At 68.1% G+C, this 115,343-nt stretch carries 96 protein-coding genes, 2 tRNA genes and 1 pseudogene (1 of these 99 running past the window's edge); 33 read left to right on the forward strand and 66 right to left on the reverse strand.

Features of this window, described 5'->3' with window-relative positions; all coding sequences use genetic code 11:
* From AB0I43_RS04210 to AB0I43_RS04265, 12 genes and pseudogenes are all read right to left on the reverse strand, one after another.
* A pseudogene (locus AB0I43_RS04210) lies at positions 1-1,037 on the reverse strand (hypothetical protein); the annotation flags it as partial.
* Between the two features lie 170 nt (positions 1,038-1,207).
* Positions 1,208-2,014, reverse strand: coding sequence for a hypothetical protein (locus AB0I43_RS04215; RefSeq protein ID WP_357431177.1), 807 nt, complete (start codon positions 2,012-2,014; stop codon positions 1,208-1,210).
* Positions 2,015-2,029: 15 nt separating this feature from the next.
* Entirely contained in the window at positions 2,030-2,665 is a 636-nt protein-coding gene (locus AB0I43_RS04220) for a hypothetical protein (RefSeq protein WP_357431180.1), read from the reverse strand.
* Positions 2,666-2,683: 18 nt separating this feature from the next.
* Positions 2,684-2,917, reverse strand: a complete 234-nt coding sequence (locus AB0I43_RS04225; RefSeq protein ID WP_357431182.1) for a hypothetical protein — start codon at positions 2,915-2,917, stop codon at positions 2,684-2,686.
* On the reverse strand, positions 2,914-3,819 hold the full coding sequence (locus AB0I43_RS04230) for an alpha/beta hydrolase (protein WP_357431184.1): 906 nt from the start codon (positions 3,817-3,819) through the stop codon (positions 2,914-2,916). Before AB0I43_RS04230 ends, AB0I43_RS04225 begins: the two co-directional genes overlap by 4 nt.
* A gap of 69 nt (positions 3,820-3,888) precedes the next feature.
* The gene (locus tag AB0I43_RS04235) at positions 3,889-4,188 is read right to left on the reverse strand and encodes a hypothetical protein (protein WP_357431186.1); all 300 of its coding nucleotides are present in this window, start codon (positions 4,186-4,188) and stop codon (positions 3,889-3,891) included.
* Complete coding sequence (locus tag AB0I43_RS04240) at positions 4,188-4,847, reverse strand: hypothetical protein (protein WP_357431188.1); 660 nt, start codon at positions 4,845-4,847, stop codon at positions 4,188-4,190. Before AB0I43_RS04240 ends, AB0I43_RS04235 begins: the two co-directional genes overlap by 1 nt.
* The gene (locus AB0I43_RS04245; protein ID WP_357431190.1) at positions 4,844-5,395 is read right to left on the reverse strand and encodes a hypothetical protein; all 552 of its coding nucleotides are present in this window, start codon (positions 5,393-5,395) and stop codon (positions 4,844-4,846) included. Before AB0I43_RS04245 ends, AB0I43_RS04240 begins: the two co-directional genes overlap by 4 nt.
* 318 nt (positions 5,396-5,713) lie before the next feature.
* Positions 5,714-7,192, reverse strand: coding sequence for a cutinase family protein (locus tag AB0I43_RS04250; protein ID WP_357431192.1), 1,479 nt, complete (start codon positions 7,190-7,192; stop codon positions 5,714-5,716).
* 173 nt (positions 7,193-7,365) lie between these two features.
* Positions 7,366-8,499 carry a lipase family protein gene (locus tag AB0I43_RS04255; protein WP_357431194.1) on the reverse strand — a complete coding sequence of 378 codons (1,134 nt, stop codon included), beginning with the start codon at positions 8,497-8,499 and terminating at the stop codon, positions 7,366-7,368.
* The gene (locus AB0I43_RS04260; protein WP_357431196.1) at positions 8,496-9,740 is read right to left on the reverse strand and encodes a cutinase family protein; all 1,245 of its coding nucleotides are present in this window, start codon (positions 9,738-9,740) and stop codon (positions 8,496-8,498) included. Before AB0I43_RS04260 ends, AB0I43_RS04255 begins: the two co-directional genes overlap by 4 nt.
* Positions 9,737-10,501 carry a hypothetical protein gene (locus AB0I43_RS04265; protein ID WP_357431198.1) on the reverse strand — a complete coding sequence of 255 codons (765 nt, stop codon included), beginning with the start codon at positions 10,499-10,501 and terminating at the stop codon, positions 9,737-9,739. Before AB0I43_RS04265 ends, AB0I43_RS04260 begins: the two co-directional genes overlap by 4 nt.
* A gap of 1,132 nt (positions 10,502-11,633) precedes the next feature.
* Between AB0I43_RS04265 and AB0I43_RS04270 the strand changes: the two genes are divergently transcribed.
* The 5 genes from AB0I43_RS04270 to AB0I43_RS04290 all read left to right on the forward strand — a co-directional run bounded on the left by AB0I43_RS04270 (position 11,634) and on the right by AB0I43_RS04290 (position 16,153).
* A complete protein-coding gene (locus AB0I43_RS04270; RefSeq protein ID WP_357431200.1) occupies positions 11,634-12,065 on the forward strand; it encodes an XRE family transcriptional regulator in 432 nt (143 codons plus the stop codon).
* Positions 12,062-12,625: a hypothetical protein gene (locus AB0I43_RS04275; RefSeq protein ID WP_357431202.1), complete on the forward strand. Its 564-nt coding sequence runs from the start codon at positions 12,062-12,064 to the stop codon at positions 12,623-12,625. Before AB0I43_RS04270 ends, AB0I43_RS04275 begins: the two co-directional genes overlap by 4 nt.
* A 34-nt stretch (positions 12,626-12,659) precedes the next feature.
* Positions 12,660-13,865, forward strand: coding sequence for an MAB_1171c family putative transporter (locus AB0I43_RS04280; RefSeq protein ID WP_357431204.1), 1,206 nt, complete (start codon positions 12,660-12,662; stop codon positions 13,863-13,865).
* A 110-nt stretch (positions 13,866-13,975) separates the two neighbouring features.
* Positions 13,976-15,142: a cytochrome P450 gene (locus tag AB0I43_RS04285; RefSeq protein ID WP_357431206.1), complete on the forward strand. Its 1,167-nt coding sequence runs from the start codon at positions 13,976-13,978 to the stop codon at positions 15,140-15,142.
* Positions 15,143-15,316: 174 nt separating this feature from the next.
* Positions 15,317-16,153, forward strand: a complete 837-nt coding sequence (locus AB0I43_RS04290) for a helix-turn-helix domain-containing protein (RefSeq protein WP_357431208.1) — start codon at positions 15,317-15,319, stop codon at positions 16,151-16,153.
* A 231-nt stretch (positions 16,154-16,384) separates the two neighbouring features.
* Here AB0I43_RS04290 and AB0I43_RS04295 read toward each other — a convergent pair whose 3' ends face one another.
* Together AB0I43_RS04295 and AB0I43_RS04300 are read right to left on the reverse strand one after the other, a co-directional pair.
* Entirely contained in the window at positions 16,385-17,317 is a 933-nt protein-coding gene (locus AB0I43_RS04295; protein ID WP_357431210.1) for a hypothetical protein, read from the reverse strand.
* Positions 17,318-17,547: 230 nt separating this feature from the next.
* Complete coding sequence (locus AB0I43_RS04300; RefSeq protein ID WP_357431212.1) at positions 17,548-18,036, reverse strand: hypothetical protein; 489 nt, start codon at positions 18,034-18,036, stop codon at positions 17,548-17,550.
* Between the two features lie 112 nt (positions 18,037-18,148).
* Between AB0I43_RS04300 and AB0I43_RS04305 the strand changes: the two genes are divergently transcribed.
* From AB0I43_RS04305 to AB0I43_RS04320, 4 genes are all read left to right on the forward strand, one after another.
* On the forward strand, positions 18,149-18,844 hold the full coding sequence (locus AB0I43_RS04305; protein WP_357431214.1) for a hypothetical protein: 696 nt from the start codon (positions 18,149-18,151) through the stop codon (positions 18,842-18,844).
* 64 nt (positions 18,845-18,908) lie between these two features.
* Entirely contained in the window at positions 18,909-20,129 is a 1,221-nt protein-coding gene (locus AB0I43_RS04310) for an ImmA/IrrE family metallo-endopeptidase (protein ID WP_357431216.1), read from the forward strand.
* A 307-nt stretch (positions 20,130-20,436) separates the two neighbouring features.
* Complete coding sequence (locus AB0I43_RS04315) at positions 20,437-20,754, forward strand: excisionase family DNA-binding protein (protein WP_357431218.1); 318 nt, start codon at positions 20,437-20,439, stop codon at positions 20,752-20,754.
* 271 nt (positions 20,755-21,025) lie between these two features.
* Positions 21,026-22,420 (forward strand): site-specific integrase, encoded by a 1,395-nt coding sequence (locus tag AB0I43_RS04320; protein ID WP_357431220.1) that lies wholly within the window; start codon positions 21,026-21,028, stop codon positions 22,418-22,420.
* An 82-nt stretch (positions 22,421-22,502) separates the two neighbouring features.
* On the opposite strand, the gene AB0I43_RS04325 is transcribed toward AB0I43_RS04320, so the two are convergent.
* The 5 genes from AB0I43_RS04325 to AB0I43_RS04345 form a co-directional block, all read right to left on the reverse strand.
* A tRNA-Thr gene (locus tag AB0I43_RS04325) sits at positions 22,503-22,578 on the reverse strand.
* A gap of 197 nt (positions 22,579-22,775) precedes the next feature.
* The gene (locus AB0I43_RS04330; RefSeq protein WP_356975246.1) at positions 22,776-24,017 is read right to left on the reverse strand and encodes a DNA polymerase III subunit delta'; all 1,242 of its coding nucleotides are present in this window, start codon (positions 24,015-24,017) and stop codon (positions 22,776-22,778) included.
* A 37-nt stretch (positions 24,018-24,054) separates the two neighbouring features.
* A complete protein-coding gene (locus tag AB0I43_RS04335; RefSeq protein WP_356974621.1) occupies positions 24,055-24,561 on the reverse strand; it encodes a DUF664 domain-containing protein in 507 nt (168 codons plus the stop codon).
* Positions 24,562-24,629: 68 nt separating this feature from the next.
* On the reverse strand, positions 24,630-27,455 hold the full coding sequence (gene topA, locus AB0I43_RS04340; protein WP_356975244.1) for a type I DNA topoisomerase: 2,826 nt from the start codon (positions 27,453-27,455) through the stop codon (positions 24,630-24,632).
* A gap of 366 nt (positions 27,456-27,821) precedes the next feature.
* A complete protein-coding gene (locus AB0I43_RS04345) occupies positions 27,822-28,028 on the reverse strand; it encodes a cold-shock protein (protein ID WP_011206895.1) in 207 nt (68 codons plus the stop codon).
* A 499-nt stretch (positions 28,029-28,527) separates the two neighbouring features.
* On the opposite strand from AB0I43_RS04345, the gene AB0I43_RS04350 reads away from it, so the two are divergent.
* Positions 28,528-30,846 (forward strand): DEAD/DEAH box helicase, encoded by a 2,319-nt coding sequence (locus tag AB0I43_RS04350; protein WP_356974619.1) that lies wholly within the window; start codon positions 28,528-28,530, stop codon positions 30,844-30,846.
* Positions 30,847-31,142: 296 nt separating this feature from the next.
* Here AB0I43_RS04350 and AB0I43_RS04355 read toward each other — a convergent pair whose 3' ends face one another.
* The 7 genes from AB0I43_RS04355 to ssd all read right to left on the reverse strand — a co-directional run bounded on the left by AB0I43_RS04355 (position 31,143) and on the right by ssd (position 37,291).
* Complete coding sequence (locus AB0I43_RS04355) at positions 31,143-31,631, reverse strand: Rv3654c family TadE-like protein (protein WP_356974617.1); 489 nt, start codon at positions 31,629-31,631, stop codon at positions 31,143-31,145.
* The gene (locus AB0I43_RS04360; RefSeq protein WP_356974615.1) at positions 31,621-31,938 is read right to left on the reverse strand and encodes a TadE family type IV pilus minor pilin; all 318 of its coding nucleotides are present in this window, start codon (positions 31,936-31,938) and stop codon (positions 31,621-31,623) included. Before AB0I43_RS04360 ends, AB0I43_RS04355 begins: the two co-directional genes overlap by 11 nt.
* 41 nt (positions 31,939-31,979) lie before the next feature.
* Entirely contained in the window at positions 31,980-32,207 is a 228-nt protein-coding gene (locus tag AB0I43_RS04365) for a DUF4244 domain-containing protein (RefSeq protein ID WP_356975243.1), read from the reverse strand.
* 342 nt (positions 32,208-32,549) lie between these two features.
* A complete protein-coding gene (locus AB0I43_RS04370) occupies positions 32,550-33,182 on the reverse strand; it encodes a type II secretion system F family protein (RefSeq protein WP_356975241.1) in 633 nt (210 codons plus the stop codon).
* A gap of 579 nt (positions 33,183-33,761) precedes the next feature.
* Positions 33,762-34,385: a type II secretion system F family protein gene (locus tag AB0I43_RS04375; protein WP_357431222.1), complete on the reverse strand. Its 624-nt coding sequence runs from the start codon at positions 34,383-34,385 to the stop codon at positions 33,762-33,764.
* A 568-nt stretch (positions 34,386-34,953) separates the two neighbouring features.
* Positions 34,954-36,141: a TadA family conjugal transfer-associated ATPase gene (locus AB0I43_RS04380; protein ID WP_356974611.1), complete on the reverse strand. Its 1,188-nt coding sequence runs from the start codon at positions 36,139-36,141 to the stop codon at positions 34,954-34,956.
* Between the two features lie 37 nt (positions 36,142-36,178).
* A complete protein-coding gene (gene ssd / locus AB0I43_RS04385) occupies positions 36,179-37,291 on the reverse strand; it encodes a septum site-determining protein Ssd (RefSeq protein ID WP_356974609.1) in 1,113 nt (370 codons plus the stop codon).
* 408 nt (positions 37,292-37,699) lie between these two features.
* Here ssd and AB0I43_RS04390 point away from each other — a divergent pair, with 408 nt between their 5' ends.
* Positions 37,700-38,533 carry an HAD-IB family hydrolase gene (locus AB0I43_RS04390; RefSeq protein WP_356974607.1) on the forward strand — a complete coding sequence of 278 codons (834 nt, stop codon included), beginning with the start codon at positions 37,700-37,702 and terminating at the stop codon, positions 38,531-38,533.
* Positions 38,534-39,039: 506 nt separating this feature from the next.
* Here AB0I43_RS04390 and AB0I43_RS04395 read toward each other — a convergent pair.
* Both AB0I43_RS04395 and AB0I43_RS04400 read right to left on the reverse strand, forming a co-directional pair.
* Positions 39,040-39,789 (reverse strand): oxidoreductase, encoded by a 750-nt coding sequence (locus tag AB0I43_RS04395; RefSeq protein ID WP_356974606.1) that lies wholly within the window; start codon positions 39,787-39,789, stop codon positions 39,040-39,042.
* 11 nt (positions 39,790-39,800) lie between these two features.
* Positions 39,801-40,250, reverse strand: coding sequence for a MarR family transcriptional regulator (locus tag AB0I43_RS04400; RefSeq protein WP_356974605.1), 450 nt, complete (start codon positions 40,248-40,250; stop codon positions 39,801-39,803).
* 85 nt (positions 40,251-40,335) lie between these two features.
* On the opposite strand from AB0I43_RS04400, the gene AB0I43_RS04405 reads away from it, so the two are divergent.
* Entirely contained in the window at positions 40,336-41,199 is an 864-nt protein-coding gene (locus tag AB0I43_RS04405; RefSeq protein WP_356974604.1) for an alpha/beta hydrolase, read from the forward strand.
* A gap of 30 nt (positions 41,200-41,229) precedes the next feature.
* Here the strand turns inward: AB0I43_RS04405 and AB0I43_RS04410 are convergent, their stop codons facing one another.
* The 4 genes from AB0I43_RS04410 to AB0I43_RS04425 form a co-directional block, all read right to left on the reverse strand.
* A complete protein-coding gene (locus tag AB0I43_RS04410) occupies positions 41,230-42,927 on the reverse strand; it encodes an ABC transporter ATP-binding protein (RefSeq protein WP_356974603.1) in 1,698 nt (565 codons plus the stop codon).
* Positions 42,928-42,935: 8 nt separating this feature from the next.
* Positions 42,936-43,898, reverse strand: coding sequence for an ABC transporter permease (locus AB0I43_RS04415; protein ID WP_356974602.1), 963 nt, complete (start codon positions 43,896-43,898; stop codon positions 42,936-42,938).
* Entirely contained in the window at positions 43,891-44,817 is a 927-nt protein-coding gene (locus AB0I43_RS04420; RefSeq protein ID WP_356974601.1) for an ABC transporter permease, read from the reverse strand. The genes AB0I43_RS04415 and AB0I43_RS04420 overlap by 8 nt, the downstream gene beginning before the upstream one ends.
* A 69-nt stretch (positions 44,818-44,886) precedes the next feature.
* The gene (locus tag AB0I43_RS04425) at positions 44,887-46,347 is read right to left on the reverse strand and encodes an ABC transporter substrate-binding protein (protein WP_356974600.1); all 1,461 of its coding nucleotides are present in this window, start codon (positions 46,345-46,347) and stop codon (positions 44,887-44,889) included.
* Positions 46,348-46,881: 534 nt separating this feature from the next.
* Here AB0I43_RS04425 and acs point away from each other — a divergent pair.
* The 4 genes from acs to AB0I43_RS04445 all read left to right on the forward strand — a co-directional run bounded on the left by acs (position 46,882) and on the right by AB0I43_RS04445 (position 51,822).
* Positions 46,882-48,837 (forward strand): acetate--CoA ligase, encoded by a 1,956-nt coding sequence (gene acs / locus AB0I43_RS04430; protein ID WP_356974599.1) that lies wholly within the window; start codon positions 46,882-46,884, stop codon positions 48,835-48,837.
* A 264-nt stretch (positions 48,838-49,101) separates the two neighbouring features.
* Positions 49,102-50,340 (forward strand): Na+/H+ antiporter NhaA, encoded by a 1,239-nt coding sequence (nhaA, locus tag AB0I43_RS04435; RefSeq protein ID WP_356974598.1) that lies wholly within the window; start codon positions 49,102-49,104, stop codon positions 50,338-50,340.
* Positions 50,337-50,831, forward strand: a complete 495-nt coding sequence (locus tag AB0I43_RS04440; protein WP_356974597.1) for a phage holin family protein — start codon at positions 50,337-50,339, stop codon at positions 50,829-50,831. The genes nhaA and AB0I43_RS04440 overlap by 4 nt, the downstream gene beginning before the upstream one ends.
* Positions 50,832-50,880: 49 nt before the next feature.
* The gene (locus tag AB0I43_RS04445) at positions 50,881-51,822 is read left to right on the forward strand and encodes an alpha/beta hydrolase (RefSeq protein ID WP_356974596.1); all 942 of its coding nucleotides are present in this window, start codon (positions 50,881-50,883) and stop codon (positions 51,820-51,822) included.
* On the opposite strand, the gene AB0I43_RS04450 is transcribed toward AB0I43_RS04445, so the two are convergent.
* The 4 genes from AB0I43_RS04450 to nth all read right to left on the reverse strand — a co-directional run bounded on the left by AB0I43_RS04450 (position 51,823) and on the right by nth (position 55,256).
* The gene (locus AB0I43_RS04450) at positions 51,823-53,016 is read right to left on the reverse strand and encodes a MarP family serine protease (protein ID WP_356974595.1); all 1,194 of its coding nucleotides are present in this window, start codon (positions 53,014-53,016) and stop codon (positions 51,823-51,825) included. It abuts the gene before it with no gap.
* A complete protein-coding gene (locus tag AB0I43_RS04455; RefSeq protein WP_356974594.1) occupies positions 53,013-53,717 on the reverse strand; it encodes a CoA pyrophosphatase in 705 nt (234 codons plus the stop codon). The genes AB0I43_RS04450 and AB0I43_RS04455 overlap by 4 nt, the downstream gene beginning before the upstream one ends.
* A 130-nt stretch (positions 53,718-53,847) precedes the next feature.
* On the reverse strand, positions 53,848-54,477 hold the full coding sequence (locus AB0I43_RS04460) for a TlpA disulfide reductase family protein (protein ID WP_356974593.1): 630 nt from the start codon (positions 54,475-54,477) through the stop codon (positions 53,848-53,850).
* On the reverse strand, positions 54,474-55,256 hold the full coding sequence (nth, locus tag AB0I43_RS04465; RefSeq protein WP_356975240.1) for an endonuclease III: 783 nt from the start codon (positions 55,254-55,256) through the stop codon (positions 54,474-54,476). The genes AB0I43_RS04460 and nth overlap by 4 nt, the downstream gene beginning before the upstream one ends.
* Before the next feature lie 157 nt (positions 55,257-55,413).
* Between nth and AB0I43_RS04470 the strand changes: the two genes are divergently transcribed.
* Both AB0I43_RS04470 and AB0I43_RS04475 read left to right on the forward strand, forming a co-directional pair.
* Complete coding sequence (locus tag AB0I43_RS04470; RefSeq protein ID WP_356974592.1) at positions 55,414-55,641, forward strand: hypothetical protein; 228 nt, start codon at positions 55,414-55,416, stop codon at positions 55,639-55,641.
* 212 nt (positions 55,642-55,853) lie between these two features.
* A complete protein-coding gene (locus AB0I43_RS04475) occupies positions 55,854-56,528 on the forward strand; it encodes a Crp/Fnr family transcriptional regulator (protein ID WP_019044571.1) in 675 nt (224 codons plus the stop codon).
* A gap of 70 nt (positions 56,529-56,598) precedes the next feature.
* Here AB0I43_RS04475 and AB0I43_RS04480 read toward each other — a convergent pair whose 3' ends face one another.
* Together AB0I43_RS04480 and AB0I43_RS04485 are read right to left on the reverse strand one after the other, a co-directional pair.
* Complete coding sequence (locus AB0I43_RS04480; protein WP_356974591.1) at positions 56,599-57,387, reverse strand: MBL fold metallo-hydrolase; 789 nt, start codon at positions 57,385-57,387, stop codon at positions 56,599-56,601.
* 132 nt (positions 57,388-57,519) lie between these two features.
* The gene (locus AB0I43_RS04485; RefSeq protein ID WP_356974590.1) at positions 57,520-58,461 is read right to left on the reverse strand and encodes an alpha/beta hydrolase; all 942 of its coding nucleotides are present in this window, start codon (positions 58,459-58,461) and stop codon (positions 57,520-57,522) included.
* Between the two features lie 667 nt (positions 58,462-59,128).
* Here AB0I43_RS04485 and AB0I43_RS04490 point away from each other — a divergent pair.
* Positions 59,129-59,857: an AfsR/SARP family transcriptional regulator gene (locus tag AB0I43_RS04490; RefSeq protein WP_356974589.1), complete on the forward strand. Its 729-nt coding sequence runs from the start codon at positions 59,129-59,131 to the stop codon at positions 59,855-59,857.
* Here the strand turns inward: AB0I43_RS04490 and AB0I43_RS04495 are convergent.
* From AB0I43_RS04495 to AB0I43_RS04515, 5 genes are read right to left on the reverse strand one after another with little or no spacing between them, the layout of a single operon-like run.
* The gene (locus tag AB0I43_RS04495) at positions 59,805-61,847 is read right to left on the reverse strand and encodes a helix-turn-helix transcriptional regulator (RefSeq protein ID WP_356974588.1); all 2,043 of its coding nucleotides are present in this window, start codon (positions 61,845-61,847) and stop codon (positions 59,805-59,807) included. The genes AB0I43_RS04490 and AB0I43_RS04495 overlap by 53 nt on opposite strands.
* Before the next feature lie 31 nt (positions 61,848-61,878).
* A complete protein-coding gene (locus AB0I43_RS04500; RefSeq protein ID WP_356974587.1) occupies positions 61,879-63,216 on the reverse strand; it encodes an FAD-dependent oxidoreductase in 1,338 nt (445 codons plus the stop codon).
* A gap of 11 nt (positions 63,217-63,227) precedes the next feature.
* Positions 63,228-64,241 (reverse strand): AfsA-related hotdog domain-containing protein, encoded by a 1,014-nt coding sequence (locus AB0I43_RS04505; RefSeq protein WP_356974586.1) that lies wholly within the window; start codon positions 64,239-64,241, stop codon positions 63,228-63,230.
* A gap of 7 nt (positions 64,242-64,248) precedes the next feature.
* On the reverse strand, positions 64,249-67,371 hold the full coding sequence (locus AB0I43_RS04510; protein WP_356974585.1) for a type I polyketide synthase: 3,123 nt from the start codon (positions 67,369-67,371) through the stop codon (positions 64,249-64,251).
* Positions 67,371-73,916, reverse strand: a complete 6,546-nt coding sequence (locus AB0I43_RS04515; RefSeq protein ID WP_357431225.1) for a type I polyketide synthase — start codon at positions 73,914-73,916, stop codon at positions 67,371-67,373. Before AB0I43_RS04515 ends, AB0I43_RS04510 begins: the two co-directional genes overlap by 1 nt.
* A gap of 173 nt (positions 73,917-74,089) precedes the next feature.
* Here AB0I43_RS04515 and AB0I43_RS04520 point away from each other — a divergent pair, with 173 nt between their 5' ends.
* Together AB0I43_RS04520 and AB0I43_RS04525 are read left to right on the forward strand one after the other, a co-directional pair.
* Positions 74,090-75,595, forward strand: a complete 1,506-nt coding sequence (locus tag AB0I43_RS04520) for an NAD(P)/FAD-dependent oxidoreductase (RefSeq protein ID WP_356974583.1) — start codon at positions 74,090-74,092, stop codon at positions 75,593-75,595.
* A gap of 164 nt (positions 75,596-75,759) precedes the next feature.
* Positions 75,760-77,844 (forward strand): MMPL family transporter, encoded by a 2,085-nt coding sequence (locus AB0I43_RS04525; protein ID WP_356974582.1) that lies wholly within the window; start codon positions 75,760-75,762, stop codon positions 77,842-77,844.
* 61 nt (positions 77,845-77,905) lie between these two features.
* On the opposite strand, the gene pabB is transcribed toward AB0I43_RS04525, so the two are convergent.
* The 4 genes from pabB to AB0I43_RS04545 form a co-directional block, all read right to left on the reverse strand.
* On the reverse strand, positions 77,906-80,020 hold the full coding sequence (gene pabB / locus AB0I43_RS04530; RefSeq protein WP_356974581.1) for an aminodeoxychorismate synthase component I: 2,115 nt from the start codon (positions 80,018-80,020) through the stop codon (positions 77,906-77,908).
* 44 nt (positions 80,021-80,064) lie between these two features.
* Positions 80,065-88,254, reverse strand: a complete 8,190-nt coding sequence (locus tag AB0I43_RS04535) for an SDR family NAD(P)-dependent oxidoreductase (RefSeq protein ID WP_356974580.1) — start codon at positions 88,252-88,254, stop codon at positions 80,065-80,067.
* Between the two features lie 159 nt (positions 88,255-88,413).
* Positions 88,414-89,013, reverse strand: a complete 600-nt coding sequence (locus AB0I43_RS04540; RefSeq protein ID WP_356971454.1) for an isoprenylcysteine carboxylmethyltransferase family protein — start codon at positions 89,011-89,013, stop codon at positions 88,414-88,416.
* A 3-nt stretch (positions 89,014-89,016) separates the two neighbouring features.
* On the reverse strand, positions 89,017-89,346 hold the full coding sequence (locus tag AB0I43_RS04545) for a hypothetical protein (RefSeq protein ID WP_356971455.1): 330 nt from the start codon (positions 89,344-89,346) through the stop codon (positions 89,017-89,019).
* Between the two features lie 161 nt (positions 89,347-89,507).
* Here AB0I43_RS04545 and AB0I43_RS04550 point away from each other — a divergent pair, with 161 nt between their 5' ends.
* Complete coding sequence (locus AB0I43_RS04550; RefSeq protein ID WP_356971457.1) at positions 89,508-90,818, forward strand: histidine kinase; 1,311 nt, start codon at positions 89,508-89,510, stop codon at positions 90,816-90,818.
* A gap of 3 nt (positions 90,819-90,821) precedes the next feature.
* On the opposite strand, the gene AB0I43_RS04555 is transcribed toward AB0I43_RS04550, so the two are convergent.
* A complete protein-coding gene (locus tag AB0I43_RS04555; RefSeq protein ID WP_356971459.1) occupies positions 90,822-91,295 on the reverse strand; it encodes a RidA family protein in 474 nt (157 codons plus the stop codon).
* 4 nt (positions 91,296-91,299) lie between these two features.
* Entirely contained in the window at positions 91,300-91,464 is a 165-nt protein-coding gene (locus AB0I43_RS04560) for a DUF4177 domain-containing protein (protein WP_194816913.1), read from the reverse strand.
* 169 nt (positions 91,465-91,633) lie between these two features.
* On the opposite strand from AB0I43_RS04560, the gene AB0I43_RS04565 reads away from it, so the two are divergent.
* Positions 91,634-92,671, forward strand: a complete 1,038-nt coding sequence (locus tag AB0I43_RS04565; protein WP_356971460.1) for an ArsA-related P-loop ATPase — start codon at positions 91,634-91,636, stop codon at positions 92,669-92,671.
* Positions 92,668-93,792, forward strand: a complete 1,125-nt coding sequence (locus tag AB0I43_RS04570) for an ArsA family ATPase (protein ID WP_356971462.1) — start codon at positions 92,668-92,670, stop codon at positions 93,790-93,792. The genes AB0I43_RS04565 and AB0I43_RS04570 overlap by 4 nt, the downstream gene beginning before the upstream one ends.
* A 90-nt stretch (positions 93,793-93,882) precedes the next feature.
* On the opposite strand, the gene AB0I43_RS04575 is transcribed toward AB0I43_RS04570, so the two are convergent.
* On the reverse strand, positions 93,883-94,206 hold the full coding sequence (locus AB0I43_RS04575; protein WP_356971463.1) for a WhiB family transcriptional regulator: 324 nt from the start codon (positions 94,204-94,206) through the stop codon (positions 93,883-93,885).
* Positions 94,207-94,573: 367 nt separating this feature from the next.
* On the opposite strand from AB0I43_RS04575, the gene AB0I43_RS04580 reads away from it, so the two are divergent.
* The gene (locus AB0I43_RS04580; RefSeq protein WP_356971465.1) at positions 94,574-96,967 is read left to right on the forward strand and encodes a penicillin-binding protein; all 2,394 of its coding nucleotides are present in this window, start codon (positions 94,574-94,576) and stop codon (positions 96,965-96,967) included.
* A 57-nt stretch (positions 96,968-97,024) separates the two neighbouring features.
* On the opposite strand, the gene AB0I43_RS04585 is transcribed toward AB0I43_RS04580, so the two are convergent.
* Entirely contained in the window at positions 97,025-97,489 is a 465-nt protein-coding gene (locus tag AB0I43_RS04585; RefSeq protein ID WP_356971467.1) for a GatB/YqeY domain-containing protein, read from the reverse strand.
* A 110-nt stretch (positions 97,490-97,599) separates the two neighbouring features.
* On the opposite strand from AB0I43_RS04585, the gene AB0I43_RS04590 reads away from it, so the two are divergent.
* The 8 genes from AB0I43_RS04590 to AB0I43_RS04625 all read left to right on the forward strand — a co-directional run bounded on the left by AB0I43_RS04590 (position 97,600) and on the right by AB0I43_RS04625 (position 104,864).
* On the forward strand, positions 97,600-98,562 hold the full coding sequence (locus AB0I43_RS04590; RefSeq protein ID WP_356971469.1) for a metallophosphoesterase: 963 nt from the start codon (positions 97,600-97,602) through the stop codon (positions 98,560-98,562).
* A 1,220-nt stretch (positions 98,563-99,782) separates the two neighbouring features.
* Positions 99,783-100,379 (forward strand): hypothetical protein, encoded by a 597-nt coding sequence (locus AB0I43_RS04595; RefSeq protein WP_356971470.1) that lies wholly within the window; start codon positions 99,783-99,785, stop codon positions 100,377-100,379.
* A gap of 81 nt (positions 100,380-100,460) precedes the next feature.
* Positions 100,461-100,534 (forward strand) — tRNA-Pro (locus AB0I43_RS04600).
* A 408-nt stretch (positions 100,535-100,942) separates the two neighbouring features.
* The gene (locus tag AB0I43_RS04605; RefSeq protein ID WP_357431227.1) at positions 100,943-101,767 is read left to right on the forward strand and encodes a hypothetical protein; all 825 of its coding nucleotides are present in this window, start codon (positions 100,943-100,945) and stop codon (positions 101,765-101,767) included.
* A 460-nt stretch (positions 101,768-102,227) separates the two neighbouring features.
* Positions 102,228-102,938 (forward strand): hypothetical protein, encoded by a 711-nt coding sequence (locus AB0I43_RS04610; RefSeq protein WP_357431229.1) that lies wholly within the window; start codon positions 102,228-102,230, stop codon positions 102,936-102,938.
* Positions 102,935-103,282 (forward strand): hypothetical protein, encoded by a 348-nt coding sequence (locus AB0I43_RS04615; protein ID WP_357431231.1) that lies wholly within the window; start codon positions 102,935-102,937, stop codon positions 103,280-103,282. The genes AB0I43_RS04610 and AB0I43_RS04615 overlap by 4 nt, the downstream gene beginning before the upstream one ends.
* Positions 103,283-103,469: 187 nt before the next feature.
* Positions 103,470-104,276 carry a hypothetical protein gene (locus tag AB0I43_RS04620; RefSeq protein WP_357431233.1) on the forward strand — a complete coding sequence of 269 codons (807 nt, stop codon included), beginning with the start codon at positions 103,470-103,472 and terminating at the stop codon, positions 104,274-104,276.
* A gap of 147 nt (positions 104,277-104,423) precedes the next feature.
* Entirely contained in the window at positions 104,424-104,864 is a 441-nt protein-coding gene (locus tag AB0I43_RS04625) for a hypothetical protein (RefSeq protein ID WP_357431235.1), read from the forward strand.
* A 9-nt stretch (positions 104,865-104,873) separates the two neighbouring features.
* Here AB0I43_RS04625 and AB0I43_RS04630 read toward each other — a convergent pair whose 3' ends face one another.
* The 15 genes from AB0I43_RS04630 to AB0I43_RS04700 all read right to left on the reverse strand — a co-directional run.
* Positions 104,874-105,974 (reverse strand): hypothetical protein, encoded by a 1,101-nt coding sequence (locus AB0I43_RS04630; RefSeq protein ID WP_357431237.1) that lies wholly within the window; start codon positions 105,972-105,974, stop codon positions 104,874-104,876.
* Positions 105,975-106,011: 37 nt separating this feature from the next.
* Complete coding sequence (locus AB0I43_RS04635) at positions 106,012-106,374, reverse strand: hypothetical protein (protein ID WP_357431239.1); 363 nt, start codon at positions 106,372-106,374, stop codon at positions 106,012-106,014.
* 31 nt (positions 106,375-106,405) lie between these two features.
* The gene (locus tag AB0I43_RS04640) at positions 106,406-106,735 is read right to left on the reverse strand and encodes a hypothetical protein (protein ID WP_357431241.1); all 330 of its coding nucleotides are present in this window, start codon (positions 106,733-106,735) and stop codon (positions 106,406-106,408) included.
* 34 nt (positions 106,736-106,769) lie between these two features.
* Positions 106,770-107,636, reverse strand: coding sequence for a hypothetical protein (locus AB0I43_RS04645; RefSeq protein ID WP_357431243.1), 867 nt, complete (start codon positions 107,634-107,636; stop codon positions 106,770-106,772).
* Complete coding sequence (locus AB0I43_RS04650) at positions 107,633-108,370, reverse strand: hypothetical protein (protein ID WP_357431245.1); 738 nt, start codon at positions 108,368-108,370, stop codon at positions 107,633-107,635. The genes AB0I43_RS04645 and AB0I43_RS04650 overlap by 4 nt, the downstream gene beginning before the upstream one ends.
* A 66-nt stretch (positions 108,371-108,436) precedes the next feature.
* Entirely contained in the window at positions 108,437-109,015 is a 579-nt protein-coding gene (locus AB0I43_RS04655; protein ID WP_357431247.1) for a hypothetical protein, read from the reverse strand.
* 15 nt (positions 109,016-109,030) lie between these two features.
* Positions 109,031-109,330: a hypothetical protein gene (locus tag AB0I43_RS04660; RefSeq protein ID WP_357431249.1), complete on the reverse strand. Its 300-nt coding sequence runs from the start codon at positions 109,328-109,330 to the stop codon at positions 109,031-109,033.
* A gap of 4 nt (positions 109,331-109,334) precedes the next feature.
* Positions 109,335-109,526, reverse strand: coding sequence for a hypothetical protein (locus tag AB0I43_RS04665; protein ID WP_357431251.1), 192 nt, complete (start codon positions 109,524-109,526; stop codon positions 109,335-109,337).
* 48 nt (positions 109,527-109,574) lie between these two features.
* Positions 109,575-110,351, reverse strand: coding sequence for an N-acetylmuramoyl-L-alanine amidase (locus tag AB0I43_RS04670; protein ID WP_357431253.1), 777 nt, complete (start codon positions 110,349-110,351; stop codon positions 109,575-109,577).
* Positions 110,352-110,455: 104 nt separating this feature from the next.
* The gene (locus tag AB0I43_RS04675; RefSeq protein WP_357431255.1) at positions 110,456-110,848 is read right to left on the reverse strand and encodes a DUF2744 domain-containing protein; all 393 of its coding nucleotides are present in this window, start codon (positions 110,846-110,848) and stop codon (positions 110,456-110,458) included.
* The gene (locus tag AB0I43_RS04680) at positions 110,845-111,339 is read right to left on the reverse strand and encodes a hypothetical protein (RefSeq protein ID WP_357431257.1); all 495 of its coding nucleotides are present in this window, start codon (positions 111,337-111,339) and stop codon (positions 110,845-110,847) included. Before AB0I43_RS04680 ends, AB0I43_RS04675 begins: the two co-directional genes overlap by 4 nt.
* Positions 111,340-111,429: 90 nt before the next feature.
* The gene (locus tag AB0I43_RS04685) at positions 111,430-112,011 is read right to left on the reverse strand and encodes a hypothetical protein (RefSeq protein WP_357431259.1); all 582 of its coding nucleotides are present in this window, start codon (positions 112,009-112,011) and stop codon (positions 111,430-111,432) included.
* A 58-nt stretch (positions 112,012-112,069) separates the two neighbouring features.
* Positions 112,070-112,597 (reverse strand): hypothetical protein, encoded by a 528-nt coding sequence (locus AB0I43_RS04690; protein ID WP_357431261.1) that lies wholly within the window; start codon positions 112,595-112,597, stop codon positions 112,070-112,072.
* Positions 112,594-113,469: a phage tail protein gene (locus AB0I43_RS04695; RefSeq protein ID WP_357431263.1), complete on the reverse strand. Its 876-nt coding sequence runs from the start codon at positions 113,467-113,469 to the stop codon at positions 112,594-112,596. The genes AB0I43_RS04690 and AB0I43_RS04695 overlap by 4 nt, the downstream gene beginning before the upstream one ends.
* A 46-nt stretch (positions 113,470-113,515) precedes the next feature.
* Positions 113,516-115,343, reverse strand: partial view of a transglycosylase SLT domain-containing protein gene (locus AB0I43_RS04700; RefSeq protein ID WP_357431265.1) — the end only. Its footprint extends 5,582 nt past the window's final position; 1,828 of the gene's 7,410 nt are visible here — the last part of the coding sequence; its start codon lies off the right edge, out of view; the stop codon is at positions 113,516-113,518.

Below are 115,343 nucleotides of genomic sequence, written 5' to 3' on the forward strand. Positions count from 1 at the left end.
CCGGTCGCGGGTCCGACCGAGGAGCTCGCGCTCCCGCCCGCGCGCCCGGTCGTTCCGCCGTTTCCGGAGGGCATCGGACGACCCCCGCCGCCTGATCCGCTACCGGTGGGACGCGCGGGCGGGGGCCCGCCGCCGGGCGAGGATTCGCCCTCGCCCATCTTGCGGGCTTGGCCACCGGTGCGGCCTGCGCCCGATCCCATCGCCATCCCCAGCCCGCCACCGGCCAGCGCCGCCGCGGCACCACCACCGCCGCCCAAGGCTGCGACAGCGGGCGCGATCAACCGCATCAACGCCGGCAGCGTGATCGGCACCATCACCAGCAGCAGAAGACCGAGCAAGACCAGTTGCGGGTCCTGGGGCTCCTGGGTGGGCGCACCGGCGGCGGTGAACGCGATCGCATAGACCAGCGCGCCGACCGGTTTCCACAGCACGAAGGCCAGAGCCCACGCCAGCATTTTCTTGTAGCCCTGCGAACCTGGGCCCATCCCGGACGCTGCGGCGGCGATCGGGATGGCCGCCACGACCAGAATCAGGAGCGCTTGTCGAACAACCAGCATCACCAATTGCACGAGTGCACTGAGGATCCCCAGCACAGCGAGGATCAGCAGCAGTCCCGTGCCGAGGCTGGTGCCGTGGCGCAGATCGAAGCCTTCGAGCCGAGTGATCACGCCGGGCGCATCAGCTTCGGTCACGTCGTAGAGCACCCAGTTCGAGAACTCATCTCCAGCACGGGTGCCAGCGGCCACCACACCGGCGAACATCGCTGAGGCGAAGACCGCTTTGGCGAAAGTCATGAACGACTCCTGTGCTTCGCCGGCCAATCCTCCGCGCTTGGCCAACGCCAGCCGTGCGGCAGCGAACATGATTCCCGCGGTCAGCAGCAGAACCTGCAGCCCACTGGTGTAGTCCCGGATCGAGGCCATCAACGTCCCCGGTTCACCAGACGGGGTCGCCAGCGTCGGTGACGGAATGTCGAGCCACCAGGTCAACGTCCATTGCAGAGCGTCTGCCAGCCCGGCAACAAGCCTGTCGACCATGCCGTCGAAGCTCGAGTTCACAGCATCGCTGGCGACTCGTCTGCCAAGCCGTCCGAGTTGGCAGACTGCCCCCGGCCCGCCGGGGACGTCGCACACGTCGGGCACGGGGACCTGCTGATGGAGTGGGCCAGCGAGAACCGCGTGTTGGCCGGAGGCGCTGAGTTGAGTCGTCATGGCGTCGACTTCCAGCTGCCGAATTCAGCGAGCGAGGTAATCGGGGTCGCTGGGGCCCAGAGGGTTTCGATGTCGTCGGGGACGCGCACTCGCCAGTCACCGTCGTTCCAGGTCATCGGCCAGGTCGAGTAGGCGCTTCCGCCGGGCGCTTTGGTCGCGATCTGGACGACCGCGAAGTCGGATCGATAGTCCGCCAGTACGCGGAAGCCTTCGGGGACCACAACGAATTGCGCGGCGTCGGGTGTGGAACTGCGGGCTCGCGCGAAGCGCGCTTCCAGCGCTTTTCCACCGCCGTGGTAGCGCTGGGCGAGGACTTGTTGCCACACCCCCTCCGGTGCGGCCAGCACGCGGGCGAGCGCGTCGGCGGCGGCCAGCGCCGCGCCCTGCGGGGTCGGGGCGAAACCGGAGGCGACACCGGAACGGATCTGGGCCGGGCCGTCGCTGCCCGAGAACGGTAGCGCCGCACCGCCCCATCCACGCTGCCATTGCATTCGTGCGGGTGCGGCGCTGAGGTAGTCCGGTCGGTTCGACGGGATCCGGGCCGCGGGATCCTGCGGGAGAACGCTGCCTTCCTCTATTCCTTTGTCCTCGAGCCGGTTTCCGAAGCGGTCGATCGTCGGCGGCTTGACGGTGTGCGGCGTGACGGGCGTGAGCCACGGCGAAGGTGTGGCGCCCGGTGGTGTGCTGCTCGGGGTCGAGGGGGTGCTGGGGCCTTGGTTACCGGTCATCGCCAGGGCGAACGCTGCCGCGACGGCGAGGGTGATGCCGAGGAGGAGGGTGATCAACAGATTGCGAAAGCTCATGGGGTGGGTCCGTTCTCACGCCGGAGTCAGTGCGACGGCCTCGGCGGGCATGGTCTCGATCGCGGTCACCGCCGAGATGGCGGGCTGGTAAGGAATCCGCAGCTTCCAGTCCCCGGACTGCCACGCCACGGTGGTGGCGTTGCGGGTCAGCGAGGAGTCGGTTTGGCGGGTGTAGATCGAGACCTCAGTGGTCTCGGGGGTGTAGCGCTCGACCCGATAACCCGCGATGCGGGGCCTCTCGCCGGAAGCGGTTTCGGTGATGGAGATCTGGGTGCGCAGCACGGCCCATTCGTCCCGTCCGGGCCCCGGCGCCAGCATCGCCGCGGTCACCGCCGGCCACTGACTGTCCAGAGCGACCGACATGCGCACCGTGGCGTGAATCGCGGCCAGCGCGGCCCCGACCGGCGACTGCTCGAACCCCGACACCACCGCACCCTTGTCGGCGGCGGGACCTTGACGGGCGACCGGCAATTGCATGTTGTTGAACGCAATCCACCGCAACCCACTCGGCAACGTGCGCAGATCGAGGCTCGGCTGCCCGGCGGGTAGACCGTCGTCGTCGCGCGAGCAGCCCAAGACGGTGACCGTGATCGCCAGGGCGGCGCAGACGGCGAGGCAGGCTGTGGTTCTGGGGCGGGCGGGGTGGGTCATGGCTGGTTCCCTTCGTGGTCAGCGGGTGCCGATGATGGCGGCGGCGAGTGCGCCAGCGGAGCTGAGAAGTGCTGCGGCGGCGATGGTTCCGGCGAGTCCTTCGATGCTTTCCTCGCGGTAGATCCGGACCGCGAGCAGCCCGCCGACCCACACCGCGCGGGCGATACACAGGACCAGCACCAGCCAGGCCAGCCATCCCAGAAGCTGGTAGATCGGTTCGGTCACCCCTGCCGGGAGCTGTTTGGCGCTCACCAGTCGGCCCCGTCGACGGCGGGCACGGATTCGTGGTCGCGGTAGGCGACTTCCAGCGCACGCAGGACCGCGTCCTCGGCGAGTTCGGGTTGGGTGTGTGGCAGAGAATGGGTTGCGCCGGGGATCATTTCGTAGTCGGCCCAGATCGCATCCGCTAGGCGCACGGAGTCGTGGGCGGCCACGATGCGGTCGAGTTCGCCGCCGAGCACGAACGAGGGGGTCGAGCGCATCGCGACCGCCACCTGCGCCGACAATCGGGTTTCGTTGCATTGCTGTAGTAGGTCGGCCAGCACCCGGGGGTCGCCGGGCCGGGCGCCGGTGATGAAGGACTGTGCCAGCTTTCCCTGCTGGGCCAAGGCGCGCAGGCGGCGCTCGAGCATGGCGTGCCCTGCGGCGGCGACAGGGTCGAGGCGGCGACGGCGCTGGTGGCGCAGCCGGGCCAGTGTCGGTTGACATTGTGAGGGGACCATCGCCATGTCGTGGAACCGGAAATGGCAGGCGGCGTTGAAGAACACGAGTCCCGCCACCTGACGGGCGCGGTAGTGCTCGATGTAGGTGTGCACGACCAGGCTTGCCGCGGAGTGCGCGACCAGCACCACCGCTCCGTGGGCGTGAGCCAGCACCGCCTCGAGGTCCTCGGCGAGGCCGCGCATGGTGGTGTGCTGGTGTTTCGCAGGCCACCCCGAGGACCCGTGTCCGCGCTGGTCGTAGACGAGCTGGGCGATGTCCTCGCCCAGATGCCGGCTCAGTCGCCGGGTCAACGGTGTCCAGAACGTCGCGTCCGCCAGCAGGCCGTGCAGGTAGACGATGGTGGCGGGGGTGTCGGGGCGGCCGAGCCGGGTGCCCGATAGGCGCAGGCCGTCGGCCGCGGTGAAGGCGATCGGGTGAGTTTCAAGTGACATGAGGGTTCTTTCGACGAATCCGCAAGGGAGATATGGGGTGTGCCGCGCAATGTGCGGCTCTGGAGGCGGTCATCCGCCGCCGGTGACGATCGCGTTCATGACTCCCCCGGCCGAGGTCGACAGGATTCCGCCGATCAGCGCGCCGAGCACGATCTTGGGCGACTCCAACGCCCCGCCGTGAAATCGTTCCCAGCCGAATTTGCCGCCGGCGTAGATCAAGCTGGCGATCCCGGCCAGCATCGCCAGCCACGAGATGTAGCGGACGATGTTGAGCAGCCGCTCCGACTCCGGGGGCGCTTTCGGAGTGATCTTGATTTCTCCCTGCGCGAGCAGGGGGTAGGCGTCCAGCAATAGCGCGGTCGCACTCATCACGGTTCCTCCGAATCATGCTGTGCCTCAATGGCTTTTCTGACCATCGCGAGGTCAGAGATGATCGCCGCGCCCGCGGAATGGACATCGCGCGGCACGGCGGCGGTTATCGGCGCGCGACGTTTCGGTGGCGGGTCGAACGGCAGGTACTCGGCCAGATCGGCGAGTTCGCAGCTGGTGAGTTCGTCGTGCCAGCCGATCGTGTGGACCGCGTCGGCCAGTTCGGTGACGACCTCGCGGTAGCGTCGCACCGGCGCGGGCACCCGGCCGGGGCGCACCGCGGAGAGCACGAGCCCCACGACCACCACGCCCTCGGGTGCGAGTCCGGCGTGCCATTCGCGCAGTCGTTCTGCTGCGGCGATCAATCCGGGCATGCAGAGCCGGGCTGCGATGACGACGTTTTGGGTGGTTGTCGGCGCGGCGGGCCAGGCGAGTCCGGAGTCGGCGGCCGGGCCCCACCAGCGCGCCAGTGTCGAGGTCGCTGCTCCGCCGTGGGCGCCCAGCACCGCGAACAACGGCGGGTGCGGGCCGGTGATCGGCAAAGCGGTGTGCCGGATCGGGGCTCGCCGTTCGGCCGGGGGTGCGGCGATGGTGGCCGGTTCCATGCGGCCGGTGATGTCGAGGCCCTCGACCTCGCGGCGGACCAGGGCGGCGCTCATGGGTTGCCCTGGCGTTGGATGTTGGTGATCACCGCGTGGCCGGCCTCGGCAACCCGGATGTTGATCACCTGGAGGTAGTCGATGCGCTGCCCGTCGGGGCGTCGTTCGGCCAGGTGCACGGTCGCGGTGGTCTCTGCGATGGGTGTGATGGCCACGCAATGTTGGGTGCCGGCCGGGATGGAGGTGATGCCCGCTGCCAGTGGCTCGGCGGCGATTCCGGCCTCGGGTGCCAGCCACCGCAGGGCGGCTTCGGGGTCGCGTGCGACGTAGTAGGCGTGTTCGAATCCGGCGATCGCCGCCATCAGAGGTCCCGCCGAGGGTGCGACGGTGGCGGTGACCAGGGCGCCGGACAATCCCGTGCAGGCCGGGCTGCTCGGAACCGCGGCTGGTGTCGAGCCCAGGGGCACCGCACTGCTCGGCGCTGCCGACTCGGGTTCGGCGGTCGGCTCGTTATCGCGCCGCTGTGCTGTTGGGGCGAGCAACGTGATGATCGCGATCGTGGCGGCGATGCCGAACGCGATGCTCAGCCACACTGCCAGCGGCGGCATCGGCATGCTATGGCCCCGGTGTGTGGGGTTCGCGGCGCGTGGGCCGGGTTCGGGGGGCGGCGGATCGGCGATCCATTCCCACTCATCGGAGGGCTGGTCTGTTCGGTGGTCTGGAAGGTGCAGGGGCAGCGGTGCTGTGGTGGTGTTGAGCCATCCCCAGCCGTGTGCGTCGCTGGTTCGGGGATCGGGGGCCATGTCGTTCACCTCCTTGGTGGGTGGTGGGGTGGGCCCTTCGGGGGGAGCGCCTCGGGATCGACTTACGGATCAGCTCGTGTAGGTGATTAGGTGCCGAGCTGAGCCGCCTCCCGCCCGAAGGGGTCAGGGAGCGGGCACGAGCCCGCGCGAGGATGTCAAAGCTGGGGTCGTCGTCGGCGCCGGCGGTGGCGACGAGCTGGGACGTGGCGATGTCGCCGGGTTCGTAGGCGCCGGGGCAGACCGCAGTGATGCGGGAGTGGTGGCAGAGGCAGCGATGTCGCGGGCGCTGGCGGCGAACCAATCAGCGGTGGCGGCGAGGGCGGATTCGCCACTGGATGTCACGGGTGCGCTGGTGTAGGAGCCGTGGCGGCCGGAGGTGTTGCTGTATTGCGTTGCGCTCGAGAGCAGGTAGAGCTCGCTGTTGTCGCGGATGTTGGTGGTGATCGTGTCGTAGGCTTGCTCGACCCACCTGTTCGCGGTGCGCGGCGGGATCAACTCCACGACAGCGCCGGCGACCTTGGCACCCAGGGAAGCCAGCGCCGCCATCGGATTGGCCAACCCGACGGCGGCCAGCTCGGCGATCGTGGCCGGGGTGAAGACCTTCTTGGCCACGGTGACGACCGCGTTGAAAGCGATCGTGCCGACCCGCAGCACCGCCGCGATCGCCTCGTCGAGACCGGGCATCGGCGTCGAGGGATCGGAGGCTTCGGCCAGGCGCTGACTCAGTGACTTGGCCGGATCGTAGGACAGCTCGTCGACCCGTCGACCGTGCAGGTCTTCGTTGACCACGCCGACAGCGGTCTTGTAGACGGTGGCCGCGAGCGAGTCCGCGATCGTGGTGATCGCTGCGACCGGATCGCGCAGGTCGGATTGGGCAGCGATGTTGCTGATCGCGGTAGCGATCGGTCCTTGGATCGGGGTCGCGCAGGTCAGGTCGCCCGCGACACAGAGCTCGGCCACGCGTCCGGTCAGTGCCCTGTATTCGGTGGCTGTCATCGTGGTGGCGTCGACGCCCCTGCCGCTCTCGGCGGTGGTGTCGAAGGTGATCTCGGCGACTTCGGTGCCGGGGGTGCCGGGCACGGCCTCGGGAGTGCGCTGACCCGCGCGTCCGGGGATCGCCGGGGTATTCGCGGCCCGAGTCGGGTTGGCCAGCAGCGCGATCGCGGCGATGTGGTCGGCACCGATCGCGGCCTGGCCGGAACCGACGCGTTGTGCGAAGGAGGAGGCGGCGGGGGCGCCTTGGGTGTAGCCGGCGACCGCGATCTTGGTGTCCGGGCAGCGTCGCAGGAGTTCGACTGCGGTGGTTTCCAGCCGGGCCGACGCGTCGGCGACGGCTTGGTCGTAGGGTTGCTCGCTGCCGTCCTCGCGCAGCCCGTAGGGGATGTATGCCCGTTGCACCAGCCCGTGCGCGGAGGCGAGCATCGGTCCGAAGACTTGACCCAGGGCACCGGTGTCGGTGGTGTCGTCGGTGCCGGGCGAGGTTTCGTCGGGTCCCTGCACCCCGAGGGCGTAGAGGGTGGGACAGGAGCCGTCGATCGGCGCAGCCCCGACGCCCGGCGAACCTGCGGCGATCAACCCACCGGTCAGCACAACCACAGCCACACCCGCCAGCGCGCGAGCCGACCGTGAGACACCACACATGGCGTGACGCTGGCTGGGCTGAAAGTGGTTGTGGTTCATGGCGTTCTATCCTCAGTTCGAAAAGTTCGGTTCTTCGGGCCTGCCCGCGCCCGGGCGAGGGGCGGCGGCCGCGGGCAGGGTTTCCCGGAGAAGGGTCATGGGGTCGTCTCGCTCGGAGCCGGCTGGGAATCGGCGGCGCGTTCGGGCCGGTGCTGGAGGTAGGCGGCCAGCCGGGTGACGGCCTCGTTCGCGCCTTGTTCGGCGGTTTCGTAGTGGCCGTGCGGGTAGTCGCGCCAGCTCACCTCGACACCGGCTTCGCGGTAGGTGTCACGCAGTTGCTCGGCGGCATCGATCGGGACGAAGACGTCGTCGGCGCCGTGGTAGAGGTGTATCGGGCAGCGTGGGATCTGTTGCCCGGACCGCTCGCACGCCAGCACGTGCCGCCACAGCGGGTTGTTCCAGGGGTCGGGCTGATCGCAGTACTGTCCGACCGGTCGCCGGAACCGCGCCAGAACCTGTGCGGCCGTGGCAGTTTGGATAAAGCTCATCACGGTGTGGCCGACCGAGTTGAGCATGTGCAGCATCGGCATGTGCGGGTTGGCGCGCGCCAACCCGAGCATGGCCGCCCACCCGAGACCGGGATACGGGCCCAGCTCGTAGCGTTCGGCCAGCGCACCAGGATCGGCGATCACAGCGCCCGCGGCGACACCGCGCAGATCGAGCTCCGAGGCGTAGAGCGGTGCCATCTCCGCCGCCCATACCGCGTACCGGCCGCCGTCGGCGTACCCCCATACCCCCACCGCAGGATTCGAGCAGTCCAAATCGGGAATCCGCTGCGCGGCCCGCAGGATGTCGAGCACCGCGGCCCCGCCGGACGGGCCAGCCAGGAAGGTGTGCGGCCCGCGACCGGTCACGCCCAGACCGCGCCCGTCGGGGATCGCGACCGTCCAGCCACGATCCAAAGCCATGGCGATGTAGTCGATTTCGCGTTCGGTGCCGTCTTGGAGCAGCTGCGACGGGGCGCACCTGCCGCCGAGGCCGTGGAAGCTGGGCACGTAGGCCACCAGCGGCCCGGATCCGGCGACCGCGTTGGAGTCCGGGACGATGACCGTGCCCGACGCCGGGAGCTTTTCGCCGAAGTTGTCGCTGGCGACGTAGAGGATCTGCCACGCCTGCGCCGAGTCCAATTGGGGCAGCGGCATTTTCCGCGTCTTGAGCAACGCGCCCTTGCGGTGCCCGGTGATCGCGGGTGCGGTGTAGAAGCTGTCCTCGGTTTGGGGTTCGGTCATGATCGGGGTCCGATGTCGTGGGCGAGTGCGGTGAGCCAGGCGATGCCGGAGCCGAGCTGGCCGGTCAGGGCGTAGCCGTTGTGGGCGGCGACCGTGTCGGCGAAGTGCAGCCACACGTTCGGGTCGGCCAGGGCGGCGTTGTCGGCGACCAACTGCCCCCACGCCACACTGAGCTGCCCGGCCACCTTCGGCACCAGCGCGAGCGGATTGCCAGCGACAGTGGCAGTGATCTCGCCCCAGCGGGCCCGCGCGAGGTCGGCGTCCTGCGGGGTCGGGGCGGGGATGCGGGGGTCGGCGGCCTCGATCATCCGCGTCGACAGGCTCTGACTGGGCGTGTAGTCGACGGTGCCGCCGCCAAGGGTGAAGTCGTTGAGGATCGTCGTCGACCACGCCTCCCCCAGAGCGGCGTGGAACAAGCCGTTGATCGACCCCAGGGCGGCGAAGGGGTCGTTGAGGTTGGCCTGCCCCAGCAGCTGGGCACCGATGCGCAGCACGCTGGCCTGGCTCGGTGCCGAGCAGGCGAGATCGGCGTCGGCGCAGATGTCGGCGACCCGCCCCTCCAGGGCTCCGTAACCGGCTGTGCTGCTGTCGATTCCGCTGCCTGCGGTGGGTGTGTTGATGATCTGGACGCCCGAGACCGCTCCCCCGGCCGTGCCGGGTGCGGGGTCGGGGACGGTTTGACCGGGCCGGCCGGGGAAGATCGGGCTGTCCGGGGAGCGACTGGGGTTGGAGTAGAGCGCGATCGCGGCGATCTTCTCCGGGCCGACAGGCCCGCGGCCCGCGCCCACATCGCGTGCGAACGCCGCCATCGCGTGCGCCCCTTGGGAGTAGGCGACACCAGCGAGCAGCGTGTTGGGGCATTGCTCGGTGATCTGGCGGGCGGCGGCGTCGAGCTGGGTGCGCGCGTCACCGACCGAGGAGACATACGGGTCGGGGCCGCCGCCGGGCACGATGCCGCCGAACCCGGCGGGGTAGCCGAGGTAGCTGCGCTGCACCAGCCCCGGCACGGCGGCCACGACCGGGCCGAGCAGGGCACCGACCACGCCGGTGTCGGCGAGCGGATCCGCGGTCGGTGAGGACTGGCCGGTGCCCTGGATTCCGAGGACATACAGTCCCGGGCAGCCCGGCCCGATCGGCACTGCCTGCGCACTACCGGCAGTGATTGTGGTGAGAGTTGTTGCCGCGCCGAGCATCAGCGCCGCGACGGCCGGACGAAGACGCCGGTTCAGGGCACTGGTCATTGCTGTCCCACCCCGACTCCGGCGCCGAATCCGGCGCCGACCGTGCCGCCGACGACCGCGCCGACGACGGCGATCGGGGCTCCGGCGATGAGCGCGCCCGCGGCGGCTCCGGCGGCGGCGCCGATCGCGGTGCCGGCGACACCGGAGGTGACGGTGCCGATGACCGGGACCGGGATCACGGTTCCTACTGCGGCACCGGCGATTCCGCCGATGGTTCCCCCAACAGCACCGCCGACGAGCGCCGCCGCGGCGGCGACCGGCGCACCGGCCACGGTCGCACCGACCGCGCCGCCTACCAGCATTCCTGCGGTTGTGGCACCGCTGACGCGGTCCGAGCGCCCGGGCGGGATACCCACCGAGTCCAGCGCGGTCGCGACCTGGGCTTCCGCGCCCGCGGCGACATCGTTGATGGTGTCGCGGACTTCCGGCGGCAGCCAGGGCGGGGTGTCGGTTTCGAATTGACCGATGCGGATCTTGTTGGGCGGCGGCTCGATCGGCGCGACCGGCGGCACGGGTTCGGGCCAGTGCAGGTCTGTGAGTTCGACCGGCGGCGCAGGCGCCGCTGGAGACGGCGCGGGACGGCTGGGTGCGGCGTTGCGGACTTCCGGGGGCTGCTCGTAGGCGGGCTCGGGCTGCGGTGCGGGCTCCGCCGGCGGCGGTGGCGGGGCGGGTGTGGTGCCGGGCTGGGTGGGGCTGGTGACGCCGGGCTGGTCGGCGACTTCGCCGAGCGGCGTTGCCGCGGACGCGATTCCGCTACACACCAGCACTACCGCGACGGGTACCGCGCCCAGGACCGCGAGGCGGCGGCGGGTGTCGTTTGCGATACGGGAAGCGACCGGGCTTTGAACCCGCCGAGGGGGCTGTTTACCCCATTCGCGTCGTGTTTCGAGCATGCCAAATAGCCCTTCTCCAGGGTGAAAGATTTGGGAATTGAAAGAATTCGTTTCAGCGCGGTCCGGCGGTCTCCCGGTGGCGGCGTTGCGGCCGGGAGACCACCTCGTCGGCGCTGGTTAGAAGATCAGCCCGATGACCTGTTGGGCCAGGAAGACGCCGTGGGAAGCGATCGACAGGAGGCCGTTCACCCACTGTAGGACGACAAAGGGATCCACAATTGTTTCCTTTCAGAATGTTTGCGATTGCCTCACTATCCAAACTCCGAAAACACTTCTTTAGCAAGGCTTTCGAGTGACACGATGTGTAGCGCTACCGATGTTGTCGATCATGAAATGCCGCGCCATCTGTGGTTTCCCTACAAAGCGACACGATCGTTGTCGCTGCAAATTTCCCACCGCGGCGACACAAAATCTCATCCCGAAGAGTCCGACGGGCAAAGATGAGGCGAACCGGAGACAAGCCGAAGCGTGCGTGCCACCAACATCCAGCACCCGACATCACACCAGACGACCCCGGGATCCATCCCGGACTCAGAACCCGCCGAATACCTGCGTCCTCCGACTCGTGAGCCTGCAGACTGAACGCTAAGCCCGCCTCGACCGAGGTCGCATCACGAACAACGCTGCTCGACAGCAACATTCGACATCAATCGGCGCCGGAACCTCGCCCCCCAAGCACGGACTCTTGATCTTTCACTGCAGCATGCTCTATTCTGCCCGGTTGCCCAAACGAAGGAGTAGAGCTTCACCTGCCCGACTTGAGCGCAGACCCGGAGCCCGAGAGCGGACAGCACCTCCATGACCGGCGGCGGCGCTGCATGATCTATCGCCACAGCGATAGATCATGCAGATTGGCCTCTTTTGGAACTATCGATTTCCGCGAGATCCATTGAGCGCCAGCACCTAACGGTTGAGTTTTCAGTCCACGGGCCCTATCATCGTGACGATAGGCGGGGGGTTACCGGCAGGGAGGGTCGGGTTGAAACCAAAGGAGCACGCGATGGCAGCAGACGATGTCGCGGAGACAGGCCGGTTTCTGGCCGAGCGGGTGGACTACCTGTTCCGCACTATTCACCCGCGTGGCCGCGGGCCGTACTCGCACCCGGAGGTCCATCGCGCGACCGGGATCTCCATTGGTGCACTTTCGGAACTACGCACCGGGAAGAAGTCCAATCCCACTCGCGACACGCTGCAGAAGCTCGCCGGCTTCTTCGGCGTCAACCCGGAGATCTTCTTCGACACCCCCCGCAGCGGAGAGATCCATCAACAGCTCGAGCAACTTCGAGCACTGCAAAAGCTGGCCGACACCATGGACGCCAGCGGGGCCGAGAACGTTTTGACCCGCATATCCGAGCTCTCCCCATCAAGCATTCAGGTCCTTACCGACATGATTGCCCGACTTCACGGACTGGAACGAGGTGACCAGACTTGAACGACTTCGGATTTCGACAAGTCTTCACCAGACGTCACACAGACGATGCTCTGGCCGCCATGCATCGCCGCTGCGGCGAGATCGTCGAAAAGTTCGACATGCCTACTGATCTCGACGAGTTCCTTGAGCGGATCAGCCTGCAACAGCGGCGTCCGGTCATTCCGATCGCGATGGCGTTGCCGCCAGAGGGCCCGACCGGAGCAATCGTGTACTCCTCCGAGGGCATCTTCGTCCCGTTCTCCAAACACACATCCCAGGTGCACCGCCACAACATCGTCCTGCACGAGCTCGGCCATCTGCTCTTCGGTCATAACGGGATCACCGATGTGGATCGCGAACGCTCCCAGGCCATGTTCCCCGACCTCGATCCGGACCTGGTGATCAGCATGCTCCAGCGCACGAACTACTCCGATGATCAAGAGAAGGAAGCCGAGCTGTTCGCTTCGGTGATGGGCATGAAGCTGGCCACCTGGTCGCCGAAGACCGACCAAGCCGCGATACCACCTGAGATCGCGGCGGCCATCGCACGAATAGAGAAGGTTCTGGGCTCCGCCCACTGAAGGGGGAAAATTGAATTCCGTACTTTATCCGGCGATGGCGGTGTTCGCGTTGCTGGCTCTCCTGCTGCGTCTACCAGCGCTCATCCGCAAACCCGAGCCCGGAATGCTCGCACTGTGCGCCTATTTCGGGGTCCTTGCCTTCACGTTCGCAATGTCGACACCTCCGATCTTCGTCGCCTTCAGCAAGTGGATCGGCGTTCCGAACCTCGCGGGCATGTTGGGTCAGTGTGGAGCGCTTGCCGGCGGAGTCCTGCAACAGTTGGTGGTCCTGGCCTGGTCGGAATCCAAAGAGGAGGCACGGCGTCGAGTACGCCGACGACTCCTGCTCATGGGTGCCGTCATGGTCTGCATGGCGATCCTGTTCACGATCTCGGTGCCACAAATGGTGACCAAGCCGCACACCTACGCTGTCGACTCGGCCGCAATTCCCTCCTATCAGGTGTACCTGGTCGTGTATCTGACCGCCTATGGCATCGCCAAGATCGAAACTGGGCGACTGTGCTGGCGCTACTCGCGCGAAATCGGGCCGGGGATCCTGCGAATAGGGTTACGTCTCGCTGCGGCCGGTTCGATCGCCGGTCTCGTCTATGTCGCTGCCCGATTCGCCGATGTCGCGGCGCCACACCTGGGAATCAACGGCCACCAGTGGGAGCCGGCCGCGCAGCTCGGTGCAGCGATAGGTGCAGCACTCATGGTGACCGGTTGGAGTGTGGCGAGCTGGGCTGTTCCGCTGTCGAGCGCCTGGGGCCGAGTCCGACGCTACCGCACCTACACGCGTCTGGGGCCCCTCTGGAACGCCCTTCACGAGGTGGTCCCCGATGTCGCGCTGGCGGAAGCAGACCGTGGTGTCCCCGCCCGCTGGTCACCGCGGCACTCGGACTTTCTGCTCTATCGCCGACTGGTCGAAATTCGCGACGCCAGAATCAAATTGCTTCCCTACTATGACCCCGACTACGCGGCCGCGGCCCGTCGGCGCGCCGAGTCCGAAGGACTTCCCGAGCACGCAGTCGAAGCAGTCGTCGAGGCAACGAACCTGGCGGTGGCTATCGCGAGGAAACGGTCCTCACCCGCGCCGCCGCCGAACCAACCCTTCACCGCAGACGAAGAAACCGGCAAGGATCTGCACGAGGAGCAGCAATGGCTGGGCACGGTGGCTCGTGCCTTCGCACGCTCACCAATCGTCGCCGAACTCGTCTCCAAACTCCACGACACCCACTTGCGCCCGGAGGCAGCACTGTGACAGCCCTATGCCCTTTTGACGACGACACCTACCCCTCCAACCCACACGCGACCCACCAGGCACTGCGGGAAGCCGGCCCGGTGCACCGCATCGCCCTGCCCGGGGGCTCGATGGCCTGGCTGATCACCCGAGAGGCTGATGTCCGGCTGGCCTTGGACGACCCTCGCCTGTCCATCGACCGACAATCCTCCACCACCGGATACACCGGATTCGCCCTGCCACCGGCATTGGATGCGAACATGCTCAACAAGGACGCACCCGACCACACCCGCCTACGCCGCCTTGCCTCCGGCGCATTCACTCGACGACGCGTCGACCACCTTCGTCCTCGCATCCACGACGAGGCCGATCGCCTCCTGGACAAGCTCGCTGGACACACTCCAGTCGACCTCATCGAGAGTTTCGCCGCCCCACTTCCACTGGCCGTAATCGGAGACCTGCTCGGCATCCCCGTTTCCGAAAGACCTCACTTCCGAACATGGACCAACACACTGCTCGACCCGGACCCCAGTCAACCTCAGCAAGCCAAAGACGCCGTTGAGAACATGGAGAGCTTTCTTCAAGAACTGGTGCGGCACAAGCGATCACATCCAACCGATGATCTGCTATCGGATCTCATAAGGTTCCACGAGGCAGGAGACGCGCTGGACTCGGATGAGCTGGTGTCGCTCGCCTTTCTGATCCTGTGGGCCGGCTATCAGAACACAACCAATCTCATCGGCAATGCGACGGTCGCATTGTTCGAACACCCCGGCCAGCTCGATTCTGTCCGCAAGAACCCCCAACTCAGCGACGGCGCAGTCGAAGAACTCCTGCGTTACGCACACTCGAACCAATTCGCGATCCGCCGCTTCGCCACCGAACCGCTCGTCGTGGACGGCATCGAGATTCCCCGCGGAGACACTGTGCTGCTCGGTCTCGCTTCGAGCAACCGCGACCCTCGCTGGGCGACCGATCCCGAGGTAATGGACCTGACCAACAAGCAGGGCCAGGCCCACTTGGCTTTCGGCCACGGCCCCCACTACTGCCTCGGCGCTCCCCTGGCACGGGTGGAGATCCGCATTGCCATGACCAGCCTGTTCGACCACTTCCCCGATCTGCAACTGGCGACATCTGTGCCCGAACTCCGGTGGCGTCGATCGTTCCGCGAGCACGGCTTACAAGCCCTACCGGTGATCCCGGGTCTGCAGCGGCCACTCGCCGGGGGAATCGAGCAGCATTCGGAGTCGGCAGGCATACGCGCCAGCACCGTCGTTCGGCCTGGCAGTCCGCGATGACCTGCGGCCGCCGTGATTACCTCCTCGATGTCCGCGCCCGAGGGCCGCCCGCTGGCCGGATCAGGACAGTTCTTCGGAATGTCGCTGGGGCAGGTTGTTCGCTCGGGGTCAGCTCTCTCAGCCCATCCGTCTGATGGAAGGCAGCGGAATCACTCATGAGTAAGGAATTCATCGATGAGCAACAACTCAGGTAGCGCTACTGCGATCGGCAGAAGCCGACTACCGCCTCGGCCGAAGGAATGGCCGCCAAAGCACATCCCAGACTTCGGCCTGTGGCTCTGGCGCTTCCGGGAGCACCGGAACTACACCCAAAGCGAGCTCGCCCGCCGCGCAAACTGCAGCTCCTCATTGGTGCGACAGATCGAAACGACCAACCACCCGCCTTTACGCAAGACTGTAAATCATCTCGCCCGCGCACTCGATCTGGACGCGTCACAAACCAGGCACTTAATCGAGTTGTGGTACCCCGCCACAGACCTCACACCGGTCGCCCATCTCCGCCGTCGATTTATCGCCGCAGGCGGGCTCAATACCCTGGAATACTACGAGCGACAGGGCATCAGAGCCATGGCGCACACGTATCACTGGGACGTGCTGGCCGCCAACAACTCCGCCCGCCGACTCATGCCTGGCCTAGACGAAGCCGACGGCAACTACCTCCTGTGGACATTCAGCGACCATGGCCGCGAGACGATAGTCGGCTGGGAACACGAGGCGCCGCAGCTTACTGCCGCAGCGCTGGCGATGTTCGCCCGTCACCGCGACTCTCCCGAGACGCAACGGCTCTACACGAAAATGCGACGCATCCCGTATTTCTCAGGGCAGATGACAGAGTCCATATCGCTCGCCTACGGCTGCCAGCCCGACGAGCTCATTCATCGCCTCGACAAAGGAGTCGATCACCCGATTTCGATGAGCACCCTGACGGCCGACCATCTCGGTACTGGCGACGTGTTCCTCACCTGCGCCTTCGAACACGCTTACAGCGGGCCTGCAACGCGTTCACTCTAACCGCCCCTCCTGACGCTGTGGCGCGCAATAGGACGCGTCACGCACCGCTGGGCGCAATGAGCGCCTCTCCGAACGCAGCCCCGCGTGGCCGGCGCTCCACTGCCGCGGAGCGCCGGCCACGTCAGGACCGCCTGCCCTGGGTTCGCCTCTCGAATAGCGCAGCCCCGCCGTACTTTCGAGACTCGTTCGAGTCCTGCGCGGCCCGGCTAGCCGGTGTTGGCGCTTGCTATCTCAGTCCTGGCGCTGCATCCACGGAGGGGAGGGCAACGAATAGGACCCAGTACGGTTCTTTTCCCGCTCCCGCTCCAGCTCTTGGCGTTCCCGCCGAACCACATCGGCCAGGGCGTAGATCCCATCCCAGTCGGCATCGGTGCCGCCCAGGATCGCGACGCGCACGTCACCCATCTCGACGTCACGATCGTGGAAGACGATCTCCTCGGCCGCGTGCCGAGCACAGCCGGCCGCACTCACCACGACATCCCAGTCGTAGATACGCAGCTTCACCCGCAGCGCTCCACCCTCGCATGCTGAGTAGCCCCACGAGCGGGCATCGCCGGTGGCACCGAGCAGGCAGCCGCGACTGTGGACCGCCTCGGCGGTCCTGCCCAGCACTCGGGCCCCCGCCACCGCCGTCTCGATCCGCTCATGCAGCCGTTCCGCGGTGATCCGCAGCAGTCCGCCCAGTGCGCAGCGAAGGTGGTAGTCCGCCTTCGCGACCGTATACCAATCGACCCCACCGATATCGGCGTCCGCGCGCACCTCCTCGACCAACCCGTGCGCCTCATCAACAGTCGCACGGAATTTTTCATAGAGACCGTCCTGGCTGACCGAGTTTCGCTGCCAGTCGGGCACGACCACATTCGTCGGTTTCAGCTTGGCCGACCGCAACAACCGCACCTGCGGCAACAGCACATCCGCTGCCCTCACCACATCCCGACGAGTCGGGTCGCCCCAGTTGGTCCAGTCGAGCATCTCGTCGTCCTCGTCCCGCCAGTAGCGGCTGATGCCGTCGATCTCGATCTTCAATGGCCGCAGATGCCGCTCGACCTGATCCTGGATCGCGAGTTCGTCTGCGCGTCGAACTGCCGCGGTGTACTTCAGGTTCTGTTCCTCCGCGATCCGCCGGTTCCGGCGGCGCCGGCGCGCGCTGCTGTTCTTGGGCATGTCTTCGTCCGATTCCGGCAGGAGACCCCACGCCACCCCTGCCTGCGACGAAAGATGGCATGCCAAGGAAGGTGTGAAGACTACGCGGGCCCCTGGAAGGACCTTGGCCGTCGACGTCTGCCTCCGGCGTGGGCGGGGCGACTCAGGCGGGAAGATGGAGCGCGTGCGCGTCCTGACACTCCGTCGCTAACGATAGCCTCAAAAACTCCCCGGAACGGCCGACTCGCCGATTAGCCGCTGATGGACACCTGATCGCTAGAGCATGCCATGCAACGATCGAGTCGATCTTGCGGAATCGGCCGCGCGAAGTGCAGTGCGCTGCCACCAACCGACGAAAATTCGTTGACCTCGAAGAACCTCCGACGCTCCCAACGGCCCTCACGACCACTGTCGAGGACCACGGTCAGCTCCGCTGCTCCTGCCATGGCAGCGTGCCGGGCGAAGCTGTCGATGAGCGCCGAGCCCACGCCGGAACGTGGCTCTGAACTACCGACGAGAGCGATATGTCCCTGTCGCGGACGACCGGCGAGAAACCCCACCAGACGGCTATCTCGAGCGGCAACCAGACACAGCACGCCGCGGTCGCTCGTTCGCACACACAGCCAACGATCAAATCGGCTGTCCTGCAGCGGGTGAAGTTGCTGTAGCCGTTCGATCAGCGCGCGGTAACCCGGCGAGGCCAGAAGCGCACTATCGACCACACCGACCCACACACCCATCTCCTGAGCCTCGCACACGCATCGGCGAGGCGGTCCCCATGGCAAGCGCCGCAGGACTGCGGATTCTCCAGAAGATCTTGCCGTGTAGGAGAACATATGAAATATTTCATGCATGGACCTACAGCCGCAGATGTTGGTGGACTCGCTGGTCGGCGAGCACGCCATTGCGTTGGCGCACCTGCACCGCGATCTGCATGAGGCAATCCTGGAATCCGCGACCCGATGGGCGGATCGTTTCGGCGACCCAGCCAAGCTCGGCGGGCTCACCCGCGCCGCCACTGTGCGCCAAACCTTGCTGCACATGGACGCCGACCGTGCCCCGATACCGGGCTCGACGCTGTCCATGCACGAAGGCAACGGCCAATCGGTGATGCTGCTGGACAAGGCCGGAAATATCATTCGGGTGCGCAAGTATCCGAGCAATCTGCTCAACCAACGGCACCGTGAAGTAGCGACTCCGCCGCCCGGGCAGCGGGAGGCAGCGGCCGAACTTCTGGCGGAGCTGACGTTGGACGACGGTTGCGATGAGCCGGTGTTCAATCTCGCGCCGGTATTGCTCAGGCTCAAGTTGTATGTGTTCTGGTGGCTCGACGCCGAGCAACTCGGGCTCGCGGGCGCCGAGTTGGCCGCCGTCGCTGTCGACACGATCGATGACTCGAAGCTGGTGCGAATCCTCGCAACCGCGCCGCTGCCCGCCCCTGCCCCCATCTTGGCCAGCACATCGACCGACACCGGCCAGTCCCCGCTGTTCGACGACTTCGGCGAATTCGGCGACGATGCCGCCCAAACCGGCGACGATCCGGCCTGATCGGCGATGTGCGGGCGGGTCGCTGCACGCGTCGACCCGTGGATCTTGTTGAATCGAAGCTGCGATGACAACTGTTGATGTGTACGGGAGCCGGGTGAGGCAGGCGCGGGTGTTGCGCCGAAAGACCAGCAAGGCCGTGATGGCCGAGCTGGGATGGAAAGGTGCGCGCCAGACGCGACTGGAACAGGCGCAGACCACCGCTCTCGACGTCGCCGAACTCGAGCGGCTCGCGCAGGCGCTGCGGTTCCCGACCGAATTCTTCACCACCGCACCGGTTTCCCGCGTCGATGCCGGTGACCTGTTGTTCCGGGCCCCGCGGGCGACAACCGCAGGCGAGAAGGAATACCTGGCGCAGTTCGCGGCCGCGGTCGGCGACTTTCTGGTCGCGATGGACTCCCGTGCCGCGCTGCCGCCGGTGAAACTGCCGGTCCTCGACGCCGGCACTTCGATCGCCATCGCTGCCGAACTCGTGCGGGAACGGATGGGCATCGAACTCGAGGCTCCCATCTCGTACCTGACCTACGAAGCCGAGCGATGCGGAGTGCCGGTCGTGACCCGTCTGCGCCGCAGCAAATCCACCGGCGCCTTGAGTTGGGATCCCGTCGACGACGACACCACCCTGTCGGAGAAGCACCTCGGCTACGCGACGCGGGTCGGAGAGTACGGCGACAGGCCGCTGATGGTGATCCGCGCCAGTGGATCCTGGGAACGCACTCGTTGGACCGTCGCCCACGAACTCGGGCACCTTGTCCTCCATGCCGGGCGTAGCGAAGTTACCGAAGACCAGGAGCTGCAGGCATCACAGTTCGCCTCTGAACTCCTCGCTCCTGCCAAGGTGATCGCCGCCGAGGTGCCGAAGGTGCCGTCTCTACTGAATCTCGTTCCACTGAAACTGAAGTGGGGCATCTCCATCGGCGCGCTGATCCGGCACCTCGCGGCTTCGGGCCTGATCGACGAGCAACGCTTCGAGATGCTGCGCCGCCAGCTCTATACCCGCGTCAACCCCGACACCGGTCATACCTGGGGCAAGACCGAACCCGGCTGGGACGCACGCGAACCCGAACGCCCGCGCCTCATCTCCCGTTGGGTCGAACGCTGCTACGGTGCCAACTCTGCAGCCATGCTTACTTCCCACCAGCTGATGTGGCCCCAAGATGTGCTCGAAGACTTCCTGGCCGGACAGCGCCCGGCACCCTCACGATCGACCGCTCCCGACCCAGCGCCTGCGTACGAGGGCGCCACGGTCATCGCTTTCGACCAGTTTCGCCAACGGCGCCGTGCCTAGGACAGACAACACTCGGGGATTGCCAGCTAGCCGAACATTCGCTTAGCGCGACGCCCCCTCAACACATGGCGCTCTTAAGTGAAGCCGATGGCCGTCGGAGCGCTGGCAACCACGTGCCAGGCAAAGCAATCGCGCCGCTGGAACCGCACCGGGCGCGCTGAAGCCGGGCTTCCCCTGCCCTGTGAGCGTCTGCCCCACATCCAACTGCATACTGCACCAGGCAGGTTACCTGGCACATTTGCTTCGGATCCGGTTCTATGGATGGCAGGGATGACTTACGGATCGGCCTAGGAATAGAGGCCGGACAATGAATCCTGACGAAATCCCCGACTATGCGCGCTTATTGCAGCGCCTGCACAGCAATCCGACCATCTCGGTGGTCGACGCTGCTCAGCTCCTCGGCATCGGCAAGTCGACCATCTACGCCGCCGCGAAAGCTGGCGAAGTACCAGCAGTGAGGGTCGGCCATCGCGTGCGCATCCCATCGCGATGGGTCCTAGGCGTCCTCCAGTTGCGAACCCACGCCGAAGACGCGCCGCCCCAGGGCGGTTCGCCGAAGGACGAACAGCGTCTCGATCAGGCCCAAGCGACCGATGCAGATCCGGGTGGTCAGGCACCTCCTTAGCCAACAGGTTCATGCACTTTGCTGGATCGGCTTCGCAAGGGGGCAGGCTACGGCCATCCGCCGCATCGCGGCTCCGCCCAGGTAGCGATGGCGGCGCAGTTTGGCGCCATCCGCCTGCCACACCAGATCACTCGATCAAACCCGCCGCAGCCCGGACAGCCCTTCTGTCTGATCGACGACCGCCGGTCTGAATTGCGGAGTCGATGGTTAGCGACCGGTACCCGACGCCCACCTGAACGTCAATTCAACACTGAGAGAGCAGGGTTCAACGTTGAGCACCCCCGAGAAACCCCGCGACAAGGCTCGTCGTCCACGCCGAGCAGAGCCGATCAATAGACATGAGGCCAGGAACGGCAAGATAACCTACAACTTCCAAGTGGACGTGGGTACGAAGCCGGATGGCTCCCGCGACCGTCAGCAGTTCACCTGCCGCACGATGGCCGAGGCCCGGCGCGAGTATCGGCGGATCACCTCCGCGGTCGCCGATGGAACCTATGTCCGTCTGACGACCCTGACTGTGGACGAGGCGAGCGAGGAATGGCTGGCCGGTCGGCGTTTCAGGCGTGGGGTGACAGCAGTCAACACGCGTAACCATCTGAAGCCGGCGCGGCGGTACTTCGGTGGCCGCAAGCTCGCACAACTCACCAAGGCCGACGTGGACCGGCTGGTGGACTGGATGCTGACCGCCGGGCGGGTCGATCAGCGTGCCGCGGTGGATCCGGAGTCGCTGTCGTCGCGAGTGTGCGCGTTCGTGGCGCTGCACGCTGACGGCGTGACCGCACGAGCGGTGCAGGCCCAATTTCCCGGCCAAGATGTCCACACTCGGCTGTCGGCACTGATGAAGGCCGGCCGTGTCCATCGGGTGAGTCGTGGCGTTTACGCGGCCGTCCAAACGGCAGAAGGCGCGCAACCACGCGGCGTCCTGCCCGTGACCGTCCGGTCCACGCTGACGGCGCTGTCGATGATGGTTCAGTCCTACGTCGACCAGGGAAGCCTGCCACGCAACGTTGTGGCCCTGGTGGAGCGACCGGCCGACGAGATCGACGATCGCGACGACGACGAGGACAGCGACGACCCGAAGTCCTGGACCGTCGAAGAGATCCAACAATTTCGGGTCGCCGCGCAGTCCCACCGGCTGTACGCCTGCTGGCTCATGTCGACCTATGGGATGCGACGAAGCGAGGTATTGGGCATGCGGTGGACCCGGTTCTCGGAGCGCAAGCTCCGGGTCCGCCGGGGGCGCGTCGCAGTCGGCACACAGACCGAGGAGAACATGCCGAAGTCACGCCGGAGTCGCCGCGACCTCCCGCCGCCGGCCGAACTGTCCCGGGCGCTGCGGGCGCTCAAGAAGGTGCAGCGGGCGGAATCCCTCGCTTTGGGCGTCCCCTGGTCCGAGGATCGGCTGATTGCAGTCGACGAGTCGGGTACGCCTCTGCGACCAGAGTGGTACTCCGATGAGTTCCAGAGGATCGCGAAGGCGGCCGGGCTCCGCCGCATCCAGCTCAAGGGTCTGCGGAACACTTCCGTGTCGCTCATGCTCGCGCTCGGCATCCCGGTGCATATCGTGGCTGCCTGGCACGGTCACGACCCGTCCATGTCGCTGTCGGTCTATTCCGACGCCCATGTCGAGGATTTGAAGGCGGCAGGTGCTGCTCTCTTCAGCTGAGGGCCTTCCGGTGCCTTGGCAAGTTCTTGGCAAGATGGAACAAAAGAGGCCCTTCCCGGTGAACCGGAAAGGGCCTCTGACCTGGAGCCGCCTGGGGGAATCGAACCCCCGACCTTTTCATTACGAGTGAAGCGCTCTACCGACTGAGCTAAGGCGGCGTGCCTTTTCAGGCGTGGCGAGTCTATCGTCTCAGTGTCCAGATCACGAAAACCGCAGGTCAGATGCCTGGGGTGTAGGCAGCGGACGGCTTTCACCAGAGGTTCCGTCGCCGTGCGGCCGGAATCGCCGAGGACGCGACGGGTGACCGCCGTTCGAGGACCGCGTCAACGGGCACGCCGGCGAATTCAGTTGTCTATCAAGGTGTTTGAGCGGCGATCATCGCGGCGACCATGGCCGCCAGCGCGAACCGCGGCTTCACGTTCGTGTCGAGCGCCTCACGGCAGGCCAGCACCGCCTCGATGCTGAGCAGCAGACCTTCGGGGCGGGTGCGGTCGGCCAGGTCATAGATCTGGTCGGACATGTCGGGGTGGGTCAGGGCGACACCGGAGCCGTTGCGGGCCGCGCCGAATTTGACGGCGAGCGCGTCGCGGTAGACGCCTGCGACATCGATGAGGGCGGTGTCGAGCGCGTCGCGCCCGGTTCGGGTGGCGCGGGATTTCTGGCGGCGTTCCAGGTCCTTGAGCACGCCGGCCGAGCCGCGGGTGGCGCTCGCCGCGCCCTTGCCGGTGCCGCCCGCGCCCAGTGCCGTGGCGAGCTCTTCGCGTTCGCGTTCGTCGCGGGCCGCGCTCATCTGCTTGGCCTCGTCGTCGGCGGATTTCACCAGTTCGTCGGCGGCGGCGTAGGCCGCCCCGGGGCGTGAGACCGCGCCGACCAGCGCCAGCGCCCGCTGCCGGCGGGCGCGCGCCTCCTCGTCGGTGGCCAGGCGGCGGGCGCGGCCGACATGGCCGCCGCTGATCGAGGCCGCCCAGGCGGCGGTTTTCTCGTCGAGCTGGTCGCGGTCGCGCAGCACCTGCGCGATGGCCGGGACAGACGGCGTCACCAGGTGCACGTGCCGGCAGCGCGAACGCAGGGTGATCGAGATGTCCTCCGGGTCCACCGAGGGGGCGCACAGCAGGAAGACGGTGCGGTCCGGCGGCTCCTCGACCACCTTCAGCAGGACATTGCCCGCGGCTTCGGTGAGGCGATCGGCGTCTTCGACGACGACCACCTGCCAGCGCCCGGTGCTCGGCCGGCGCGCGGCGACCTGCACGATCTCGCGCATCTCCTTGGTGCTGATGCTCAGCCCCTCGGGAATCACCCGGCGTACGTCCCCGTGGGTGCCTGCCATCGTCGTGGTGCAGGCGTGGCAGCGGCCGCAGCCGGGTACGCCCGGATCGGTGCATTGCAGGGCGGCGGCGAAACACAGGGCGGCTACGGATCTCCCGGACCCGGGCGGGCCGGTGAACAGCCAGGAGTGCGTCATCGCGCCCTCGGTGACGCCGTTGCGGGCCGCGATCGCGGCAGCCGTCAGCTCGGACTCGACCGCATCCTGGCCGACCAACCGATCGAAGACATTAGGGGGACGGCGGGAGGCGGAGCCGACGGGGTGGGTAAGCACTGCCACGGGCTACACCCTAGCGGTCGGCTCCGACAGGTCAGGAAACGCGGCTGTAAGTGCTGTTCTGGCCGTCCAACTCCTCGCGAATGATGTCCGCGTGCCCGGCGTGCTGGGACACTTCACGCAGGATGTGCAGGAGGGTGTAGCGCACGGACTGCCAGATCCGGCCCTCCACCCAGGGATTGGTCGGGGTGGGGATCGAGGTGTCGAGGCTGTCCACGGTGCGGATCAGCTCCGCGGTCGCCGCGGCCACCTCGTCGTAGGTGGCCAGCAGCCCCGCGACCGTCTCCTCCGGAGCCATCACGTATTCGCCGTCGAACCGGGAGACATCGAGTTCGGCGTTCTCGTCGCGCTCGGCGATCACCGTGGTCCAGTGCCGCTCGTTGCTGATCAAATGGTGCAGCAGGCCGCCCAGGGTCAGCTCGCTGACGGTGGTGCGCTTGCGGGCCTGGGTGTCGTCGATGCCGCGCAGCGTGATCTTGAACAGTTCACGCTCCTCGGCGAGCATCGCGATGAGATCCTCGCGCTCCTGATCGATGGCCATGACAACGGATCCTTTCGCCTGCCGAAGCGGTACCGACCGAGGGTACGACGCTTCGGCGTGCGCGGGAATCAGGCCTTTTTCGCGGTGGTCTTCTTCGCCGCGGTCTTCTTGGTGGTGGTCGCCTTCTTGGTCGCGGTCTTCTTCGCTGCCGTCGCGGTCGTCTTCTTCGCGGCCTTCTTCGCCGGCGCCTTCTTGGCGGCCTTCTTCACCGGCCCGCGCGCCCGGCGGTCCGCGAGCAGCTCCGAAGCCCGCTCGTCGGTGATGGATTCGACCTCGTCGCCCTTGCGCAGGCTGGCGTTGGTCTCCCCGTCGGTGACGTACGGGCCGAAGCGGCCGTCCTTGATCACCATCGGCTTGTTCGTGGCGGAATCGTTGCCGAGCTCACGCAGCGGCGCGGCGCTGGCCGCCTGCCGCCCACGGCGCTTGGGTTCGGCGTAGATCTTCAACGCCTCCTCCAGCGTGACCGTGAAGATCTGGTCCTCGGTCGCGAGCGAGCGCGAATCCGTGCCCTTCTTCAGATACGGGCCGTAGCGGCCGTTCTGCGCGGTGATCTCCTCGTTCGAGGCCGGATCGGTGCCGACCACGCGCGGTAGGGACAGCAGCTTCAGGGCGTCGTCGAGGGTGATCGTGGCCAGATCCATCGACTTGAGCAGCGATCCGGTGCGCGGCTTGGGCGCGGCGGCCTTCTTCGCCGTCTTCTTGGCCGGCGCCTCAGCGGACTCCTCGGCCTTCGGCTCGGGCAGGATCTCGGTCACGTACGGACCGAAACGTCCTTCCTTGGCCACGATCTCGTTCCCTGTCACCGGGTCGGCGCCGAGCTTGCGGCCCTCCTGCGGGGTCGAGAAGAGCTTCTCGGCGACCTCGGCGGTCAGCTCGTCCGGCGGCAGATCGTCGGGCAGGTTCGCCCGCTGCGAGATCGAATCACCTTCCGGGTCATCGGGATTGGTGACCATTCGCTCCAGGTACGGCCCGAACCGGCCGACCCGGACCACCACGTCGCGGCCCTCGTCATCAGTGAAGAGCTTGATCGAGTTGACCTCGCGGGCATCGATGTCGTCGAGCTGCTCGCCGACCATCTTCTTCAGCCCGCCCGAGCGCGCGACCGAACCCTCGACACCGTTGTCGCCACCGAAGTAGAAGGAGGACAACCAGTTTCCGCGCTGCTGCCGCCCACCGGCGATGGCGTCCAGATCGTCTTCCATGGCGGCGGTGAAGTCGAAATCGACCAGTCGGCCGAAATAGGCCTCCAGCAGACCGACCACCGCGAACGCCACCCAGGACGGCACGAGCGCACTGCCGCGCTTGTAGACGTAGCCACGGTCGAGAATGGTCTTGATGATCGACGCGTAGGTGGACGGGCGCCCGATTCCGAGCTCTTCCAGCGTCTTGATCAGCGAGGCTTCGGTGAAACGGGCCGGCGGATTGGTGCTGTGCCCATCGGGGTTCAGCTCCACCGCGGTGACGCCCTGCCCCTCCTCCAGGGCGGGCAGGCGGGATTCGGCGTCGTCGGACTGCCCGCCGGCCTCCTCGTCCACGCTCTCCACGTACGCCTTGAGGAAGCCCGCGAAGGTGATGGTGCGACCGGAGGCGGAGAACACGCACTCCTCGCCGGTGCCCGCGACGCCGGTGATGCGCAGCGTCAGCGTGGTACCCCGGGCATCGGCCATCTGCGAGGCGACGGTGCGCTGCCAGATCAGCTCGTAGAGCCGGAATTCGTCGTTGTCCAGGCGCGAGTGCAACTGACCCGGCGTCTGGAAGGTGTCGCCGGAGGGGCGGATCGCCTCGTGCGCCTCCTGCGCGTTCTTCACCTTGCGGGTGTACTGGCGCGGCGACGGCGAGACGTACTCCGCGCCGTAGAGCTGCGTGGCCTGGGTGCGCGCCGCGTCGATCGCCGACTGCGACAGCGTGGTCGAGTCGGTACGCATATAGGTGATGTAGCCGTTTTCGTAGAGCCGCTGCGCGACCCGCATCGTGCGCTCGGAGCTGAACCGCAGCTTGCGGCCCGCCTCCTGCTGCAACGTCGAGGTCATGAACGGCGGATACGGCTTGCGCGAGTACGGCTTCGACTCGGCGGAGGAGACCACCAGGTCGGCGCCGTCCAGCGCCTCGGCGAGGCGGCGGGCGTAGGTCTCGTCCAGGACGACGACACCGGTGCCCTTGAGCTGGCCGTCAGGACCGAAATCCCGGCCGCTGGCGACGCGCGAACCGTCCACCTGGACCAGCCGCGCCCCGAAGGTGCGCGGGTTGGACGCGTCGCTCCCGGCGCCCGCGCCGGCATCGAGTTTGGCTGCGATATCCCAGTATTCGGCCGAGCGGAACGCCATCCGCTCGCGCTCGCGCTGCACGATCACCCGGGTCGCGACGGACTGCACGCGGCCCGCCGACAGCTTCGGCATGACCTTCTTCCACAGCACCGGACTGACCTCGTAGCCGTAGAGGCGGTCCAGGATGCGGCGGGTCTCCTGCGCGTCGACCAGGTCGTTGTCGAGTTCGCGGGTGTCGGCGGCGGCGGCCTGGATGGCCGGCTCGGTGATCTCGTGGAACACCATGCGGCGCACCGGCACCTTGGGCTTCAGCGTTTCCAGCAGGTGCCAGGCGATGGCCTCGCCCTCGCGGTCGGGGTCGGTGGCGAGGTAGAGCTCGTCGGCGTCTTTGAGCAACTGCTTCAGCTCGGAGACCTTGGCCTTCTTCTCCGGGCTCACCACGTAGATGGGCTCGAAATCGTGATCGACGTCGACGCCCAGGCGGGCCCAGGACTCGCCCTTGTATTTGGCGGGCACGTCCGCCGCACCGCGCGGCAGGTCCCGAATATGACCGACAGAGGCTTCGACCGTGTAGTTACGACCCAGATACGGCGCGATCTTGCGGGCCTTGGTCGGGGACTCGACGATCACGAGACGACGCAGGGGACGGCCCTGGTCGGCTGTACCGAGGTCTCGTGCTGCCACCGGCGAATACACCTTTCCTTCTCGACCCGCGCGACGCTGGTGCGTCGGTGTTGCTACGCGGTTGGGGCAAGCGATGGCACCCTCTGCCGCCGCTACCAGACACGTTTATACCTTGATGTTGGCTGCGGGTGATTGCTCGCGACCCCGAACCACCGAGCGTACGTGGTAATCGGAACCCAGTATGCAGTGTGTGGACCGCAGGGTGCCGCATGCCACTCGGTGTGACCCGGCTGTGTGCCTTACCCCAGATATAGCTCGTCCCTCACCTCCGGTTACCGGTGGTGAGGGACGAGCTGTGGATTCGTGCGTCACTCAGGAGAGTGCGCGAACTCCGGTGGCCTGCGGGCCCTTGGTGCCCTGACCGACCTCGAACTCGACCTTCTGGTTCTCCTCGAGGGTGCGGAAGCCCGAACCCTGGATCTCGGAGTAGTGGACGAAGACGTCAGCGGAGCCGTCCTCGGGCGCGATGAAGCCGAACCCCTTCTCCGCGTTGAACCACTTCACAGTTCCCTGTGCCATTCTGTTCCTTCTCTTTTCTTACCGGAACGGCGGACAACTGGGTTCGTCCACCGGGCCCGTTGAGAGCGTTGTACTGTTGGTTCCCCCTGCAGGAAAGCACCAAGCACACCGTTCGCAACATCGATCCTGCTGACGGTTTGGACTTTGGATCCGTCCCTCGAACACAGAAGCTTGCGACCAGGAACCAGTGAACCATGTCTCCGAGCAATTCAACAGTCGAGTTACCGACAATTTGCAAAAAAGTTGATCTTGCGAATGCGCAGGTGAGGGACACAATGGGTGAATCCAGACTCAAGGTTCGTTTGCCCCTGGATAACCTAGTGAGCATCTGGCTAACCACGTGTGACCCGGGTCGCTATTTGGTATCGAAATGGCAGGTAGGGGTTGCCAACCGCACACGTTTCACACTTTCTCGGCGTGTCGGACGTCCCGCGTCGTGAATCTGTCCGAGCCCGCACCCCTGGCGCCCAGCCCCGAAGAGCTCAGCTACGGTCGATCGTTGCTGAATCGTGTCCTCCCCCGTGACCCCCGACTCACCCATGCCGTGGAGCTCCCCGCCCGGCCCGCGCTGACCACCGAATGGCCCGCCTGGGCCGCTCCCGACGTGCTCGAGGCCCTGCGCGTCGCCGGGATCGAAGCGCCGTGGACGCATCAGACCCGGACCGCCGATCTCGCCGCCGCCGGAACGCACGTCGTCGTCAGCACCGGCACCGCGTCCGGGAAATCGCTGGGATATCAGCTGCCCGTGCTCACCGCGCTGCACGAAGACCCCCGGGCCACCGCCCTCTATCTGGCGCCGACCAAGGCGCTGGGCGCCGATCAATTGCGCGCCATCGGGGAATTGACACACGAGGGACCGCTGCGCGACATCCACCCGGCCACCTTCGACGGCGACACCCCCGCCGAGGTCCGGCAGTGGGTGCGGGCCAACGCACGCTGGGTCTTCACCAACCCCGACATGCTGCACCTGGGCATTCTCCGATCGCACCAGCGCTGGGCGCGGGTGCTGCGCCGGCTGCGGTACGTCGTGGTCGACGAATGCCACGCCTACCGCGGGGTTTTCGGGTCACATGTGGCGCTGGTGCTGCGCCGGCTGCGGCGCATCGCCCGGTATTACGGTGCGGACCCGGTGTTCGTGCTGTGCTCGGCGACCACCGCCGAACCCGCGGCCGCCGCGTCCCGGCTGATCGGGGCGCCGTGCGTCGCCGTGACCGAGGACGGATCACCGCGCGGCGCGCGCACCGTCGCCCTGGTCGAACCGCCACTGACCGCGCTGACCGGCGAAAACGGTGCGCCGATCCGGCGTTCGGCGACCTCGGAGGCGGCCGGGATCATGGCCGATCTGGTGACCGAGGGCGCACGCACGCTGACGTTCGTGCGTTCCCGGCGGGCCGCCGAACTGATCGCCATGGACACCAGGCAGCGGCTGCACGAGGTGGATCCCGAGCTCGCGCCCCGAGTGGCGGCCTACCGGGCGGGCTATCTCGGTGAGGATCGGCGGGCGCTGGAAGCGGCGCTGTCCGACGGCACGCTGCTCGGGGCCGCCACCACGAACGCGCTCGAGCTGGGCGTGGACATCGCGGGACTGGACGCGGTGGTCATGGCCGGTTTCCCGGGCACCGTCGCCTCGTTCTGGCAGCAGGCCGGCCGGGCCGGGCGGCGCACCCAGGGCTCGCTGGTCCTGCTCGTGGCCAGGGACGATCCGCTCGACACCTACCTGGTCCGGCACCCGGAAGCGTTGCTGGACAAGCCGGTCGAGGCCACCATCACCGACCCGCACAATCCCTATGTCCTGGGCCCGCAACTGCTCTGCGCCGCCTTGGAACTGCCGCTCACCGACGCCGAGGTGGACGCGCTCGACGCCGCCACGCTGATGGCGGATCTCGCGGCGCAGGGCCTGGTGCGACGGCGCGGCACCGACGGCGGGCGCTGGTATGTGACCGACGTGCAGGCCGGACAGCACGACGCCGTCGACGTGCGCGGCGGAATCGGGACACCGATCGCGATCGTGGACGGCGAGACCGGGCGGCTGCTCGGCACCGCCGACGCCGGGCGGGCGGCGGCGACCCTGCACGAAGGCGCGGTGCATCTGCACCAGGGCGAGACCTATCTGGTCGAGGACCTGGACCTCGAGGGCGGCGTCGCCTTCGTGAGCGCGGTCGATCCCGGGTTCACCACCAGCGCCCGCCAGCGCACCTCGATCGCGATCGACACGATCACCGAGCAACACCGGCACGGCGCGGTGACCAGCGCGCTGGCGCAGGTCAGCGTGACCAGCCAGGTGATCGGCTACCTGCGCACGCTGCGCACCGGCGAGGTGCTCGACCTCGTCGAACTGGACCTGCCCGCACAGACGCTGCCCACCCGCGCGGTGTTCTATACCGTCACCACCGAGCTGCTGGATCGCGCGGGCATCGAACCGCCGGATGTGCCCGGAGCCCTGCACGCGGCCGAGCACGCCGCCATCGGGCTGCTGCCCCTGGTCGCGACCTGCGACCGCTGGGACATCGGCGGCGTCTCCATCGCCGAGCATCCCGACACCGGGCTGCCGACGATCTTCGTCTACGACGGTCAGCCCGGGGGCGCCGGCTTCGCCGAGCGCGGGTTCGCGCGCCTGCGGGAGTGGCTGGGCGCGACGCTGGCCGCCATCGAGTCCTGCGGGTGCGCGGCCGGGTGCCCGTCCTGCGTGCAATCGCCCAAGTGCGGGAACGGGAATCACCCGCTGGACAAGCTGGCGGCAGGGCGGCTGCTGACGGCGGTTCTGGGCGAACTCGGGCGGGGAACATCGCCCGGTCAAGGGCCGGATTTCGATTCGTGACAGCGGCGCGGCCCGAGCGTGATCGGGCCGCCACCTGGCTGGACGATCACCAGGGTGGTGCGGCTCGGCCCAGGTAGACCGCAGTCCGGGCCGCTCCCCGACTCCCTCGCCGATTAAAAAGGATCGGTTTCATGTTAACTGCGCTATTGCCACATCCTTTCCCGTGCGACGTGCGGTTTTATTCGAATGGCTCCGATCGATAGCGCATAAATAGAACGGCAGTCGCATTTGTTGGTCACCGGAATTACCGGAATTATGCGCACGCGGGCCGGATCTGGTAAGTCCGCGCGACGCACTCAGAGTTCCTCCCCAACCGGTCCCGCTCGCGCCACCGCGCTAACTACACGCACACCAAACAGACCCATTGGTACATTTTGTTCGGCTGTCACAGTTACATCCCATTGCGATACCGCGCACGCCCGAACCCGCGCCTGCATATCCCTCGCTATCTCCCGTGCCACAGCACAACCGGCGTCGGTGCCCGACCCCAATGCCCCGGCTCCCGCCAAGGCCGCCAAGTCGGCCGCCGCCTGCACCCGATGCCGGGCCACCACGCCGGTTCCGAGATGACCGAGCATCAGGGTCGCCGCGATCAGGCCCGCCAAGGCGAAGCAGGCGAGCACGGACGCTCCCCCGGCCTCGTCGCGCCACCGTTTCCCGCGTCCGCCGCTGTGCGACAGACTTTTTCGCCGCGCATGCCACAGCACATGCGGCCGTGCGGGGGCCGTCGAGCGGGGTGACCGAGCCACCGATCGCCCGTCGCCGCTTCCGGTTTCACCGCTCATCAGCTTCTCCAGGTTCCATGGCGGCTACGGCCCGCGCCCGTAGGACAACCGGCAACAGTGGCGTTCGAGCGGAGACGATCGCCACTACACGATTACCTTCCGTCCGCAGTGTGATCTCGGCCGCCGGCGGACCCACACGCCGCGCGGCGCTCAGCGCGTTCTCCCGATCGCCACGCGCGGCCAATCGGGCCGCCTCGCGCGCGGCGTCGACGCAGCGCACCTGCGTCGACGCCGCGAACAGAGCACCGAGGCAGAGCACCACCGTGACCACGACCGCGCTCAACGCGATCGCCGCCTCCACCGTCACCGCACCCCGGTCCCCACCGAGACCCGCGGCTCCCCAGCCCTTTACACCGCGGTGTTCAACGCCTTGTCGATGATCTTCGTCAACGCGTTCACGATCGAGTCGCCCGTCACCACGGTATAGAGCACCGCCCCGAACGCCGCCGCCGCGACGGTCCCGATCGCATACTCGACAGTGCTCATCCCGTCGTCCGCCGCCATCACCCGCAACAGCCGCGCCCGCAACACCAGCGACGACCGCCGCGCCACCGCCAGAGCAGACCGCTGCACCATCACCAAAACTTCCGGCCCGCTGAGCGAACCGACGCGAGACACCCCCATCCATTCCGGCAGGCGAAGCGTTCCGCGCGAGACGGTCTCTGCCCAGTCCGACGGACGGAACGGAACGCGCGAGACGGCACCCGCCAGGCGAAACGGGCCATGGATGGCCCGATTCGACGCAGTCGGGGCCGGCGATTGTTGCACGGTGATGCTCGGGGTGGGCGCTGGGTGGGTGGGGCTGGGTTCGGTCTGCGTTTGGTGGGTGCTCGCTCTGGCCTCGTTCTCGATTCGCATCGGGTTCCCCTCTCTGTTCCGCCCGCGCGGCCGATCCGCGCGGGTACGTTTCGGGCGCGTTCACAGCAGGCCATCGCCGAGCACGTGATCGGCTAGGCCGATCACGACCGGCACGATGCCCAGGCAGAGGAAGGCGGGTAGGAAGCACAGGCCGAGTGGGCCGCTCACCAGGACTCCGGCTCGCTCGGCGCGGGCGAGCGCTACGTCTTCGACCGCGCCGCGGTGTTGTTCGGCGAGTTCGCTGACCGCGAGTGCCAGCGAGGCGCCCGACCGTGCCGAGCGCCGGGCCATCCGGGCCAGTGCCTCCACTTCCTCCGCGCCGGGGCGTCCCGCCGCCTCCTGCGCGACCCGCTCCCACGCCACGCCGGCATCGGCTCCCAGCGCCAGTAGATCCGCCGCGCGGCGCAGCGCCTCCCCGAGCACCTCGGGTGCACTGGGCGCTACTGCCCGTGCGGCTCCCGCCATCGGCAGCCCGGCGCGCAGGCACGCGGCCAGCAGATCGAATATCGATGCCACAGCCAGCGGATCGACCGGTTGCCCACGATTTCGCTTGCTTCCCAACGGCTCAACCGGGCCAGCCCACATCGCCCGAAGCCGTCGCCCGACATCCACCCGCCCCGGCAACATCACCAGGGCACAAGCAGCCAAGAGCACCTGCACAACTCCAACCCCGCCCATCCCGACCGCACCCATCCCGACACCGCCCATCTCGAACCCCTTTCGTCAGCCATTCCGTCTGCGACCGCTTCCGCCCTGGATGCTTGAACAGCACGAACTCTCCGAAGGCACCCCACTCGCCCAGCGGCCGATCACCGTGCCGCACAATCTCTTAGCCAAAGTCATTGCCTCGGTTCACCAGCTCGACCGCCCCACCTCGCCGCAGTCGACCAGCCCGGCAAATGCCACCCCTCGCCGAGATCGCTACATCAGCTGGCCGGCGATCCCCACCGAACTCGGCACTCCGAACCGAGCGCCGCTCCTGGAGAACTCGCGACATCAGCCGAGCCGCGAATCTCCTGGCCACCCGCGCGACGATGTTGTGCTCGCCTCGCCCGAATCCTCGACAGGCGAAGTTGTGCACAGTTGTCCCCAGTTCGCGGGTGTAGTGGGGAGCGCTGGGGACGGAATCGCGGGCTGCCCCAAGCAGTGCGGCGTCGCTTCGGAGTGGCCTGTGGATCGATGGGGACAACCGCGGACCACCGGTCGCGGTCGGGCTCGGTATCTGAGAATCGGCGGTGCGGGGTGAGCTGTGCACAGGTATCCCCAGGGTGGTCATGTGAGGGCCTTTCGGGTGATGGCGTCGGCCCAGAGGAGGCCGGCGCAGGCGAAGGCGGTACCGAGTGGGAGCAGGAAGGTGCCGGTGGGGCTGCGGAAGAGGGTTTGGAGTGGGGCCGCGCCCATCAGTTGGCCCAGGGTGATACCGAGGAGCGGGAGGGCGGACAGGACGGTGGCTGTTGCGCGGGCACCGGCGAGGGCTGCGGTGGTGCGGGCCCGGAAACGGTTGCGGCACAGGAGGTCTGTGCGGGCGGCGGCGAGTAGTTCGGCCAAGGCCAAGCCGTGGTGTTCGGCGACCTGCCAGGCCGTGGCGACGTGGTCCAGTTCGGCGGCTATCGCGCAGTCGGAGCGGCGGAGCCCTGCGGCCCCGGAGCCGCCGAGACGACTCCGGGCCGCGCTGACCGTGAAGGCTTCGGCCGCGAGGCCGCGCGATTCGGCGGCTGCCGCCTCGGCGGCCGCGCTGGGGTGCGCGCCGACGCGGAGCTCTCCGATTACCGCTTCGAGAGCGTCGAGCAGGTGACCATTTTCCGCCTCACGCGACCGGGCCCACCTGTTGCGGCGGACCCGAATACCGACCGTGATCGCCAACAGCACCGCCGCCGTGAGCGGACCGACCCCCACAACCATCACCGTTGCGAGCGGGGCCAGCACCAGCATCGGAAACAAGCACCGCGACCGCCACTTTCGTGCTGGTACCGCGCTGCCGGACAACGCCTCCGCGCGGCTGCGAGCGCCCGACGACGGCGCCACTATCAGCGCCGCACCAAGGCAGAGACAGGCGGTGATCATCGCCCCACCTCCCCCGCCGCTCCGGAGAAGGCCTCGCGAGTCCGTTGCACACCCTCCGGCGTACGACCCGACTCCCCGGACTTGCTCCAACCCGGCAGCGCACGGCGCAGTGCGCCGAGGTCGCTCCGACCTGGCAGCACACGGCGCAGCCCGCCGAACCCGCTCCCACCCGGCAGCACACGGCGCAGCACACTGAACCCGCATCCAGCCCGCAGCGCACAGCAAAGCCCACCGAACCCGCTCCCACCTGGCAACGCACAGCGCAGCCCACTGAACCCACACCCACCCTCCAGTGCACAGCGCAGCACGCCGAACCCGCACCCAGCCCGCAGCACACCGAACCCGTTCACACCCTCCAGCGCGCGACTCGCCCCACCGTGGGGACGGTTTCCGGTGCGGATCATCGGCCGAGGCGTTCGGTGAGGAGTTGGGTGAGGGCGGGGGCGGCTGGGGTTGGGGTGGGGAGGGCGTGCCAGGCGGGGGTGATGTCGACGCGGCCGGTGGGGGTGCGTTGGACGAGGCCGATCTCGTGGAGGGCTCGGGTGCCGTCGGGGCGGCGGTGGACATGCAGGACGGTGTGGATGGCGGCGGCGAGTTGGCTGTGCAGGGCGGCCGGGGGCATGCCGCCGAGGGCGGCGAGGGCTTCGAGGCGGGCGGGGACTTCTCGGGGTGAGTTGGCGTGGACGGTGCCGGCGCCGCCGTCGTGGCCGGTGTTGAGGGCGGTGAGCAAGTCGACGACTTCGGCGCCGCGGACCTCGCCGACGACGATGCGGTCGGGGCGCATGCGCAGGGCCTGGCGGACCAGGTCGCGGACGGTGACCGCGCCGATGCCCTCGACGTTGGCCGTGCGGGCCACCAGACGAACGACGTGCGGGTGCGGTGGGGCGAGTTCGGCGGCGTCTTCGACGCAGATGATGCGTTCGGCCGCGTCGACCTTGGCGAGCATTCCGGACAGCAGGGTGGTTTTGCCCGCGCCGGTGCCACCGACGACGAGGAAGGCCAGGCGGGCGCGAATGATGCGCTCCAACAGCAGTTTCGCGTCGGCGGGGATGGCGCCGGAGGCGGCGAGGGCGTCCAGGCCCTGGGTGGCGGGGCGCAGGACGCGCAGGGACAGGCAGGTGCCGCCGTGGGCGATCGGGGCGAGCACGGCGTGCAGGCGGACGCCGAAGGAATCACCCAGTGCCGCTTCGGTTCCCGCGAGGCGGCCGTCCACCCAGGGCTGTGCGTCGTCGAGCCGACGGCCCGCTGACAGGGCCAGCCGCTGCGCGAGGCGGCGTACCGCGGCTTCGTCGGGAAAGGTGATCGAAGTCTTCTCCAGCCCGCGCCCGCGATCGACCCACACCGCATCCGGCGCGGTGACCAGCACATCCGCCACCCGGGGGTCGTGCAGCAGCGGTTCGAGCACGCCCGCCCCGGTCAGCTCCGTCTGCAACAGCCGCAGGGCGCGCAGTAGATCGGTATCGCCGAGTACCGCGCCCGCCTCTGCGCGAATGGCGGCCGCGACCTGCGCCGGATCCGGCGTACCGGTGTGCCCGGCCAGCCGCTCCCGCACCCGATCCAGCAGCTCCGCCGTCACGAGTGTCGTCATCGCGCGCCTCGATCGGCCGCGAAATCCCCAGTGCGCATCATCGAACTCCCTGCCCCACAGGCGAACTCAGCAACGACAGCACCGCGTCGGCCGCGTCTCGAAGGGGCCCGCGGCGTGGGAGGGACAACCCGCCGCGTTCCAGGCGGGCCGCGAGACCGGGCTGGGGGCGCAGCGCGGCCAGGAGCGGGAGCTCTAAGATCTCGGCGACCTCGGCGCCGCGCAGGCCGCCGGGGGCCGGGCCTCGAACTATCAAGCCCTGGTTGGGGTTTCGGGTGGCGATGTAGGCGGCTACGGACTGGGCGGCCGCGAGGGCGCGCAGGCGGGCGGCGACCACGAGGACGACGAGATCGGCCGAGCCGAGGATGGCCTCGGCGTGCGGGCCGCGTTCGGCGGAGAGATCGCAGATGACGAGATCCCCTGCGGCCCTTCCGGCTTCGATGACGGCGTGGATCGCGGCCGGGGTTATCTCGGTGGGCAATCGACCGGCACCACCGCGCCCGCAGGACAGGACGGCCAGGCCGGGCGCGGCGGTGGGGAGGGCGGCGTGCAGGGCGGCGGCGGAGATCCGGCCGGCCTCGACGACCAGCTCCGGCCAGCGCAGGCCGGTGCTGTTCTCGAGGCCGAGCAGCAGGTCGAGACCACCGCCGAGGGGCGCGGCATCGACCAGGACCGTCTCGGAGCGGAACCGGCCGGCGGCCGAGCGCAGCGCGGTGGCGGCCGCCACGGTGGAGGCGCCCGCGCCGCCGCCGGCACTCACGACAGCGATAACCACACCATCGCCAGGGCGGCTTTCGGCATGCTCAGCAAACTTCTCGACAAGGCGCTCGGCGGCACCCGGGAGGGCGAGCACGAGCTCGGCCCCGAGCGCCGCCGCGGCCTGCCAATCGGCGAGTTCCGGATCGCCGTCGGCGACCAGGACTACGCCCGCGCGCCGGAGATATCCGGCTTCGGCGCCGGCGCGGGCGGCCGCCGTGTCCAGGATGATCAGGGGTGCGGCGGCCCAGCTGTGCCGCCCGACGGGGAGTTCCCGTTCGTCCAGCCCGCGCTCGGCCGCGGCGGCGATGCGCCGGACTTCGTCGCGGAGCCTGTCGTCGCCGATCAGCACCAGGGCCGGTGCGGCCACGATCACCTGCGCTGCTTCGAGTTCCATGAGGCGAGCGTGCTGCACGCGGACGGCACTCGGAAGACCCGTTATGCCGAATGTGGATAACTCGCGACTTGTGGATAACTCGGTCGCGGGCAGCCGGACCGTCCCCGGAATAGAGGACGGCCCCAGCCGGGGGGGGAGGAGGCTGGGGCCGTCGGGTTCAGCCCCGGGGGGTCGGGCTGAACGCGCCTGGACTATGTCCAGGTGCCAGCAATACTACACCCAATCCCTGGCAAGAACGCAAGTCCGTTGTCCGAGAAATTTGACCCTGCCAGGGGTCCGGCGTCTTCCGGGCAAACCCTGCGCCACCGGCTGCGCGGAGGCGATCGATCGCCTCCGGTCCCGCGCTCGTTCGCGCACCCGCGGACGGTCGCGCGCCGGTTCGAGCGGCCGCGGCCCTATTCTGGACGGGTGACGGCCGACGGCGATGCGACATCGGACAATCCCGGCATCCGCGGAGAGCGGATAGCCGCCTTCTTCGACCTGGACAAGACGGTGATCGCCAAATCGAGCACCTTCGTGTTCAGCAAGCCGTTCTTCGCCCAGGGCCTGCTCAACCGCCGCACCGTCCTGGAGAGCAGCTACGCCCACTTCATGTTCCTGCTCTCCGGCGCCGACCACGATCAGATGGAGCGCATGCGCGAGCATCTGACCAAGATGTGCGCGGGCTGGGATGTCGAGCAGGTGAAATCCATTGTGGCGGAAACACTTCACGAGCTCGTCGATCCGCTGATCTACGCCGAGGCGGCGGATCTGATCGCCGACCACAAGATCCGGGGCCACGATGTGGTGATCGTGTCGGCCTCGGGCGAGGAGATCGTCGGCCCGATCGCGGAGGTGCTCGGCGCCTCGCACACCGAGGCCACCCGCATGGTGGTCGAGGACGGCAAGTACACCGGCGCCGTCGATTTCTACTGCTACGGCGAGGGCAAGGTGCAGGCCATCGAAAAGCTGGCCGCCAGTGAGGGTTACGACCTCTCGCGCTGCTACGCCTACTCCGATTCGGTGACCGATCTGCCGATGCTCGAGGCGGTGGGTCATCCGACGGCGGTCAATCCCGATCGCGCGCTGCGCCGCGAGGCACTGGCACGGGAGTGGCCGGTGCTCACCTTCTCCAATCCGGTCTCGCTGTGGGCCCGATTCCAGGCCCCCTCGTCGACCACCCTTGCCGCGACGGCGGCGGTCGGGGTGAGCGCGGTGCTGGCCGGAGCGATCTCCTACCGGCTGCTGCGCAAGCGCCGCTGAGGCTTAGCTGAGCCGGCGCGCCCGGGGCCGCGGTGCTGCTGGACGGTGCAGCCGAGTGCTAGCGGGCCCGTTTGCCGGCGAACTGCCGCCCCTCGCGCGACCAGGCATTGAATCACGAAACGCCGAACAACACGCCGGTAATCTTATGTTTCTCCAGCCCTTGAGTGGCGCCGGTCACAGTGGTAAAAAGGTAGCTACGGAAGGACGGAAGGCCTGGGCGGAGTCGGAAGAGAAGATTCAGTCCCCCATCCCACCTTCCCAGCACGGACACCAGGCACCCACGCGGAGCGCGCCGCTACAAGGGCAGAAGCGTTGTGGGCCTGCGAGATTCGGTTTGTCACGGCGAGAGCCTCGCACGGGTTGCGGGGATGAACCGTGGGAGTCCGATTACTCGCCGAGGCCGCCGACACAACCCACACAGCACGCCTGGTAACCGGGTAGTCCGTGCTTCGCGGGCGGTGAAGTCGCAGAAGCGGCTACGCCGCCCGCTTTGATGCGTGGGGCGTCTAGCCCACTGCCGAATCGGCGATCGAAGTCGCTTCGCGCGCTCCGTCTTCCAGCGCTCCGCTACAGAAGATCACCCAGCCACCCACGGCGTCCGGCGCACCGGTGCCGAAGCCTGCGGCCGCGTCCTCATACGCCTGCCGCCGGCGCAGCCAGAACACCTCCGGGACACCCAGGCTGTGCGGGTCCAGCCCACTCGACACCGTGACCAGTCGCGACGCCGCCCGCGCGACGATGCCGTCGGCGGTGCCGAAGGGCCGCAGCGCCAGCAGTTCCCCGTGCACCACGGCCGCGATCACCGGCGCGGGCGCGCGGGTGGCGAGCACCGTCTGCGCGAGCAGATCGAGGCGTTCGGCGATACCGGGCGCGCTGCGCGGCCGTCCGAGCAGCGTCTCGTCCGAGACCAGGTCGGCGGCGGCCAGCAGGTGCAGCCGGGCCAGCGCCTGCAGCGGCGCGCGCTGCCACACACCGACCAGATTGCGCAGCGCGTCACCGTCGAGCGCCTGGCCCACGCGCAGCGAACCGGCCAGCAGCGGATCCTCGACCACGCCTTCGACGGAGGGCAGGTCGGTGCTACCGCCGTCGATCCCCGCCGACGAGCGCGCGGCGCGCACCGCGGCCTCGGCCGCCGTGGTGGGCCAGCCGCGCCGGTTCGCCTTGTGCCGGTGCACGGCCGCGAGCGCGTCCCGGGCGCGGTCGGCGGCGTCGCGGACGCCCGGCAGGTCGACGAGGGGCTGGAGCGGGTCGGTCACGAGATACGAGGCTAGCGGGGCGCCGCGGCGCCGCGATCGGCGATCTGCCGTTCGATGGCGACCAGGGTCTGCAGCTGCCGGTCGGAGAGCAGATCGGTGAAGCACGCGCGGATGGCCGCGTGGTGACCGGGCGTGGCGTCGGTGTAGGCCCGGCGGCCCGCGTCGGTGAGCACCACGTCGTCGCCGCGGCCGTCGCGTTCGCACGCCTCGCGCGCGATCAGGCCGCGCTGTTCCATCCGCCCGAGCTGGCGCGAGAGCCGGCTGTGCGGCCAGAGCATGCGTTCGGCCAGGCCGCGCACCCGGATGCAATCGTCCGGCGAGGTCAGCTCCACCAGCGTGGCCAGGATCTCGTAGTCGGGCATCGACAGGCCCGCGGCCCGCTCCAGTTCGCGGGCCACCTCCGTATCGACCTGTTCGCGCAGCCTGCGGTAGGCGGACCATGCCTGCATTGCCTCGACCATGTCGCCAGCCTAGCGGAATCTATTTACATGTAACGAACCTTGGGATAGATTCTTCGTTACATGTAACGCAAAAGGGAGGCAGGCGATGGGCGCCACCGAACGAACGATCAGCGTCAACGGAATCGACCTGTGCGTCGAGACTTTCGGCGATCCGGCGGATGCCGCGATCCTGCTGCTGCACGGCGCGGGTGAATCGATGCTGGCCTGGGACAGCGCGTTCGCCGAGCGCCTGGCCGCGGGCGGCCGGTACGTGGTGCGCTTCGACAGCCGCGACGCCGGGCGGTCCACCACTTTCCCGGTGGGCGCTCCCCCCTACGGCCTGCGCGATCTGGTCGCCGACGCCGCCGCGCTGGTGCCAGCGCTCGGCCTGGACCGGGCGCACCTGGTGGGCATGTCCCAGGGCTCCGCGGTGGCGCAGCTCGTGGCGCTGGACCATCCGGCCCTGGTCGCCTCGCTCACCATCGCTTCCGGAACACCCGGCGGACCCGGTCACGACTACCCCGAACTGCCGCCGATGACGGACGACTTGGCGGCGTTCTTCGAGGGCGCTGCGGCGAGCCCGGACTGGGCCGATCGCGCCGCGGTCATCGATTACCTGGCCGAATCGCTGCGGCCGTTCGCCGCCGCCTCCGTCCCCTTCGACCTTGCGGCGCACCGTGAATCGGCCGCGCGGGTGGTGGATCGAGCCTCGGATATCGCCGCCCAGCTCACCAATCCGTACCTGCTGGACGCGGGCGCACCGTGGCGCGAGCGCCTGCGCGAGATCGCCGTTCCGGCGCTGGTGTTCCACGGTGCGGAGGATCCGCTGTTCCCGCCGGAGCACGGCCGCATCCTGGCGCGGGAGATTCCCGGCGCCGAGTTCCGCGCGCTGCCCGGCACCGGGCACGAGGTGTTCCCGCGGCACACCTGGGACGCCGTGGTCCCGGAGATTCTGGCCCACACGAGGTAGGGACGGGCGCTGAGCGCCCGTCCCCAGCGCTCAGGTGCTGAGCAGCTCCCGGCCCGGAATCGCGTCCAGGAGCTTGCGGGTGTACTCGGTCTGCGGATTGTCGAATACCTCGGTGGTGGAGGCGGATTCGACCACCGCCCCCTTCTGCATGACCAGCACGTCGTCGGCGATCTGGCGGACCACCGCCAGATCGTGGGTAACGAACAGATAGGACAGACCGAGTTCGGCTTGCAGATCGTTGAGCAGGTTCAGGATCTGCGCCTGCACCAGCACGTCCAGCGCCGACACCGCCTCGTCACAGACCACCACCTCCGGACTGAGCGCCAGCGCCCGCGCGATGGCGACGCGCTGCCGCTGGCCGCCGGACAGCTCGTTCGGATAGCGCCGCATCACCGAGGACGGCAGCGACACCTTGTCCAGCAGATCCCGCACGGTGGCCTCGCGCTGTTTCGCGTCGCCGATCTTGTGCGTGCGCAGCGGCTCCTCGATCGTCCGGTAGATCGAGTACATCGGATCCAGGGAGCCGTAGGGGTCCTGGAAGATCGGCTGCACCCGGCGCCGGAAAGCGAACGCCTCCTTGGCATTCAGCTTGCCGACCTCGCGGCCGTCGAAGGTCACCGTGCCCGAGGTGGGCTCCAGCAGGCCCAGCACCATCTGCGTGACGGTGGACTTGCCGGACCCGGATTCGCCCACGATCGCGGTGGTGGTGCCGCGCTTGAGGCGGAACGACACGTTGTCGACGGCGATGAAATCCGTCGACTTCCACGGCGTGCTGCCCCGGATCTTGAACGCCTTGGTGAGATTCTCCGCGATCACCACGTCGTCGGGGACGGTGCTGACCGCCGCGTCCTCGGCGAGCACCTGCTCGGCGACCTGTTCGGCGACCTCCACGGCTTGCTCGCGGATCTCGGCGCGCTTGCGCACCGCCGAGAGCCGCTGCGAGGCCAGCGAGGGCGCCGAGTTCACCAGCTTCTTGGTGTACAGATGCTGCGGATTGCGCAGGATCTGCAGTGCCGGACCGGATTCCACCACCCGGCCGCGGTACATCACCACCAGGTGCTCGGCGCGTTCGGCGGCAAGCCCGAGGTCGTGCGTGATCAGCAGCACCGCGGTGCCGAGTTCGCTGGTCAGCCCGTCGAGGTGGTCCAGGATCTGGCGCTGGACGGTGACGTCCAGCGCCGAGGTGGGCTCGTCGGCGATCAGCAGTTTCGGGCGGCAGGACAGGCCGATGGCGATCAGCGCGCGCTGGCGCATGCCGCCGGAGAACTCGTGCGGGTACTGGTTCATCCGCCGGGCGGCGTCCGACATTCCCGCTTCCTCGAGCAGTTCGGCCGCCCGCTCGGTGGCCTCCTTGCCCTTGGCGATCCCGTTGGCCTCCAACGTCTCCTTGATCTGGAAGCCGATCTTCCAGACCGGGTTCAGATTGGACATGGGATCCTGCGGCACCAGGCCGATGCCCTTACCGCGCACGGCCACGATGTCCTTCGACGACGCGGCGGTCAGATCCTTGCCGTCGAACATGATCGACCCGGAGGTGACCTCGCCGCTGCCGGGCAGCAGATCGATGATCGCGTGCGCGGTCGTCGACTTGCCGGACCCGGATTCGCCGACGATCGCCACCGTCTGGCCCGGATACACCGCCAGGCTCACCCCGCGCACGGCCGGGATCTTCTTGCCCTCGGAGGTGAAGCAGACGTTGAGGTCCTTGATGTCGAGCAGTGGCTGCATCGCCGCGGTCACCTCTTCCTGGCTTTCGGATCGAGCGCGTCGCGCACCGCGTCACCGAGCATGATGAAACTCAGCACGGTCAGCGCGAGCGCGGTCGCGGGATAGAACAGGATCGGCGAGGTGCGGATCTCGATCCGGGCCTGCGCGATATCCGAACCCCAGGACACCACGGTGCGCGGCAGGCCGACGCCGAGGAACGACAGCGTCGCCTCGGTGACGATGAAGACGCCGAGCCAGATCGTGGTCACCACGATCACCGGGCCGGCCGCGTTGGGGATCACGTGCCGCAGCAGGGTCCGGAACCTGGAGACGCCCAGCGCTTTCGCCGCCGTGACGTATTCGCTGTTGCGGGCCTCGATCACCGCGCTGCGGGCGATGCGCGCCGCCTGCGGCCAGGTGAACAGGGCCAGGATGAAGATCACCGTCCAGATGGTGCGCTGTTCCAGCAGCTGCATGACCACGATCGCGGCCAGCATCAGCGGGATGGCGTAGAAGATCTCGGCCACCCGGGACACGATCGAATCCAGCAGGCCGCCGTAGAACCCGGCCAGCGCGCCGAGCGTTCCGCCGACCATCAGGAACAGGAACGCCGAACCGACGCCCGCTTCCACGGACGCGCGGGCGCCGTAGATGGTCCGGGCGTAGATGTCGCAGCCCTGCTTGTCGAAGCCGAACGGATGCCCGGAACTGCGCGGGGCCATGGAGTTGGCGCCGTCGCAGTACTGCGGGTCCTGATCGGTGAACAGCGACGGAAAGAACACCAGCACCAGCACGAACAGGATCATCAGCGTGGCGATCACGAAGATCGGGTTGCGCCGCAACTGGCGCCACGCGTCGGTCCAGATGCTGGTCGGAGCGCCGCCCTCGACGACCTTGTCGGTGGCGAGCACCTCCACCTCGTCCGGCGGTGCGACGTAGTACTCCTGCCCGGGCCGGGCGTCGGCCGGGGGCTTCTTCTCGAGGTCAGGCATAGCGGATCCTCGGGTCGAGTGCGGCATAGAGCAGGTCGATCAGCAGATTCGACAGCAGGAAGATCACGATGAGCACCGTGACGAACGAGACCACCGTGGGCGGTTCACCACGCACCACCGCCTGGTAGAGCGTGCCGCCGACGCCGGGGATGTTGAAGATGCCCTCGGTGACGATCGCGCCGCCCATCAGCGCGCCGAGGTCGGCGCCCAGGAAGGTGACCACCGGGATCATCGAATTGCGCAGGATGTGCACGGTGATCACGCGGGGTCGGCTCAGGCCCTTGGCGGTCGCGGTGCGCACGTAGTCGGCGGTCATGTTCTCCGCCACCGAGTTCCGGGTCAGGCGCAGCACGTAGGCGAACGACAGCGACCCGAGCACGAACGCCGGGACGAGCAGTTCGCCGTAACTGGCCTTGCCGGTCACGGTCACCGGGGCGATGCCCCATTTCACGCCCAGGAAGAACTGGGCGAGGAAGCCGACCACGAACACCGGCACCGCGATGATCACCAGGCTGACGACGAGCATGGTCGAGTCGAACAGTTTGCCTTTGCGCAGGCCCGAGACCAGGCCGAAGATGACGCCGAAGATGCCCTCGATAGCCACGGCCATCAGCGCCAGTTTGATGGTGATCGGGAATGCCCGGGCGAGTTCGGCTTTCACCGGGCGGCCCGAGAACGCCGTCCCGAAATCGAAGGTCAGGATGCCCTTGAGGTAGTACAGGTACTGCATCAGGAAGGGCTTGTCGAGGTTGTAGCGGGCTCGAAGCGTGGCTTCGACCGCGGGTGTCAGTGGTTTCTCACCGGCCAGTGCCTTGATCGGGTCGCCCGGGATCAAGAACACCATCGCGTAGACAAGCAACGTCGCCCCGAGGAACACGGGGATCATCTGGAGCAGACGCCGCAGGATATACCAAGCCATAGCTGTATTTCCTCCGGAAAGGCTGAGAGCCGCACCCCCGGGATCGGCGGTGCGGCTCCAGCGCGACGGTTACTTCAGTTCGATGTTCTCGAAGTCGAACAGACCCGACCAGGCCAGGTTGCCGGTCTTCACCTTGTCCGAGATGCCCGCGGCGGCAATGTAATCCCACAGCGGAATGTCGGCCATGTCCTTGATCAGCAGGGCCTGCGCCTGGCCGACCAGCTTGTAGGACTCCTCTTCGCTGGAGGCGGCGAGGGCGGCGTTGAGCAGCTTGTCGAACTCCGGGTTGTTGTAGTCGACGTTGTTGGTGTCGGAGAAGCTGAAGTACTGCGAAGTGAGGAACTGCAGCATGGTCGGGTAGTCGCCCTGCCAGCCGTAGCGGAACGCCTTGTTGATGGTCTTGGCGTTCACCAGGTCACGGATCTGCTTGAAGGTCGGGAACGGGGTCGCGACCGCATCGATGCCGAGGGTGTTCTTGATGCTGTTGGTGACGGCCTCGGCCCATTCCTGGTGGCCGCCGTCGGAGTTGTAGGAGAACTCGTACTTGCCCGACCACGGGGCGATGGCGTCGGCCTGGGCCCACACCTTCTTGGCCTCGTCCGGGTTGTACTTCAGGTTCTCCACGCCGGGCAGGTTGCCGTTGAAGCCGGGCAGGGTGCTCGCGGTGAAGTCCAGGGCGGGCTTGCGGGTGCCGTGCAGGATCTTGTCGATGATCTGCTCGCGGTTGATGGCCATCGACAGCGCCTTGCGCCGCAGCACGCCTTCTTCGCCGCCGAAGTGCGGGACGTTGGTCTGGATGCCGATGTGCTGGTTCTGCGCGGTCGGCTTGGTGATCGCGCGATCGCCGAGGTCGCTCTTGTAGGTCGCCAGCGCGCTGGACGGGATGGTGTCGAGCGCGTCCAGGTTGCCCGCCTGCAGGTCGGCGTAGGCGGTGTCGAAGGACTGGTAGTGCACGAACTGCAGGCCCTTGTTCTTGGCCGGGCGTCCACCCTGGTAGTCCGGGTTCACGTCGAGATCGATCTTGACGTTGTGTTCCCACGTCTTGAACTTGTACGGGCCGTTGCCGACCGGGGCCTCACCGAAGGCCTTCATGTCCTTGAACGCGACGTCGGGCAGCGGGTAGTAGGGCGCGTAGCCCAGGCTCAGCTCGAAATCGATGGAAGGCTGGGTCAATTCGACGGTGAAGGTCTTGTCGTCGACGACCTTGAGGCCCTTCATGGTCTGGGCCTTCGGCGGATCGGCGGACACCTCGTCGAAGCCGGCGATCGAGCTGTACACGTAGCTCTGCAGCTGGGCGTTGGTGCCGAGGGCGCCGTAGTTCCAGGCGTCGACGAAGTTCTTGGCCTTGACCGTGGTGCCGTCGGTGAACTTCCAGTCCTTGATGGTGATCTTGTAGTTCTTGCGATCGCTGGTCTCGATCTTATCGGCGACTTCGTTGCGCGCCTTGCCGTCAGCGTCGTAGTACTTCAGCCCGGCGTAGAGGCGGTCGACGACGCGACCGCCCATGTTCTCGTTGGTATTGGAAGGCACCAAGGGGTTCTGGGGCTCCCCGCCGTTCACTTTGACGATGCCGGCGTCGGCACTGTCGTCCGACGAGGAACAAGCGGTCAGCCCGAGGCTTGTGGCCACCAGTGCTGCCGCGGTCAGCGCGATTGCTCTGTTGAATCTCAACGCAACTCCCGATCTCGGTGCGAGGGGACCGGTGGACACGCGCGGTCCAGCACCGTCGCGTCCCGGCCGATCCACCCAGGATGCATCGGAGGTTAACCATCCTGGACAGTCCTGTCCTGAGATCGAGCAAGGTTCGTTCCACAATTTACATATACGGCGGATTGGCTGTTACACAGAAAAGTTCGCGCGGATACGGCCCATCCACCGAAACTATGCCTCCACCCGAGGCTTTCCAAGGTACGGCGGGTCGGCTCACCTCACACCCGAGTTTCCCTGGGTGTGATCGTTCGAAACCTGGTGGACACACTCGGCGCGGCTTCCGGCCCGGTTGGCTACTGTCGGACCTGGCCGCATCGAATCGTGCGCTCAGGTTACGTGGAGAGAAGAGAAGAGATGACCGAAACCACTGCCGATCACCAGGATTCGTACCCGCCGACGCCGGAGTTCGCCGCCGCCGCCAACGCGGACGCCGCCCTCTACGCCCAGGCCGAGGCCGACCGCGACAAGTTCTGGGCCGCGCAGGCCGATCGACTGCACTGGCACCAGCGGTGGTCGCAGGTGCTGGACTGGTCGGACGCGCCGGTGGCGAAATGGTTCGTCGACGGACGCCTGAACGTCGCCTACAACTGCGTGGACCGGCACGTGCTCGCCGGGCACGGCGGCCAGGTCGCCATCCACTGGGAAGGCGAACCGGGCGACTCCCGCGACCTCACCTACAACGATCTGCTCGCGGAGGTGTCGCGGGCCGCGAACTATCTGACCGAGCTGGGGCTGGAAGCCGGCGACCGGGTCGCCATCTATATGCCGATGGTCCCCGAAGCCATCATCGCCATGCTCGCCTGTGCGCGGCTGGGCCTGACGCACTCGGTGGTCTTCGCGGGCTTCTCCCCTACCGCGCTGCGTCAGCGCGTCGACGATGCCGAGGCCCGGCTGATCATCACCACCGATGGGCAGTGGCGGCGCGGCAAAGCGGCCCCGCTCAAGGAGGCCGTCGACGAGGCGCTGTTCGCGAACGGCGATGTCCCGCACAGCGTCGAGCACGTCCTCGTGGTGCGGCGCACCGAGATCGAGGTGCCCTGGACCGACGGCCGGGACCTGTGGTGGCACGAGACCGTCGCGCAGGCCTCGCCCGAACACGAGGCGCAGCCCTTCGACGCCGAGCACCCGCTGTTCATCCTCTACACCTCCGGCACCACCGGGAAACCCAAGGGCATCCTGCACACCACCGGCGGATACCTCACCCAGGCGTCCTACACCCACCACAACGTCTTCGACCACAAGGCCGGGCACGACGTGTACTGGTGCACCGCCGACATCGGATGGGTCACCGGGCACACCTATATCGTCTACGGGCCGCTGTCGAACCGGGCCACCCAGGTGGTCTACGAGGGCACGCCCAATTTCCCGGACGAGCACCGGCACTGGAACATCGTCGAGAAGTTCAAGGTGTCCCTGTATTACACCGCGCCGACGCTGGTGCGCACGTTCATGAAGTGGGGCCGCGAGATCCCGGCCGCCCACGACCTGTCCTCGCTGCGCCTGCTCGGCTCGGTCGGCGAACCGATCAACCCCGAAGCCTGGCGCTGGTACCGGGAAGTGATCGGCGGCAACCGGACTCCGATCGTGGACACCTGGTGGCAGACCGAGACCGGGGCCATCATGATCTCCCCGCTGCCGGGCGTCACCGCCGCCAAGCCCGGCGCGGCCATGACGCCGCTGCCGGGCATCAGCGCGAAGGTCGTCGACGAAGAGGGCAAGGCCGTGCAACTCGGGGAGACCGAGGCCAACGGTTACCTCGTGCTGGACCAGCCGTGGCCGTCCATGCTGCGCGGCATCTGGGGCGACATGGACCGCTACCGCGCCACCTACTGGGAGCGGTACGCCCGGCAGGGCTGGTACTTCGCCGGCGACGGCGCGAAGCTCGACGCCGACGGGGACCTGTGGGTGCTCGGCCGCGTCGACGACGTCATGAACGTCTCCGGACACCGGATCTCCACCGCCGAGGTCGAGTCCGCGCTCGTCGGGCACTCCGGGGTCGCCGAGGCCGCCGTCGTCGGCGCGAGCGACGACACCACGGGCCAGGGCATCGTGGCGTTCGTGATCCTCACCGCCGAGGCGCAGAACACGGGCGAGGCGCTGATCGACGACCTGAAGGCCGAGGTGTCGCGCGAGATCAGTCCGATCGCCCGGCCCCGGGAGATCCACGTCGTGCCGGAGCTGCCCAAGACCCGCAGCGGGAAGATCATGCGCCGGCTGCTGCGCGACGTGGCCGAGGGGCGCGAACTGGGCGACACCTCCACTCTGGTCGACCCGAACGTCTTCGAGGCGATCCGGGCCAGCCGCGCCTGATCGCCGCGCGAAAGCGCCGAGCCCCGCCCACCATCCGGTGCGCGGGGCTCGTCTTTGCCGCGCGTTGCACCCTCGGCAGGTACGCAGCGCGGGCGGATCCGCAGGCGACGCAAGGGGCCGGCGGCCGTCAGCGGGAACCGGCGGATCCGTTAGGATTGCGTAAGGTGTGCCGGGAAGTCTGGTCGGCGTGCGGGCGGGTATCCCCAGCCGAGACGGGCGGGGATGCGGGTTCGCGGCCCAGACCACCCTGCCGGAAGGTTCCTCGTGATCAACCAAGTGCGCTCCGAGCTCACCCGGTATCTACGGACCGAGACCGTAGGTGGCGCAATCCTTCTCATCGCCGCCGCCGTCGCTTTGCTCTGGGTCAACTCGCCGTGGGGCGCGAGCTACACGACGATCGCCGAGACGGTGCTGCCGATCAAGCCGCTGCACCTGGAACTCACCGTCGCCGACTGGACCAAGGACGGCCTGCTCGCGATCTTCTTCTTCGTCGCGGGCCTGGAGGTCAAACGCGAACTCGTGGTGGGCGAGCTGGCCGACCGGAAACGCGCCGCGCTGCCGATCATCGCCGCGGTCGGCGGGGTGGTCACGCCCGCGCTGATCGCCCTGGCCGTCGGCTTCGGCGTCCCCGGCATGGACCGCGGCTGGGCCATCCCGGTGGCCACCGACATCGCCTTCGCCCTGGCCGTGCTGGCCATGACCGGCTCGCGGGTGCCGACCAGCGCGCGGGTCTTCCTGCTCAGCCTCGCCGTCGTCGACGATCTGCTGGCGATCATCCTGATCGCGGTGCTCTTCACCACCACGGTCTCGTTCCTGTGGCTGCTCGGGGCGCTGGCCGCCTGCGCCGCCTGGTGGCTGGCGCAGCGCCGGCGGCTGCGCACCCCGCTGCTCTACGTGCCGCTCGCGCTGCTCTGCTGGTATGCCCTGCACGAGGCCGGCATCCACCCCACGCTGGCCGGCGTCGCGCTGGGCCTGCTCACCCGCGTGCGGCCCGATCCCGGCGAGGACGAAGCGCCCGCCGCCCGGCTCGAACATCTGATCCAGCCGATCTCCGCGGGCCTGTGCGTGCCGCTGTTCGCGCTGTTCGCCTCCGGGGTTCCGCTGGACGGCAAGGTGTTCGGCGAGCTGTTCACCGACCGGCTGGCGCTGGCGATCATCCTCGGCCTGCTGCTCGGGAAAACCCTCGGCATCTTCGGGATCAGCTGGCTCGCAATCCGGTTCGGCGTCGCGAAACGCCCGCAAGATCTGGAGTACCGCGACATGTTCGCCCTGTCGGTGCTGGGCGCGATCGGGTTCACCGTTAGCCTGCTTGTGGCAGAGCTCGCGCTGGAGGGCAGCTCGGTCGAATTGGCGAAGGCCGCCGTGTTGGTCACCTCAATGGCGGCATCGCTTGCCGGTTCGGCGCTACTGTTGCGACGTGGGCGTGTCCACCAGGCGCGGCGCGACGCAGAAAGCACACACCCCAGGCTTGGCCGGGACATCGAAGAAGGGTCGACGAAGTGAGTTTCGCACAGGGCAACGGGAACGACGGCGCGCGCGACCGCTCCTTGACCGCAATTCCCCTGACCGACGCCAATCCGCCCGGATCGGCGAGCTTCGGCACCCTGGTCCGCGACGCCACCGAGCAGATGTCGACGCTGGTGCGCGCGGAAGTCGCCCTGGCCAAGGCCGAGGTCACCGGCGAGGTCAAGAAGGGCCTGCAGGGCAGCGTCTACTTCATCCTCGCGCTGACGGTCCTGCTGTTCAGCAGCTTCTTCTTTTTCTTCTTCCTGGGCGAACTGCTGGACGTGTGGCTGGCGCGCTGGGCGGCGTTCCTGATCGTGTTCCTGCTGATGGTCGCGACCACGGCGGTGCTGGCGCTGCTCGGCTGGTTGCGGGTGAAGAAACTGCGGGCGCCGGAGAAGACCATCGACTCGCTCAAGCAGGCCAAGACGGTCCTGCCCAGCGGATTCGGCGCGAGCGCGCACGATTCGCGCCTCTCCCTCGACAAGTAGCCGGGTCTCCGCGCACAGCACGCCTTTTCGCCCACTAGGCTTCCTCGGCGTGTCGTCGAACAACTTTCCGGACCCGTCCAGCGTCCGCTACGGCGGGCCGTGGACGCATCGGGACGTGCATGCCAACGGCATTCGCTTCCACATCGTCGAAGCCGCCGCCACCGAGGAGCGCGCGGACGCGCCGCTGGTGCTGCTGCTGCACGGCTTCGCCGATTTCTGGTGGTCCTGGCGGCATCAGCTGACCGGGCTCGCCGCGCTCGGCTACCGCGTCGCCGCGGTGGACCTGCGCGGCTACGGCGACACCGACAAACCGCCGCGCGGCTACGACGGCTGGACCCTGGCCGGCGACATCGCCGGCCTCATCCGCGCGCTCGGCCACACCGACGCCACCCTGGTCGGGCACGCCGACGGCGGCCTGGTCTGCTGGACCACCGCCGTGCTGCATCCCCGGCTGGTGCGCTCCATCGCCGTGGTCGGCTCGCCGCATCCGGCGGCGCTGAAGAGCGCGGTGCTCACCGACGGCGCGCAGCGGCGGGCCTGGCTGCCGAACTTTCTGCGCTACCAGCTCCCCCGCTATCCCGAGCACCTGCTGACCAGCGCCGACGGCTTCGAGGTGGAGCGGCTGCTGCGGCAGCGGGTGGGCGGAAACTGGTCGGGGACGACCGAATTCATCGATACCGCGCGGCGGATGCGCTCGGCCATCCAGATTCCGGGCGCGGCGCACTGCGCGCTGGAATACCAGCGCTGGGCCTTCCGCAGCCAGTGGCGCCCGGACGGCCGCCGTTTCATGGCGACCATGCGGGTGCCGATCGAGGTGCCGGTGCTGGCGCTGCGCGGCGAACTGGACGACTACGTGCTCGCCCGCACCGACCAGCGCGGGCACCGGTGGGCTCCGCACGCCCGGCACATCGGCATCGCCGGCGCCGCGCATTTCGCGCACCAGGAGAACCCGGAGGCGGTGACCTCCGAGCTCGCCGAGTTCCTGCCCTGATCAGCTCAGGACGCAGGCTCCGGTGTTGATCGGGGTGTTCGCGGCATCGGCGGCGCTGATGTCGGGCTCGATCTCCTTGAGTGTCAGCACGTATCCCATGTCGTCGTCGGTGACGGCGGCGCCGAAGACGATGCCGAGCACGCGCCCCTCGGTGTCCACCAGCGGCCCGCCGGAATTGCCCGCCCGGACCAGGCCGCGCACCGTGTAGACCTCGCGTTCCACCGTGCCGTTGCGGTAGATCGTCGGACCGGTCAGGTCCAGCGTCTCCCGGACACGGGCGGCGCTGGCGGTGTAGGGGCCGCCGCCAGGGTAGCCGAGCACGATGGCGCTCGCGCCGGACTGCGCCGGCTCCGTCGCCCGCTCCACGATCGGGGCCGTGAGCCCCGGCACCTTCAGCACCGCGACGTCACGCGAGGGATCGAACAGCACGACCGTCGCGTCCAGTGGACCGCGCGGCGTGTCCACCGCGACGCTCGTCGTACCGGCGACCACGTGCGCGTTGGTGATCACCCGCTCCTGCGCGATCACGAAACCCGAACCCTCCAGCGCCCGCTGGCAGCTCGGCGCGACACCGCGGATGCGCAGCACGCTCGGCTGCAGGTCGGCCGCGACCGGACTGGCCAGCACACTGGGATCCGGCACGGCGACCGGCGCTTTCGGCGCGCGGCCGAAGGGCCCGATGACATCCGGCAGCCCGGAGGTATTGAGCAGCTTGGAGAACTCGTTCGGAACCTTGCGCAGCCAGTTCGGCGAGACCTCGTTGACCTCGGCGAGCACGCGGGAACCGTTGATGGCGGTCGCGATCGCGGGTTGGGAGGCGGTAGCCAGCGGCAGCGCCAGCAGCCATGCGGTGACCAGCACGGCCACCGCCTGCAACAGCGCGCCGACGGCGCTGTCCACGCTGCGCGTGACGGTATTGCGCATGCCGCCCCGCGCCGCACGGCCGAGCACCATGCCCGCGACCTCGCCGACGATCACCAGCAGCACGATCAGCAGCACGCCGGTCAGCACGCGGGTGCGGCCCTCGTCGACGTGTTTCAGGATGTGCGGCGCGATCAGGATGCCGGCGACCGCGCCGAGCACCACACCGAGGAATGCCAGCGCGGAGGCGACCGCGCCCTGCCGCCAGCCCGAGGAGGCGGCGAGCAGCGCGAGCAGCACGACGGCGATGTCGAGCCACACCGAAGACGTCATAACGTCATCCCCAAAGCGGCCAGCTCCTCTTCGAGATCACGCACATCATTCTGGTCCCAATCCAATTCCCAACCGGCGTTTTTGAAAATGCCGTGCAAGATGCCACCGGTCAGGCCCCACACCAGCATCCCGTCCACCACGAACGCGGGACTCTGATACCCCGTGCGGCGCACCATGAAACGGTTGGCCGGGTCGAGCAGCTCCGAGAGCGGCACCCGCACCACCCGCTCGGTCTCGCCGGTGTTCACCACGCGGACCTCGGCCGGGTTGCGCCAGTAGCCGAGCACCGGCGTCACATCGAACCGGGAGGGCGGTACGAACAGCTTCGGCAGCACGGCCAGCGGCTGCACGTCCTCGCGCCGCACGCCGGTCTCCTCGCAGGCCTCGCGCAGGGCGGTGTCGATCGGGCCCTGATCGCCCGGGTCCACCGCGCCGCCGGGGAAGGCGACCTGGCCGCGATGCTGGCGCAGGGTGGTGGCCCGCTGGGTCAGCAGGACGTCGGCGTCCTCGGGCAGCGCGCGGGGGCCGGCCTCGGCCGCGCCGCTGAACAACACCAGGACCGCGGCCTGGCGCGGTTCCTTCACCATGCTCATGGCCCGCCGCATGGCGCGCGCCAGCGACAGGGTGTCGGTGGCGTCGGCGTCCGCGGTCTCGATCGCGGGCCGTAGCCAGGCCGGGGCGTTGTCCGGCTCGAGGTTCATCTGCGGACTCCGGTGCTCCTGCGCAACCCAACCTCCGTCGCCGATGTTCGCATCCGCCGCAGTTGCTGCGAGATACCTTGCGCTGTAAACCATCTCATGCCGGTGCCGGAGCCCGCAGCGATCACCGCCGTCATGCCCGCACTCCGAGCTCCGCCGCGACGGTGTCGGCGATGTCCTCGACGCCGGTGAACGGGCGCACCACCACCTTCGCGACGGACCCGTCGGCCCGGACCAGCACCGAGACCGGCAGCACCGCCGGGGCGCCGACGGCGGCGCGCAGCCGCGAGCCCGCGTCCAGTACGCCGGGCAGGGTGATGCGCAGGTCGCGCAGCAGCGCCAGCGCCGCGCCGGCCTCGGGATCACTGTGCACCGTGAGCACGGTCAGCGCGGGGCCGGCCCGCTGCGCGTACTGCTGCAGATCCGGCAGCTCCTGCTTGCACGGGCCGCACCAGTAGGCCCAGAGATTGAGCAGGGCGGGTTTGCCCGCGAGCGCCGCGGCCAGGTCGACCGGTTCGCCGTCGGCCAGGCATTCCAGGGTGAGCCCGGCGAGCGGACCGGTAGCCGCGGCCCCCGGCGCGGGGCGCGGGCAGGCCGCGAGGCCGGCGGCCGCGCGCTCGGCGGCCGAGATCTGGGCGGCCGGGCGCGTGCGTTGGTCGGGGGTGGTGGCGGCGTCCTCGCGTGGCCAGAGCGCGACGGCGAGCGCCACCACCGTGATCAGGCCCGCCAGCGCCCAGCGCACCGCGACCGGAACCTGTCTCACAGGCCGGCCATCCGGAGCAGATGCTCCCGCTCAGGTCCCTTCACCAGCTTGGCGGCGGCCTCGGGCTCGGTCGGGCCCGTGCCGTAGGACGGGCAGTCGGCGGCCAGCACGCAGGCGCCGCAGGCGGGCTTACGGGCATGGCAGACCCGGCGACCGTGGAAGATCACCCGGTGCGAGAGCATCGTCCAGTCCTTCCGCTCGATCAGCGCGCCGATGATGTGCTCGACCTTGACCGGATCTTCCTCGGCGGTCCAGCCCCAGCGCCGCACCAGCCGGCCGAAGTGGGTGTCGACGGTGATGCCCGGAACCCCGAACGCGTTGCCCAGAATGACGTTGGCGGTCTTGCGGCCAATGCCGGGCAACTTCACCAATTCTTCGAGAGTGTGAGGTAACTCACCATCATGATCGGCCAGCAGGGCCTGGCCGAGTCCGATCAGGGAACTGGTCTTGTTCCGGAAGAAACCCGTCGGGCGGATGTATTCCTCCAGCTCCGCGCGGTTCGCCTCGGCATAGGCGCGAGCGTCCGGATACTTCGCGAACAGGGCCGGCGTCGTCAGATTCACCCGCTCGTCGGTGCATTGCGCGGAAAGTATTGTCGCCACCGCCAATTCGAGGGGCGTGGTGAAATCCAGCTCACAATGCGCGTCGGGGAACGCCTCGGCCAGGGTGCGGTTCATCCGGCGCGCCCGGCGGACCAGCCCGAGCTGAGTTTCCGCCTGTCGGGACCGGGTTTTCCGCTTCGGCGCGGCCGGCCCGGAGGGCGCCGCGCCGACCGCCACGGCATCCGGCGACGACCCGTTGACGGCGGCTGTGGAGGGGGTGACACACACCCGTCCACCATACGGAACCGCCGAGCGACGGTGCCCGGTCAGTTCTGCTCCCGTGTTCCATCTGAGACCTAGACCGTGTTTACTTCCCGGTATGCAAGGACTCGCTGTGGTGCTCTTCCCAGTGGCGTTGATGCTGTTCGCCCTGGTGATGGAGCGGGTCGAGAATCGGCTCCGCAAACTTCTGGAACCCGACCCGGAGGTTCAGCAGTACCTGGACAAAGCAAGCAACGCCGAGGTCACAGAGCTGACCAAGCTCGGACTGCCCGCCGCGGTGGCCCGGATGCGCAAGCGCCGGACCCGCAGTGAAGAATTGGACGTCGCCCGCGCCAGTTGAGGCCCGGGCATGTCCTACTAAACGCTTTATCCGTCCGCAATAACCGCAGGGCAGTGCTCCTCCGTAGCGATCGCTTGCGGGTCGCTCGAAACGATCAGCAATGCACTCTTTACGTGGTGTCTGTCACTACCGTTCAGTAAAGCCGCGTAGACTGCGCTGTTGGCCGATCGCATCGGTCCAGGACAGAGCCATTTCCCATAAGGAGCACATTCGTGGACGAGGCCCTCGCCAGAGCAGGCATCTTCCAAGGCGTTGAGCCCACCGCGGTGGCCGCTCTCGCCAAGCAGCTGCAGCCCGTGGATTTTCCACGCGGCCACGTCATCTTCAATGAGGGTGAGCCCGGCGATCGGCTGTACATCATCACGTCCGGCAAGGTGAAGATCGGCCGCCGGTCGCCCGACGGCCGGGAGAACCTGCTGACCATCATGGGCCCGTCCGACATGTTCGGCGAGCTCTCGATCTTCGACCCGGGCCCGCGTACCTCCACCGCCACCACGGTGACCGAGGTACGCGCCGTCACGATGGACCGGGACGCGCTCAAGGCGTGGATCGATCAGCGTCCGGAGATCGCCGAGCAGCTGCTGCGCGTGCTCGCCCGGCGCCTGCGCCGCACCAACAACAACCTGGCCGACCTCATCTTCACCGATGTGCCCGGTCGCGTCGCCAAGGCGCTGCTGCAGCTCGCGCAGCGCTTCGGCACCCAGGAGGCCGGCGCGCTGCGGGTCACCCACGACCTGACCCAGGAGGAGATCGCCCAGCTGGTCGGCGCGTCTCGCGAGACCGTGAACAAGGCCCTGGCCGACTTCGCGCACCGCGGCTGGCTCCGCCTCGAGGGCAAGAGCGTGCTCATCTCCGACTCCGAGCGGCTGGCGCGCCGCGCGCGCTGACGCCCGGCAGCGAATTCCATACCGCGAAGCCCGCCGATCCGTTCCGACGGACCGGCGGGCTTCGGTGTGCTCAGTCGTGGATGCGCAGGTATTCCAGCTGGGCCTGCACCGAGCTGCGGGCCGCGAGCCAGAGCCGCTTGTCGACGTCGGCGTAGACCTTGCGGACCACCGCCATCGCGCCCGCGTCCGGGCCGAGCTCGCGCAGCGCCGCGCGCACCTGATCGAGTCGTTCCAGCCGGTGCTTGATGTAGTACCGCGCCACCGGTTCCAGATCCGGATGGTCGGGGCCGTGCGCCGGCAGCAGCGCCTTGCCCGCCCCGGCCGCGAGCAGCCGGTCCATCGAGGCCAGGTAGTCGGCGAGGGTGCCGTCGGTGGAATCCAGCACGGTGGTGCCGCTGCCGAGGATGGTGTCGCCGGTGAGCACCGCGTCGTCGAGCACGAAACTCACCGAATCGCCGGTGTGCCCCGGTGTTGCCAGCACCTCGACGCGCAGCCCGGCCGCCTCGATCACCTCGCCGTCGGCCAGCGGCGTGTCCGAGCCGCGCAGGAATTCGCGGTCGACGGCGCGCACGGGCGTCCCGGTGAGTTTCACCAGCCGGTCGATCCCGCCGGTGTGGTCGTGGTGCCGGTGGGTGATGACAGTCAGTGCGATATTGCCGCCGGTGCAGCGCGCGATCGCCTCGCTGTGCGCCTTGTCCTTCGGGCCCGGATCGACGACAACGTACTCCGGGGAATCCGGCGCGCGCAGCAGCCAGGTGTTGGTTCCCTCGAGCGTCATCTGGCCGGGATTCTCCGCGAGCAGCACCGCGGCGGTCGCGGTGACCTGTCGTAGCTGCCCGTACGCGGGATGTGTCAGCACTCCCCCGCCTCTCCGCGACACTCAGGCCGGGCTGAGCGCCGCATCAGCTAGCGTCGGCGGCCGGCGGTCGTGTCCGCAGCCGGTTCTGGGTATACCCGGCGAGTTACCCACGTGCACTGCGAATCGTAGCGGTTACGCCGTGCCGAACACGTCTCGCAGATGCGCGCAGACCTGCGCGACGGCCTGGCGGGTCGCGTCCGCGTCCACGGTGAAGAAGCCGTGCATGGTGCCGTCGTAGCGGCGGGCGGTGACCGGTACCCCCGCCGCGGCCAGCACGCGGGCGTACTCCTCGCCTTCGTCGCGCAGCGGGTCGTATTCGGCCGTGAGCACGAGGGCGGGCGGCAGTCCCGTATGGTCGGCGGCCAGCAGCGGCGAAGCGAGCGGGTTCGCCCCGTCCGCCGGACGAGCCAGATAGTTGTTCCAGTACCACCCGACGGTGGACCGATTGAAGAAGACGGGATCGGCGTAGTCCGCCATCGACCCGCCGCTTCGCCCGTAGTGCGTATTCGGGTAGACCAGCACCTGCGTCGTGATCGCCGGGCCGCCCTGCTCGCGCAGCAGCAGGCAGACGGCCGCCGCGAGGTTCCCGCCCGCGCTGTCGCCCGCGACGGCCAAGCGATCCGGGTCGCCGCCGAAGCCCCCGGCATGGGCCGCCACCCAGCGCAGGCCCGTGGCGCAATCGTGCACGGCGGCGGGGAATTTGGCTTCGGGGGCGAGCCGGTAACCGACCTGCACCGTCACGCAGTCGGCCGCGTTGGTCAGCCGGCGGCAGATCGCGTCGCCGCTGTCGAGGTTGCCGAGCGTCCAGCCGCCTCCGTAGTAGTAGACCAGGACCGGCCGGGACGCGGTGGACGCGCTGTCGGGCCGGTAGACCCGGATCGGCAGCCGGCGATCGTCGGGGCCGGCGATCACGGCGTTCGTCACGCTGCGCACCGGCTCCGGCCGGCCGCGAGCGGCCCGGACAGCCGTCGATTCGGCGGTTCGGGCCTGTGCGACCGTGAGCTCACGCAGTGCCGCGGGCTTTTCCGCGATCCACGGTTCGCGCAATGGCGGCACGTGTGGGTGAAGCGGCACGTGATCCTCCTCGATTGTGCCGAAAGCCATTGTTCAGCTGTTTATTTCGGCCTTCTCCATACCAACGTTGCCGCTCCGGGGTGTGCGAGGCAACCCCTATACGGCACCCCGAGGCCCGCCCCCGCCGACGATCGGCGTTCGAAGGTGTTGCCGTGCAACAGATCCGGGGACGAGGGACGGCGTCGCTCGGGGCGCACCCCCGCGAGCGGCCGCCGACCAGTACTTATAGCGGAAAATGTTCCTAAATAACCCTGCATGCGAGTTGTGCCAAGCGTCCAAACCGATTGTGGTTCATGACTTCTCGCATTGCGGCAGTTGCCGCCGGTGGCCGCCCAGCAGCTTCACCTGGATATGATGTGCATCACATCACTTATCGGATTCCCGTATTCGCGAGGCACTGAACAGGAGTGTTCGCCGGTTCATCCGAGCGCGATTCGCAGCGGTCGCGCGGCTCGGGCCGAATCAAAGATTCTGCTATATGCTCGCTTTCGGGGGTGGCTGGAGACAGTTGCGAAGGCCCGCTCGAACCGAGCGGTCATTCGCATGGTCGGCGTACGCCTCATTATTTTCGATCGATTGGTACGGGGGCGTCATAGCCATCATGGAGTTCTCAATCCTGGGTCAACTGAGAGTAAGTGCCGAAGGCAACGATCTCGCCCTCGGTGGAATGACGCAGCGAGCGGTGCTGGGCTATTTACTTTTGAATGCCAACCAGGTCGTGCCGACCAGTCGATTACAAGAGGTGCTCTGGCAGGGTGAACCGCCGTCGACGGCGCGCAAGATCATCCAGAACTCGGTCTGGGCGATCCGCCGCATGATCGCCGACCAAGCCGACGCGACGGTGGCCCTGATGACTCGCGCCCCTGGATATCTCTTCTGGATCTCCCTGGAATCACTGGATCTGCACCAGTTCCGGCAACTGGCACTGCGGGGCCGCGGCGCGATCGGCGCCGGGAATCTCGAGGAAGGGATCGATCTCCTGCGCCGGGCGCTGGCGCTGTGGGCCGGAAACGCCTTGGAGGATCTGGGCGAGTCCCATTCCCGCTGGTCGGAGATCGTGGCGATCGAGGACGAGCGCATGGCCGTCTACGAAGACTGCTTCGACGCGGCCCTGGCCTGCGGCCGGCATCGAGAACTCACGCCCGAGCTGGAGGTGCTGACCGGTGCCGAGCCGCTGCGCGAAAACCTGTGCCGGCAATACATGCTCGCGCTGTACCGATCCGGGCGGCAGGTCGACGCACTCAACGTCTTCCGCCGCACCCGGGACGCGCTGGTGCACACCGTCGGCATCGAACCCGGCCACGAGCTGCAGGAACTGCACCGGCTCATCCTGCGCCAGGACCCTACGCTGCTGGGTCAGCTGGACGGGGATTCGGCGGGGCGGACGCGGCGATAGCCGGTTGCGCGCGCCGCAGCGCAAAGCGCAACTCCGATCGCCGTGCCACGTTCAATTTTCGATAAGCGCGGGTCAGATGCTGTTCCACGGTACTGATGGTCACCCCCAGCGTGTCCGCGATATCGCGATTGCGCGCGCCGTCGGCGGCCAGGCGCGCGACCCGCAGTTCGGCGGGGCTCAACGACGACGGCGCGGCCGCGACGGAGTCACCCTCCAGCGCCGTCGGCCGGTGCGGCTCCACATAGTGCCGGGCCGCGCCACATTCCCGGGTCATCCGGGCCACCTGGCGACCCAGGGTGCGGGACCGCTGCGGCGGCTCCGCTCCGGGCGGCTCGACCTCGCGATACGCCTCGGCCAGCGCCGCGAGCACCCGGGCGATTTCCAGCTTGTCGCCGGAAGCTCTGGCGATGGACTCGGATTCGCGCAGCAGCTCCAGCCGTCGCCGTCGATCCCGGGCCGCCGCCAGGAGCCGCAGCGACACCCCGCCGGTCGGATGGGCGTCCGCCCTGGTGAGGCGCGCCAGATGCGCGGACGCGAAGTATTTGGCGCGGTCCGGCTCGCCGCGTCGTAGGTAGGCCTCGGCCAGGTCATTGCGCCACGGCACCAGGCCCGGCAGGTCGATGCCCCACCGCCGCATCAGGGCGCCGCAGGTCCAGAAGTCCGCGATGGCCTCCTCGACGCGGCCGTCCGCCAGCGCCAGATGGCCGCGGGCGTGCAGGTAGCGCAGCCCGAACCGGGAGCGGAACAACGAATCCGGCACCGCGCGGCCCAGCTGGGTTTCGGCTTCCGCGAGCCGGCCCGCCGCCGTGAGGGTGGACACCAGGATCGCGATGGGGCCGCCCACCATCGTGCCGAGGTTCTTGGCCGGGATCTGATTCAGTGCCAGCGTGGCCAACCGCTCGGCGGCCGCCAGATCGCCCTGCCGCAGCGCGATCTCCGCGCGCAGCCCGGCGAAAATCGCCTTCCAGGCGGGCCCCTGGCGCGCCTTGGCCTCCGCGAGCAGGACATCGCACCACGAGGCCGCGGCGGGCAGCCGGTCCAGCAGAATCAGGGTTTCCACCGCCACGGTCAGCGCGTCGACGGTGGCCGAGCTGAGCCGGTGGCCGTCCAGGATCCGTTGCGCACCGGCGGCGACCTCGGCGGGGTCGGCGCCGGTCACGATGCCGGACAGGACCGTAGCCGCCAGCCCCGGCGCCGATCGCGTGTCGGCGGCACGGGACGCATCGGTCCCGCCGCCGGCCGTGCGGGGCGGCCGGGCCAGGTCCGGATACGAATACGCCAGCCAGGCCTGCAGGAAGTCCACCTCGTCGGTCCCGGTGGGCGCGTTCGTCTCCGGCGCCACGGCGAGCAGGGTCAACGCGTGGTCAGCGTCTTCGAGGCAGCCGTGCCACAGGTGGTAGCGGATGACACGCGGCAGCGTCCGCCGATCGAGCAGCCCGGTGCGCGCGGCCGCGGTGACGCGGGTGAAGTTGCGGGTCGCCGTCGACGGATTCACCTGCCACTCGATGGCCGCCGACTGGGCCGAGATCGCGGCCCGGTCGGCGGCGCGCGGCGTGACCCGGTAAGCGAGCTCGAGGTACTGCAGCGCGGTGTCCACCTGGTCGTCACGTCGCGCCTGCTCGGCCGCGTCGCGCAAGACGACGGTGGCCCAGGCGAATTGGGCGTAACCCGCGCCGAGCAGCAGGTCGGCCACCACGGCGGCCGGTGCCCGATGCTCGTACAACAGTCCCGCCGCGCGGTGGAAGAGTATCCGGCGGACGTCGTAGGACATGTCCCGCAGCAGGCGCCGCCGAATCGTGGGCAGGCACAGGCGCGCGCCCTCGACCAATCCGTCCTCGGTCAGCTGCTCCAGCACCGCCTGGACCCACACGGTATCGGTCTTCAGCAGCACCGCTACCCGCTCGGTGGTGCTCTCGTCCCCGAGCACCGCGATCGCCTCCGCGACCCGCCGTTCGGAATTCGAGGCGTGCCCGGACGCGATTCGAACCACTCCAGCCCCCATGAGTACATCCAGAATTCATTCAGCCGTTATGGGAATGCGGTTCGACCCCGGACAATAGTCGCCGCGCTGCCGCGGAACCGGAGCGCGCACACGCTTCCAATGGCGCACCGAGCATGTAATCTCCGGCCAATTCGAGACCGGCGAGACTGTGCACCTGTGAATTTACCTGTGACAGAAAGTCACCATGAAATGGCAGATAGCCACAATAGGCGTAATCCCATTGCTGGGTGACCATCCGCACCCGATCGATTTTGCCGACGCCCAGCATCTCCTGAATCCGCGCCTCGGCGTCGTCGATCCACTCCGCCAACTGATCGGCCGACGGTAGCGGCCGCGCCGCCCGCCCACTGAAGGTGTAGCGCACCACATTGAGATCGTTGACGCCGTAGACCCCCGCGTTGCTGCACGGGCCGTTGTCGAGGGCGATGGCGCGAATGGCCGGGCTGAAGACCGGGCGCTCGTATTCGACCACCGCGACGGTCGCGGGGAAATAGTTGACGCTCGCCAGAACGCCACTCAGTTTCGGCAGCTCGGACTTGACGATGTCCGCGGCAGCGTAGGCCGGGACGGCCAGCACGACGCCGTCGTAGTCCTGCTCGACCGGCGGGCCGTCCGGCGTCACCACGCGCAGTCCGGTCACCCGTCCGTGCCGCACCACCAGCCCGTCGACGCGCGAATTCAGCCGCACCGCAACCCGTTTCGCCAGCGCTTCGAACGCGGGCTCGATCCCGTGGGTCAGCTGGTCGTAGTTGTCCAGCATCATCGCGAGGTTGGTGCCGAAGGTACCGAGGTAGACCTCGTCGGGTTCGGCGCCGTTCATGCGCACGGTCATCGGGCGGAACAGATTCTGGGTCAGATCCGGCCCGAAGTGCTCGCTCAGCGGGAGGTGATCGCTCTTGGCGGCGATCTTGGTGAAGGTCGCCGAGCCCAGGAACCGGTTGTCCACATTGCTTTTCACGCGAGTGCCCAGGTAGAGCAGCTTGCCCACGTCTTTGCGGGACCCGATCCGCCCCAGGCTCTTGCGCATCTCACTGAACAGATGCTGACTGTCCAGCGTGGTGAGCTTCCCGTCGATCATCCGGGAGGTGTTGATGCCGAACGGCTCGTACAGGTGCACGCCCAGCTCCGCCAGCAGGGTACGCAGGGTCGAGTAGTTGTGGCCGATGTTCTTGCCGCCCATCATGACCGGGCGTTCGCCGAGGCGGTCGATGCCGCATCGGCCGCCCAGCGTGCCGGTGCCCTCGAGCAGGTCGACCCGGTAGCCGGCCTGCTCGAGCCGGCACGCCGCGGCGATGCCGGATATACCGCCGCCGACCACGGCGACCTGCTTACCGATCGTGTGTGCTGAGGATTCCACTGGTCCGTCTCCTAGACGTAGAGGGCAGGGGCGTGCGGATAGGGCGCCAGTTCGATGCGGGCGTGGCCGATCTGCTCGTCGAACTGGTACAGCGCCAGCTCCGCGAAGTACTCGCCGAGATCGGCGTCCGCCGTGGCGGCGGTGACGGTGCAGTCCAGCCGCGAGTCGAGTTCGGCGAAATCAGTGAATTCGGCCTCGATGCCGACGATCGCCGCCGCCTCGGCCGCCAGCGATCCGCTGCCCACGGCGGCGAAGACCGCCGCCTGGCGGAACGCTTCGATCAGCAGCGGGCCGGGCACATGGTCGTATTCGTGATCGAAGAACGACGGGTGCGCCGGGTTCGCGACGATCGGAAACCGCCACCCCGCCCCGTCGGGCAGCGCGACCGCCGAACCCAGCACCACGTTGCGCGGATCGCGGCGGCCCACCAGCACCGGATCCAGCGGGGTCAGGCCGACGGGCAGCCCGAACTCGGTGGATTGCAGCGAACGCCGGTAGCTGCGCAATTCGTCGTAGGCCTCGGCGGGGAAGGCGATTCCGCCACCGGTGAGGGTCATCGCCAGTGCGCCGCCGATGGTCACCGTGGTGTCGAAGGACGTATCGGTGAAGTAGCCGCGACTGGCCGAGGCACCGTCCGCGCGCGCCCGCACGATTCCTTCCAGCGGCGAGCGTTCGGTGTCGCGGAAGGCGCTGAGGTCTTCCACGCAGATCGACAAGCGCTGCAGGCTCACCGGAGTGTTCGGCGGCACGCGCAGATAGCGGTGCCCGATCACGATGAGGGCCTGGCGCACCGCTTCCACCACCGAGAGCGGATCGTGGAAGCGGGCCACCCGGTCGAACCACAGCGAATGGGCTCGCGGCAGCTGGATCGCGGCCAGGTACTCGTCCGGCCCGGCGGCCGCGGTGTCGGCGACGAACACCTCACCCAGCGCCCGGCGGTGCGCCAGCCCGCAGGGCACGGTCTGCTCGAACCGCAGCTCCGTGGAGGGGGATTCGGCGGCCGGCGGTATCTCTTCGATCGTCATCTCGTCCTCACAGCTTGATCAGCGTGTTCTCGTCACCGACGGCCTCCAGGGCGCGGCCGCGGATGAGTTCGGCGAGGGCGCGTGGGGTCGGATGGGTGAACAGGTCTTCCAGGGACAGCGCGACACCGGTGAGCACCACCAGGCGGCTGCGCAATTCCAGGGCCGACAGGGAGGTGAGACCGACTTCGAGGATCGTCGCCTCCACCTCGATCTCGTCGTCGGCCAGATCGATGAGTATTTCCCGGATCTGGGACTTCACCAGCGCCAGCACCGACTCGGTCTGCGCCGCTTCCGGTAGCGCGAGCAGGCTCTCGCGCAGCGCCGCTACGGCCTGCTCGCGCGACCGCGTATCGAGTTCGCCCACGCTGCCGACGACGTCCGGCTCCTGCTCCGCGCTTCCGCTCCAGTAGTTGCGGCGCTGGAAACGGTAGGTGGGCAGATCGACCGCGCGGGCGCCGGAATCGGCGAAGATCGAGGCCCACCGCACCGGGACGCCGCGGGTCCAGGCACCGGCCAGCGCCCGGAGCAGGCCACGCTCCTGCTGCTCGACGCCGCGCATGACGGGGATCGCCGAGCAGGCCGCGTCGGTCATGCATTCGTGGCTCAGCCCGGACAGCACCTCGCCCGGTCCGACCTCGAGCAGCGTGGTCACCCCGGAGGCCAGCAGGAACTGGATGCCGTCGCCGAATCGGACCGGTTCGCGGGCTTGGCGCACCCAGTAACCGGGCGACCGGAGCTCGGCCGCGGTCGCGAGTACACCGGTCACGTTGGACACTAGCGGAACAGCCGAATCCCGCAGCTGGACCTGCCCGAGCACCGCCGCGAAGTCGGCCAGCATGCTGTCCAGCTGCGGCGAGTGGAAGGCCCGCTCCGCCTTGAGCCGCTTGATCCGGCGTCCGCGCTCGCGCCAGCTCCGCGCCACCGCCAGCACCGCGTCCTCGGCGCCGGAGATCACGGTCGAATTCGGGCCGTTCGCCGCCGCGACCGCCACCTGGTCGGCGTGCTCGCCCAGCGCCGCGACGACCTCCTCGAACGAAGCCCGCACCGAGACCATCGCGCCGGGCGGGAGCGCCTGCATGAGACGGCCCCGCGCGGCCACCACGGCGACCGCGTCGGGCAGGGACAGGACACCGCCGATATGCGCGGCGGCCAATTCGCCGACCGAGTGACCGAGCACGAAATCCGGCTGCACCCCCCAGGATTCGAGCAACCGGAAGAGGGCGACCTCGACGGTGAACAGCGCGGGCTGGGTGTAGTCCGTGCGATCCAGCACACCGTCGGCCGAGCCGAGGATCGCCGTGCGCAGGGACCCGTCGAGGTGCTCGTCGAACGCGGCGCACAGCTCGTCGAAGGCGCCGGCGAAAACCGGGAACCGTTCGTAGAGTTCACTGCCCATGCCCGGCATCTGGCTGCCTTGGCCGGGCAGCACCACGGCCAGCCGGCCGCGCTGACGGGCCCGGCCCTGCACCGTGGTCGGCGCGAAGGCGTCCTGCGCGACCGCGGCGAGGCCGGCCAGGAAATCGGCCCGGCTGTCCGCGATCAGCACCGCCCGGTGCTCGAACGCGGCACGGGTGGCGGCCAGCGAATACCCGATGTCGGTCAGCGCGCCGCCGGGATCAGCCGCCAAGGTCTCGCGCAGCGCGTCGGCTTGATCGCGCAGCGCGCCACTCGATTTCGCCGACAGCACCCACGGTTGCACGACGCCGGTCGGCTCCGCCGCGCGATCAGAGGTTTCCGCCGCAGCCTCCGGATCGTGCTCCAGGACGACGTGCACATTGGTGCCGCTGATGCCGAACGAGGACACCGCGGCCCGGCGCGCTCGGCCGGTCCCCGGCCAGGGCTGCGCGGCGGTGGCCAGCCGGACCGGCCCCACCGTCCAGTCGACGTGGGTGGACGGCTCGTCGACATTCAGGGTCGCGGGCACGGTACCCGCCCGCATCGCCAGGACCGCCTTGATGATTCCGGCGACCCCGGCGGCGGTCTGGGTGTGGCCCATGTTCGACTTGATCGAGCCCAACCACAGCGGCGACTCCTCGGGCCGATCCTGGCCGTACACCGCCAGCAGCGCCTGTGCCTCGATCGGATCGCCGAGCACGGTGCCGGTGCCATGCCCTTCGACGACATCGATGTCCAGCGGCGAGAGCCGGGCGTTGGCCAGCGCCTGCCGGATGACGCGCTGCTGAGCCAGACCGCTGGGCGCGGTCAGCCCGTTGGACGCGCCGTCCTGGTTCACCGCGGAACCACGCACCACGGCCAGCACCGGGTGCCCGTTCCGGCGTGCGTCGGACAACCTTTCGATGAGCAACAGCCCGGCGGCCTCACCCCAGGCGGTGCCGTCCGCGGCGGAGGCGAAGGCCTTGCACCGCCCGTCCGGAGCCAGCGCACGCTGCCGGGAGAAGATCGAGAAGGGCGCGGCCGTCGCCATCACCGTCACCCCGCCGACCAGCGCCAGTGAGCATTCGCCCGCTCGCAGCGCCTGCGCGGCCTGATGCAGCGCCACCAGTGACGACGAGCACGCCGTGTCCAAAGTGACGGCGGGACCGTCGAATCCGAACAGGTAGGAGATCCGTCCCGACGCGACGGCCGGCGCGTTGCCGGTGAGGGTGTAGCTCAGCCCGCCGGCCCAGGACTCGGGGTTGGTCAGGGCGTAGCCCTGATCGTTCATCCCGACGTACACCCCGGTCGCGCTCCCGCGCAACGAGACCGGATCGATCCGGGCCCGCTCGATCGTCTCCCAGGCGACCTCCAGCAGCAGTCGATGCTGCGGGTCCATCGCCCGGGCCTCGCGCGGGCTGATCCCGAAGAATCCCGCGTCGAACTCGCCCGCGTCCCGGATGAAGGCGCCGGTCCGCACGGCGGACGCGAAATCCGCGTCCGGATCGGGGTCGTAGAACGCGTCCAGATCCCAGCCTCGATCCGCCGGGAAGTCCGACATCAGATCCCGGCCCTGCGCCAGGGCCTGCCACAGCTCCTCGGGCGAGCGCAGCCCGCCCGGAAAGCGGCAGCCCATGCCGATGATCGCGATGGGCTCGGACAGTCGCGCGTCCAATTCCTGGACCCGCTGCTGGCTTTCGTGCAGTTCGCGCGCCGCCTTCTTCAGGTACTTGCGCAGCTCCGCCTCGGTCGCCATCAGAGCGACCCCGCCGCGCCGTAGGCCGCTGCCGAGCGCGGCTTGTCGATGAAGTCGAACAGCTCGTCGTCGTCGGCGCTGTCCAAGCTGGCCAGCACCTCGTCGGGTTCCTCCCCGCGCAGCGTGCGGACCAGCTCGTTCAGCCTCGCGGTGATGTCGTCGAGTTCGGAGCGGTCGAGTTCGACGTCGGCGCAGACGCCGCGCAGCGCGTCGATCTGCGCCACGATCCGCGCCGGACGGTCGTCGGCCGGGGCGATCTGCTGGCGCAGATATCCCGCCAGCGCGGCGGGCGTCGGATAGTCGAACACCACGGTGGTCGGCAGTTTCGCGCCGGTCGAGGATTTCAGCCGGTTCCGGAATTCCACGGCGCTGAGCGAGTCGAACCCGAGATCCATGAACGGCTGATCCACGCCCACCGCCTCCGGCGAATCGTGTCCGAGGACCGCTGCACCGTGTGCCCGGATGATTTCCAGGATGAGCCGTTCCTGCTCGGTCTCGCTCTTTCCGATCAGGCTCGCCACCAGCTTCGACGACTCGACCGATCCGCCGTCCGCGGTGCGCCGGCCCGCCCGCACCACCGCGCGCAGGGTCGCCGGCAGATCGTCGATGTTCTTGCGCAGGGTCGCGACGTCGATCTTCGCGGGGACCGCCGTCGCCTGTCCCAGCGTGAGCGCCGAGTCGAGCAGTGCCAGCCCCTCCTCGTCGGGGATCGGCAGGAAGCCCTCCCGATGGATCCGGGCGCGGTCCTGGGCGGTGAGGTGCTCGGTCATCCCGGTGGCGCGTTCCCACAGACCCCAGGCCAGCGACGTCGCGGGCAGGCCGAGCGTGTGCCGGTGCTGGGCCAGCGCGTCCAGGAAGGCATTGGCGCCCGCGTAGTTCGCCTGACCGGGCGAGCCGAAAACGCCCGCCACCGAGGAGAACAGGACGAACAGGGAGAGGTCCAGCTCGCGCGTCGCCTCGTGCAGATTCCAGGCCGCGTCCGCCTTGGACCGGAACACGGCCTCGATGTGCTTGGGAGTCTGGCCGATGAACAGCGCGTCGTCGATCACGCCCGCGGTGTGCACGACGGCGGTCAGCCGATGCTCGGCGTCGATGCCGGCCAGCACCGCCGCCAAGGCGTCGGGGTCGGCCACGTCGCAGGCGGCGAAACCGACCCGCGCGCCCAGCGCGGTCAGTTCCTCGGACAGCTCCTGGGCCGAATCCGCCTGGGCGCCACGCCTGCTCACCAGCAGCAGGTGCCGCGCGCCGTAGCGGGTGACCAGATGCCGGGCGGCCAGACCACCCAGCGACCCGGTGCCGCCGGTGATCAGCACGGTGCCCTCGGGGTCGATCGCCTCGGGAATCATCAGGACGTTCTTGCCGATGTGGCGCGCCGAGCCCAGGAACCGGAACGCCTCCGGCGCCCGGCGCACATCCCAGGTGGTCACCGGCAGGGTGGTCAGCGCACCGGCCTCGAACAGGCGGACCAGTTCGAGCATGATCTCGTGCAGCCGGTCCGCGCCCGCCTCCATCAGGACGAAGTTGCGGTACCAGACCCCGGGGTGCGCGGCCGCGACCTCGTCGGGATCGCGCAGGTCCGTCAGGCCCATCTCGACGAAGCGCCCGCCGCGCGGCAGCAGCCGCAGCGACGCGTCGACCATCTCGCCGGCCAGCGAGTCCAGCACCACGTCCACGCCTCGACCGTCGGTCGTGGCCAGGAACTTCGCCTCGAACTCGGTGGTGCGGGTGTTGCCGATCTGGTCCTCGTCGAAGCCCTGGGCCTTGAGCACCCGCCACTTCGGGGTGCTGGCGGTGACCAGCAGTTCCACGCCGAGATGCCGGGCCAGTTGCACCGCGGCCATACCGACGCCGCCGGTGGCGGCGTGGATCAGCAAGGTCTCGCCGGCCTGCACCTTGGCCAGGTCCACCAGGGCGTAGTAGGCGGTGGCGAACACCGCGGGCACCGCGGCAGCCTGCGCGAACGACCACCCGGCGGGCATCGGCACGAGGGTGCGGCGGTCGGTCACCACGGTGGAGCCGACCCCGGCGAACAGGCCCATCACCCGGTCGCCCGGCGCGAATTCGGTGACGGCGGAACCGACTTCCAGCACCACGCCGGATCCTTCGCCGCCGATCGGGGCGTTCGGATCCGGGTACATGCCGAGCACGATCAGGACGTCGCGGAAGTTCATGCCGGTGGCGCGCACTGCGACCCGCACCTGATCCGGCCCGAGGCCGAAGGTCTCGACCGGTGTGAGCACCATGTTCTCGCCACTGAGCGCGCCGGACCCGAGCGCGGTGAGCGCCCAGTCCGTCGTGCCGACGAGGTCCGCCGCACCGACGGTGTCGACGCCGGCGCGACCCACGCGCGGGGCGTGCAGCGCCGTCGCGCGGATCGCCAGTTGCGGTTCGGTGTCCACGGCCAGCGCGACCTCGACCGCGTCGCGATAGTGCGCCCAGTCGTCGACGTCGACGATCATGATCCGGCCCGGGTTCTCGTTCTGGGCGCTGCGCAGCATGCCCCAGATCGCGCCGGCCGCGAGATCCTCGACGTCCTCGGCGCCGTGCACCGCCACCGCCCGGCGGGTGAGCACCACCAGCGGGCTGCTCGGCGTTCCGCCGGCCAGCAGCGCCTGGACGCGGGTCAGCACCTCGGACACGCGTTCCCGCACCACGTCGGCGGGCGGGCCGTCGGCCGCGGTCGCTCGCAGCACGATCGCCGACCGCCCGCCACCTTCGTAGTGCTCCAGGTGCAGGGTGGCCGAGGTCGCGGCGAGCTCCGAGTCCTCCTCGGCGACGGTGTACGCCGTCCAAGTCCCGGCCGCGGGGGCGGCCTCCGGTCGCGACACCGGCACCCAGCCGAGCGCGAACAGCGATTCGTCGGTGCTCGCCGCGCTGCCGCGCAGATGATCCATCGCCACCGCGCGGACCGTCAGCGCCCGCACGGTCGCCACCGAGCGGCCGGACGGGTCGGTCAGGACCAGGCCGATCCGGTCGGCGCCGTCGGGCGTCACGCGCACCCGCACCGTGGTGGCGCCGATCGCGTGCAGCGTCACGCCCTCCCAGGCGAAAGGCAGCCGGATCTCCCCCGCGGCGGCGGTTTCCGGGTCGCCGGTGAACGCCATCGCGTGCAGCGCGGCATCCAGCAGCGCCGGGTGCAGTCCGAAACGCGCTGCCTCGGACTGCGATTGAGCGGGCAGGGCGACTTCGGCGAAGACCTCCGTCCCCAGCGACCAGGCGGCACGCAGCCCGCGGAACAGCGGCCCGTACTCGTACCCGATTCCGGCGAAGTTGTCGTAGAGCTCGGTCACCGGAATCGCGACCGCGCCGGCGGGCGGCCACGGGGCCAGGTCGTCGGCGGGCGCCGGGTCGGCGGCCGGGGCGATCACACCCACCGCGTGACAGGTCCAGGTGCTCTCGGCGCCGAAATCCTCGGTCCCGGCCGCGGGCCGGGAGTAGATCGACACCGATCGCTCGCCCGATTCCTGCGCGCCCCCGGCCACGATCTGCACTTCCACGCCGTCGGCGGCGGGCAGGATCAGCGGCGCCTGCAGAATCAGCTCGTCCACCTGCGGGCAATCCAGCAGATCGCCGATGTGCAGGGCCAATTCGACGAAGGCGGTCCCGGGCAGGAGTACCGACCCGCTGATGGTGTGGTCGGCCAGCCACGCGTGGGTGTGCCGGGACAGCCTGCCGGTGAGCAGCAGCCCACCGCCCTGCGCCGGCGTCACGGTCGCCCCGAGCAGGGGATGCTCGCTGGCGCGCAAGCCCGCTTCGCGGACATTCGCGCCACCGAGCGGGCAGTCGAGCCAGTAGCGTTTGCGCTGGAACGGGTAGGTGGGCAGGGCGATTCGCCGCCCGCCCGCCGCGGTGAGCGCTGCCGTCCAGTCCACGGCCGCGCCGGCGCCGTGCGCGGTGGCCAGCGCCGTGAGGAAGCCGGTGCGCTCGTCGCGCTGCGGCCGGAGCACCGGCACCACGGTGATGTCGTCCCAGTCGGTGTCGGCGACGCAGTCCTGGGTCATCGCGCTGAGCGCGGCGCCCGGTCCGACCTCGACGAACACCTTCGCGCCGCCGTGGCGGCGGGCCCACTGCGCCCCGGCGAGGAACTGCACCGGCTCCCGCAGATGCCGGACCCAGTAGTCCGCGGAGTGCAATTCGGCGGTCTCGGCCAGCTGCCCGGTGAGGTTGGAGATGACTCCGAGCGTCGGCGTCATCGGGGTCAGGCTGTCGCACACCGCCCGGAACTCGTCCAGGATCGGATCCATCAGCGGCGAGTGGAAAGCATGACTGACGCGCAGCTGCTTGGTGCGCACGCCCTGTGCGGCAAGCGTTTCCACGATTTCCGCCACCGCCTCCGCGACACCGGAGACCACTACCGCGTTCGGTCCGTTGACCGCGGCGATGCTGACCTCGCCGGCACGCCCGGCGAGCAGGGGCCGCACCTGCTCGACCGGTGCCGCCACCGCGACCATCGCGCCACCGGTGGGCAGCGACTGCATCAACCGGCCCCGGGCCGCGACCAGCTTGCAGGCATCCGCCAGCGACCACACACCCGCGACGTAGGCCGCGGTGATCTCGCCGATGGAGTGCCCGATCACGTAATCGGTACGCAGCCCCCAGGATTCGGTCAGGCGGTACAGCGCTACCTCGACCGTGAACAGGGCCGCCTGGGTGTAGGCGGTCTGGTCCAGCAGCTCGGCTTCCGGGCTGTCCGGTTCGGCGAGGGTCACCTCGCGCAGCGGCGTGTCGAAGGCGCCGTCGAAGTGCGCGCAGACCTCGTCGAAGGCCGCCGCGTACACCGGGTAGGCGGCGATCAGCTCCCGGCCCATGCCGACCCGCTGCGCGCCCTGACCGGGGAACAGCACCGTGGTCTTGGTCACCGAACCCGCGACGCCGCGCACCACCGCGTCGGTGCTCACGCCGGTGGCCAAAGCCTGTACACCGTCGAGCAATTCGGCTCGGTCCCGGCCCAGGATCACCGCGCGGTGTTCGAAGGTGGCGCGGGTCGCGCTCAGCGACAGCCCGATATCCAGCGGCGACACCGCGGGATTCGCGTGCGCGTGCGCGCTCAGCCGCTCCGCCTGCGCGAGCAGCGCCTCCGGGGATCGCGCGGAGAGCAGCCACGGGATCACCGGCATGGCGTCCGGCTCGGGTTCGGCGGTCTCGGACGGCTCGGCGACGGGTTCGGTGTACTGCTCCACCACCAGGTGTGCGTTGGTTCCGCTGATGCCGAAGGAGGAGACGGCGGCCCGGCGCGGATGGCCGTTGCGCGGCCAGGGCCGCGACTCGGTCACCAGCTGCACTTCGCCGACCGTCCAGTCCACGTGTTTGGACGGCTCGTCGACGTGCAGGGTCGGCGGCATGACGCCGTGCTCCATGGCCTTCACCAGTTTGATGACACCCGCGACGCCGGCGGCGGCCTGGGTGTGGCCCATATTCGACTTGATCGATCCCAGCCACAGCGGCTCGCCGTCGCGGCGCTCGGCGCCGTAGGTCGAGAGCAGGGCGTGCGCCTCGATCGGATCGCCCAGGGCGGTGCCGGTCCCGTGGCCCTCCACCAGGTCGACCTCGGCGGCGGGCACGCCCGCGTTGGCCAGGGCCTGGCGGATCACCCGCTGCTGGGCGGGCCCGTTCGGTGCGACCAGTCCATTGGAGGCGCCGTCCTGGTTCACCGCGCTGCCGCGGATCACCGCCAGGATCGGATGACCGTTGCGGCGCGCGTCCGAGAGACGTTCCAGCAGCACCATGCCGACGCCCTCGCCCCAGGAGGTGCCGTCCGCGGCCGAGGCGTAGGACTTGCAGCGGCCGTCAGCCGACAGGCCCCGCTGCGCCGAGAAGCCCACGAACGCTTCGGTGGTCGCGAAGACGCACACACCGCCGGCCAGGGCCAGGCTCGACTCCCGGGTGCGCAGCGACTGCACCGCCTGGTGCATCGCCACCAGCGAGGAGGAGCACGCCGTGTCCAGGGTGACAGCCGGGCCTTCCAGGCCGAGCGTGTAGGCGATGCGCCCCGAGGCGACACTGGAGGTGCGCCCGGTCAGCAACAGCGCGCCGAGCCCCTCGCGGTCACCGGTGATGGCAGGCCCGTAGGGGGTGGAGATCAGTCCGGCGAATACGCCGGTGTCGGTGCCGCGCAGCGTCGCCGGGTCGATGCCGGCGCGTTCCAGCACCTCCCACGCGGACTCCAGCAGCAACCGCTGCTGCGGATCCATCGCCATGGCCTCGCGGGGGCTGATCCCGAAGAACGCGGCGTCGAAATCGGCCGCGTCGTAGAGGAATCCGCCGTCGCGCACATACGACGTCCCCTCCTTCTCCGGATCCGGGTCGTAGGCGCCCGAATCCCAGCCGCGATCGGTCGGCCAGCCCGAGACCAGGTCGCGGCCCTGTGCCACGACGTCCCACAGATCCTCGGGCGAGGCCACTCCGCCGGGGAACCGGCAGGCCATGCTGACGATCGCGATCGGCTCGTTCGCCCGTGCCACCGTCTCCTGGAGGCGCTGGCGGGTGGTCTGCAACTCGGTCGCGGCTCGCTTGAGGTATTTACGGAGCTCTTCTTCGTTCGCCATGGGATACCGACCTCTAATTCGTGTGCTTTTTAGAAAAAGCTACTTATGCCGCGTAATTGCGGGGTAATCGCTGAGTCTGCGACCAGGCGGACGTGGCCGATTACTCGGCAATTACCGGGCGCTGCAACATGCTCCGTTGACGCCCGCTACGGCGGCCCTTAGCCTCGGCTACCATGAGCTCATCGCGTTCCTCGGCCCGCTCGCGTTCACCGCGGATCGCGGTCATCGGGGCCGGCATGTCGGGTATCTGCATGGCAATAACATTGCAGCGCGCCGGGTTCACCGATTTCACGATATTCGAGAAGCGTTCCGCGCTCGGCGGGGTGTGGCGGGACAATACTTATCCGGGCTTGACGTGTGATCTGCCGTCTCGCATATACCAATTCAGTTTCGCGCCCAATCCGGAGTGGTCCAGTTTCTTCTCACCGGGACCGGAAATAGACCGGTATCTGAGCGACGTCGCCGGGCAGTTCAACCTGGCACCACACATCAGATTCGACACCGAGGTCAGGTCGGCCGAATTCGACGGCGCGGCCTGGACCGTGCGCACCGACGACAGCGTGGAAGTTTTCGATTTCGTATTGTGCGCTACCGGAATTCAGCACAATCCGCATGTCGCCGAGCTACCCGGAATGGCGAGTTTCGCGGGTGCGATCTTTCATTCCGCACGCTGGGATCACAGCGCGGAGCTCACCGGCAAGCGGGTGGGCGTGGTGGGCACCGGCTCGACGGGCGTGCAGCTGACGACCGCACTGGCCGGAAAAGCCGCGCACTTCTCCCTGTTCCAGCGGACCGCCCAGTGGATGCTGCCGGTGCCTAATCCGCGATACTTCGACATCGCCCGATGGTTGCGGCGGCGCTATCCGGTCCTGGACCGGCTCAGCTACCGGACCATCCATTTCAGCTGCGAGTTCCTGTTCGACGCGGTGATCAATCCGGGCTGGCGGCGCACCGCCGCCGCGTGGATCTGCCGGGCCAACCTGCTTCGGGTCCGCGATCGCGAGCTGCGCCGGGCACTGACTCCCGACTACGTGCCGCTGTGCAAGCGCATCGTGGTGTCGACGAGTTTCTACCGGGCCGTGCAGCGACCGGATGTGTCGGTGGTGACCGACACGATCGAGCGTGTCGAGCCGCGCGGGATCGTCACCGCGGACGGCACACTCCACGAACTCGATGTCATCGTGCTCGCGACCGGGTTCGACCCGCGCAGCTATATGCGTCCCATGAATTTGATCGGCACCCATGGCCGAACCATCCACGAAGAATGGGAGACCGGTCCGAACGCATTCGAAACCGTGGCACTGCCCGGATTCCCCAATGTCTTTCTGCTCCTGGGCCCGAACAGCCCGGTGGGCAATTTTCCGCTGACCGTGGTCGCCGAATGGCAGGCCGAGCACATCCTCGGCTGGGTGCGGCGCTGGAGCGACGGCGAACTGGACACCGTCGAGCCGACCCGCGCGGCCGCCGAGCAATACAACGCGAGAATCCGTGCGGCCATGCCGAATACGGTGTGGACGAGCGGCTGCCGGAGCTGGTATCTCGGCGCCGACGGCAGCCCGGATCTGTGGCCCTTCACGCCGCGCGAGCATCGCACCATGATGCGTCGCGATCCGGACCTTGCGAATTATCACATCAGCACACCCGCGCACACCGCGGATCAGGCCGCGTCGACGAAATAGCGGAGAACCGAGACGCCGCCGAAACCATTCCCTGTACGGCTATTTCGGTTAGGATTACCGCCATGATCCACTGGTGGGGAAACATTCTCGTCGCGCGCCCGCGTGCGATTCTAGCGTTTGTGGTAGTGACAATTATCGGCGCGGGAATTTGGGGTCTGGGGGTGATGAATCACCTCAGCCTGGGCGGATTCACCGACCCGGACAGCGAATCCACCTACGTCGACGAGTATATCGAGCAGAATTTCGGCCGCATCGATGCCAGCGACCTGATCGTCCTGTACCGCCCGCAATACGGGCAGTCGCTGGATTCGCTCGGGCCGGCGGTCGCGGCGTCCTTCGAGCACATCGCCCCGGACCGCATGGTCGCCGCGCCGCGCACCTACTGGTCGATCCCGAATTCCGACCTGACCAAGCTGGCCTTCCGCTCCACCGACGGCAGCACCGGCCTGGCGACGTTCGCGTTCGCCGGTGACGAGGACGCCAGAATCCGCACCTACCTCGATGTCCGGGAGCACCTGGAGATCCCCGGGGTGGAGGTTCGATTCGGCGGTATCGCGGCCGTCGCAGACGCGTACAACCAGGAGGTGCTGACCAATGTGGTGCGCGCCGAACTGGTGTCGTTCCCGCTGATGCTGATTCTGCTGCTGTTCGTGTTCGGTGGCTTCGTGGCGGCCGCGGTGCCGCTCGCGGCGGCCGGATTGTCGTTGCTGGGCGCGTTTTTCGCGTTGCGGCTGCTGCAGCAGTGGACCGAGGTCTCCGCTTTCGCCGCCAACACCGCGTCGCTGATCGGGCTGGGCCTGGCCGTCGACTACAGCCTGTTCATGGTCAGCCGGTTCCGCGAGGAACTGCGTGCCGGGAGCAGCACCGAGGACGCCGTCCGCGCGATGATGGTCACCGCCGGTCGTACGGTCGGCACCTCGGCGATCCTGCTGGCCTGCGGGTCGATCGGCATGATGTTCTTCGACCTGGCCCTGATCCGCTCGCTGGCCTACGGCGGCCTGGCGGCGATGGCGGTCGCGGTGGTGGTGTGCCTGACGGTGCTGCCCGCCACCTTGCTGCTGCTCGGGCCCCGGATCAACGCCCTGGCCTGGCGGCGCGGGGTGATCGATCGGGTCGAGCAGCGCTCGGTGACCTTCTGGGGCAATTTCGCCGACTGGGTGCTGCGGCGGCCCATCGCGGTGTTCGCCGCGGTGACGGCGGTGCTGGTGGTCTGCCTGCTGCCGCTGGCGGGCATCAAGATCGGCGATGTCGACCACAACGGGTTGCCCAGTGACGCGCAGGCACGGGTCACGATGGATCGGTTCTACGCCGACTTCCCGCTGGCCCGCACCGGTGCGAAACTCCTTGCCCAGCACGCGGACGGGACGCCGGCGAGTGCGTCGGAGCTGGCCGCGATCACCCGTGCCGCCGAACGCGTGCCCGGCGTCTTCCGAGTGGAGGCGGTCGGGGGCCCCGATTCGGGGGTCGTCTACGCGAGAATGACCGACGCCGAACGGAGCCCGGCCGCGCAGCGCACCGTCGACCAGCTGCGCGCGCTCGCCACCGAACCGGGGACGACGCTGAAAATCGGTGGTACCACGGCGGTTTCGCAGGACGGCATCGCCGCCACCAAGGAGCGCATCCCGGCGATGCTGGGCTTCATGGTGCTGGCCACCTTCCTGGTGCTGCTGCTGAGTTTCGGCTCGCTGGTGCTGGCGGTGAAGGCGGTGCTGATGGCGGCCATCAGTCTCGGCGCCACCTACGGGCTGCTGACCTGGATCTTCGTCGACGGGCACGGGGCGGGATTGCTGGACATCACGCCGGGGCCGATGTTCGCGCCGATCGCGCTGATGCTCTCGACGCTGGTGTTCGGGCTCTCCAGTGATTACGAGGTGTTCCTGCTCTCGCGGATGGTCGAATCGCACGTCGACGGCGACGACACCGACACCGCGATCCGCACCGGCATCGCCCACACCGGCCGGGTCGTGACGGCGGCGGCGTTCCTGCTGGTCGCGGTGACCGTGGCCTTCTCGCTGACCTCGCTGACCATGATCCGGCTGATCGGCGTCGGCGTCATCATCGGTCTGCTCATCGATGCCACCATCGTGCGCATGCTGCTGGTCCCGGCCAGCGTGAAGCTCATGGGCCGGGCCAACTGGTGGGCCCCCGGCCCGCTCGCCGGCCTCATGGCCCGCGCCGGCCACTCTCGGGTGCGCGCTCCCGCCGAACTGCAGCCGGTGCCGCAGCACGCCGACAGCTCGAAGTCCTGATCCGACCGAAACCGCTCCCGCGCCACCTCTTCCGGAGGTGGCGCGGGAGCGCCGGTTCGGGTCAGGCCGGGACATCGGAGGGGTAGCCGATCTCATCGACCTTGTCGGAACGAACGTCCTCCGGCGCCACCGACCGCAACGCCGATTCCGCCTTGAGCATCATCTCGTCGAACTCCGCGGCGGCGTCCGAATCCAGCAGGACCGCTCCGCCCGCGCCGGCACGCAGCAGGCCGTCGTGGATGACCGCGGTGCGGATGACCACGTTCAGGTCGGCGGTGCCGTTGGCTCCGAGGAAACCGAGCGTGCCCGAGTAGATGCCGCGGGCCTGCGCCTCCAGCTCATCGGTGATCTCGATCGAGCGCAGTTTCGGCGCTCCGGTCATGGAGCCGCCGGGGAAGCAGGCCCGCACCGCCTCGATCACCCCGACTTCGGGGCGTAACCGGCCCTGGATCGTCGACACCAGCTGGTGCACCGTGGCGTAGGACTCCACTCGCATGAACCCCGGCACCGACACGCTGCCGATGTCGCAGACTCGGCCCAGGTCGTTGCGCAGCAGGTCGACGATCATCAGGTTTTCCGCACGGGTCTTGGCGCTGCCGGCCAGCTCTCGCGCGAGCGCCAGGTCGATCCGCGGATCGGGATCGCGGGGCGCGGTGCCCTTGATCGGTTTGGACTCCACGACGCGCTCCGGCGAGACCCGGAGGAACCGTTCCGGCGAGGAGCACAGTACGTGCAGTTCGCCGAACCGCAGATACGCCGCGTGCGGTGCGGGGTTGGTGCGTCGCTGCCGGCAGTACAGCTCCAGCGGGTCGCCGCGATACGGCGCCTCCACCATGGTGGTCAGGCAGATCTCGTAGCTCTCCCCCGCCCGCAACTGATCGATGCACGCGTCGACATTGCGCTCGTAGGTTTCCCGGGATTGCACGAGCCACGGTTCCGGGTCGAAACCCGGCGCGGCCGACCTCGCCGCGCCCGCGGCCGCGGCCCACCCGGCGAGCCGATCCATGGTTTCCGCGAGCCACCGGCCGGCGCGGGCGGCGGCGTGCGGGTCATCGCGGAACACCGTGACCACCCAGGTGCTGTCGTTCTCGTGATCGACGACTACGAGGCGGTCGGCCGACATCCACAGGGCGTCCGGATACGAGGACACATGTTTATTGGGCGAGCCGCACTCCTCCTTCAGCTCATAGCCGAAATATCCGACGTAGCCGCCGGTGAAGTCGAACGGCAGTTCCGGGGTCGGCGGCAGCGCCCGCTCGGCCAGCCGCCGCTCGAGCACCTCGAACACCGAGCCGAGCTCGGTCCGGGTCGCGCCGTCGGCGTCGCGGACGCCGACCATGCCCGAAGCGACGTCGTAGGTGAGTGTCTCGCCGGACGGACCCGCGGCCGAGCCGAGGTAGGAAAATCGCGACAGGCCCGGCTCGACGCGGCTGCTGTCCAGCCAGAACGAGTGCACGTCGTTCGCGAACAACGCACGGTACGCCCGCTCGGTATCGATCGCCGCGTCGATCCGCCGATAGTCGACCCGCCACCGCGCCGCGGGCGCGGCGGCCGGTGCCGCACGAAAATCGTTCCGCCCCGGCAAGGTACCGTCGCTGTCCGCCCCCACCAGGGCCCGGAAATTCTCCAGCAGGCGGGCGCCGTGCTCCGTGGCGATCGACTCCGGATGGAACTGCACCCCCCACCACGGCTCGTGGCGGTGCCGCAGACCCATCACCACGCCATCGGCCGACCACGCGGTCACCTCGAGCTCCGGCGGCAACGGCGATTCGACGCACAGCGAGTGATAGCGCACGGCGGTGAAATCCTGGGGGATGCCGGCGAACAGGTCACTGCCGCTGTGCCGGATCTGTTCCAGGTGCCCGTGCCGCGCCGCCGGCGCACGCACCACGTCGGCGCCCGCGACGTAGGCCAGCGCCTGATGACCCAGGCAGACGCCGAGCACCGGCAGACCGCTCCGGCGAATCAGGTCCAGGCTCATCCCGATGTCGCGCGGTGTGCTCGGGGTGCCCGGGCCCGGCGAGATCACCAGTGCGTCGAACGCATCGGGTGCGATCGTGCGCAGCGCCTCGTCGTCGTTGGCGAACACCACGGGTTCGCAGCCGTAGACCGCCGCCATCAGCTGAAAGAGGTTGTAGGTGTAGGAGTCGTAGTTGTCGATGAGTAGCGTTCGCATATCAGCTCCGGCTCGTGATCGGTTACTCGTGGCCTTCGGTGGCCTCACTGGTTGGGTTGTGCCGACCCGCGCCACTGGTCGATGAATTCGAAGAGGGTTTCGTCGTCGGCGGCCGCCAGTTCGGGGCCGGCCGCCCGGGCGGTGTCGCTGGTGACCTCGTCGAGGCGGCCGAGCAACTCGCCGAGCCGCAGCGCCACCGCGCCCAGATCGGTCCGGGCCACGTCCGCCGCGCCGATCCGCGCGCTCAACTCCTCGACGAGCGAGAGCAATCCGGTGGTGCCGTGCCGCTCGCCGCCCATCGTGTCGCTGATGTGGCGCGCCAGCGCCGCGGGCGAGGAGTAGTCGAAGACGACCGTCGTCGGGATCGCCACATCGGTCACCGCGCGCAGGCGATTGCGGAACTCGACCGAACCGATCGAATCGAAGCCGAGGTCGTTGAACTGCGCGTCCGCCGCCACCGCCCCCGAGCCGCGGTGCCCGAGTACCGCCGCGGCATGTTCGCGAATCACGTCCAATACCAGCTGTTCTCGTTCGCCGGCCGTCTTGCCGCCCAGGCGCGATTCGAGCTTGCCCGCCTCCGATGGTGCGGCCGACCGGACCGACACCAGATTCCGGAGCACCGCCGGCAGCGACGATCCCGTGGCGCGGGTGGTCAGGGCGGCGAGATCGAAACGCGCCGCCACCGCGCAGGCCGGTCCGAACGCCAGCGCCTGGTCCACCAGCGCGAGTCCGTCGGCCTCGGACAGGCCGAGGATGCCGTCGCGGCGGATCCGGGCCTTGTCCCGGTCGCCGAGCCGGCCCGCCATCCCGGTGGGGCTGTCCCACAAGCCCCAGGCCAGGGCGGTGGCGGGCAGCCCGGCCCGGCGGCGGCGGAGCGCCAGGGCGTCCAGGAAACTGTTCGCCGCGGCGTAATTCGCCTGGCCCGGCGTGCCCAGCACCCCGGCGATCGACGAATACAGCACGAACGCGGACAGATCCAGGTCGCGGGTCGCCTCGTGCAGGTGCCAGGCGGCATCGACCTTCGGGCCGAACACCGCCGCCACCCGATCCGGGGTCTGGGCCAGGAACGAGGCGTCCTCGACGACACCGGCGACATGCACGACCGCGGTCAGCGGATGCGCCGCCGGGATGCCTGCCAGCAGCCGCGTCAGCGCCGCCCGGTCGCCGACGTCGCATGCCACGAGATCCACGTGCGCACCGAGCGTCCGCAGGTCGGCGAGCAGGCGATCGGCCCCGGGCGCATCCGGACCACGCCGGCCGGCCAGCAGCAGTCGCCGGACGCCGTGCGCACGCACCAGGTGCCGGGCCAGGCCGGCGCCCAGGCCACCGGACGCGCCGGTCACCAGGACGGTGCCGTCCGGGCGCGGCGGCGGCGGGATCGTCAGCACGAGTTTGCCGACGTGCCGCGCCTGCCGGAGGAACCGCAGGGCTTGCGGGGTATAGCGCGCGTCCCAGGTGGTCAGCGTCGGCGGTGTCAGGACGCCCCGGCCGAACAGCACCATCAGGTCGGAGAGAATCTGCTGGATGCGGTCCAGCCCGGCCTCCATCAGCAGGAAGTGGCGGTACCGCACACCCGGGTGGCGGGCGGCGACCTCGGCCGGGTCGCGAAGATCCGCCACGCCCATTTCGATGAAGCGCCCGCCGGGGCGCAGCAGCCGCAGCGAGGCGTCGACGCGGTCGCCGGTCAGCGAGTCCAGCACGATGTCGACACCGCGCCCGCCGGTGGCCGCGTCGAATACGGCCTCGAAGCCGGCGGTGCGGCTGTCGCCGATCCGGTCGTCCGCGATGCCCATCTCCCGCAGCACATCCCACTTCGCCGTGCTCGCCGTCGCGTAGAGCTCGAGGCCGAGATGCCGGGCCAGTTGCACGGCGGCCATACCCACCCCGCCGGTGCCCGCGTGCACCAGCAGCGACTCGCCGCTGGTCGCGGCGGCGAGATCGACCAGCGCGTAGTAGGCGGTGGCGAACACCACCGGCACCGAGGCGGCCTGGGCGAAGGTCCATCCCGGGGGCATCGGAGCAAGCGCCCGGCGATCGGCGACCATGGTGGACCCCATCCCGGCGAACAACCCCAGCACCCGGTCACCGGGCCGCAGGTCGGTCACGTCCGGCGCTACCGCCCGCACGATTCCCGCGCCCTCGCCGCCGAGCGGCGTGCTGTTGTCGGGGTACATCCCGGACACGATCAGGACGTCGCGGAAATTCAGTCCGGTCGCCCGCAATGCGACCAGAACCTGCCCCGGCGCCAGATCGGTGGTGTCCGGCACGGCGTCGAGCACCAGATTCTCGGCGGTGAAAGTACCCGCGCCGCGATGGATCAGGCGCCAGTCCCCCTGGGCGAACAGCTCCGGCGCGCCGACCGTGCCGTCACCGCGCGGCTCCAGCCGCGGCACGTGGAAAGTGTTGTCGCGCAGCGCCAGATAGGGCTCACCGCCGGACAGCGCGGCGGCGACGGCGCTGCGAAAGCGCGCGGGGTCGTCGACGTCCAGCAGGATGATCCGGCCGGGATATTCGTTCTGCGCACTCCGCAGCAACCCCCATACCGCCGCCGCGGCGAGGTCGTCCACGCCGCCGGCGTCGCCGACGGCCACCGCACCGTGCGTCACCAGCACGATCGTGGCGGTATCGCGTGCCAGCAACGCCTGCACCCGATCGAGCACCTCCCCGACCCGCACGCGAACCACCGCGGGCACGTCACCCTCGGGATCCGTTGCCGCGCAACGCAGCACGACCGCCGACCGGCTGGCACCGGTGAAGCGCTCGGTCGCGTCCTGCGTCGTCCACTCGCCGGTCGCGGCGGGCGCGAGAGCCACGGGTGCCCAGGTCATTTCGTAGAGCTGCCCGGCGCCCGGCAGTGATCCCGCGTGCGCGGCCGGGCGCAAGCCCACTGCCGCCGCGCGCGCCACCGGGCGGCCGTGCGGGTCCGAGACGGCGAGTTCGAAACGATCGCCGCCCAGCGCCCGCAACCGGACCCGCAGTGCTGCCGGACCGCCGGCGAAGAACTGCACGTCCTCCCAGACGAACGGCAGCCGCATCGCGCCGGCCGTTTCCGCCGTCTCGGCGGCGGCGATGGCCTGCAAAGCCGCGTCGAGCAAGGCCGGATGCACACCGAACTCGTTCGCGTGCGCCCGGATCGCCTCCGGCAGGGCGACTTCGGCGAGGATGTCGGCGCCGTGGCGCCACACCGCGCCCAGGCCGCGAAATGCCGGGCCGTACTGATATCCCCGTGCGGCGACCAGGTCGTAGTGATCCGGCCGGGTCAGCGGCTGCGCACCCGGCGGCGGCCAAGGCGCGGTCTCGAGCACGGGTGGGTGCGGACCGGCGGCCGTCAAGGTGCCGGTGGCGTGCGTCGTCCACGGGGAATCGGGTTCGGCACCCGGCCGCGAGAAGACGCTCACCCGGTATTCGCCGGCGGTCGTGGCTCTGCTCACCGCGACCTGCACCTCGACGGAACCGTGCGCCGGGAGCACCAGGGGCGCGCTCAGTACCAATTCCGCCAGGCGCTCGCAGCCCACTCGCGCACCCGCGGACAACGACAGTTCCAGCAGCGCGCTCGCGGGCAGCAGCACTCGGTCCTGGATGCGGTGATCGGCCAGCCACGGCAGACGTGACAGCGACAATCGCCCGGTGAGCAGCACACCACCATCGGCGGCGAGTTCGACCATCGCCCCCAGTAGCGGGTGGTCCGGCACCCGCAGTCCGGCGGCGGTGATGGCCCCGGGCCCGGCACTGGGCGCGATCCAATACCGCTCGCGCTGAAAGGGATACGTCGGCAGCGCGACACGACGGGCGCCGGCCCGGGTGAACGTCTCGGTCCAGGCGGCCTGGTCCAGGTCGACGGGTTCCGGTGTCCAGTCCTGCGCGGTCAGCTCTTTCGCCACCCGGGACAGTCCGTCCCCCAACTCGTCCCGGTCGCGGCCGGACACCACCACTCGATGCTCGAACAGTGTCCGGGTGGTCAGCAGCGAGTAGCCGATATCCACCGGATCCAGCTCGGGATGTCGCTCGAGCAGGGTCGCCAGGCGCGTCACCTGCGCTGCCAGCGCGGCCCGGTTCCGGCCCGACAGCACCCACGGAATGAGCTCCAGCCCAGCTGATTCGGTCGCGAGCGGCGCCTCGGCGGCAGGTTCCTCCAGAATCAGGTGCGCGTTGGTCCCCCCGATACCGAACGAGGACACCCCCGCCCGGCGTGGACGACTCGCCCGCGGCCACGGCCGCGATTCGGTGGCCAGCCGGATGGTGCCGCTCGACCAATCCACGTGCGGCGTCGGCCGATCCACGTGCAGGGTCGGCGGCACCACCTCGTGGCGCATCGCCATCACCATCTTGATGACGCCGGCGAACCCCGCGGCCGCCTGGGTGTGACCGATATTCGACTTCACCGAACCCAGCCACAGCGGGTCCTCCGCCGTGCGCTGCCGGCCGTAGGTGGTCAGCAACGCCTGCGCCTCGATCGGGTCGCCGAGCGTCGTGCCGGTGCCGTGCGCCTCGACCACGTCCACTTCGCCGGCGGGCACGCCCGCATCGGCCAGCGCCCGCCGGATGACCCGCTGCTGGGCGGGCCCGCTGGGTGCGGTCAGGCCGTTGGACCTGCCGTCCTGGTTCAGCGCCGAGCCGCGGATCACCGCCAGCACTCGATGCCCGTTCCGGCGCGCGTCGGAGAGCCGCTCCAGCAGCAGGACCGCCGCGCCCTCCCCGAATCCGGTGCCGTCGGCCGCGGCCGCGAACGGCTTGCACCGCCCGTCGCCCGCCAGACCGCCCTGCCGGGCGAATTCGGCGAACACGCTCGGCGTGGACATGATCGTCACGCCACCGGCGAGCGCGAGCGCGCAGTCCCGCAACCGCAGCGCCTGCGCCGCTTGATGAATCGCGACCAGGCCCGACGAGCAGGCGGTATCCACGGTGACCGCCGCCCCCAGCAACCCGAGGGTGTAGGCCAGCCGGCCGGACAGCACACCGGAGAGCCCCGCCGCGCTCACCCGGTCGCGATTCTCGGCGGTGTAGTCCTGATACATCGCGCCGACGAACACGGCCGTGTCCGATCCGCGCAGGGCCGCCGGATTCTCGGCGGCGTGCTCGATCGCTTCCCAGGCCACCTCCAGCAGCACCCGCTGCTGCGGATCCATCGACCGCGCCTCGCGCGGGCTGATACCGAAGAACTCGGCGTCGAAATCGGCGGCGCCGGTGAGGAATCCGCCGGTGTCGAGGTCCAGTTCCTCGCGGGTCCAGCCCCGGTCCGCCGGGAACGCGCCGAGCACGTCGCGGCCCTCGGCGACCACGTCCCACAGCGCGTCGGCGGACTCGATGCCGCCCGGGAACCGGCAGCCGATCCCGATGATGGCCACCGGTTCGGTCGGCGCGCCGTCCGGATCGCCGGGGACCACGGTGGTCTCGGCAGCGGGCGCCGGGCGCTCGCCGACCCCGATCAGCCGGGCCAGGTGCTCGGCCAGCTCCCGGGCGCAGGGATGGTCGAAAGCGACGGTCACCGGCAGGTCCAGACCGGTTTCGCGGACCAGGGCGTTGCGGATGCGCACCGCGCCGATGGACGTCAGACCTTGGTCCTTGAACGACATTTCGGGCGCGAGTGCCGGACCGTCGACGATCTGGTCGCCGAGGGCCGCGGCCACCGCGTCCTGGACCAGCCGCGTCAACAGCGCCAGCGCCTCGGCGGGCGGGTGTTCACTCAATCCGGCGGTCAGATCCGCCAGGGTGCGCTCGTCGGATCGGTCCCAGGACTCGTGGTCGGTCAGGCTCCGCCCGAGGTACAGGACCGGCGGGGTGTCCCGGCGCGCCATCGCGTCGAAGACCGCGGGCAGATCGAGATCCGCGGGCTGTCCGGTGCAGACCAGCAGCGTGCCGTGTACGCCGGGCGCGCTGCGCAGGACGGCCTCGAACCAGCCGATCGTCCCGGCAGTGAGCACGGCGTGCTGGTCCTCGGTGTCCTCGGCCAGGATCAGCAGGACCCGGGTCGGGCGGTCCCGCGCCCCGAGCGACGCGCACAGGTCCAGGAACTGGGCCATCGCCCGTGCGCGATCGCCGTCGAGACGACCGAATACGGCTGTGCCGGAACTGCTTCCAGTCGGCGCCAACTGCTCGGCGATGTCGTCCACGGACTCCACGCAGACCACTCCGGCCCGGCCGGACCACTGCCGCAGATGCTCGACCAGCCGGGCGTCCGGCACCTCGGACAGCACGACGAGGTTCGCCGACGGATCGCCCAGGGTGGGGCGCACCGGGCCCGGCACCGCCGGTCCGACGCCGGCGAAGCGTGGTTCGACCAGGTCACCCGAGCGAACCACGAGCTGGTCGTCCCCCGCGGCGTTGGCAATCGCGCGCACGAATGTGTCATCGGTGTCGGGCGTCTCGCCGGCGACGTCGATCAGCGCTACTCGACCGGGATACCTGTCCTGCAGGACACGCACCGCTCCGAACAACGCCGCCTGGTAGGGATCGATGACGGCGCGAGCCGAACTTCCGTCGCGCGTCACCACGACCACGGTCTCCGTGTCCCGGAGTGCGGTTCGGACATCGGCGGCCAACGCGGCGACTCCCGCGACGACGGTCGCCGGACCTTGGTCCGCCGGAGCCGGATCGCCGGACAACACGATCGACTCGGTGGCCGCGCCGCCGGGACGCCGGCCGGGCCGGCGCGGTACCCAGTCGAGTTCGGCCCACCGGCCCCGGGCGCCGTCAGAACTTCCCAGCCAGCGCCGGGGCAGTCCCGCCAGCGCTTGCCGGACGATCTTGCCCGAGGGAGTGCGCGGCACCGCGGCGATCTCGAAGACATCGACGGGCACCTTCGCGTGCGGCAGCGCCCGGCGGCAGGCCAGCACGAAGGCCGCCACGTCGAGATCACCGGATGCGAGCGCCAGCAACACCACCGGCACTTCCCCGAACACCTCGTGTGGTTGCCCGACCACGGCCGCGTCCGCCACGCCGGGCAGGGCCCGCACCACGTCCTCGATCTGCGCGGGGTGGATGTTCTCCCCGCCCCGGATGATCAGTTCCTTGATACGACCGGAAATGCTCAGGGTGCCGTCCGCGTCGCGGACGGCAAGATCGCCGGTGCGAAACCAGCCGTCGACCATGGCCGCCGCGGTCTGCTCCGGCTGATTGTGGTAGCCCAGCATCAGGTTCGGCCCGCTGATCCAGATCTCGCCTTCCCGGCCGTCGGCCAGGTCCTGGCCGCTGTGCGGGTCGACGATGCGCACCCGAACGCCTTCCACCGCGCGGCCGACCCCGTGCCGCGCGCGTCCGCCCGGCGGATCCATCGCCGCGATCGGGCCGCACGCCTCGGTGCAGCCGTAGTTGTTGAGCAGCGGCACCCCGAGCAGTTCCTGCACCTCCGCGGTCAGTTCCGCGGAGACCACGGCGCCGGCGGTCAACGCCGCCCGCAAGCGATGTGCGGGCGCGGCGCCCTCCCGCACGGCCTGCGCCAGCCGATGGAACGAGGTGGGAACGCCGACCAGGATGGTCGCCTCGGAGCGCTCGAGCGCGTCCAGCACCACGCCGCCGGAATATCCGTCGATGAGGGTGGCGCCGCAACCGACCGACACCACCCCGAGCACCCCGAGATGGTGGCCCAGGCAATGCGACAGCGGCACCGGCCACAGGAGCCGGTCGTCCGGCGACATTCCCAGCACCGGGACATACCAGTGCTGGGTCCCCCACAGCGACTGCCGCAGCGTCGACCGCACTCCCTTCGGGCGTCCCGTGGTCCCCGAGGTGTAGAGGATCCAGGCGACCTCGTCGAGCCCCAGATCGTCCCGCGCCGCCGACACCGGGTCACGAGTGGCCAGATCCTCGAAGACGATGTGCGGCTGAGGTTCCGGACCCGCCTCGGTGACGATCAGTGTCGGTCCGGGGTGTTCGGTGGCGAGTTCGCGCGCCGTGCGCGAGGTCGTCATCAGGACCGACGCGCCGCTGTCCGCGAGAATATGCCCGACCTCGGCCGGCGAGGCATGCGCGTTGATCGGCACCCCGACCGCGCCGGCCCGCCACACCGCGAGGTAGCCCTCGGCCATCTCGACGGTGTTGCCGAGCTTCAGCGCCACCCGCTCGCCCCGGGCCACCCCCAGATCGGCGAGATGCCCCGCCAAGCGCGCGGTCCGGGACGCCAGCTCGGCGTAGGTGACCTCGCGCCGGCGGTCACCGAAGGCCACCTTTCCGGGCCACAGGCGCGCGTTCCGGGAAATCGAATCCGACAGTGATCGAACTGCATCGATGCGCGTCAACGACGAAACTCCTTGCGTTGCATGCCGGCAGCCCCCGCCGCGGCCGGACCGACAGGTCCGGCCTCCACTTCTATCGGGCGACTTCGTGCCGAAACACCCCTAGCGGCGCACCCCTACCGGGGTGCGCCGCCAGGTATGCGACGAAAGGTGGTGTCCCGGCTAGTAGACGGCCGGGACGAAGCGTTTGGTGTGGTCGATGTAGGCCGTATACCGGCGGCCGAACGCCGCGCGCAGCACGCCCTCTTCCGTCCGCGCTCGCACATCGTGTGCCACCACGATCAGCAGGACCGCGACCAGGAAGCCGGCCCGGGGCACCACCAGCAGAGTGCTGGCATAGGCGCCGATGACACCGGTGTAGATCGGATGACGGACCAGGGCGAACGGCCCGCCGGTCATCAGTTCATGGTCTTCATCGATGTCGGCCCGCAGCCGCCAGGATCCGAAAACCAGGAATGTCCACACGATCAACGCTGTCGAGGCGACGGCGAGCGCGATGCCCGCGAGCGCCGACCAGGGGCCCGGATCCACCAGCAGCGGTCCGGCGAGACCCGGGCGGACGATCCAGGCGGCGAACACCGCGTAGTAGAGCGCCATGGTGACGATCACCCAGACCACCACCGGGTCGGCGCGGCGCGGGCCGGCCGCCGATTCCGGCGACCGGGACCGCACGCCGATCAGAATGCGCCCGAAAATCACCAGCAGCAGAACGGCATTGATGGCGCCGACGATCGCGATATCGAGCGGGCGGTTGAATGCCATCACTCACCCCGGGCTGTTGACGGCCACGGCGGCGGCGACGGTTTCGCGCCGGGTGTGCGCGTCGAGAACGGCTCGCAGCACGGACTGTTCGTCCGCCAGCTCCAGGTAGGCCTCGACCGCGGTCTGCCCCTGGACCTGCGCTTGGTCGAGTTTGGCGTCGAGGTGTAGCTGCCAGCGGTAGCGCAGGGCCGCGACGAGGCCGGCGGGACCGCCGAACAGCCGGTCCAATTCGGGGATGTCGTCGAACAAATCGGGTCGATGCGGGTCGGCGGCCGCGCGCTCGAGCAGTGTGTGCACGATGCCGGTGCGGGCGTGCTGGTCCTCCCAGGACATGGCGTTGGCCTTTCGTCCATCCAGTTGATGCCTATGACGCTACGGTCGCCCGCGGGCCGTGTCGTCGTGCCGGAGACGCGGATCGATCTCCTACCGGAGACGGAGATCGGCACCGCTCGCGGGACGATGCGGCCGGATCCGGCCGTGGTTAACCTGGCGAGGTGGATGTGACGCGCGCCGCACCGAACCCGGTCGGAGAGCCCTCGGTGGCTCCGCACCGGCCGGCCGCGCGGACCTGGCGGAAAGTTCGCGCTTTCGCGCGGGATCCGGTGGGCGAATCCGGCCGGCGCCTCGCGCAACTGCCGTTCGACTATCCGCCCAAGGTGATTCTGGTCGCCGATATCGCGCTGGCCGCGATCACCATCTGCGCGGTCGTCCAGCGGCACGAGTACTTCGGCACGCTCGTACCGTTCCTCGCGGCGCCGCTGACGTTCCTGTCGATTCCGTTGTTCCTGGTGCTGGGGATCGCCCCGCGACCGGTGCAGATGGTGCTGGTCGCGATGTCCTCCACGGCGCTGTTCCTGATGCAGCCGGTACCCATCGATTTCGCGCCGTTCATCCTGGTGGTCGCGGTCGGCAAGGCCGCCTCGATCGGCAGTAAGAGGTTCACCGCCCTGCTCGCGGCGGCCGCCCTGGCCGAACTCCTGGCCTTCGATCTGCTCGGGCACGTCGCGTGGGGTGCGGCGGACCAGCGCTTCGAAGGCGCGCCGATGTACAGCCTCGGCGTCGCTCTCGGCTGGATGGTCGGGGTGATGATGCAGTACCAGCGCCGATTCCTGTACCAGGAACGCGAGTATCAGGCGGTGCGCTCGGTGCGGGCGGCCGAGGAGGAGCGGCGGCGGATCGCGCGGGAGGTGCACGATGTCATCGCCCATTCGCTGAGCATCACCCTGCTGCACCTCACCGCCGCGCGGCACGCGCTGCACACCGATCGGGATGTGGACGAGGCGGTCGACGCCCTGGTCGACGCCGAACGGCTGGGGCGGCAGGCGATGGCCGACATCCGGCGCACGGTCGGCCTGCTCGACGCCGGTCCGGCCAACCGGAACGCCGAGCCGGGGGTGGCCGACATCGCGGACCTCGTCGACGATTTCGCTCGCGCTGGGCTCGGCGTGGACTACGCGGCCGAAGGCGACCTCGCCGCCGTCACGGCGACGGTGGGTCTGGCGCTGTACCGCATCGGCCAGGAATCGCTAGCCAATATCGTCAAGCATGCCGACGGCGCCACGGCGACCGTCCGGTTGACCGTCGGTGCGGCCGAGGCGACGCTGCTGGTGCGGAACTCGCTGCCGCTGGGCCTGTCCGACCGCGGTGACAGCGGGATGGGGCTGTCCGGGATGCGGCAGCGCGCCGCCCTGCTCGACGGCGACGTCGCGGCCGGCCCCGACGACGACGGCTGGTCGGTGTACGCCCGCATCCCGCTGGCCCCGGCGCGCGGCGCGTGGTGCGCGCCGCTCACCCGCGATTCCTGACCGTCAGTCGCGCACCTCGGCGATGACCTCGACCTCGACCGGAACGCCCTTGGGCAGCTCGGCGACGCCCACCGCGGCCCGCGCGTGTACCCCGGCCTCGCCGAAGACCTCGCCGATGAACTCCGAGGCGCCGTTGATCACCAGCGGCTGATCGGTGAAACCCGGCGCGGAGGCGACGAATCCGGTGACCTTCACGATGCGCACGACATTGTCCAGGCCGACCAGGGCGTGAATCGCGGCGAGCGCGTTGAGCGCGCAGGCCTCGGCGGCCTTGGCGGCCTCCTCGAGCGAGATCTCCGCGCCCGCCTTGCCGATCCAGGGCAGCTCACCCTTGACGAACGGGATCTGCCCGGAGGTGTAGACCAGCGAACCGCTGCGCACCGCCGGGATGTAGGCCGCGACCGGGGCCGCCACCTCGGGCAGCGTCAGGCCCAGCTTGTCCAGGTTGGCTTGCCACTGCGTGGCGGGTGTCGCCACGGGACTACTGCTTCGGGCGCTTGAGGTAGGCGACGTGCTGCTCACCGGTCGGGCCGGGCAGCACCGAGACCAGTTCCCAGCCGTCGGCGCCCCACTGGTCGAGGATCTGCTTGGTCGCGTGCGTCAGAAGCGGAACGGTGGCGTACTCCCACACGGTCAAGTCACTCATGAGCCGAGTGTATGGGGCGGCGCCGGAGCCGGCGCGTGCGCGTGCCCCTCATACGAATCCCGTGGCCACGGTTAGTTACGTCTCACTGTCTGATACAGAACTGCCGAAACGCCGCGCGTCAACCGGATCCCTGGGGCGGGAAGTCGAAACGAGTTATAGGCTCGCGAGCGTGGGAGTACCAACAGCAGCGACTGTTTCGGCGGAGCCGGGGCTCGGAACGGGCTGGCCGGCGCGTGCCGAAAAGGCCCGCTTGCACTACGTTTCCGGCAAGGGGGGCACCGGCAAATCCACGGTCGCCGCGGCGCTCGCGCTGGCCCTGGCCGCCGGTGGCCGCCGCGTGCTGCTGGTCGAGGTGGAGAGCAGGCAGTCCATCGCCCAGCTGTTCGACCTGCCGCCGCTCCCGCCCACCGAGACCAGGATCGCCACCGCCGAAGGCGGCGGTGAGGTGGTCGCCCTGGCGCTCGACATCGAGCACGCCTTCCTGGAATACCTCGACATGTTCTACAACCTCGGCTTCGCCGGCCGGGCCATGCGCCGGATGGGCGCGATCGAGTTCGTCACCACCATCGCGCCCGGCCTGCGCGACGTGATCGTGACCGGCAAGATCAAGGAATGCGTTGTCCGCGTGGACAAGGCGGGCAAGCAGGTCTACGACGAGATCGTGGTGGACGCCCCGCCGACCGGCCGGATCGCCAGCTTCCTCGACGTCACCCAGGCGATGAAGGAGATCGCCAAGGGCGGCCCGATCGCCGCGCAGGCCGAAGGCGTGTCCAAGCTGCTGCACTCGGATCAGACCATGATCCACCTGGTCACCCTGCTGGAGGCGCTGCCGGTGCAGGAGACGGCCGACGCCGTCGCCGAACTCACCGCCAACGACCTGCGCATCGGCACGGTGATCGTGAATCGCGCCACCGAGGGCAGGCTGCCCGCCGCGGTGCGCGAGCGCGCCGCCGCCGGCGACATCGATCGCGACGCCATCGCCGCCGGCCTGGCCAAGGCGGGGATCTCGCTGTCCGAGAGCGATTTCGAGGGGCTCGTCACCGAGGCCGTCGAGCATTCGGCGACGTTGCAGGCCCAGGACGCCAGCGCGCGCGAGCTGCGGCGGGTCGACGTGCCGCAGCTCTACCTGCCCGCCCTCGACGACGGCATCGACCTCGGCGGCCTGTACGAACTGGCCGAACATCTGAGCAAGCAGGGGGTCAAGTGAGCGCGCCGGTGTCACTGGACATTTCGGAGATCATCGCCGACCGGAACGCCCGGGTCGTGGTGTGCTGCGGCGCCGGCGGCGTCGGCAAGACCACCACCGCCGCGGCCATCGCGCTGCGCGCGGCCGAGCTGGGCCGCAAGGTCGTCGTGCTCACCATCGACCCGGCGCGGCGGCTGGCTCAGTCGCTCGGCGTCGCCGACCTGGACAACACGCCGCAGCGCGTGGAACTCGGGCCGGAGATCGAGGGCGAGCTGCACGCCATGATGCTGAACATGCGCCGCACCTTCGACGACATGGTGCTCGAGCACACCAGCCCGGAGAAGGCGGAGCAGATCTTCGCCAATCCGATCTACCAGACGGTGGCCTCGTCGTTCGGCGGCACGTCGGAGTACATGGCGATGGAGAAGCTCGGCCAGCTGGCCGGGCGCCGCGAGTGGGATCTGATCGTGGTCGACACGCCCCCGTCGCGCAACGCGCTGGACTTCCTGGACGCGCCCAAACGGCTCGGAAACTTCCTCAACGGCAAGATGATCCGCCTGATCATGGCGCCGGGGCGGGGCGTGGGCCGGTTCGTGACCGGCGCGATGAGCCTGGCCATGCGCGGTGTCTCGACCATCGTCGGCGGGCAGATGCTCAAGGACGCCTCGAATTTCCTGCAGTCGCTGGAGTCGCTGTTCGGCGGTTTCCAGGATCGCGCGGACCGCACCTACGCGATGCTGTCCAAGCCCGGCACCCACTTCCTGGTGGTCGCGGCGGCCGAGCCCGACGCGCTGCGCGAGGCGTCGTTCTTCGTGGACCGGCTCTCGACGGAGAAGATGCCGCTGGCCGGCCTGGTGCTGAACCGGACGCATCCGGCGCTGAGCGAGTTGCGCGCCGATCACGCGCTGACGGCGGCCGATCAGCTGGCCGACGCCGATCCGCTGACGGCCGCCGTGCTGCGCATCCACGCGCAGCGGGTGGCCACGGCCAAGCGCGAGCAGCATCTGCTGCAGCGGTTCACCGGCGCGCATCCGCGGGTGCCGATCGCGGCGGTGACGGCGCTGCCGTTCGAGGTGTCGGATCTGGCGGCGCTGCGCGCGGTCGGAGACCAGCTGACCGGAGTCGAGCCCGTCCGCGCTTGATCGCCAAAACGTTCGATTATCAGATCGAATCGCTATGGGACAAAACGAAACCGAGCCCGCAAGCGGGCTCGGTTTCGATCGTTTCGGGGCCTACATCGCAATCTGATGCTGGCGCTGGGCGTTGAAGAAGTCCGCCCAGGACGTCACCTCCGGATGCTGTTTCAGCAGCGCACGACGCTGCCGCTCGGTCATTCCGCCCCACACTCCGAACTCGACGCGATTGTCGAGGGCGTCGGCGCCACACTGCATCAGCACCGGGCAGTGCCGGCAGATGGTCGCGGCTTTGCGCTGCGCCGCACCGCGGACGAACAGCTGGTCGGGATCTACTTCCTTGCATCGAGCCTGGGCTACCCAGGCGATTCGCGCTTCGGCCTGCTCTACGTCCAATCGAGCGATGGGGGTTGTCATATGCATTTGGTGTGCCCCTTTGCAGTCCGAACACCGGGTCACGGCGCTCCAGAATCGCGTGCAGGCCCCGCAGCAACCCAAACCCCGCTGCGAACTGCACCACATTCCACTTTGAGTGTTAGCTCTATCACACTGGGTTCTCAATCTAGGTAAAGGTATGGGGCTAGCGCAAGACCGTCTCGAGATTTTTTGGTACGTCCGTCCCTGCAAACGCGTGAGAGAACCGGGCGGTCGAGTCGGCTCGCTGTTCGCCATCTCGCGACACGCGGCAACCCGCGCGACGACACGCCCAAGGGGCGCGCGAACCGCGCCTTCGGAAGAAGTCGCAAACACAGCCGAGAGACCTGGAGGGGTTACCCGTAGGCTGGAGTTCGTGCCGATCACGCCGAATTCACCCTCCCCGGCGGCTTCGCCCCCTACCGTCGCCCGGGCGCTCGCGAAGCTGGCAGGCAGCTGCGCGTTGGCCGCAGTGCTCGTCGCCGGGCTGTTGTTCCCTCTCGCAGGCGGTTTCGGGTTCGTCTCCAACCGCGCGGCCGACGCCGTGGACAACGTGTCCGCGGAACTGGTCGAGGGCACCGTGCCCGCCGTCTCGACGATGGTGGACACGACCGGAGCGCCGATCGCCTGGCTCTACGAGCAGCGCCGGTTCGAAGTCCCCAGCGACAAGATCTCCAACGACATGAAGTTGGCGATCGTCTCCATCGAGGATCGGCGCTTCGCCGACCACGAGGGCGTGGACTGGCAGGGCACGCTGCGCGCGTTCCTCACCAACACCTCCAGCGGCGAGGTGCAGCAGGGCGCCTCCACCCTGGACCAGCAGTACGTGAAGAACTTTCAGCTGCTGGTGGTCGCCAAGACCGACGCCGAACGCCGCGCCGCCATCGAGACGACCCCCGCCCGCAAGATCCGCGAGATCCGGATGGCCCTCACGCTGGACCGCGAACTCACCAAGGACGAGATCCTCACCCGGTACCTGAACCTGGTGCCCTTCGGTAATTCCTCCTACGGCATCCAGGACGCCGCCCAGACCTACTTCGGCGTCGACGCCGCCAAGCTGAACGTGCCGCAGGCGGCGATGCTGGCCGGCATGGTGCAGTCCAGCTCCAAGCTCAACCCCTACACCAACACCGAGGGCGTGCTGGCCCGGCGGAACACCGTGCTGGACACCATGATCCAGAACATCCCCAGTCGCGCCGACGAATTCCGCAAGGCCAAGCTGGAACCGCTGGGCGTGCTGCCCGAGCCCAAGGGCCTGCCGCGCGGCTGCATCGCCGCCAAGGATCGCGGCTTCTTCTGCGACTACGCGGTGCAGTACCTGGCCACCGCAGGCATCAGCCGCGAGCAGATCGACAAGGGCGGCTACCTGATCAAGACCACCCTCGATCCGGCGGTGCAGGATTCGGTGAAGCGCGCGATCGACGAGAACGCGAACCCGAACCTGGACGACATCGCCGAGGTGATGTCGCTGATCGCGCCGGGCCAGGATTCCCACCCGGTGGTGGCGATGGCCTCGAGCCGCACCTACGGCCTCAACCGCGACGCCAACGAAACCATGCAGCCGCAGCCCTATTCGATGGTCGGTGACGGCGCGGGCTCGGTGTTCAAGCTGTTCACCACCGCGGCGGCCATGGAGAAGGGCATGGGCATCAACGCCCAGCTCGACGTGCCGGGGCGCTTCGACGCCAAGGGCATGGGCAACGGCGGTGCGCGCGGCTGCCCGCCGGAGACCTACTGCGTGGAGAACGCGGGCAAGTACAAGTCCCCGATGTCGGTGACAGAAGCACTGGCCACCTCGCCCAACACCGCGTTCGTGAAGCTGATCCAGGCCGTGGGCGTCACGCCGACGGTCGACATGGCGGTGCGGCTCGGCATGCGCTCCTACACCGAGCCCGGCACCTCCGGGTTCAACAACCAGAGCCTGGCCGAGATGGTGAAGAACCAGAACCTCGGCTCGTTCACTCTGGGCCCGGTGGCGATCAACCCGCTGGAGCTGTCCAACGTCGCCGCCACGCTGGCCTCCGGCGGCAAGTGGTGCCCGCCGAACCCGATCCGCGAGGTCATCGACCGCTCCGGCAAGAACGTGCCGCTCACCCAGCAGGCGTGCGAGCAGGTCATCGAGCCCGGCCTGGCCAACACGCTGGCCAACGCCATGGGCAAGGACCACGATCCGGGCGGCACCGCCTCCGGCGCCGCCGGCGCCAGCGGCTGGAACTGGCCGGTGGCCGCCAAGACGGGCACCACCGAAAGCCACCGCTCCTCGGCCTTCCTCGGCTTCACCAACTCGCTGGCGGGCGCCACCTACATCTACGGCGACAGCCCGACGCCGGGCGAGATCTGCTCCTACCCGCTGCGCAACTGCGGCAGCGGCAACCTGTTCGGCGGTAACGAACCGGCGCGCACCTGGTTCACCTCGGTGCGGAACGTGCAGGATCGCTTCCCGCCGCCGGCGCTGCCGCCGCTGGACGACAAGTACGTCCGCGGCTCGAACAACGCGCAGGTCCCCGACGTCGTCGGGCTCACCCAGGGCGAGGCGACCTCCGCGCTGACCGCCGCCGGCTTCCAGGTGACGGCGGTGAACGGCAATGGGCCGCTGCCCAAGGGCGCGGTGATGAGCACCGCGCCGAACGGGTCGGCGATTCCGGGGTCGGTGGTGACGATCTACATCAGTGACGGCACGCAGCGCGCGCCGTCGCCCGCGCCCGCCCCGGCGCCCGCGCCACCGGCGCTGCCGCCCGGACTGCCGCTGCCGCCCTGGTGGCCCAGGTAGCCCACAACGAAAAACCGCCGACCCGGACTCCGGGTCGGCGGTTTCGTTTTCCGTGCCCTAGAGGCGCGACTTCACGGCCGCCGAGATCCGCGAGCCATCGGCCTTGCCCTCCGCGAGCGCCGTGGCGATCTTCATGACCTGACCCATCTGGCGCATGCCGGGGCGCTCGCCGAGCTCCTCGGCGACCTGCGCGATCGCGGTGTCGGCGAGATCGGCGATCTCGGCCTCGGTGAGCTGCGTCGGCAGGTACTCGTCGATGATCCGGGCCTCGGCGTGCTCGTTGGCCGCCAGTTCGCCGCGCCCGTTCTGGCTGTAGATCTCGGCCGACTCGTTGCGCTTCTTCGCTTCCTTCTGCAGCACGACGATCACCTCGGCGTCGGAGAGCTCACGCGCCTCCGAACCCGCGACCTCGGCGTTCTGGATGGCGGACAGCAGCATGCGCAAGGTGGACAGGCGCAGGGTGTCCTTGGCTTTCATCGCGGCGGTCATATCCGTCCGCAACCTCGCTTTGAGTTCCGACATGAGGCACACGGTAGCCGTTGCGCCCAGGGAGTCCCACCACATTTAGCCGGACACACCCCTGTGCGGAAACACACTCGGCGGTTCGCAGGTGCCTCACCTATGCTGGGCAAATGCCCGTGATTTCGACTTCCACCGTCCGTCGAACCGCGCTGGGAGCCGCCGGGGCCGCGGTGGCCGGAGTCGGCTACGCCACACTGATCGAACGCAACGCGTTCGTGCTGCGTGAGGCGACAATGCCGGTGCTGCCGCCGGGTTCGTCGAGCCTACGGGTGCTGCACCTCAGCGACCTGCACATGACGCCCGGCCAGAAGCTCAAGCAGCAGTGGCTGCGGGAACTCGACCGGCTGGAGCCCGATCTGGTCGTCAACACCGGTGACAATCTGTCGCACCTGAAGGCGGTGCCCGCGGTGGTGCAGTCCATGGGTGGGTTGCTGTCCCGTCCCGGGCTTTTCGTCTTCGGCAGCAACGACTACTTCGCCCCGGTGCCGAAGAACCCGCTCAAGTACTTCAAGAAGGATCATCGCCGCGTCTACGGCGCGCCGCTGCCCTGGCAGGATCTGCGCGCGGCGTTCACCGAACGCGGCTGGCTCGATCTCACCCACGTGCGCCGCGATCTCGAGGTGGCGGGCGTGCGGATCGCCACCGCCGGCGTCGACGATCCGCACCTGCAGCGCGATCGCTACGACACGGTCTCCGGCGCGCCCAACCCGCTGGCCGACCTGCGCATCGGCCTGACCCACTCCCCTGAGCCGCGCGTGCTCGACCGGTTCGCCGAAGACGGTTACGACCTGGTGCTGGCCGGGCACACCCACGGTGGTCAGCTCGTGCTGCCCGGGTACGGGGCGCTCGTCACCAATTGCGGGATCGACAAGTCCCGGGTGAAGGGCCCGTCGAAGTGGGGCGAGCACACCCAGCTGCACGTGTCCGCCGGCATCGGCACCTCGCCGTGGGCCCCCTACCGTTTCTGCTGCCGCCCCGAAGCCACGCTGCTCACCCTCGTCGCGGCCCCGCCGAAGCGTCCGCTCAGCGATTCCGATCGCGGCCTCTCCGCCTCCGAGGCCGTCGCCCGCTGAGTTCGCCATAGGCGGCACTGATTGCTAGGGTCCCCTGCCGAGACGAGAAGTCAACGCAGGGGACAGCTTTGAGCGGCAGAGGATTCGAGGGGGCGGGACGCGAGATGTCCGGGGCGGGGTACGCGCAGGGTGGGTCCGAAGTGGTCGCGGCGGGTGCGCCCGGCTTCGTGGAGCTCGAATCACCTCCTGCCCAGCCAGATTCCCACCCGGGTGTTCCCTCGGAGGCCAGCACTCCACCATCGGGTGCCGTCCCACCTGATCCTCGATTCGATCCCCAGTTCTCCACAGCGCCTTCGGTTCCGACTGAACCGTTGGGTGGAGGGACGACTGATTCGGGTGCGTCGCCGGTCGGTTCGCTGGGCCAGTCCTTCGGACCCAGTGCGCAGGGAGCTGTGCAGCAGGCGCAGAACGTCTTTCAGGCCACGGCTGGGCCGTTCGGCGCGCCCTCTGGGCACGACGGTCCCTTTGGGGCCGGTTTCGAGGGGGTTGGCGCGGTCGGCGGAACGACACCGTTCGCGGCGGATTCCGGCCTCGGGTCGGGAAGTTCGGGAACGCAGCAGGCGGCGTGGGCGCACGCTGCTCAGCCGGAACTGCGGCCGAGCGGGTGGGAGCAGGCCGGTCGACCGGAAGTTCAGCAGCCCGGATGGGGGCAGGCGGGTCAACCGGGCGCGCTGCCGATCGGACAGGCGCAAGCCGGTCCGCTGGTCGCGCAGCCAGCCGCGTGGGGCCAGGCTGGTCAACCGGATGCGCAGCAGAGCGGGTGGGGGCAGGCCAGTCCGCAGGGGATGCAGCCGGCCGGGTGGGAGCAGCCGGGGCGACTGGACGGACAGCAGACCGGGTGGGGGCAGGCGGGCGGGTGGGAACAAGCCGGTCCGCAAGGGACGCAGCCGACCGGGTGGGAACAAGCCGGTCCGCAAGGGGCACAGCCGATCGGGTGGGAGCAAGCCGGTCCGCAAGGGACACAGCCAATCGGGTGGGAGCAAGCCGGTCCGCAGCCGACGCAGCCGGCCGGGTGGGAGCAGCCGGGGCGACTGGACGCACAGCAGACCGGGTGGGGGCAGGCGGGTTCGGGGCGCCGTGGGGCGAAGGGCGGGTCCGGTAAGGGGTGGGTCGGGATCGCGGTGGCGGTGCTGGTGCTGGTCGGTGGGGGGACGGCGGTTGTGTTGCATGGGGACGGGGCGGAGGGGGCCGGGGCGGATCTGCCCGGGATGGTGAGTGCGTTGTCGACGATGCCGGAGGCGGCCGCGAAGCCGAAGGCGGCGGCGCCGACCGCGGCGGCGAACAGCGAGAAGCCGCTGGTGCCGGGATATCAGGTGGTGCTGGCGCCCGACAGCGGCGCGGCGTACGACGTGCCCGCGGATTGGACCGTGGCCGCGCCGGATGTCACCGGCAAGTTCGGCGCGCCGCCCAATACCGTCATGGGCAAGGGGATGGCGACGGAGGGCAAGGACTACTGCCCCGGATCGACGCGCACGATTTCGCTGCTCACCGGATCCGACAACGCCGATTCCACCGGTGCGGCAATCGAACTCGGAGCCAAGGCGGCGCAGGCGTACGCCGGCGGGGCGAGCCCCGGTGCGCCGCAACCGCTGGCCTCCTACGACGGCACGCAGAACGGCGTCTTCGTGGAGACCAAGGGGCGGGTGCCCAATCCGAACCCCGGCTGCGCTTCGGAGTATTCCGTCTACACCTTCGCCACCCCCGCCGAGCAGGGCACCTTCGTCATGGTGATCGCCGCGGACATCGGCGTCCCGAAGGCCGTCGACCCGGACACCGCCAAGCGGATCTTCGCCAGCATCCGCCCGCACAACACCTGACCAAGCGCCCAAATCACCCCCGTGACCAGCGGATTTAACTCCTACCCCCGCGCTGTTGTAAGCTACTCCAGGTTCGCTTCACGGGGTGTGGCGCAGCTTGGTAGCGCGCTTCGTTCGGGACGAAGAGGTCGCAGGTTCAAATCCTGTCACCCCGACGTGTTGGTTGAGACACAAGAAAGGCCCTGACCAGTAGGAATGGTCAGGGCCTTTCTGCTTCTCCCCGTTCGCTCGATTCCCGGCAGTCGAGACCCGAATCCGCCACGACGCCGTTTCGGCAAAAACTCGGTAAAACGCACCGTCTCGCCGGGTCCACTTCGGTCGCTGCCCATCGATTGCTAGCCCCTCGGCACGGATGGAACAGCGCAGCGCTGACCTGGGGTTTCGCGTCGCGGGGAGGCAACCGACCCTGTTGATCAAAATCCGGTCGAATGCTCTGATGAACGCGATAGCAACACGCTCGGCCGAAGCAAGTCCCTTCGCCGATCGACAACCAAATCAAAACGCCCCCACCGGATTGCAGTCCGATGAGGGCGCACGTACCAGGAAGATTGGAGCTTCCCAGTATGTCCATTCAAGCACTTCTCGACCGGTCTCGGAGCGCGAGATTCGACAATCCGTTCGCCTCTGACCACGACTTCGCCGAGCTACAGCGGCAGGCACGCCAGCGTCTGGCGGACACCGTCGATTCCGCTTTCGTCGAAGCCCCTTCGACTGCCGAGCTGTATGACAACCGCCGTGTCGCCGAGGAAGTACGAGCCTTGCGGCGCGATGCGGACCTCATCGAGACCAAGGATGCGCTCAAGCATGCTGAGCGTCGCCGCCGCCAAGAGATCGCCTTGGTCGAAGCCCACGCTGACGCACTGGCTGAACAGCAACGACTCACCAATCCGGCCGCTCGTGTCGGCGAGCTGTTCCGAGGTTCGAAGGACGACAGCCGCATTCTCAATGGAGTGATGTGGGGTGGTGTGATCTGGGGCGCGTTCAACGTCCAGCACAACATGATGTCGGGTGTGTCGATGGCGGAGCCGCGCTACTGGCTGGCCTTCCTCATCGAGCCGATGATCACCTTGCCCCTGATCGCGATGATGCGCCTGGCCACCCGTGCGGCCCGCGAAGGCCACACCCTGGCGAAGAAGAAGATTTGGGCTGTCGAGTTCATCTTGCTGATGCTGGCGCTTTTGCTGAATGTCGGTCCGCAGGTCGGCTCGGGCAACCTGTGGAGCTTGGTGGAGTACGCCGTCGCACCAATCATGATCGCCGCCGTCGTTGTGATGCATGCCTTCGCATCCAGCGAGTACGCGACCATGATCGGCAAGCATGTGGCTGTCTCGCCAGCGTCCGAACCGCTCGCGCCGGTGGCCTTGGACGTGGTTCCGTCCGCCGCTTGACTGCGCCCGGCCGGTTCCCCCAGCACAACTGAAGATGGTGTGGAACACGGCCGTCCGCTGCGGCTGATAGGTTCGCTTGGTGCCGGGGCATCACATCCCCTTCGCCCCGGCGCTTTCCCTGTGCATCGCACGCACTCCAGGGAAGTTCCTATTAGGGGTTTGGTTGATCCTGCAGGCCGTTACCCGGGTCATCCACGCCGGGGACTTCGGTCCCCGGCGAACACCCGTACATCGCAGTCCAGTCGAGCACCGCCAGAGGCGGGATTTCGCGGCGCAGCGTAGTCCAAATCGATAATCTGGCCGCTGCATCAGAGGCGAGCGTAGACGGCCACTTCCACCCGTACATCCAGCGACAGTGGACATCCTGAGTGTTCGGTCGCGCTCACTGCGAGGATGGTGTGATGAGCACTTCGGGCGTGGGCCCGTACAACAGCCGAGCAGCCGGGGAGTCAAGTTAGCAATGGCTGAATCGAAACGTGTTCGCTGGGAATGCCCGAACGGAAAGCACCCCGGCGTCCTGGGGTCACGCCGACCGCGACTGAAGAGCATCGTCCGCTACTGCCTGCCGTGCTCAGAGGCAGCTGGCGAGCTTGTCGAACGCGTTGCGCCCACGCTGGAGCGTGAGCGTGCGGCGAGTGCTGCGAGGTCGGCGGAGAAGGCCAAAGGGAAGCGGAAACAGGCCGCCACCACGCGGCAGCGCCAGAAGGACGCCGAGACCGAGCGCTACACCGTCGAGGGTGTCGATCTGCGCGACGAGTTCAAGCGGTTGATTAGACTGCGCGCTTTCGGGGGCTTGAGCGGCCGCCTGTATCGCAATCCGCCGGAGTTTGCGATCAGCCGACGCAAATCGATGCCACGGTCGCAATTCGGTTTGGCGTATCCGTATGAGAACCGGATCATCGTTGCGACTTGGCCAGGCATCGACTTAGCCGATGCCCGTGAGACTTTGGTCCACGAGCTGACGCACATCGCAGTCGGACAAGATCGTTCCGACACCCGAGCTTGGCATGGGGCAGAGTTCACCAAGCGGTTGGATGCAGCGTTCAAAGAGGCGTACAAGGTCACACCGAAGGGCGTGCGGCACAACCGATACCACGGCCGCTATGCCGCCGCGCTGCGCGCCGCCGCAGTTCCCTCGTCCTCTACCGATGAGCAGGAGTCAGCCTCATGAAGCCAATGAACATGCGCATGCGTCGCCAGGAACTGACGTTGGTATTTCAACCGACCGAAACCCCCGTCCACGCCAACGCCTTCAAGTGCACCAACCCCACGCTGGAGGTTGACGCGGACGAACTCACGGTCGTTTGGGTCGGCGATGGCGCTCGGGGTTGGACGCTGAGTCATGTCCTCGTCGTGGGCCGTCGTTGGAATCATCCGGGTGAGCTGGGAGAAAAGGCCGTTCTCCATTACGTGGGCGACGCGATCGACCATCTGCCCGCCGAGGTCAGAGCGTTGATCAATGCTCAGGCCCCTCGTGAGATCGACGTGGCCAGCGTGCCTGAGAGTGGCAGGTGAAACTGTGGGAAAGCGCAAGGCGAGTCGGGCGTGGACTGCGGCAGGGGTCCCGTACCTGCGCGATCGGCTGATCGATTCGATAGGCGTTACGGCCGCGTGGTCAGTGGAGTCTGCCGCCGGAGACACATCTCCCGAGGCAGCGCAATGGCTCGCCTCACGCTTGGCCGAGACTCAAGCGAGTGTCGACATGTTGGCCGAAGCGCCTCTGTACTGGGTGAATCCATCGATGGTTGAGTTCGTGCGAGGGGCGGCCCTTGATGTTCCCTCGTGGACCCCGGCTGTTGCTGCCCCCTCCGAGACTGGATTCCTGTTGTGGTCGAAGCCAGTAACCGCCGAACTTGGCGTGGTCATTTCGGGGCGTCAGGAGTCGATGACTCTCGACGGTGTGTACTGGATGTTCACAGGCTCGGAACGCCAAACTCTTTCCATCAGCCTTCTGTCTCGGATGCTTGAATTTGCCGATGACCAGCTGAACCCTGGCGTGCGCTTCGACAGCAAGCCTCTGTGGGTCTCGGAAGGGTTCACAATCTACGACGCCCACATCGAGGCAGGCCGGATTGATTCTGCCGCCCTTGCTCGTGAGCTTGGGCATGGCGATGATGGGCTCAAACACGTCATAGCGCTCATCGGCGCAACTTGGCTCCTGTCCAGCCAAGAGAATCTGGCCTCCACGCACGCTCTCAAAACACAAGCCCCGAAACGCGGCCTGCTCCCCTCTGCTGCCACGACTGAGACATTGGAGTATGTGCAGGTTGTCGATGTTCAGCCTCGGCCAGGCCCCGAAACCGGCGGGCGAGCTCTCAACGAGGATGAGCGCCCCGCACGCGAGTACACCCACCGTTGGTGGGTCGGCAAGGCCGAAGGCGGCTTTTGGCGGCAGCAGGCGTGTGGACCGCGCCATAGCCAGCGGAAGCCGCTCTGGATTCAACCCTTCGTCAAAGGCCCAAAAGACAAACCGCTTCTGAAATCCCCCACGGTCAAGGTGATCCGATGACGCAGACATTTCCGGCCGGACGGTGGCAAGTCGCTGGCTGGCAGAGTTCGTCTTTGAAGCCGCCGAGTTGATTCCCGCCAAGGTGCAGATCTGATACAGGCAGACAATGCGCGAACTGTCTGCCACGATGCCATGGTGGGAGGAAACATGATGCGCCGCAGCATAGTTCGAGCCTTGCTAGCCAGTTCCGTGTTGGTTGGTGGTTGCTCGTCCGACGCAGCTAACCCGGTGGAGACGTTCACCGTTTCGGGTACGTACGAAAACCAGGAAGTCAACGTTCAAGATCTTCAGCGCCCCAAAGAGTCGGCGGCCGCCGGAGTCGGCTGCGAAGGTTTCCGATCTTCTCCGATCAAGGAAGGCGGCCCCATCACGGTCATCGACGGCGAGGGCAAGACGCTGGCGGGCGGCAGCTTCAGCGGTGGGCGCTGGGTAACCGGCCGACAGGGCTGTGTGTTCAGTTGGACGATTCCCAACGTCCCTGCAGGGTCGAAGTCGTACCAGGTGATGGCTGGGCAGCGGGCTAAGGCTGGGCCTTTCACCGAGACCGAGATTCGAAATCCACTCAGCCTGACGTGGAAGCCAGCGTAGGCACTCGGGCTAGATGTCTTTGGTGCTCCACTCATCGATCGCCCAGCCGTATCCGAGGCCGTTGAAGAAGTCGTCATCAGAGATCACCATGAACCCGGTATTCCGGTTCGCTGGTCCGATGGGGATGGTGTTGGTGTCGGTCCAGGTGCAGGTTGGTGTGGTGTTGGTGCCGACGTAGAGGTTGTAGGTGGTGCCGATGGCGGTCAGTCGAAACGTCATTCCTGAAGTTACTGTCAGTGTCACGCCGTGTCGTTCGACGACCGTGTCGTTGACGCGGGTTTGGATCGAGACCCGCGTATCAGTGAAGGCGGCTTCCACCCGGGTGAGGGAGTTCGCAGTGGCACGGAGATAGATCGTCATGCCAAGCGAGAGCCGTGCCGTGCCGGTGGGAGTTACTACCGTGCACGCGACTTCGTGCCGGTCGGTGTAGCGGGGCGTGACCCATCGAGCTGGGGAGACGGTCTTGGCGTCCTCAATGACCGGTGCTTGGACCTTGCTGCTGCCTACGATGATCGGTGCCGGTGTAGCTGGAACCCAGTTCGCACCGAGGGCGGCGCGGTTGAAGTTGTCCACAACCGGCGGCACGACGTTCACCGCCAAGACGCCAAAGCCTCCTGCTGCAGCGATCGATCCGGGGCGTGCGGTCGCTGCGGAAGTTCCACTGCCGTCAAAACGCGCTGTAGATGTGGGGATAGCGACGGCGTGAAGTTGTCCGCTGTTGGAGTGTCCGGCGATGCCGAAGGAACGAGCGTTGGCGGTCAGCACACCAACCTGTGTCTGGTGAGCCTTTGGACGGGGCATGGCGGTTGCGGCGAGTTCGCCTGTGCCAGAGAAGTACCCGTGGGAGTGTGCTGTGGCGACCAGCAGCATGCCTTGACCCGACAGCTCGGCTTGAACGCTGGGTTTGGTCGCTGGCACGAGCTGCGCGACACCGGACAGCGCGGCGGCGGCCGCACCGCGTGTGGGCGTGCGGAGGTCGCCGTACGCGCTGAAGCGGGCCTGTAGCTCGGGTGGGTAGAAGGGAACGCTGCTGGCATCCAGAGTCATTTCGGTGCCGGTCGGCGGTTCAGCCACCGATTCGGTTCCGGTTGGCGGCTCATAGGTTGTCATGGCGATTCCGTGGGGTCGGCCGCAAGGGCAGATACGGTCAGCTCTGCGTGAAAACGGGCGTGACCGTCACTGGCCCAGCGCCGCCCAGGTTCTGGGTCGGGTTCAGCGGGCACTTGTCGATGAATGTGCCGCCGGTTTTTGCCGTCCACAGCGATGCGTGGGTGACGGGGCCGCCGGGGGTGTTGATCGTCACCGGCGGGCCAGTGATGGTGCCGCCGGTTCCCGAGGCCCAAGTGAATTCAACGCGTTCATACACCGGGCTGCCGCCCACCAGTTCGCCCATGGTGCCGGAGTCGGTTGGGTCCTGATTGTGGAGGGCGAGCCACGCTTTGCCGGTCGCGCCGATGTTCTTGTATGCCTCGGCCAGGATTTGGCGGGTGGCTGCGGATGCGATTGCCATGGTGAGTCCTATGAAGTTGTGTCTGCGAGGGCTATTGCTGTCGGCTGACGTCGCCGATGACCCAGCAGTGGTCCAGGCGCGGGGTTTCCGGGTAGGAGACGTAGATGCGGTAGTGGGCTCGGTCCGGCACGGGGTCGGCGAGCTCGGATTCCACGCGCCATTCCGCGCGGTCCGGAAAAACGATGGCGGGGAATTCAGCGATGCTGACGAGCGTGTTGGTTTTGCCGGGCGGATAGAACCTGATCACAGCCGTAGTTCCGCTGGGGAATGTTCGTCCGTTGGGTAGCTTGATGGTGTGCACGAGATCCGCGCCGAGAGTCAGAATGAGCTTGTCGCGCAGGGGTTGTCGGCCAATGGGCATTCCGGCACTCTTCTATTCAGTTGTGGGCGATGGGTTACCCGAGATTCCCGCCGTTCGGAACGTTGGGTTCGTATCGGATGTTTTCGATGTCGCGCGACCAGCGAGCGGCGATCAGCGCGGAAGACCTGGTGCCGCCCGTCAGTTTGCAGTATGCGGAGGCGAATTGGCCGGTGGCGATTGGTTCATACCGCATTGTCAGGCGCACATATGCCCAGTGATCCGGTGCGGTGGAATCGTCAGGGCTGGGCATATTTTCGAGAACGAATGTGTGGTTGTAGGCTACCGATGCGGGATTGTTAACGATCTCTGAAGTGTTTGCGCCGTACAGCGCCACGTTGGGGAGCGCGTCGCATGCTCGTACTGTGAGGTGCTGGCCTTGGGCATTCATCACTTCCAGCCAGAACTTCGCCGAGATCGGGTCCCAGGTTTGTATGACGATGAAGTAGGGCGGGGTCGAGATGGGCATGATCGTTTGGTTCAGGGTGTATCCGGAGAAGGTGAGGTGAGCGTCGATTCGCCACAGACCACCTGCTTTGAGGATCAGCCGCCCGTCTGCTGCGACTTCGGCCTTCTTTTGCGGACCGAGCTGTCGGTTGAACGGTATCTGCACTGTGGTCGAGGGTGAGACAGTCCAGGATTGACCCATGAATCCCGAGGCGTATCCGTCGATGTCCTGCAGTAGCGCCAACCGCTGGCTCTGGGCTTGCTGACCGTTGATGGCGAACGCCAGGCGGTCGCTGTTGTCTTCCCACTGGCCCTTCCAGGCGATCTGGGCTTCTTTAGCGGTTGCCAGATCGCGGTCGGTGATAGTGGTTCTGATTGATTGCTCGGTTTGGTCGGAGCCGTATTTATCGCCCACGACGTAGGCGTTCTCGGGTGGCGGTTGCTGAGGGGTTGTCATCCCAGGTTCCCGCCATCGGGGGCCGTGGGAAGGTTGACGTTGTTCACGGTGCCTGTGTCCCACTTGTTGACCGACAATGCCGATCTCACGGTGCCGCCGTAGAGCATGTGCCAATCGCGTGTGTGGCCTGCCTCAAGCCTTACGATGAATTTCTCGTCATCGGGAATCACGAAAGTGTGGCTAAAGCTGGCGGTCTCAGCACCGTACGGGGTGATCACCATATCGTACCGGCGCTCGGTATAGATACTCAAAGTGTCTGCGTAAACGACCGTGACGCGGGCTGCGGCAGGTGTATTGACTTGGCCCCATCCGCTCGGCGCGGGATACCAAGTCAAGTGAGCGTCACAGCGCCACAGCCCTTTTCCGCCGAGCTTGATGCCGGACGCTGCCAGGCTCGTGCCTTTACGTGGGCCGAGTTGTGTATCGAATGGCAGTAGCCTGAATTCGCCGTTGCCGCGCAGGTTCCAATTTTTCGACAAGAAGAGGGAGCAGTAACCCGAGACCGATTCCAGAAGGTCTAGTCGATCTGTCAAATCTAATTGCGCGTCTCGGAACTGGTCGAGGCGATCGTTAAACGCTTTGTCTACGGCTTTGAGGGTGTTCTGTGCTGATTTTGCTGGCCCGAGGGTTCCGCCGGTGATGGTGGTCATGGCGGATTCTTTGGTGATGTCGGACCCGTATTTGGAGCCGATCACCCACGCGCCGTCAGTTGGGGAGCCGCCTGGGTAGGTCACTGTTCACACTCCCCTTTCGATGGTCCAAAGCCGCGCCGCTCGTCGGCACGAGCGGCGAGGCGCGAATCAGGCTGCTGCGGGAAGGATTTCGTGCGTGGCCCGGATGTAGCGCCACAGCCCGTACGGGTAGATCAGGCCCAGGTCGATGGTTCCGGGAGGGAGTTCGCGGTTGCTGCCTGAAACCTCGACGTGGAGCTTGTGGACCTCGTTGGACGCGGCGTTGTAGCGGACCACCACGTCGATCTGGTCGCTGTTCTTCTCGACCTGGCGAACTCCGTCGATGCCCAGGAAGCCGGGCACGTAGAAGGTCATATTCCACGGGCGGCCGGTGAAAACGATGGTCTTCTCGATCTGCCACGTCGGAGCCGGTGTCACCCAGTAGTAGGTGTAGCTCCAACTGCCGCCGAGGGATCGGGCCTTGCCGAGGGGGTACAGCGGCTCCTGCAGCTGCTGTGGGGGGCCGTCACTGCGGTTGCTGATGCCGACCTGGTACACGGTATCGAGATCGGCGTCGTCGTAGACGACATAGAACTCTGCGCGTCCGTACTCGTCGATCTGACGCATCTCGTCGATACGCACGAAGCCGGGCACGTGGATTTCGCTGCCGCCGAATGCGTGGCCGACGATGACAGTGGTTTGGAGCATGAATAGCCTTCTGGGTCAGAGGTCTTGGAAGATTTCCGCCGGAACGGGCGGGACCGGCGGCAAGCACAGCTCAAGCAAGGCGTCGATGTACTTCAAGGCCGTGCGGTACTTGCGGTTGGTCTCGTCGAGCTTCGTTTCGAGTTGCACGACTCGTTCACGCAGGTCGCGAACTTCGTCTCGTAACGGCTGTACGACCGAATTGAAATCAGAGCGCTGGCTTTCCAGCGATGGAAGTCGCCCGCCGTAGTAGGTGATCAAGGCGACTGCCAGCGCGCTCAGGACAGTGGCGGCAGTCGCCAAGATCGCGGGCAGCATGCGGTTATCGCTTCAGGTCGCGGTCGCTGAAGCTGACGTTGAGCTTGGCAATGAGCAGTGCAACCGCCGAGACCGCGCCGCCAACCGAGTTCAGGACGGTTTCCACGTCGGACTCGACGTCCAGCGGCAGGACATTCATCGCGACGAGCAGGGCGGTGACCGCGCCGACGACGGCGTAGATCCGGTCACGAATCACGGGAGTGAAGGTAAGCATGGTTCCTCTATTCAGTTGTGGTGGAGGCGGTTACGCGGACTTCGTCCGGGGGTCGGTGAAGCCGGGGATCTTCAGTTCCGCGCCGATCAGAGCCACGGCGTCGACGAGGGTCAGGTCACCGAGCTGGGGCCAGCCCTCCATCGGAATGGGGCCGGTGATCTGTTCACGCAGTTCGTTGACGTACTGGTCGATGTAGCGGATCGCGGTGCCCAGGGTGACGGTGTCACCCCGGAAGTTCACGAATGTTTCTTCGAGCGCTGCCATGGTCCCTCCTGGGGTGCCGTCGATGATGGCCTGTACCTCGTGCCGGAACTGATCCATGTCGATCCCGGCCGGGTCGATCTTTCCTTCGCTGCTGTACTCGCGGTGCGCGACACAATCGGAGGCGGTGCGCCCGATGTGCCGCAGGATCGCCGCACAGCCGCGTTTGTAGGCATCCAGTTGTGCTGGCGTCCAGTCACTTCCGTCGCCGCGCGAGACCGCTTCGATGCCGATCACGTGGAAGTTCGCGTCGTCGGTGGGCCAACCGGGGTGGCTGCCACGCCCTGCATGCCAGCACACGCCTGCGGCGATCACGCGATAAGTGCCGTCCCGTTCCAGGACGAGCTGAGCGAGCGGACCCGCGAGATCCTGGCGGCCGTATTGGACGATCTGCCAGTCCCGGGTGCCACCTCCGGCGGTGTGATGGCAGAGCACGCCACGCAGGTCACGGAAGTCGCCGTGCCCCCGTTCCCGCCAGCCCTCATGTTCGACGACCTGCAGGCCCTCGGCGCGCAGCACGTCGGCCAGCCACAGTGGATCACTCATGACATTCCTCGTATGTAGTTGTTGCCTCGCCGCGCACGCACGCATTCGGGGCGCGGCGGGCTTAAGAAAAATTGTTCCTGATGTTCTGGGTCAGGGACAGATGATTAGCTGTCGATGACGAAGGCGACGTTGGGTTCTGGGGTGCTGTCCTGGATGTCGCCGAGTTCGCGCAGCTGCGCAATCAGTCCTTCTCGTTCGTCGCGGGTGTAGTCCGAGACTTTGGGGATCGCGAACCGCTCGGGCTCGGGTTCGTCGGGTGAGACGTAGGTTCCGGCGGGGTTATATGCGGTGCGGGGTCCACGGAAGGGGTGTTGGAACTTTTTGGTGGCCAGCTCGGGGTGTACCCGTACGCCGAGTTCGTATTGGTGGCCTGCCCACTGTTCAGCCAGCGGTGGTGGCACGATCGCCGGTGAGGTGCCCATGCCGGGCACGCTTACCAGGGTGGCTTTGAGGGCGTCGATCTGTCGTCGCTTTTCCTCTTCGGCGGGGTTGTTCACAGCACTCCTAGCGCTTGCAGAATACTCAGGATTTCTTGCAGTTGTTCCCAGGCTTTGATGACCGGGTCTTTTTCGTCGCGGTGCCCGATGGTGATTCGCCAGACGGGCGCGGTATCGCGGTCCCAGGCCAATGCGACTTCGCTGACTTGGTCGACGAACACGCGGCCGGGTTTCATTCCTCGGACGGTGGTGCCGACGCGGTCGCCGAGATAGAAATGGCCGAGTCCGCGTTGCCCGATTCGGTAGGGTGCACCGTCAGCGACAATGACTTCGTGGCTGGTCTGCTGGCGGGTCACCCATTTGCCCGTGCGCATGGCAATTAGCCAAGCTAGCGAGTATGCGCGGTCCCCGCCTTCGCAGAAGTGTTCGCCGTAGGTGGACCACCCGAGTTTCGATTTTCTCCCCGGGATTCCTTGCGCGCCGAATGCGAACAGCACGTCGCTGAACAATGGCTCCAGCAATTCCGCAGCGACACCCCCGAGGTCAGGCACGCCAGGGATAGCGCCCAGGATCGCGCCGACCAGGCGAATTCCGGCAGAAATGGCTTCGTTGACTATTCGTCGTTTGCCCCCTCCCCGTTTTCAGGGGAGGGGGCAAACAACTCCAGGCATCGAATGCCCGCCCGCGACGACTCGCACATCGGTTGCTGGTTTGTAGGTGAATTCCGAACTTTGAATTCCGGTGTGGATTCCGTCTCGATAGATCACCCATGGCGCTTCGGGAAGGGTGCCCAGGAATCCGGGGTCGCTGTACTCCTGCGGAGTGCTGGGGTCGTCGATGATTTCGACGGTCTCCCCCAGCCCGTTTTCCCCGATCGGAATCCATTCCCTGGTCAGGCCGTTGAAAAGGTCACCGCCGAAGCTGGTGCCTGCCGTGGAGGTGGCCCCGCTCTTGTCGACGAGGTCGATGACCAAGCAGCCGAATCGCAAGTTCGCGCCCGGCCATGGCGGCTCGTCGCCGGGCAAGTATCTGCGGAACGTCCAAATCAGCTGTGCGTCTTCGACAACTTTACGCGTGCAGTCGTGGATGGATTTGAACCGCGAATAGACCAGGGCGAGCGGAGAATGGTCTTCGCCGATTGCTCCTGGCGCGACGACCATTGACCAGTTCTCCGGTCTGAAATTCTCCCAACCGGCGGGATCAAGGGGGTCGGGCGGAAGCATCCACCATCCGCCCATAAGGCGCATAATGGCCAGTTGGGCGGTAAGTTTGCATGCCCATTTAGCGGGCCCGAAAAGGAGCCACAATTTTGGAAATTGCACCTCGGGAGGAAGGAATCAGGCTCTTTGCCTGCCGCCCCATCCAATTAAGGATGGGGCGGCAGACAAAGGGGTTGGCATACACCAACACGTGCTTGAGCTCTTCATAGTCGTGGCGAAAAAGAATGCGGAGGAATTCGGTTCCGTCGTCGTTCTTGATGACCGTGAACGATTCCATTCGGCCGGACCAGCGGACGCCGTCGCGGTCCACTGTGCAGTGGATATTGTCGGTAGTGCGGCCGTCGACATCGATGACCCATTCCGACATCCAATAGTCCATCGGCAAGTCAAAGGTCGCGGTGCCGGTTTCGTTCATTTTTTCGATGACGGTTGCTGAATTGATGCGGTTGACCGGGCCCCGCAAATTCCAGTCGCCGTCCCAGAAACGCACATATGCGGGCGATAGGCGGGCTTCGCGTTCGAGGTGCTTGGCATGGGTCAGCTCGGCGAAGATGGCGTCGAAATCGATCGTGTCGATGCTGGTGTTCATTGCAGCCCCCACGGCCGCGACCAGGTGCGCGGGCAGCGCACTTGCAGGCCCGCTCCGGCCTGCGTTTGGGTCACTGAGACCGGGACCTTGGTTTCAGGCGTCCACGCTGGCAGCGGGTACATGAAGCTGACGCCATTCATGAGCGACCACACCTGGGAGCCGTTCATGTCGCGCAATTGATCCTCGAACGGATCAGTGTTTACCCAGAGAACCTGATCTGGATTGGCTAGCGGCAGTGAGATTTTGCGGTACTTGTCTTCCTCGTCGCGGCGAAACCTGTTGTCGCCCCACGAAAAGTCGGGGACCACCCAGCGGCCGGGACCTTGCAGAATCCACTGCAACCAGATCTCGGTGTCGGTGGGGTTGGAGATCGTGACTTCGCCGGAGTCGGTGGCACCGGTCGCGGTGAACGCGTCTGTGGCGTCGTCCTCGTACCACCACGGGTCCGCCGCCACGCAGGTCATCACGACTTTTTCGACCTTGGTCATGTTGGGGTCGCGTTCCGGGGTGAACTGCGGCTGCTCGCCCAGGCGAAGTTTCAGGTAGCGCCGTGAATCCTCGGTCGTGATCCACAGCCGGGTGTCGCGGTCGTAGGCCCACGCTTTGCGCCAATCGGAATCGGCCTCTTGCCACGACTTATCGGAGGTGTTGCCGATGGAGACACCGAATACGATGTCCCGCTGCAGATTCCGTTTCGCAAAGTATGTGCTGCCGATCTGGGAAGCGTGGGAGCCGTAGATCGTTTTGACGGGCGCGTCCCAGAGCCCTTCGACGTCTGTTCCGAGCCATACGCCTTCTTGGCCCAAGCCGATGCCCGAGATGGTGAACCATTGACCGTTGCACCCCTCGACTTCGACAAGTGTTCTTGCCATGGGTCGTCCTATTCAGTTGTCGCTATTCAGTTTTAGGTGTTCTGTACTATCTGCGGATGTAGCCAGCCGCCTGTTGCCGCTGACGCAGCTGTTCTTTCCTCATCGCTTCATCCAGGTTCGATACGTGGTAATGCACGTGCTGCTCAATGACTTTCGCGACCTGGTTACCGCCCTCGCGCAATTGGTTGTGGTTTTGCGCGAGTTTGGTGAGGAACCCGGAATCTCTCAATCCGAGGTCGCTTCTCACGCCGTCCCACTGGGCTTGGAAGAAGTCACCGACGATCGACCCCGCTTTCGGGCCGAAGGTGTTGACGAACTGTTCGGGAGACATCCACTGCTCAGCGGCGGGGGTGCTGGGGCTGGTGGGTCCGTACCGGTCCTCGTCGCTGACGGGGGTATCGGTGTAGTCGTCGGGATTGACCGCGTCCGAGGCAGGAGGGTCGGCGTTGTCGATCGGAAGCGGTTCGGGCTCGGTGTCGCCTGACTCCGGGGCGTCGCCTTGGGCCTGCCTGACCTTGGCGATGAGCTTGCGCAGCACGTCCTGAACCTGGGGAATCACCTCGGCGGCGGCCTGGAGCAATCCCGTGGTGTCGGCACCATCGAGGTCCGGGACGGTGAGCTGCGCGGTCTTGGCCAACGCCTTGATCAGTTCCGCGAACTTGGTCATCTGCTCGTTGGTCAGCACGAGCTCGGGTTTGCCGCTGGTGTTGTAGCCGATGCCGCCGTGCGGGAGGATGCCGCCTTGGTCGTAACCCTTGCCTTGGAACGCTGCCGCCAGCGACCCGTATTTGGGGTCGCGTAGCGCGTAGTTGATGGCGGCCCTGATGTTGCTTTCGGGGTCCCAGATGTCCTCGTAGCCCGCATCTTTGTACGCCTGGAACGTGGGATCGATGACCTGCATCAGCCCCTTGGACGGTATCCCGCGCTTGGCGTTGGAGTCCCAGAGGTTGATCGCGCGCGGGTTGCCGCCGGATTCGCTTTGCATCTGCATAAGGACGCGGTCGGTCTCGCTGAGGTTCTGGCCCTTCTCCTTCAGGATCTTCTCGACCAGGCCCCGCCACTGCTGGACGCCACCGCTGAGGTTCCACGCTCCAGGTAGTGCGCCTGCTAGGGGCGAGTTCTGCACCGATTGGATTGCGGCGTCGATGATTCGCCCGCCGAACGCTTCAGGCAATGCGCCGCCGAGCAGCGAGGTTCCCCAGTCGGGGAAGGTGCCGCGCAGGTCCATCAGCGGGTTGACCAACAGGTCTTGGATCTGGTCCTGCAGCCCGGACAGATAGGTTCCGCTTCCGGCGGCCATGGAGATCATCCGGCCGTCGCTGAGGATCTTGCCGAGGTTTGCCCAGTGAAGATGGTCGCGATGGCCGTCGTTGGTTTTCTGGTCGTAGGCCAGCGGTCGGCCGTTCTTGAGGTTCTGCCAGCCTTGCAACGGCCAGTGGATCAGCTCCGTACTTTGCGGGTATCTGCCGTAGATCCAGCGCGCGATTTCAGCCATGGGGCCGCCGAGATCGATTGCGCGGCCTTGCATGTGGTAGTCGTAGCCGGAGCCGACCGGCGCGAAGCGTTTGGCGCTGGTGAGCACGGCCTTGGGGAACGCTGCGCGTACCGCGTCCCATAGCGACTGCTGGACCGGTTCGAGGGGGTCGCGGGTGCCGACGATGCCGCCGGTGGCGTAACGCTGCAGGGTGTCTTGGTAGCGGCGCACTCCCCCGATGCCGCCGGAGCGGGCAGCGCGGTTGGCGGCGTGGACGTAGCCGGGCCCGACTGCTTGGACCCATTCTGGACGCATGATCGCCTCACCAGGGCCGACCATGATCGTGCGGTCGTCGTGGCCTGGCCGGTAGCCGGGGATGAGGCCACCGCTGGAGTAGCCC

It is taken from the genome of Nocardia sp. NPDC050435 (assembly GCF_040655395.1).
Classification (GTDB): domain Bacteria; phylum Actinomycetota; class Actinomycetes; order Mycobacteriales; family Mycobacteriaceae; genus Nocardia.

Coding starts and splice junctions, on each gene's coding strand:
- AB0I43_RS04645 (WP_357431243.1), bottom strand. CDS start 107,636: ATGACAACCCCTCAGCAACCGCCACCCGAGAACGCCTACGTCGTGGGC.
- AB0I43_RS04345 (WP_011206895.1), bottom strand. CDS start 28,028: ATGGCACAGGGAACTGTGAAGTGGTTCAACGCGGAGAAGGGGTTCGGC.
- AB0I43_RS04215 (WP_357431177.1), bottom strand. CDS start 2,014: ATGAGCTTTCGCAATCTGTTGATCACCCTCCTCCTCGGCATCACCCTC.
- AB0I43_RS04380 (WP_356974611.1), bottom strand. CDS start 36,141: ATGACGACACTCGTGACGGCGGAGCTGCTGGATCGGGTGCGGGAGCGG.
- AB0I43_RS04245 (WP_357431190.1), bottom strand. CDS start 5,395: ATGCCGCCGCTGGCAGTGTGGCTGAGCATCGCGTTCGGCATCGCCGCC.
- AB0I43_RS04335 (WP_356974621.1), bottom strand. CDS start 24,561: ATGGCCATCGATCAGGAGCGCGAGGATCTCATCGCGATGCTCGCCGAG.
- AB0I43_RS04305 (WP_357431214.1), top strand. CDS start 18,149: ATGGACCTACAGCCGCAGATGTTGGTGGACTCGCTGGTCGGCGAGCAC.
- AB0I43_RS04405 (WP_356974604.1), top strand. CDS start 40,336: ATGGGCGCCACCGAACGAACGATCAGCGTCAACGGAATCGACCTGTGC.
- AB0I43_RS04515 (WP_357431225.1), bottom strand. CDS start 73,916: ATGGCGAACGAAGAAGAGCTCCGTAAATACCTCAAGCGAGCCGCGACC.
- AB0I43_RS04605 (WP_357431227.1), top strand. CDS start 100,943: ATGTCCATTCAAGCACTTCTCGACCGGTCTCGGAGCGCGAGATTCGAC.
- AB0I43_RS04365 (WP_356975243.1), bottom strand. CDS start 32,207: ATGGTGCAGCGGTCTGCTCTGGCGGTGGCGCGGCGGTCGTCGCTGGTG.
- AB0I43_RS04300 (WP_357431212.1), bottom strand. CDS start 18,036: ATGGGTGTGTGGGTCGGTGTGGTCGATAGTGCGCTTCTGGCCTCGCCG.
- AB0I43_RS04690 (WP_357431261.1), bottom strand. CDS start 112,597: ATGAACACCAGCATCGACACGATCGATTTCGACGCCATCTTCGCCGAG.
- AB0I43_RS04545 (WP_356971455.1), bottom strand. CDS start 89,346: ATGTCCTGGGAGGACCAGCACGCCCGCACCGGCATCGTGCACACACTG.
- AB0I43_RS04505 (WP_356974586.1), bottom strand. CDS start 64,241: ATGACGATCGAAGAGATACCGCCGGCCGCCGAATCCCCCTCCACGGAG.
- AB0I43_RS04355 (WP_356974617.1), bottom strand. CDS start 31,631: ATGAGCGGTGAAACCGGAAGCGGCGACGGGCGATCGGTGGCTCGGTCA.
- AB0I43_RS04620 (WP_357431233.1), top strand. CDS start 103,470: ATGTTGGCCGAAGCGCCTCTGTACTGGGTGAATCCATCGATGGTTGAG.
- AB0I43_RS04420 (WP_356974601.1), bottom strand. CDS start 44,817: ATGGCTTGGTATATCCTGCGGCGTCTGCTCCAGATGATCCCCGTGTTC.
- AB0I43_RS04540 (WP_356971454.1), bottom strand. CDS start 89,013: ATGGCATTCAACCGCCCGCTCGATATCGCGATCGTCGGCGCCATCAAT.
- AB0I43_RS04295 (WP_357431210.1), bottom strand. CDS start 17,317: ATGCCCAAGAACAGCAGCGCGCGCCGGCGCCGCCGGAACCGGCGGATC.
- AB0I43_RS04560 (WP_194816913.1), bottom strand. CDS start 91,464: ATGAGTGACTTGACCGTGTGGGAGTACGCCACCGTTCCGCTTCTGACG.
- AB0I43_RS04310 (WP_357431216.1), top strand. CDS start 18,909: ATGACAACTGTTGATGTGTACGGGAGCCGGGTGAGGCAGGCGCGGGTG.
- AB0I43_RS04255 (WP_357431194.1), bottom strand. CDS start 8,499: ATGACCGAACCCCAAACCGAGGACAGCTTCTACACCGCACCCGCGATC.
- AB0I43_RS04290 (WP_357431208.1), top strand. CDS start 15,317: ATGAGCAACAACTCAGGTAGCGCTACTGCGATCGGCAGAAGCCGACTA.
- AB0I43_RS04590 (WP_356971469.1), top strand. CDS start 97,600: ATGCCCGTGATTTCGACTTCCACCGTCCGTCGAACCGCGCTGGGAGCC.
- ssd (WP_356974609.1), bottom strand. CDS start 37,291: ATGGAACTCGAAGCAGCGCAGGTGATCGTGGCCGCACCGGCCCTGGTG.
- AB0I43_RS04235 (WP_357431186.1), bottom strand. CDS start 4,188: ATGAGTGCGACCGCGCTATTGCTGGACGCCTACCCCCTGCTCGCGCAG.
- AB0I43_RS04525 (WP_356974582.1), top strand. CDS start 75,760: ATGAATCACCTCAGCCTGGGCGGATTCACCGACCCGGACAGCGAATCC.
- AB0I43_RS04240 (WP_357431188.1), bottom strand. CDS start 4,847: ATGAGCGCCGCCCTGGTCCGCCGCGAGGTCGAGGGCCTCGACATCACC.
- AB0I43_RS04575 (WP_356971463.1), bottom strand. CDS start 94,206: ATGCATATGACAACCCCCATCGCTCGATTGGACGTAGAGCAGGCCGAA.
- AB0I43_RS04270 (WP_357431200.1), top strand. CDS start 11,634: ATGGCAGCAGACGATGTCGCGGAGACAGGCCGGTTTCTGGCCGAGCGG.
- AB0I43_RS04585 (WP_356971467.1), bottom strand. CDS start 97,489: ATGTCGGAACTCAAAGCGAGGTTGCGGACGGATATGACCGCCGCGATG.
- AB0I43_RS04520 (WP_356974583.1), top strand. CDS start 74,090: ATGAGCTCATCGCGTTCCTCGGCCCGCTCGCGTTCACCGCGGATCGCG.
- AB0I43_RS04315 (WP_357431218.1), top strand. CDS start 20,437: ATGAATCCTGACGAAATCCCCGACTATGCGCGCTTATTGCAGCGCCTG.
- acs (WP_356974599.1), top strand. CDS start 46,882: ATGACCGAAACCACTGCCGATCACCAGGATTCGTACCCGCCGACGCCG.
- AB0I43_RS04220 (WP_357431180.1), bottom strand. CDS start 2,665: ATGACCCACCCCGCCCGCCCCAGAACCACAGCCTGCCTCGCCGTCTGC.
- AB0I43_RS04655 (WP_357431247.1), bottom strand. CDS start 109,015: ATGCTCCAAACCACTGTCATCGTCGGCCACGCATTCGGCGGCAGCGAA.
- AB0I43_RS04280 (WP_357431204.1), top strand. CDS start 12,660: ATGGCGGTGTTCGCGTTGCTGGCTCTCCTGCTGCGTCTACCAGCGCTC.
- AB0I43_RS04510 (WP_356974585.1), bottom strand. CDS start 67,371: ATGGCGACCGAGGCGGAGCTGCGCAAGTACCTGAAGAAGGCGGCGCGC.
- AB0I43_RS04285 (WP_357431206.1), top strand. CDS start 13,976: ATGGCCTGGCTGATCACCCGAGAGGCTGATGTCCGGCTGGCCTTGGAC.
- AB0I43_RS04670 (WP_357431253.1), bottom strand. CDS start 110,351: ATGAGTGATCCACTGTGGCTGGCCGACGTGCTGCGCGCCGAGGGCCTG.
- AB0I43_RS04370 (WP_356975241.1), bottom strand. CDS start 33,182: ATGGGTGCGGTCGGGATGGGCGGGGTTGGAGTTGTGCAGGTGCTCTTG.
- AB0I43_RS04630 (WP_357431237.1), bottom strand. CDS start 105,974: ATGACAACCTATGAGCCGCCAACCGGAACCGAATCGGTGGCTGAACCG.
- AB0I43_RS04400 (WP_356974605.1), bottom strand. CDS start 40,250: ATGGTCGAGGCAATGCAGGCATGGTCCGCCTACCGCAGGCTGCGCGAA.
- AB0I43_RS04260 (WP_357431196.1), bottom strand. CDS start 9,740: ATGACCAGTGCCCTGAACCGGCGTCTTCGTCCGGCCGTCGCGGCGCTG.
- AB0I43_RS04415 (WP_356974602.1), bottom strand. CDS start 43,898: ATGCCTGACCTCGAGAAGAAGCCCCCGGCCGACGCCCGGCCCGGGCAG.
- AB0I43_RS04410 (WP_356974603.1), bottom strand. CDS start 42,927: ATGCAGCCACTGCTCGACATCAAGGACCTCAACGTCTGCTTCACCTCC.
- AB0I43_RS04610 (WP_357431229.1), top strand. CDS start 102,228: ATGGCTGAATCGAAACGTGTTCGCTGGGAATGCCCGAACGGAAAGCAC.
- AB0I43_RS04615 (WP_357431231.1), top strand. CDS start 102,935: ATGAAGCCAATGAACATGCGCATGCGTCGCCAGGAACTGACGTTGGTA.
- AB0I43_RS04450 (WP_356974595.1), bottom strand. CDS start 53,016: ATGACGTCTTCGGTGTGGCTCGACATCGCCGTCGTGCTGCTCGCGCTG.
- pabB (WP_356974581.1), bottom strand. CDS start 80,020: ATGCGAACGCTACTCATCGACAACTACGACTCCTACACCTACAACCTC.
- AB0I43_RS04455 (WP_356974594.1), bottom strand. CDS start 53,717: ATGAACCTCGAGCCGGACAACGCCCCGGCCTGGCTACGGCCCGCGATC.
- AB0I43_RS04640 (WP_357431241.1), bottom strand. CDS start 106,735: ATGCCCATTGGCCGACAACCCCTGCGCGACAAGCTCATTCTGACTCTC.
- AB0I43_RS04625 (WP_357431235.1), top strand. CDS start 104,424: ATGATGCGCCGCAGCATAGTTCGAGCCTTGCTAGCCAGTTCCGTGTTG.
- AB0I43_RS04635 (WP_357431239.1), bottom strand. CDS start 106,374: ATGGCAATCGCATCCGCAGCCACCCGCCAAATCCTGGCCGAGGCATAC.
- AB0I43_RS04660 (WP_357431249.1), bottom strand. CDS start 109,330: ATGCTGCCCGCGATCTTGGCGACTGCCGCCACTGTCCTGAGCGCGCTG.
- AB0I43_RS04490 (WP_356974589.1), top strand. CDS start 59,129: ATGACGCAGCGAGCGGTGCTGGGCTATTTACTTTTGAATGCCAACCAG.
- AB0I43_RS04230 (WP_357431184.1), bottom strand. CDS start 3,819: ATGTCACTTGAAACTCACCCGATCGCCTTCACCGCGGCCGACGGCCTG.
- AB0I43_RS04685 (WP_357431259.1), bottom strand. CDS start 112,011: ATGCTTCCGCCCGACCCCCTTGATCCCGCCGGTTGGGAGAATTTCAGA.
- AB0I43_RS04695 (WP_357431263.1), bottom strand. CDS start 113,469: ATGGCAAGAACACTTGTCGAAGTCGAGGGGTGCAACGGTCAATGGTTC.